The 113,145-nt window shown below is 73.6% G+C and carries 101 protein-coding genes, 2 pseudogenes and 1 riboswitch (1 of these 104 running past the window's edge); of the genes and pseudogenes, 43 read left to right on the top strand and 60 right to left on the bottom strand.

Annotation, left to right across the window (positions count from 1 at the left end):
- A protein-coding gene (gene thrC, locus C4U44_RS11375; protein WP_103885579.1) for a threonine synthase crosses the window boundary here: on the bottom strand, positions 1-560 show its 5' portion. 739 nt of this gene lie to the left of the window's left edge; the window shows 560 of its 1,299 coding nt (coding positions 1-560); it begins with the start codon at positions 558-560; its stop codon lies beyond the left edge, outside the window.
- Positions 561-578: 18 nt separating this feature from the next.
- A riboswitch (SAM riboswitch) is annotated at positions 579-710 on the bottom strand.
- A 184-nt stretch (positions 711-894) separates the two neighbouring features.
- On the opposite strand from thrC, the gene C4U44_RS11370 reads away from it, so the two are divergent.
- On the top strand, positions 895-1,860 hold the full coding sequence (locus C4U44_RS11370; RefSeq protein ID WP_103885578.1) for a glucosyl-3-phosphoglycerate synthase: 966 nt from the start codon (positions 895-897) through the stop codon (positions 1,858-1,860).
- 235 nt (positions 1,861-2,095) lie between these two features.
- Positions 2,096-3,520 carry an alpha,alpha-trehalose-phosphate synthase (UDP-forming) gene (locus tag C4U44_RS11365; protein ID WP_103885577.1) on the top strand — a complete coding sequence of 475 codons (1,425 nt, stop codon included), beginning with the start codon at positions 2,096-2,098 and terminating at the stop codon, positions 3,518-3,520.
- Between the two features lie 17 nt (positions 3,521-3,537).
- On the opposite strand, the gene C4U44_RS11360 is transcribed toward C4U44_RS11365, so the two are convergent.
- Positions 3,538-4,953, bottom strand: coding sequence for an MDR family MFS transporter (locus C4U44_RS11360; RefSeq protein ID WP_103885576.1), 1,416 nt, complete (start codon positions 4,951-4,953; stop codon positions 3,538-3,540).
- 112 nt (positions 4,954-5,065) lie between these two features.
- Here C4U44_RS11360 and C4U44_RS11355 point away from each other — a divergent pair, with 112 nt between their 5' ends.
- A complete protein-coding gene (locus C4U44_RS11355; RefSeq protein WP_235031985.1) occupies positions 5,066-5,671 on the top strand; it encodes a TetR/AcrR family transcriptional regulator in 606 nt (201 codons plus the stop codon).
- 73 nt (positions 5,672-5,744) lie between these two features.
- Here C4U44_RS11355 and C4U44_RS11350 read toward each other — a convergent pair whose 3' ends face one another.
- Entirely contained in the window at positions 5,745-6,410 is a 666-nt protein-coding gene (locus C4U44_RS11350) for a TetR/AcrR family transcriptional regulator (RefSeq protein ID WP_235031984.1), read from the bottom strand.
- A 99-nt stretch (positions 6,411-6,509) separates the two neighbouring features.
- On the opposite strand from C4U44_RS11350, the gene C4U44_RS41485 reads away from it, so the two are divergent.
- Positions 6,510-7,343: a nuclear transport factor 2 family protein gene (locus C4U44_RS41485; protein WP_160145016.1), complete on the top strand. Its 834-nt coding sequence runs from the start codon at positions 6,510-6,512 to the stop codon at positions 7,341-7,343.
- A 21-nt stretch (positions 7,344-7,364) separates the two neighbouring features.
- On the opposite strand, the gene otsB is transcribed toward C4U44_RS41485, so the two are convergent.
- The 3 genes from otsB to C4U44_RS11330 form a co-directional block, all read right to left on the bottom strand.
- Complete coding sequence (gene otsB, locus C4U44_RS11340; RefSeq protein ID WP_103885818.1) at positions 7,365-8,210, bottom strand: trehalose-phosphatase; 846 nt, start codon at positions 8,208-8,210, stop codon at positions 7,365-7,367.
- Positions 8,211-8,722: 512 nt separating this feature from the next.
- Positions 8,723-8,968, bottom strand: coding sequence for a DUF3263 domain-containing protein (locus C4U44_RS11335; protein WP_103885574.1), 246 nt, complete (start codon positions 8,966-8,968; stop codon positions 8,723-8,725).
- A 14-nt stretch (positions 8,969-8,982) separates the two neighbouring features.
- Entirely contained in the window at positions 8,983-10,284 is a 1,302-nt protein-coding gene (locus C4U44_RS11330) for an ABC transporter substrate-binding protein (protein ID WP_235031983.1), read from the bottom strand.
- Between the two features lie 283 nt (positions 10,285-10,567).
- Here C4U44_RS11330 and C4U44_RS11325 point away from each other — a divergent pair, with 283 nt between their 5' ends.
- The 3 genes from C4U44_RS11325 (at position 10,568) to C4U44_RS11315 (ending at position 13,714) form a co-directional block, all read left to right on the top strand.
- Complete coding sequence (locus tag C4U44_RS11325) at positions 10,568-11,500, top strand: ROK family protein (protein WP_103885572.1); 933 nt, start codon at positions 10,568-10,570, stop codon at positions 11,498-11,500.
- Positions 11,500-12,669 (top strand): N-acetylglucosamine-6-phosphate deacetylase, encoded by a 1,170-nt coding sequence (gene nagA / locus C4U44_RS11320; RefSeq protein ID WP_103885571.1) that lies wholly within the window; start codon positions 11,500-11,502, stop codon positions 12,667-12,669. Before C4U44_RS11325 ends, nagA begins: the two co-directional genes overlap by 1 nt.
- 109 nt (positions 12,670-12,778) lie before the next feature.
- Positions 12,779-13,714: a 1-phosphofructokinase family hexose kinase gene (locus C4U44_RS11315; RefSeq protein WP_103885570.1), complete on the top strand. Its 936-nt coding sequence runs from the start codon at positions 12,779-12,781 to the stop codon at positions 13,712-13,714.
- Positions 13,715-13,755: 41 nt separating this feature from the next.
- On the opposite strand, the gene C4U44_RS11310 is transcribed toward C4U44_RS11315, so the two are convergent.
- Complete coding sequence (locus C4U44_RS11310; RefSeq protein WP_103885569.1) at positions 13,756-14,778, bottom strand: carbohydrate-binding protein; 1,023 nt, start codon at positions 14,776-14,778, stop codon at positions 13,756-13,758.
- A 104-nt stretch (positions 14,779-14,882) separates the two neighbouring features.
- Here C4U44_RS11310 and C4U44_RS11305 point away from each other — a divergent pair, with 104 nt between their 5' ends.
- Complete coding sequence (locus tag C4U44_RS11305; RefSeq protein ID WP_407642820.1) at positions 14,883-16,010, top strand: SAM-dependent methyltransferase; 1,128 nt, start codon at positions 14,883-14,885, stop codon at positions 16,008-16,010.
- Between the two features lie 211 nt (positions 16,011-16,221).
- Positions 16,222-18,303, top strand: coding sequence for a serine/threonine-protein kinase (locus tag C4U44_RS11300; protein ID WP_103885568.1), 2,082 nt, complete (start codon positions 16,222-16,224; stop codon positions 18,301-18,303).
- 33 nt (positions 18,304-18,336) lie between these two features.
- On the opposite strand, the gene C4U44_RS11295 is transcribed toward C4U44_RS11300, so the two are convergent.
- Positions 18,337-19,311 carry an NAD-dependent epimerase/dehydratase family protein gene (locus tag C4U44_RS11295; protein ID WP_103885567.1) on the bottom strand — a complete coding sequence of 325 codons (975 nt, stop codon included), beginning with the start codon at positions 19,309-19,311 and terminating at the stop codon, positions 18,337-18,339.
- An 86-nt stretch (positions 19,312-19,397) separates the two neighbouring features.
- Here C4U44_RS11295 and C4U44_RS11290 point away from each other — a divergent pair, with 86 nt between their 5' ends.
- The gene (locus C4U44_RS11290) at positions 19,398-20,540 is read left to right on the top strand and encodes an NADH-quinone oxidoreductase subunit D (RefSeq protein WP_103885566.1); all 1,143 of its coding nucleotides are present in this window, start codon (positions 19,398-19,400) and stop codon (positions 20,538-20,540) included.
- Between the two features lie 95 nt (positions 20,541-20,635).
- Here the strand turns inward: C4U44_RS11290 and C4U44_RS11285 are convergent, their stop codons facing one another.
- The 15 genes and pseudogenes from C4U44_RS11285 to dacB form a co-directional block, all read right to left on the bottom strand.
- Complete coding sequence (locus C4U44_RS11285) at positions 20,636-21,556, bottom strand: hypothetical protein (protein WP_103885565.1); 921 nt, start codon at positions 21,554-21,556, stop codon at positions 20,636-20,638.
- A 325-nt stretch (positions 21,557-21,881) separates the two neighbouring features.
- Positions 21,882-22,337 (bottom strand): rhodanese-like domain-containing protein, encoded by a 456-nt coding sequence (locus C4U44_RS11280; RefSeq protein ID WP_103885816.1) that lies wholly within the window; start codon positions 22,335-22,337, stop codon positions 21,882-21,884.
- A gap of 5 nt (positions 22,338-22,342) precedes the next feature.
- The gene (locus C4U44_RS11275; RefSeq protein WP_103885564.1) at positions 22,343-22,924 is read right to left on the bottom strand and encodes a cupin domain-containing protein; all 582 of its coding nucleotides are present in this window, start codon (positions 22,922-22,924) and stop codon (positions 22,343-22,345) included.
- Positions 22,925-23,175: 251 nt separating this feature from the next.
- A complete protein-coding gene (locus C4U44_RS11270) occupies positions 23,176-23,670 on the bottom strand; it encodes a DUF3180 domain-containing protein (protein ID WP_103885563.1) in 495 nt (164 codons plus the stop codon).
- A gap of 145 nt (positions 23,671-23,815) precedes the next feature.
- Positions 23,816-24,391: a 2-amino-4-hydroxy-6-hydroxymethyldihydropteridine diphosphokinase gene (gene folK, locus C4U44_RS11265; RefSeq protein ID WP_235032020.1), complete on the bottom strand. Its 576-nt coding sequence runs from the start codon at positions 24,389-24,391 to the stop codon at positions 23,816-23,818.
- 65 nt (positions 24,392-24,456) lie between these two features.
- Complete coding sequence (gene folB / locus C4U44_RS11260) at positions 24,457-24,816, bottom strand: dihydroneopterin aldolase (protein WP_103885561.1); 360 nt, start codon at positions 24,814-24,816, stop codon at positions 24,457-24,459.
- 197 nt (positions 24,817-25,013) lie between these two features.
- Positions 25,014-25,490, bottom strand: a pseudogene (locus tag C4U44_RS11255) (nuclear transport factor 2 family protein); the annotation flags it as partial.
- Positions 25,487-26,398 carry a dihydropteroate synthase gene (gene folP / locus C4U44_RS11250; protein WP_103885559.1) on the bottom strand — a complete coding sequence of 304 codons (912 nt, stop codon included), beginning with the start codon at positions 26,396-26,398 and terminating at the stop codon, positions 25,487-25,489. The pseudogene C4U44_RS11255 and the gene folP, both read right to left, overlap by 4 nt.
- A gap of 108 nt (positions 26,399-26,506) precedes the next feature.
- Entirely contained in the window at positions 26,507-28,348 is a 1,842-nt protein-coding gene (locus C4U44_RS11245; RefSeq protein ID WP_235031982.1) for a phosphatidylglycerol lysyltransferase domain-containing protein, read from the bottom strand.
- A gap of 149 nt (positions 28,349-28,497) precedes the next feature.
- Positions 28,498-29,106: a GTP cyclohydrolase I FolE gene (folE, locus tag C4U44_RS11240; RefSeq protein WP_103885558.1), complete on the bottom strand. Its 609-nt coding sequence runs from the start codon at positions 29,104-29,106 to the stop codon at positions 28,498-28,500.
- 156 nt (positions 29,107-29,262) lie between these two features.
- Entirely contained in the window at positions 29,263-31,308 is a 2,046-nt protein-coding gene (gene ftsH, locus C4U44_RS11235; RefSeq protein WP_103885557.1) for an ATP-dependent zinc metalloprotease FtsH, read from the bottom strand.
- A gap of 219 nt (positions 31,309-31,527) precedes the next feature.
- Entirely contained in the window at positions 31,528-32,082 is a 555-nt protein-coding gene (gene hpt, locus C4U44_RS11230) for a hypoxanthine phosphoribosyltransferase (RefSeq protein ID WP_322973587.1), read from the bottom strand.
- 28 nt (positions 32,083-32,110) lie between these two features.
- Positions 32,111-33,199, bottom strand: coding sequence for a tRNA lysidine(34) synthetase TilS (gene tilS, locus C4U44_RS11225; protein WP_103885555.1), 1,089 nt, complete (start codon positions 33,197-33,199; stop codon positions 32,111-32,113).
- A 289-nt stretch (positions 33,200-33,488) separates the two neighbouring features.
- A complete protein-coding gene (locus tag C4U44_RS11220) occupies positions 33,489-34,673 on the bottom strand; it encodes a zinc-dependent metalloprotease (RefSeq protein ID WP_103885554.1) in 1,185 nt (394 codons plus the stop codon).
- Positions 34,674-34,774: 101 nt separating this feature from the next.
- Positions 34,775-36,196: a D-alanyl-D-alanine carboxypeptidase/D-alanyl-D-alanine endopeptidase gene (dacB, locus tag C4U44_RS11215; protein WP_235031981.1), complete on the bottom strand. Its 1,422-nt coding sequence runs from the start codon at positions 36,194-36,196 to the stop codon at positions 34,775-34,777.
- Positions 36,197-36,310: 114 nt separating this feature from the next.
- Here dacB and C4U44_RS11210 point away from each other — a divergent pair, with 114 nt between their 5' ends.
- On the top strand, positions 36,311-36,805 hold the full coding sequence (locus tag C4U44_RS11210) for an inorganic diphosphatase (RefSeq protein WP_103885552.1): 495 nt from the start codon (positions 36,311-36,313) through the stop codon (positions 36,803-36,805).
- 85 nt (positions 36,806-36,890) lie between these two features.
- Here C4U44_RS11210 and C4U44_RS11205 read toward each other — a convergent pair whose 3' ends face one another.
- The gene (locus C4U44_RS11205) at positions 36,891-37,625 is read right to left on the bottom strand and encodes a flavodoxin family protein (protein WP_103885551.1); all 735 of its coding nucleotides are present in this window, start codon (positions 37,623-37,625) and stop codon (positions 36,891-36,893) included.
- Between the two features lie 144 nt (positions 37,626-37,769).
- On the opposite strand from C4U44_RS11205, the gene C4U44_RS11200 reads away from it, so the two are divergent.
- Complete coding sequence (locus C4U44_RS11200; protein ID WP_103885550.1) at positions 37,770-38,684, top strand: LysR family transcriptional regulator; 915 nt, start codon at positions 37,770-37,772, stop codon at positions 38,682-38,684.
- A gap of 227 nt (positions 38,685-38,911) precedes the next feature.
- Here the strand turns inward: C4U44_RS11200 and C4U44_RS11195 are convergent, their stop codons facing one another.
- The 7 genes from C4U44_RS11195 to C4U44_RS11165 all read right to left on the bottom strand — a co-directional run bounded on the left by C4U44_RS11195 (position 38,912) and on the right by C4U44_RS11165 (position 45,093).
- The gene (locus C4U44_RS11195) at positions 38,912-40,399 is read right to left on the bottom strand and encodes a tol-pal system YbgF family protein (protein WP_103885549.1); all 1,488 of its coding nucleotides are present in this window, start codon (positions 40,397-40,399) and stop codon (positions 38,912-38,914) included.
- A 202-nt stretch (positions 40,400-40,601) separates the two neighbouring features.
- Positions 40,602-41,354, bottom strand: coding sequence for an SDR family oxidoreductase (locus C4U44_RS11190; RefSeq protein ID WP_103885548.1), 753 nt, complete (start codon positions 41,352-41,354; stop codon positions 40,602-40,604).
- 153 nt (positions 41,355-41,507) lie between these two features.
- Positions 41,508-42,407: an RNA polymerase sigma-70 factor gene (locus C4U44_RS11185; protein ID WP_103885547.1), complete on the bottom strand. Its 900-nt coding sequence runs from the start codon at positions 42,405-42,407 to the stop codon at positions 41,508-41,510.
- A gap of 77 nt (positions 42,408-42,484) precedes the next feature.
- Complete coding sequence (locus C4U44_RS11180; RefSeq protein WP_103885546.1) at positions 42,485-43,291, bottom strand: class I SAM-dependent methyltransferase; 807 nt, start codon at positions 43,289-43,291, stop codon at positions 42,485-42,487.
- A gap of 28 nt (positions 43,292-43,319) precedes the next feature.
- Complete coding sequence (locus C4U44_RS11175) at positions 43,320-44,003, bottom strand: maltokinase N-terminal cap-like domain-containing protein (RefSeq protein WP_103885545.1); 684 nt, start codon at positions 44,001-44,003, stop codon at positions 43,320-43,322.
- A 41-nt stretch (positions 44,004-44,044) separates the two neighbouring features.
- Positions 44,045-44,263, bottom strand: coding sequence for a DUF397 domain-containing protein (locus tag C4U44_RS11170; RefSeq protein ID WP_103885544.1), 219 nt, complete (start codon positions 44,261-44,263; stop codon positions 44,045-44,047).
- Complete coding sequence (locus C4U44_RS11165) at positions 44,239-45,093, bottom strand: helix-turn-helix domain-containing protein (RefSeq protein WP_103885543.1); 855 nt, start codon at positions 45,091-45,093, stop codon at positions 44,239-44,241. The genes C4U44_RS11170 and C4U44_RS11165 overlap by 25 nt, the downstream gene beginning before the upstream one ends.
- Positions 45,094-45,481: 388 nt before the next feature.
- Between C4U44_RS11165 and C4U44_RS11160 the strand changes: the two genes are divergently transcribed.
- Together C4U44_RS11160 and C4U44_RS11155 are read left to right on the top strand one after the other, a co-directional pair.
- Positions 45,482-45,793 (top strand): hypothetical protein, encoded by a 312-nt coding sequence (locus C4U44_RS11160; RefSeq protein ID WP_103885542.1) that lies wholly within the window; start codon positions 45,482-45,484, stop codon positions 45,791-45,793.
- A gap of 35 nt (positions 45,794-45,828) precedes the next feature.
- A complete protein-coding gene (locus tag C4U44_RS11155) occupies positions 45,829-46,383 on the top strand; it encodes a GNAT family N-acetyltransferase (protein ID WP_103885541.1) in 555 nt (184 codons plus the stop codon).
- A 144-nt stretch (positions 46,384-46,527) separates the two neighbouring features.
- Here the strand turns inward: C4U44_RS11155 and C4U44_RS11150 are convergent, their stop codons facing one another.
- The 8 genes from C4U44_RS11150 to C4U44_RS11110 form a co-directional block, all read right to left on the bottom strand.
- Positions 46,528-47,184 (bottom strand): hypothetical protein, encoded by a 657-nt coding sequence (locus C4U44_RS11150; protein ID WP_146088239.1) that lies wholly within the window; start codon positions 47,182-47,184, stop codon positions 46,528-46,530.
- 249 nt (positions 47,185-47,433) lie between these two features.
- Positions 47,434-47,727: a YkvA family protein gene (locus tag C4U44_RS11140; protein ID WP_235031980.1), complete on the bottom strand. Its 294-nt coding sequence runs from the start codon at positions 47,725-47,727 to the stop codon at positions 47,434-47,436.
- 117 nt (positions 47,728-47,844) lie between these two features.
- Positions 47,845-48,813 (bottom strand): C45 family autoproteolytic acyltransferase/hydolase, encoded by a 969-nt coding sequence (locus C4U44_RS11135; protein WP_235031979.1) that lies wholly within the window; start codon positions 48,811-48,813, stop codon positions 47,845-47,847.
- 77 nt (positions 48,814-48,890) lie between these two features.
- The gene (locus tag C4U44_RS11130) at positions 48,891-49,454 is read right to left on the bottom strand and encodes a DUF6817 domain-containing protein (protein ID WP_103885537.1); all 564 of its coding nucleotides are present in this window, start codon (positions 49,452-49,454) and stop codon (positions 48,891-48,893) included.
- A 135-nt stretch (positions 49,455-49,589) separates the two neighbouring features.
- On the bottom strand, positions 49,590-50,852 hold the full coding sequence (locus C4U44_RS11125; protein ID WP_103885536.1) for an MFS transporter: 1,263 nt from the start codon (positions 50,850-50,852) through the stop codon (positions 49,590-49,592).
- 54 nt (positions 50,853-50,906) lie between these two features.
- Positions 50,907-51,566, bottom strand: a complete 660-nt coding sequence (locus C4U44_RS11120) for a TetR/AcrR family transcriptional regulator (RefSeq protein WP_103885535.1) — start codon at positions 51,564-51,566, stop codon at positions 50,907-50,909.
- A gap of 298 nt (positions 51,567-51,864) precedes the next feature.
- Positions 51,865-53,466, bottom strand: coding sequence for a threonine/serine exporter family protein (locus tag C4U44_RS11115; RefSeq protein WP_235031978.1), 1,602 nt, complete (start codon positions 53,464-53,466; stop codon positions 51,865-51,867).
- A 4-nt stretch (positions 53,467-53,470) separates the two neighbouring features.
- Entirely contained in the window at positions 53,471-54,208 is a 738-nt protein-coding gene (locus tag C4U44_RS11110; RefSeq protein ID WP_200823228.1) for a DedA family protein, read from the bottom strand.
- A 218-nt stretch (positions 54,209-54,426) separates the two neighbouring features.
- Here C4U44_RS11110 and C4U44_RS11105 point away from each other — a divergent pair, with 218 nt between their 5' ends.
- From C4U44_RS11105 to C4U44_RS11090, 4 genes are all read left to right on the top strand, one after another.
- Positions 54,427-55,821 (top strand): ABC transporter ATP-binding protein, encoded by a 1,395-nt coding sequence (locus tag C4U44_RS11105; RefSeq protein ID WP_103885533.1) that lies wholly within the window; start codon positions 54,427-54,429, stop codon positions 55,819-55,821.
- 315 nt (positions 55,822-56,136) lie between these two features.
- Positions 56,137-57,507 (top strand): glycosyltransferase family 29 protein, encoded by a 1,371-nt coding sequence (locus C4U44_RS11100; protein ID WP_146088238.1) that lies wholly within the window; start codon positions 56,137-56,139, stop codon positions 57,505-57,507.
- Positions 57,504-59,852, top strand: coding sequence for a polysaccharide pyruvyl transferase family protein (locus tag C4U44_RS11095; protein ID WP_103885531.1), 2,349 nt, complete (start codon positions 57,504-57,506; stop codon positions 59,850-59,852). Before C4U44_RS11100 ends, C4U44_RS11095 begins: the two co-directional genes overlap by 4 nt.
- 102 nt (positions 59,853-59,954) lie before the next feature.
- Positions 59,955-60,731: a GNAT family N-acetyltransferase gene (locus tag C4U44_RS11090; protein WP_235031977.1), complete on the top strand. Its 777-nt coding sequence runs from the start codon at positions 59,955-59,957 to the stop codon at positions 60,729-60,731.
- On the opposite strand, the gene C4U44_RS11085 is transcribed toward C4U44_RS11090, so the two are convergent.
- Positions 60,650-61,078: a nuclear transport factor 2 family protein gene (locus C4U44_RS11085; protein ID WP_103885813.1), complete on the bottom strand. Its 429-nt coding sequence runs from the start codon at positions 61,076-61,078 to the stop codon at positions 60,650-60,652. The two genes, C4U44_RS11090 and C4U44_RS11085, sit on opposite strands and share 82 nt — an antisense overlap.
- A gap of 147 nt (positions 61,079-61,225) precedes the next feature.
- Here C4U44_RS11085 and C4U44_RS11080 point away from each other — a divergent pair, with 147 nt between their 5' ends.
- From C4U44_RS11080 to C4U44_RS11050, 7 genes are all read left to right on the top strand, one after another.
- Positions 61,226-61,681: a MarR family winged helix-turn-helix transcriptional regulator gene (locus C4U44_RS11080; protein WP_103885530.1), complete on the top strand. Its 456-nt coding sequence runs from the start codon at positions 61,226-61,228 to the stop codon at positions 61,679-61,681.
- Between the two features lie 110 nt (positions 61,682-61,791).
- Positions 61,792-63,195: a glutamate decarboxylase gene (locus C4U44_RS11075; protein WP_103885529.1), complete on the top strand. Its 1,404-nt coding sequence runs from the start codon at positions 61,792-61,794 to the stop codon at positions 63,193-63,195.
- Positions 63,196-63,286: 91 nt separating this feature from the next.
- Entirely contained in the window at positions 63,287-63,499 is a 213-nt protein-coding gene (locus tag C4U44_RS11070) for a dodecin (RefSeq protein ID WP_103885528.1), read from the top strand.
- 273 nt (positions 63,500-63,772) lie between these two features.
- A complete protein-coding gene (locus C4U44_RS11065; protein ID WP_103885527.1) occupies positions 63,773-64,258 on the top strand; it encodes a DUF7144 family membrane protein in 486 nt (161 codons plus the stop codon).
- 47 nt (positions 64,259-64,305) lie between these two features.
- A complete protein-coding gene (locus C4U44_RS11060) occupies positions 64,306-65,310 on the top strand; it encodes a rod shape-determining protein (protein ID WP_103885811.1) in 1,005 nt (334 codons plus the stop codon).
- 44 nt (positions 65,311-65,354) lie between these two features.
- Positions 65,355-65,765, top strand: a complete 411-nt coding sequence (locus tag C4U44_RS11055) for a VOC family protein (RefSeq protein ID WP_103885526.1) — start codon at positions 65,355-65,357, stop codon at positions 65,763-65,765.
- A 121-nt stretch (positions 65,766-65,886) separates the two neighbouring features.
- Positions 65,887-67,203, top strand: coding sequence for a YhgE/Pip domain-containing protein (locus C4U44_RS11050; protein ID WP_103885525.1), 1,317 nt, complete (start codon positions 65,887-65,889; stop codon positions 67,201-67,203).
- Here C4U44_RS11050 and C4U44_RS11045 read toward each other — a convergent pair.
- The 3 genes from C4U44_RS11045 to C4U44_RS11035 all read right to left on the bottom strand — a co-directional run bounded on the left by C4U44_RS11045 (position 67,149) and on the right by C4U44_RS11035 (position 69,851).
- The gene (locus tag C4U44_RS11045; RefSeq protein ID WP_235031976.1) at positions 67,149-68,069 is read right to left on the bottom strand and encodes a DUF2786 domain-containing protein; all 921 of its coding nucleotides are present in this window, start codon (positions 68,067-68,069) and stop codon (positions 67,149-67,151) included. The two genes, C4U44_RS11050 and C4U44_RS11045, sit on opposite strands and share 55 nt — an antisense overlap.
- Before the next feature lie 403 nt (positions 68,070-68,472).
- Entirely contained in the window at positions 68,473-69,393 is a 921-nt protein-coding gene (locus tag C4U44_RS11040; protein ID WP_103885523.1) for a M56 family metallopeptidase, read from the bottom strand.
- Entirely contained in the window at positions 69,390-69,851 is a 462-nt protein-coding gene (locus C4U44_RS11035; RefSeq protein ID WP_103885522.1) for a BlaI/MecI/CopY family transcriptional regulator, read from the bottom strand. Before C4U44_RS11035 ends, C4U44_RS11040 begins: the two co-directional genes overlap by 4 nt.
- A gap of 117 nt (positions 69,852-69,968) precedes the next feature.
- Between C4U44_RS11035 and C4U44_RS11030 the strand changes: the two genes are divergently transcribed.
- Both C4U44_RS11030 and C4U44_RS11025 read left to right on the top strand, forming a co-directional pair.
- On the top strand, positions 69,969-70,772 hold the full coding sequence (locus tag C4U44_RS11030; RefSeq protein ID WP_103885521.1) for a DedA family protein: 804 nt from the start codon (positions 69,969-69,971) through the stop codon (positions 70,770-70,772).
- Complete coding sequence (locus tag C4U44_RS11025) at positions 70,769-71,362, top strand: phosphatase PAP2 family protein (protein ID WP_103885520.1); 594 nt, start codon at positions 70,769-70,771, stop codon at positions 71,360-71,362. The genes C4U44_RS11030 and C4U44_RS11025 overlap by 4 nt, the downstream gene beginning before the upstream one ends.
- Positions 71,363-71,422: 60 nt before the next feature.
- Here the strand turns inward: C4U44_RS11025 and C4U44_RS11020 are convergent, their stop codons facing one another.
- On the bottom strand, positions 71,423-72,580 hold the full coding sequence (locus C4U44_RS11020; protein WP_103885519.1) for a Dyp-type peroxidase: 1,158 nt from the start codon (positions 72,578-72,580) through the stop codon (positions 71,423-71,425).
- Between the two features lie 110 nt (positions 72,581-72,690).
- Here C4U44_RS11020 and C4U44_RS11015 point away from each other — a divergent pair, with 110 nt between their 5' ends.
- Complete coding sequence (locus tag C4U44_RS11015; RefSeq protein WP_103885518.1) at positions 72,691-74,034, top strand: right-handed parallel beta-helix repeat-containing protein; 1,344 nt, start codon at positions 72,691-72,693, stop codon at positions 74,032-74,034.
- Positions 74,035-74,070: 36 nt separating this feature from the next.
- Here C4U44_RS11015 and C4U44_RS11010 read toward each other — a convergent pair whose 3' ends face one another.
- Positions 74,071-74,856 (bottom strand): hypothetical protein, encoded by a 786-nt coding sequence (locus C4U44_RS11010; RefSeq protein ID WP_235031975.1) that lies wholly within the window; start codon positions 74,854-74,856, stop codon positions 74,071-74,073.
- A 160-nt stretch (positions 74,857-75,016) separates the two neighbouring features.
- Here C4U44_RS11010 and C4U44_RS11005 point away from each other — a divergent pair, with 160 nt between their 5' ends.
- Together C4U44_RS11005 and C4U44_RS11000 are read left to right on the top strand one after the other, a co-directional pair.
- Entirely contained in the window at positions 75,017-77,479 is a 2,463-nt protein-coding gene (locus tag C4U44_RS11005; RefSeq protein WP_200823212.1) for an SdrD B-like domain-containing protein, read from the top strand.
- Between the two features lie 193 nt (positions 77,480-77,672).
- Positions 77,673-78,299 (top strand): dihydrofolate reductase family protein, encoded by a 627-nt coding sequence (locus tag C4U44_RS11000; RefSeq protein ID WP_103885517.1) that lies wholly within the window; start codon positions 77,673-77,675, stop codon positions 78,297-78,299.
- Here the strand turns inward: C4U44_RS11000 and C4U44_RS43225 are convergent.
- The 4 genes from C4U44_RS43225 to C4U44_RS10980 all read right to left on the bottom strand — a co-directional run bounded on the left by C4U44_RS43225 (position 78,274) and on the right by C4U44_RS10980 (position 87,169).
- Positions 78,274-83,295: a DNA repair ATPase gene (locus C4U44_RS43225; protein WP_103885516.1), complete on the bottom strand. Its 5,022-nt coding sequence runs from the start codon at positions 83,293-83,295 to the stop codon at positions 78,274-78,276. The genes C4U44_RS11000 and C4U44_RS43225 overlap by 26 nt on opposite strands.
- Entirely contained in the window at positions 83,292-85,466 is a 2,175-nt protein-coding gene (locus C4U44_RS10990; RefSeq protein ID WP_103885515.1) for a flotillin family protein, read from the bottom strand. Before C4U44_RS10990 ends, C4U44_RS43225 begins: the two co-directional genes overlap by 4 nt.
- A gap of 82 nt (positions 85,467-85,548) precedes the next feature.
- Entirely contained in the window at positions 85,549-86,385 is an 837-nt protein-coding gene (locus tag C4U44_RS10985; protein WP_103885514.1) for a hypothetical protein, read from the bottom strand.
- Positions 86,386-86,617: 232 nt separating this feature from the next.
- Positions 86,618-87,169 (bottom strand): YceI family protein, encoded by a 552-nt coding sequence (locus C4U44_RS10980; protein WP_103885513.1) that lies wholly within the window; start codon positions 87,167-87,169, stop codon positions 86,618-86,620.
- Positions 87,170-87,271: 102 nt separating this feature from the next.
- Between C4U44_RS10980 and C4U44_RS10975 the strand changes: the two genes are divergently transcribed.
- Entirely contained in the window at positions 87,272-87,844 is a 573-nt protein-coding gene (locus C4U44_RS10975) for a MarR family winged helix-turn-helix transcriptional regulator (protein ID WP_103885512.1), read from the top strand.
- 36 nt (positions 87,845-87,880) lie between these two features.
- Here C4U44_RS10975 and C4U44_RS10970 read toward each other — a convergent pair whose 3' ends face one another.
- The 3 genes from C4U44_RS10970 to C4U44_RS10960 form a co-directional block, all read right to left on the bottom strand.
- Complete coding sequence (locus C4U44_RS10970) at positions 87,881-88,939, bottom strand: PucR family transcriptional regulator (protein ID WP_235032017.1); 1,059 nt, start codon at positions 88,937-88,939, stop codon at positions 87,881-87,883.
- A gap of 304 nt (positions 88,940-89,243) precedes the next feature.
- Positions 89,244-89,525 carry a Sec-independent protein translocase subunit TatA gene (gene tatA / locus C4U44_RS10965; protein ID WP_103885510.1) on the bottom strand — a complete coding sequence of 94 codons (282 nt, stop codon included), beginning with the start codon at positions 89,523-89,525 and terminating at the stop codon, positions 89,244-89,246.
- Positions 89,526-89,830: 305 nt separating this feature from the next.
- A complete protein-coding gene (locus C4U44_RS10960; protein WP_103885509.1) occupies positions 89,831-90,163 on the bottom strand; it encodes a cupin domain-containing protein in 333 nt (110 codons plus the stop codon).
- A gap of 485 nt (positions 90,164-90,648) precedes the next feature.
- Here C4U44_RS10960 and C4U44_RS10955 point away from each other — a divergent pair, with 485 nt between their 5' ends.
- Positions 90,649-94,098 (top strand): AfsR/SARP family transcriptional regulator, encoded by a 3,450-nt coding sequence (locus tag C4U44_RS10955; protein WP_160145015.1) that lies wholly within the window; start codon positions 90,649-90,651, stop codon positions 94,096-94,098.
- A 55-nt stretch (positions 94,099-94,153) separates the two neighbouring features.
- Here C4U44_RS10955 and C4U44_RS10950 read toward each other — a convergent pair whose 3' ends face one another.
- Together C4U44_RS10950 and C4U44_RS10945 are read right to left on the bottom strand one after the other, a co-directional pair.
- Positions 94,154-94,420 (bottom strand): DUF6295 family protein, encoded by a 267-nt coding sequence (locus C4U44_RS10950; RefSeq protein ID WP_103885507.1) that lies wholly within the window; start codon positions 94,418-94,420, stop codon positions 94,154-94,156.
- Between the two features lie 7 nt (positions 94,421-94,427).
- On the bottom strand, positions 94,428-95,198 hold the full coding sequence (locus C4U44_RS10945) for a dienelactone hydrolase family protein (protein ID WP_103885506.1): 771 nt from the start codon (positions 95,196-95,198) through the stop codon (positions 94,428-94,430).
- 50 nt (positions 95,199-95,248) lie between these two features.
- Here C4U44_RS10945 and C4U44_RS10940 point away from each other — a divergent pair, with 50 nt between their 5' ends.
- Positions 95,249-95,767 carry a MarR family winged helix-turn-helix transcriptional regulator gene (locus C4U44_RS10940; RefSeq protein WP_103885505.1) on the top strand — a complete coding sequence of 173 codons (519 nt, stop codon included), beginning with the start codon at positions 95,249-95,251 and terminating at the stop codon, positions 95,765-95,767.
- Positions 95,760-97,547: an MFS transporter gene (locus tag C4U44_RS10935; protein ID WP_103885504.1), complete on the top strand. Its 1,788-nt coding sequence runs from the start codon at positions 95,760-95,762 to the stop codon at positions 97,545-97,547. The genes C4U44_RS10940 and C4U44_RS10935 overlap by 8 nt, the downstream gene beginning before the upstream one ends.
- Before the next feature lie 14 nt (positions 97,548-97,561).
- Here C4U44_RS10935 and C4U44_RS10930 read toward each other — a convergent pair whose 3' ends face one another.
- Entirely contained in the window at positions 97,562-98,476 is a 915-nt protein-coding gene (locus tag C4U44_RS10930) for a sigma-70 family RNA polymerase sigma factor (protein ID WP_235031974.1), read from the bottom strand.
- A 168-nt stretch (positions 98,477-98,644) separates the two neighbouring features.
- Complete coding sequence (locus C4U44_RS10925) at positions 98,645-99,172, bottom strand: hypothetical protein (RefSeq protein ID WP_103885503.1); 528 nt, start codon at positions 99,170-99,172, stop codon at positions 98,645-98,647.
- Positions 99,173-99,436: 264 nt separating this feature from the next.
- Between C4U44_RS10925 and C4U44_RS10920 the strand changes: the two genes are divergently transcribed.
- The 3 genes from C4U44_RS10920 to C4U44_RS10910 all read left to right on the top strand — a co-directional run bounded on the left by C4U44_RS10920 (position 99,437) and on the right by C4U44_RS10910 (position 102,440).
- Entirely contained in the window at positions 99,437-100,327 is an 891-nt protein-coding gene (locus C4U44_RS10920; RefSeq protein ID WP_103885502.1) for a hypothetical protein, read from the top strand.
- 128 nt (positions 100,328-100,455) lie between these two features.
- Entirely contained in the window at positions 100,456-101,688 is a 1,233-nt protein-coding gene (locus C4U44_RS10915; RefSeq protein WP_103885501.1) for a sensor histidine kinase, read from the top strand.
- The gene (locus C4U44_RS10910) at positions 101,685-102,440 is read left to right on the top strand and encodes a response regulator transcription factor (protein WP_103885500.1); all 756 of its coding nucleotides are present in this window, start codon (positions 101,685-101,687) and stop codon (positions 102,438-102,440) included. Before C4U44_RS10915 ends, C4U44_RS10910 begins: the two co-directional genes overlap by 4 nt.
- Positions 102,441-102,526: 86 nt before the next feature.
- Here the strand turns inward: C4U44_RS10910 and C4U44_RS10905 are convergent, their stop codons facing one another.
- From C4U44_RS10905 to C4U44_RS10895, 3 genes are all read right to left on the bottom strand, one after another.
- Positions 102,527-102,991 (bottom strand): SPW repeat protein, encoded by a 465-nt coding sequence (locus tag C4U44_RS10905; RefSeq protein ID WP_200823211.1) that lies wholly within the window; start codon positions 102,989-102,991, stop codon positions 102,527-102,529.
- Between the two features lie 163 nt (positions 102,992-103,154).
- Positions 103,155-103,877: a TetR/AcrR family transcriptional regulator gene (locus C4U44_RS43435; RefSeq protein WP_103885498.1), complete on the bottom strand. Its 723-nt coding sequence runs from the start codon at positions 103,875-103,877 to the stop codon at positions 103,155-103,157.
- A 65-nt stretch (positions 103,878-103,942) separates the two neighbouring features.
- Positions 103,943-105,268 (bottom strand): MFS transporter, encoded by a 1,326-nt coding sequence (locus C4U44_RS10895; protein ID WP_235031973.1) that lies wholly within the window; start codon positions 105,266-105,268, stop codon positions 103,943-103,945.
- A gap of 219 nt (positions 105,269-105,487) precedes the next feature.
- On the opposite strand from C4U44_RS10895, the pseudogene C4U44_RS10890 reads away from it, so the two are divergent.
- From C4U44_RS10890 to C4U44_RS10865, 6 genes and pseudogenes are all read left to right on the top strand, one after another.
- Positions 105,488-106,210, top strand: a pseudogene (locus C4U44_RS10890) (DNA polymerase ligase N-terminal domain-containing protein); the annotation flags it as partial.
- A gap of 368 nt (positions 106,211-106,578) precedes the next feature.
- Positions 106,579-107,511, top strand: a complete 933-nt coding sequence (ligD, locus tag C4U44_RS10885) for a non-homologous end-joining DNA ligase (RefSeq protein WP_103885806.1) — start codon at positions 106,579-106,581, stop codon at positions 107,509-107,511.
- 37 nt (positions 107,512-107,548) lie between these two features.
- The gene (locus C4U44_RS10880) at positions 107,549-108,268 is read left to right on the top strand and encodes an MgtC/SapB family protein (RefSeq protein ID WP_103885497.1); all 720 of its coding nucleotides are present in this window, start codon (positions 107,549-107,551) and stop codon (positions 108,266-108,268) included.
- 227 nt (positions 108,269-108,495) lie between these two features.
- The gene (locus C4U44_RS10875) at positions 108,496-109,095 is read left to right on the top strand and encodes a MarR family winged helix-turn-helix transcriptional regulator (protein ID WP_103885496.1); all 600 of its coding nucleotides are present in this window, start codon (positions 108,496-108,498) and stop codon (positions 109,093-109,095) included.
- 120 nt (positions 109,096-109,215) lie between these two features.
- The gene (locus tag C4U44_RS10870) at positions 109,216-110,781 is read left to right on the top strand and encodes an MDR family MFS transporter (protein WP_200823223.1); all 1,566 of its coding nucleotides are present in this window, start codon (positions 109,216-109,218) and stop codon (positions 110,779-110,781) included.
- 481 nt (positions 110,782-111,262) lie between these two features.
- On the top strand, positions 111,263-112,492 hold the full coding sequence (locus C4U44_RS10865; protein ID WP_103885495.1) for a helix-turn-helix domain-containing protein: 1,230 nt from the start codon (positions 111,263-111,265) through the stop codon (positions 112,490-112,492).
- Between the two features lie 31 nt (positions 112,493-112,523).
- Here the strand turns inward: C4U44_RS10865 and C4U44_RS10860 are convergent, their stop codons facing one another.
- A complete protein-coding gene (locus tag C4U44_RS10860) occupies positions 112,524-113,135 on the bottom strand; it encodes a TetR/AcrR family transcriptional regulator (RefSeq protein ID WP_103885494.1) in 612 nt (203 codons plus the stop codon).
- Positions 113,136-113,145 lie beyond the last annotated feature (10 nt).

Raw genomic sequence — 113,145 nt, 5'->3', positions numbered from 1 at the left:
ACGACCTTGCCGGCCTCCAGGTCGTGCGGGATGAACACGCACGAGCGCAGCCCGGCCCGGGAGGCGGCGGCGCCGACCGCGCCGGCCAGGTTGCCGGTGGAGGAGCACGACAGCGTGGTGAGGCCGAAGGTGCGGGCCGCCTCCAGCGCGATCGCGACCACCCGGTCCTTGAAGGAGTGGGTGGGGTTGCCGGAGTCGTCCTTGACGTGCAGTCCGCCGGTGATGCCCAGTTCGCGGGCAAGGTTGTCGGCCTTGACGAGCTTGGTCCAGCCGGGGTTGATGTTCGGCTTGGTGGCGACGTCGGCGGGCACCGGCAGCAGCGGGGCGTAGCGCCAGATGTTGGTCGGGCCGGCCTCGATCCGGGCGCGCAGCGCCTCGGGGTCACCGGTCGGCAGGTCGTACGCCACTTCGAGCGGCCCGAAACACTCCAGGCACGCGAAGACCGGGCTCAGCGGGTAGCGGGTGCCGCACTCCCGGCAGGACAGTGCCGCGGCCGGCCCGAAGGGGGCGGGGGCGCCGGAGGCGGAGTCGGTGGTGCTTGCGGTGGTTTGCACAGCCATGGCAGGCGAGGCCCTTTCTCCTCATCTTCCTCGGACGCGGGCGCGCCACGAGACGGAATTGGCACCTTCCCCACCGTGCGTGACCTCGCGGTCGGCGGGAGGGTTGCCGGGGCTTCAACGGGCCGTTCCCTCTGCCCCTCTGGATGAGCGGTATGGCGACCGGGTCGGTGCGGACCGCACCCGGCGCGTTTGTCCCGCGCGGCACCCCCGGCATGCGGTGGGCTCACGCGTTGTTCAAGACTGTAACCGACACGGGCGGCGGTGCAGAGAGTCGTCCGCACCGCGAGATGGATCGCACGCCGGACAGCGGGTCGGCGCGGAGGAGAGGACGCACGTGCTCGACGAGGTGGAGCACTGGCTGCACACCCGGTCCTGGTCGGCCGCGGACCGGCCGCTGGACCGGCTGCTCGCCGCGAAGCGCGCGGCCGGCGCGCAGGGCACGGTCAGCGTGGTCCTGCCCGCGCTGGACGAGGAGGCCACCGTCGGGGACATCGTGGCGGCGATCCGCCGGGACCTGATGTGCGAGGCGTCTCCGCTGGTGGACGAGGTGGTCGTGGTCGACTCCGGCTCCACCGACCGCACCGCCGAGCTGGCCGCCCGGGCCGGCGCCCGCGTGGTCGACCGGGACACGATCCTGCCGCGGCTGCCCTCGCTGCCCGGCAAGGGCGAGGTGCTGTGGCGCTCGCTGCTGGTGACCGGCGGCGAGATCGTCTGCTTCGTCGACGCGGACCTGCGCGAGTTCGACACGTCCTTCGTCTCCGGGATCGTCGGTCCGCTGCTCACCGATCCCGAGGTGCAGCTGGTCAAGGCGATGTACGACCGGCCGCTGGAGACCGGCGGCACCGTGCTGCCCGCGGGCGGCGGGCGCGTCACCGAACTCGTCGCCCGCCCGCTGCTCAACATGCACTGGCCGCAGCTGGCCGGCTTCGTCCAGCCGCTCGGCGGGGAGTACGCGGCCCGCCGCTCCCTGCTCGAACGGCTGCCCTTCCCGGTGGGTTACGGGGTCGAACTCGGCATGCTCATCGACGCGTTGGGCCTGGTCGGCCTCGACGCCCTCGCGCAGGTCGACGTCGGCGTGCGGCACCACCGGCACCAGGACGGCCAGGCGCTCGGCCGGATGGCCGCGGCGATCTACCGCACCGCCCAGTCCCGGCTCGCCCGCGGCCACCTCGTCCGGCCCCGCCTCACCCAGTTCGACCGCGGCGAAGCCGGTTTCGTCCCCAGCACCCACCCCGTCGACACGGAGGAACGGCCCCCGATGTCCGCGATCCCCGAGTACCTCTCCCGTCCCGCCGCGTAAACCCTCCCGCCTGCCCCGTCCGCGGTGTTGCGGGACCTCGCGGTCCGCTGTGGTTGCCCGCGCAGTTCCCCGCGCCCCCGGCCTGGCTTCGCCGGGGGCGCCCCCACCCAGCCGCCAGGCTGGGGGAGAACTGCGCGAGCAACCCACCACCGACAGGTGGTCCCGCGACCGGCAGCACCCACCCACCCCGGGGGGTCCGGGTTTGAGCCGCGCAGCAAATGGCTAGGCTCGCCGCATGGAGGGATCTTCGCAGGGGGCCCCGATCCTGGTCGCCTCGAACCGCGGCCCGGTCTCGTACACCGTCGCATCGGACGGCACCCTGACCAGCCGGCGCGGAGGCGGCGGCGTCGTCTCCGGGCTGAGTGCGATCGGCCCGGACGCAGGCTCCGTGTGGGTGTGCGCCGCCCTCTCGGACGGCGACCGTGAGGCGGTGCGGCAGGGCGTCGCCGAGCCCGGCGTGCGGATGATCGCGATCGATCCCGACGTCTTCCACGCGGCGTACAACGACATCGCGAACTCGGTGCTGTGGTTCGTGCACCACCTGCTCTACCAGACCCCGTTCGAGCCGGTCTTCGACGAGACCTTCCGCGACCAGTGGGCCGCCTACGAGGCGTACAACCAGGCGTTCGCCGACGCGCTCGCGCAGGAGGCCGCCGAGGGCGCCGCGGTCCTGGTGCAGGACTACCACCTCGCGCTGGTGCCCGGGCTGCTCCGCGAGCGCCGCCCCGACCTGCGGATCGGCCACTTCTCGCACACCCCGTGGGCGCCGCCCGACTACTTCCGGCTGCTGCCGGACGACGTGGCGCGGCCGCTCCTCGAAGGCATCCTCGGTGCCGACCGCGCCGCGTTCCTCACCCGCCGCTGGGCCGGCGCGTTCGCGGCGTGCTGCGCCGACGTGCTGGGCGCCGAGGTCGCCGCCGACGGCGGCTCCGTCACGTACCGGGGCCGGACCACCCGGCTCGGCGTGCACGGGCTCGGCGCCGACGGGGCGTTCCTGCGCGAGCGGTCGCAGCGCCCGGACGTCGAGGAGCGGATGGCCGCGCTGCGGGCGGAGGCCGGGCCGGGGCGCCGGCTGATCGTGCGGGTGGACCGGACCGAGCTGTCCAAGAACATCGTGCGCGGGCTGCACGCCTACCGGCAGCTCCTCACCGACCACCCGGGATGGCGCGAGCGCGTCGTGCACGTGGCCTTCGCCTACCCCTCGCGCCAGGACCTGGCGATCTACCGGGAGTACACCGCGGAGGTGTCCCGGGTCGCGACGGCGATCAACGAGGAGTTCGGCACCGACGGCTGGACGCCGGTCATCCTCAAGGTCGACGACGACTTCGCCCGCTCGCTCGCGGCGTACCGCCTGGCCGACGTGGCCCTGGTCAACCCGATCCGGGACGGGATGAACCTGGTCGCCAAGGAGGTCCCGGTCGTCTCGGACCAGGGGGTGGCGCTGGTCCTGTCCCGCGAGGCGGGCGCCTTCGAGGAACTGGGGGACGACGCGTTCACCGTCAATCCGTACGACATCCGCGCCACGGCCGTCGCGCTCAACCTCGCGCTGACCCTGCCCGAGGCGGAGCGCGCGGACCGGACGAAGCGCCTCGCCGCCGCGGCCACCGCCCTCCCGCCGAGCCGCTGGTTCCTCGACCAGCTGGACGCGATCGGCGGCTGACAGGGCCGCCTGGCAGCTCACCCCTCGCGCGGCAGGAACAGCGCGGGTACGGCGGAGGCGGCCGTGAGGCCGAGCGCGACCGCGAAGGTCAGGGCGTACGCCTCGGTCGGTGCGTGGGTGTGCAGGGCGTGCTGGAGGAGGACGGCGAGCAGGGCCGCCCCGAAGGAACCGCCGAGTTGCTGCGCGATCCGCGTGAGCACGCTGGCATGCGGCACCTCTTCCCGGCCGATCCCCCGGTACGCGCCGAGCATGATCGCGATGTTGGCGGCGCTGAGCCCGAACCCGCGGACCACGAGCGCGGCGCCGAGCAGCAGGGCGGAGGGGTGGTGCAGCGGGAGCGCGAAGGGAAGCGTGCCGAGGGCGGTGAGCGCGCAGCCGGTCAGGACGACCGGCCTCGGCCCGATCCGGTCGGCGAGGCCGCCGGCGGGCCGGGCGAGCAGGCTGCCGATGCCCTGCGGGACGAGCAGCAGCCCGGCGGTCACGACGGAGGCGCCGCGCACTTGCTGGTAGTAGAGCGGGAGCAGCAGCATCGAGCCGAAGAGGGCGAACCCGGAGAGGAAGAGCAGCACGGCGGAGGCGCTGAAGCCGCGCGAGCGGAAGAGGCGCAGGTCGAGGAGGGGCCGCCGGGGAGGGCGGGTGCGGAGCGCGTGGACGGCGAACCCGCACAGCAGGGCGGCGCCGAGCGCGAATGGCAGCAGGACCCGGGGCCGGGCGGGGCCGCCGGTGCCCGCGGTGGCGAGCGCGTAGACGAGGGCGGCCAGGCCGGGCGAGAGCAGCGACAACCCGGTGACGTCCAGGTGCGGGGCGCGGCCCGGCGGGTCGGCGGGCAGATGGCGCCGGGCGAGATGGAAGGCCGCGAGGCAGATCGGCGGGTTGACGAGGAAGATCCAGCGCCAGTCGAGGTGGCCGACGATGAGGCCGCCGGCGACCGGGCCGAGGATCGGCCCGGCCAGCGCGGGCAGGGTGACGACGGCCATCAGCCGGCCGAGTGCGCGCCCGCCGGCGGCGCGCATGAGGAGGGTCTGGAGGATCGGGAGCATCAGCCCGCCGCCGACGCCCTGGACCGCGCGGAAGGCGATGAGCGAGCCGAGGTTCCAGGCGGCGCCGCACAGCAGGGACCCGGCCAGGAAGAGCAGCAGGGAGACCAGCCACATCCGGCGGGCGCCGAACCGGTCGGCGGTCCAGCCGGCGGCGGGGATCGCCAGGGCGACGGCGAGCAGGTAGCCGGTGCTGACCCACTGGATGGTGGCGACGGGCGCGCCGAGGTCGTGACCCAGGGTGTGCAGGGCGACGTTGACGATCGTGCTGTCCAGCAGGGGTGCGAGGGCGCCGAGGACCAGGATCAGCGCGATGGTGAGCAGGGCCCGGTCCGTCCCCCGCTCGGGGGTGCTCGCGTCGCTGCGGCGGTCCGCCGTTCCGCCGGCCGTGCTCATCGCACCGCCCACCTGCCTTCCCCGTCCCGACAGCAAGAGACGTTGCGTCTCTAAAGGCGACGATAGACTGGCCCGGACAAGAGACGCAAGGTCTCCAAGGGGGGCGGTAGTCGTGGGCGACGACGGCAGCGGCACCAGCAGCGGCGGCCGGACCGCCGCCACCCGGCGGCGGGGCGCCGAACTGGAGGCGGAGCTGCTCGATGCCGCGTGGGCCGAGCTCGCCGAGGTCGGCTACGCCCGTCTGACGATGGAGGGCGTGGCCGCCCGCGCGCACACCGGGAAGCAGGTGCTCTATCGGCGCTGGCCGAACCGCGCCGCCCTGGTCGTCGCCGCCATGCGGGACAACGTCGGCTCGATCGCGGACCGCGTCCCCGACACGGGGGGCCTGCGCGGAGACGTGCTCGCCGTCCTGGCCGCGATGGTCGACCGGCAGCGGAGCATCGGCAACAACACGCTGCACGGCCTGATGGCCGAGGCCGCCGACCTCGACACCCACGCGTTCACGATCATGGGCGACGTCATGGCGTCGGTGCTGCGGCGGGCCGCCGCGCGGGGGGAGATCCCGACCGCCGAACTGCCGCCCCGGGTCACCACCGTCGCGGTGGACCTGCTCCGCAACGAACTGCTCTTCACCCGCGAGCCGTTGACCGACCGCACCCTCACGGAGATCGTCGACGACGTCTTCCTCCCGCTGGTCCGGGGCGAGGCGCACACCTGAGGCGCCGCCCCGCCCGCCGGACCTGCTCCCGAAGTGCGGTTCAGCGCCCGACCGTTGGCTCGGATGCGGGGGTTCAGGGCCGGGGGGCCATCCCGTCGAGCAGGACCGACAGCAGGCGGGCCGGGTCGGCGGGGGTGGCCGAGCGTGGCCGCATCGCGTGCAGGAACGCGGAGACCAGCGCCATCAGATCGGCGGGCGTGAGGTCGGCGCGGACCGCGCCCGCGGCCTGCGCCCGGCTGAGCAGCAGGGCGATCTCGTCGCGGAGGACGGCGGCGGTGGCGAGGACCGCGTCCTGGATGTCGATGCCGGAGCCGACCAGCGCGTCGACGAGGTCCTGCTTGGGCGCGGCCTCGCGCAGCAGGTGGTCGAGGAAGGTGCCCAGCGCCGCACCGGGGTCGCCCCCCGGGTCCCCGCCCAACTCCCGGGCGAGGTGGATGAGCTGGTGCAGCCGGTCGTGCACGACCGCCTCGAACAGCGCTTCCTTGGTGGGGAAGTGCCGGTAGAGGGTGCCGGGGCCCACGCCCGCGCGACGGGCGATCACGTCGAGCGGCACCGCGATCCCCTCGACGGCGAACGCCTCCCGCGCGACCTGGAGCAGCCGGTCCCGGTTGCGCCGCGCGTCGGCCCGCAGTGGCTTCGCCGGTTCGGTCCCCGTCGACTCGGCCCCCACCGGCTCGACCCCCGTCGGCCCGGCCCCCACCGGCTTCGCCTCCGGCACGTCGATCACCCTCTCCCGCACGCCGTCCTGAGCCCCCCTTCAAACGGAGAGCACTCTCCGGTAAGGTCTTAACCGGGGCGCACTCTCCGATTCTATCGGCGCCCCGGGAGGAGCTCCGCCATGCCCGCACGCACGCCCCGCGAGACCGTCGAGGGCTTCCTGGCCGCCACCATCGGTCAGGACCCCGGCGCCCTCGCCGACTTCTACGCCCCGCACGTCGTGATCGAGATGCCCTTCGCCGTGCCCGAGCTGTACCCCGCCCGGATCGAGACCACCCGCGAGGAGCTGCGCGCCCGCTTCCGCGCCGGGGCGGCGGTCCGCAGGTACGAAGCGCTGGGGGACGTACGGCTGCACGAGACCGGCGATCCCGAACTGCTCGTCGCCGAGTACACCCTGACCGGGCGGATGCTCGCCGACGACCGGGCCTTCACGCTGCTCTTCGCGATGTTCCTGACCGTCCGCGACGGGTACATCGTGCACACCCGCGACTACACCGACCCGGTCGCGGGGGCGAGGGTGCTGGACCGCCTGCCCGAACTCCGCGCCGCGCTCGCACCGCCGCCCGCGCTCGACCTGGCGGAGCGGGCCGCCATCGCCGACGTGGTGGCCCGGCACGGCCACCTCACCGACGCCGGCGAACTCGACCGGCTGGACGAGGTGTTCAGCCCCGACGTGGTCTACGACCTCACCGGGCTGGGCTCCGGCCGCGGTGTCCTGCACGGGCTGGACGCCCTCGCCGCCGCCGCGGAGGCCCTCGGCGCGGCCAATCCCGTCGGCCACCACGTCACCAACACGGTCGTCCGCCCGGGCGAGCGGGACGGCCTGGCCCGCGCCTGCTCCAAGGGCATCGGCATCATGGCCGACGGCACCTGCCGGAGCGTCGGCTACGAGGACACCCTGGTGCACGGCCCGGACGGCTGGCGCATCACCCACCGCGCGATCACCGGGCGGTAGGCGGGCCGTGCTGCGGCCCGGTCACTCCAGGGCGTCGGCGAGGTGGTCGAGGAGGGCGACGACCCCGGCCGGGCCGGGGACGGTGAGGTCGGCCTGGGCGAGGAGTTCCTTCGGGGACTCGTCGGTGCCCGCGCTGGCCACCAGGAGTCCGGGCAGCCCCTTCTCGCGCAGCTCGGCGACGGCGGCGTAGGCCGCCAGGTCGCCGAGGTCGTCGCCGGCGTAGAGGACGCTGCCCGCGCCGACCTCCCGCAGGTACGCCGCGAGCGCGACGCCCTTGTCCACGCCGGGCGGGCGCAGTTCCAGCACGTAGCGGCCGGGCTCGACCACGAGGCCGTGGCGGGCGGCGAGTTCGCCCAGCGGGGCGCGCAACGCCTCGAAGGCGGCGTCGGGGTCGTCGGTGCGGCGGGTGTGGACGGCGACCGACCGCCCGCCCTTGTCCTCGATCCAGGTGCCGTGCCAGGAGCCGATCGTGTCGAGGAAGCCGGGCAGTTCGGCCCGGACGGCGGTGACGCCGGGGGGCTCGGCGGGCGCGTGCACCTCGCCGGTGCGGGCGTCCCAGCGCTCGGCGCCGTAGTGCCCGAGGACCACGAGGTGCTCCAGCCCGGGGACGCCGGCGAAGCCGCCGTACCGGACCGCGACACCGGCGGGGCGGCCCGTGATGATCGCTGCCGCGGCCAGGCGGGGGGCGAGCCGGGCCAGCGCCGGCGCCGCACCCGGATGCGCGCGGGCCTGGTCGGGGTCCGGCACGATGGGGGCGAGGGTCCCGTCGAAGTCCAGTGCGACGACGGCGCGTTCAGGGTGGGCGAGCAACGCGGTCAGAGCGTCCCGACCCTCGGGGGTGTGTGGGGTGAACGTCTCGGCGGACATGAGGCGAGCGTAGCCGAGCGGACCCTCCCGGCTGCCCCGGTCCGCCGTCACGGGACCTTGCGGTCCACTGTCGTTCGGGGGGTGAACGTCTCCCCGTCAGGGCACCCCTGGGTGGGTGTGGCCCTCCTTTCGCGGAAGGAGCCGCACACACCAAGGGGCGCGGGGAACGGCGCGAGCAACCGGCCACCGGCCGATGGTCCGGAAACAACGCTGCGGGGGCTGGGCCCGCGGGCCCCCGGCTGCGCCGCGCCGGCCGGCCGCGCAGTTCCCCGCGCCCCTGGAGGTGAACGTCTCCCCGTCAGGGCGCCCCCGCCCCGGGCCCGGGGTTGCCCTGCGGACGAAGCGTGCTTCGAAGGGGCGCGGCCCGCACCCCTGGGTGGGTGGCCCTCTTTTCGCGGAGGAAGCCGCACATACCAGGGGCGCGGGGAACGGCGCGAGCAACCGGCCACCGACAGGTGGTCCCTCAACCGGCAGGACGGGGCACCCCGGAGGGTCAGGCGCACCCCGAAGGGTTACGCGTCGTCGCGGTGGCGCTGCCGGGTGGACCGCCATCTGTTGACCGTCGTCGGGGCCACCCGCACCGCTCGGGGATCGTCGAGCAGCGCGTTGAGCAACTGGAAGAACGCCGTCGGCGAGATGCCGAGCCGCTCCCGGATCGCCCGGTCGCGCGGGCCGGGCCCGCTCCAGGACCGGCCCGCGAGCTCGAGAACCGCGAGATCCCGTTCCGACAGCCCGTCGGAACCCGTGTCCTCGGCCACCCTGCTCGCACCCCCTACTGCGGTACCGACGTCAGTCCCTCGCCGTCCTGGTTCTCGGCGTAGTTCTGCAACTGCGAGAGTACGGTCTTCGGGTCGTCGTGGACCGCGCTGCCGATGACCTTCTTCATCCGGTCGCTCACCGCCGTCCAGGAGGTCTTGTCGACCGGGTAGAAGACCGCGTCCGGCAGCAGGTTCAGGAACTGCACGAGGTCGGCGTCGCGCTTCTCGCCCTGCATGACCTGCGAGGCGGACGTGGTCACCGGCAGCAGCCCGTACTCGTCGAGGAACTTGACCGTGTTCTTGGTCTGGTAGACGAACTGGAGCAGCTTGCGGTCGGCGTCGAGGTTGCCGTTCTGCTTGAAGGCCATCGCCCAGTCGGCGACGCCGAGCGTGTTCGGGTCGGTGCCGTCCTTGCCCGGCAGCGGCGCGACGCCGACGTCGATGCCGTGCGCGCGGGCCTGGGCCAGCAGCGTCGGGTGACCGTTGATCATGGCCGCGTCGCCGGACAGGAAGTCGTTGAAGATCACCTGCCGGTCGGTGGTGGCGGGGTCCTTCGAGCCGACCAGCTTCGCGTCGACGAGGTTCTTCTTCAGCCAGGTGAACGCGTCGATGTTCTCGGTGGAGTCGAAGGTGTAGTTGCCGACCGAGTCGGTGATGCCCCCGTCGGCGCCGAGCATCCACATCAGCGACTCCGCCTGCGACTCCTCCGTGCCGAGCGGCAGCCCGTAGGGGACCTTGACGCCGTCGTCCTTGAGCAGCTTCGCGTCGGCGGCCAGGTCGTCCCAGGTCTTGGGCGCGTGCAGGATGCCGGCGTGCTTGAAGAGGGACTTGTTGTAGAAGAACATCCGGGAGCTGGACGCCCACGGCAGCCCGTACTGGGTGCGGTTGACCGAACCGGCCTGGGCCAGCGAGGGGATGAAGTCGGCCTGCTCGCTCACGGTGAAGAGCTGGTCGGCGCTGTAGAGCTGGCCCTTGGCGGCGTACGTCGCGTACGAGCCCATCTGCGCGATGTCCGGCGGGTTGCCCGCCTTCACCATGGCGGCGACCTTGTCGTCCACGTCGGTCCAGGGCAGCACCTGCACGTCGACCTTGATGTGCGGGTTCTGCTGCTCGAAGTCGTGCACCATCTCGTTCCAGTACGCCAGCGAGCTGTTGTCCGTCTTCGGGTCGCCGTAGTCCGCGGCCACCAGGTGCAACGTCACGTCCTTGCTCAGCGGCGAGGAGCCGCCGCAGGCGCTGACCCCGGTCAGGGCCAACGCGGAAGTGAGGCCGGCCGCGAGGCCGAGAAGTCGTCGCCGCTGCACTGTTCCTACCACCCTTGGGACCGTGGGACCGACCGAGCTGTGTGCGGGACCGATCGCCGGGCCCCCGCGAAAGGGTCGAGTCTTCCCCATATCTTTAGCCAAGGTCTACACCATGAGTGATAACTCTTCGGCGGCGGGCCCGATCCCGCGCCGCCGGACCGCCCTCCGGGGGGCGTTTCCGGACCCTCGGGCGGGGGTCCCTGACCTGCCCGGCAATATGCAGCTTTCCTGAGAATCGATCTTCCCGGCCGAGTGGACTAGACCTCTATAGGGGTTTGACGCGAGACTGTCCCACGTGAGACATGTCATCGCCCTCGATGTGGGCGGCACCGGGATGAAGGCGGCACTGGTCGCCGAGGACGGCACGCTGCTGCACGAGGCACGCCGCCCGACCGGCCGCGAGCGCGGTCCGGACGCCGTGGTGACCGCGATCCTGGACTTCGCCGCGGACCTGCGCGAGCACGGCCGCGCCGCCTACGGGCAGAGCGCGGACGCCGCCGGGGTGGTGGTGCCCGGCATCGTGGACTCCGCGGCCGGCGTCGCCGTGTACGCCGCCAACCTGTACTGGAAGGACCTCCCGCTGCGCGACCTGCTCTCCGCGCGGCTGGACGGCCTGCCGGTGGCACTCGGCCACGACGTGCGGGCCGGCGGCCTGGCGGAGGGACGGATCGGCGCGGGCAACGGCGCCGACCGCTTCCTGTTCCTGCCGCTGGGCACCGGCATCGCGGGCGCGATCGGCATCGAGGGCCGGATCGAGGCCGGCGCGCACGGCTACGCCGGTGAGATCGGCCACATCGTGGTCCGCCCCGGCGGCCGCGAGTGCGGCTGCGGGCAGCGCGGCTGCCTGGAGGCGTACGCCTCGGCCGGCGCGATCTCCCGGAGTTGGGCGGCCGTCAGCGGCGACCCGGACGCCGACGCGGCCGGCTGCGCGCGGGCGGTCGAGGCCGGCGACCTGGCCGCGATCGAGGTGTGGCGGGAGGCGATCGACGCGCTCGCCGACGGCCTGGTCAGCGGTCTCACGCTGCTCGACCCCCGGGTGCTGATCATCGGCGGCGGCCTGGCCGAGGCCGGCGACACCCTCTTCGGCCCGTTGCGGGCGGCCGTCGAGGCACGCATCACGTTCCAGAAACTCCCGCTCATCGTCCCCGCCGCGCTGGGAGACACCGCCGGCTGCCTGGGCGCGGGTCTGCTCGCCTGGGATCTGATCTCCATGGAGGTATCCGCCTGATGGCCCCCGTAACGACAACGCAGCGCACCGTTCTGGCGGGTGCCCGCGTGGTGCTGCCGTCCGGCGTGGTGGAGAACGGCCGGATCACGGTCGACGGCACCCGGATCGCCGCCAACGAGCAGGCCGAGCAGGCCACCCACGACCTGGCCGGCCGCGGCTACACCCTGGTGCCCGGCTTCGTGGACATCCACAACCACGGCGGCGGCGGCGCGTCCTTCACCTCCGGCACCGCCGAGGACGTCCTCACCGGCGTGCGCACCCACCGCGAGCACGGCACCACCACGGTGGTCGCCTCCACCGTCACCGAGAGCCTGGACGCCCTGGGCCGGCAGGCGGCCCTGCTGTCCGAACTGGTCGAGCAGGGCGACCTGGCCGGCATCCACTACGAGGGGCCGTTCATCTCGCCGTGCCGCAAGGGCGCGCACGACGAGACGCTGCTGCGCGACCCCGACCCGGCGACCGTGCGCAAGCTGGTCGAGGCGGGCCGCGGCGCGGCGAAGATGGTCACCCTCGCCACCGAACTGCCCGGCGGCATCGAGTCGGTGCGGCTGCTCGCCGACCTCGGCGTGATCGCCGCGATCGGCCACACGGACGCCGGCTACGAGCAGACCGCCGCGGCGATCGACGCGGGCGCGACCGTGGCCACCCACCTGTTCAACGCGATGCCGCCGCTCCAGCACCGCGAGCCGGGGCCGATCGCCGCGCTGCTGGAGGACGAGCGGATCACCGTCGAGCTGATCAACGACGGCACCCACCTGCACCCGTCCGTCCTCGAACTCGCCTTCGGCAGCGCGGGCGCGGACCGGGTCGCCTTCATCACCGACGCGATGGACGCGGCCGGCTTCGGGGACGGGATGTACGACCTCGGCCCGCTGAAGGTCGAGGTGCTCCAGGGCGTGGCACGCCTGGTGGAGGGCGGCTCCATCGCCGGGTCGACCCTCACCCTCGACACCGCCTTCCGGCGGGCCGTCACCCTGGACGGGATCTCGCTCACCGACACCGTGCAGGCCATCTCGGCCAACCCGGCCCGGCTGCTGGGGATGTCGGACCGGATCGGCTCGCTGGAGCCCGGCAAGGATGCGGACCTGGTGGTGCTGGACGAGGAGTACGCCGTGGTGGGCGTGATGCGCAGGGGCGCGTGGGTGGTCCGCCCCGAGGGACGGCTGTAGGGGCGGCGGGGCGCGTCCGGGCGTCCGGCGGCAGTCGAATGTTCAACGTCTGCGTAAAAGCGGTCCGCCGACTCTGGGCCGACCGCCGCCGGTTTGCCAAAATCAACGGGTGATCATCACCGTCACGCTCAACAGCGCCCTGGATGTGACCTACCGGGTCCCGTCCCTCATACCGCACGCCACCCACCGGGTGACGGAGGCGGTGGAACGCCCGGGCGGCAAGGGCGTCAACGTCGCCCGGGTGCTGGCCGCACTCGGCCACCGCACCACCGTCACCGGTTTCGCCGGCGGCCCGGCCGGCGACGAGCTGCGCCGCCGGCTCGCGACGGTGCCCGACGCGCACCGCATCACCGACGCGCTGGTGCCGGTGGCGGGCCTCACCCGGCGCACGGTCGGGGTGGTGGACGCGGCCACCGGCGACACCACGATGTTCAACGAGCCCGGGCCCACCGTCGGCCCGTCCGAGTGGACGGCGTTCCTGGCGGTCTACCGCGAGCTGCTCGCCGATCCCGGCACCGAGGCGGTCGCGCTGTGCGGCAGCCTGCCGCCGGGGCTGCCGGTGGGCGCCTACGCCGAGCTGGTCCGGGAGGCGCGCGGGGCCGGCGTGTACGCCCTGCTCGACACCAGCGGGGAACCGCTGCGCCGGGGCCTGGCCGCCCGCCCCGACTTGATCAAGCCCAACGCGGCCGAGCTGACCGGGCTGACCGGATTCTCCGAGCCGGCCCGCGCGGCCCACGACGCGCGGCGGCGCGGCGCCCGCGGGGTGGCCGCGTCGCTCGGCGCCGACGGGATGCTCGCGGTCACCGAGGAGGGCGGCTGGCGGGCCCTGCCGCCGGGCCGGCTGGCCGGCAACCCGACCGGCGCCGGCGACTCCGCGGTCGCCGGGCTGCTGTCCGGCCAGGTGGAGGGGCTGCCGTGGCCGCGCCGGCTGGCGCGAGCGGTCGCGCTGTCCGCGGCGACGGTGCTGGCGCCGGCCGCCGGGGAGTACGACCGGGCCGGCTACGAGGAGCTGCTGCCGAAGGTGGAGGTCGTCCCCGCGGGGTAGCCGCCGTACGGCGGCCCGCTCCCGGACGGGCCGGACGCGCCCTAGTTCTTGACCTGGCCCTCCTTGAGCCACACCTGGTCGAGGTTCACGCCGCAATTGGTGTCTGTCGGGGCGCACGTCATGGTCAGGACGTTGGCGCCCTTCGTCAGGTTCACGTAGTTGAAGGTCGTCATGTTCCACGCCTTCGCCCAGTCGGTGGCGCTGCCGTAGTTGTTCAGCTTCACCGGGTCGGTGCGCGGCTTGCTGTTGACACCGAGGGTGAGGGTGGCGTCGGGGCCGGCGTTCGCGTAGCTGACGAAGAACGTGTAGGTGCCGTCCTTCGGCACGTTGACGGTCCAGGCCACCGACGCGCCCTGGTTCGCCAGGTTGTCGACGTAGGTGCCGCCCGCGGCGTTCGCCCCCGGGTGCTCGGTGCTGGTGGCCGCGCCGCCGGCCAGGGCGAGGGTGGACGCGTCGATCTTCTTCGAGTCGAACGGCGCGGGCGTCGCCGACGGGGTCGCCGACTGGCTCGGCGCGCTGGTGCTGGTGGTCGCACCGGTCGGCTTGTCGTCGGCCTGCTTGTTCTTGTCGCCCGAGCTGTTGGTCATCGCGAAGGCGATCACGATCCCGACCACGGCGACCACCGCGACCGCCGCGATCAGCAGACCCTTGCGGTTCGGCGCGCCGGCGCCACCAGGGCCGCCACCGGCCCTGCGGCCCCCGGGCGGGCCCTGCGGCGCGTCGTAGCCGGGCGGGCCGGACTGCTGCGGCTGGCCCTGCGGGTACGGCGGCTGCGGGTACTGCGCGGTCGGGCCGGCGTACTGGCCCGCGTACTGCTGCTGGCCCTGGTCGTAGCCGTACGGCGGCTGCGATCCCTGGGGCGCCTGGGGCGGGTAGCCGTAGCCACCCGTCGACGGGCGCCGCTCGCCGACCCGCTGGACCTGGTGGTAGGAGGTTCTGGGCACGCCAGGCTGCCCCGGAGCCGGCTGGCCCCCGGCGGGGTCCGGCTGGTCGCCGCCCTCCGACCGGTAGAGATACGCGAACGGGTCGTCGTTCTCAGGGGCGCCGTCGTTTCCGGCAGTCATCCGCTGTCCACTCCCTCGACTGTGGTATGTCAGGCACCTTACCGGCCCAGGCGGACACACCGTCCACGCTCTTCGACGCGTGAGCAGGTCAGTAAGGTTCCGCTGTGACAAGTCCCACGGATTCCGGCGGCCCCGAACAGCACCCGGAGCGGGACCGCGGGCCGGGCCCGGACGAGGCGGGCGGGCCGGTCTGGCTGCCCTGGCAGGACGCGATGGAGCGGGCGCTGTACGGTCCCGCCGGGTTCTTCCGCCGCGAGCGGCCGGCCGACCACTTCCGCACCTCCGTGCACGCGTCGCCGCTGTTCGCGGGCGCCGTGGCGGAACTGCTGGCCCGGGTGGACGCGGCGCTCGGCCGTCCCGCGCGGCTGGACTTCGTCGACATGGCGGCGGGTGCGGGCGAGCTGGCGGCCGGCGTGCTGGCCGCCCTGGCGCCCGGGCTCGCGGCCCGCGTCCGGGTGCACGCCGTCGAACGCTCCCCCCGCCCGCCCGGCCTCGACCCCCGCGTCACCTGGACCGCCGACCCGCCCCGGCACACGCACGGCCTCCTGTTCGCCAACGAATGGCTGGACAATGTTCCCCTGCCCGTCGCCTCACCCGCCCCCGACGGCCACCCGCACTACGTCGAGGTCCGCCTCGCCGACGGCGGCGAACGCCTCGGGCGCCGGGTGGAAGCTGCGGACGCGCTCTGGCTGGAGCGGTGGTGGCCATCGGGAGCCGGGACCGGGGCCGACGGCCGGCCGGCCGCGGACCTGCCTCCCGGGCCGCCGGGCACGGGCCTCCCCGACGCCCGCCGCGCGGAGATCGGCCGGACCCGGGAAGCCGCCTGGCAGCGCACCCTCGCCACCCTCGACGCGGGCCTCGCCGTGGCCGTGGACTACGGCCACACCGCGGGGGCCCGTCCCCCGTTCGGCACCCTGACCGGCTACCGCGGCGGCCGCCAGGCCGCCCCCGTGCCCGACGGCTCCATGGACCTGACCGCGCACGTCGCGATGGACACCCTGCCCGGCACCCTCACCACGCAGCGCGAGGCCCTGCACGCCCTGGGCGTCCAGGGGCACCGCCCCCCGCTCGCCCTGGCCGCGCGGGACGCGTCCGCCTACGTCCGCGCACTCGCCGCGGCGACGGAGGCGGCCGAGCTGACCGCGAGGGGCGCGCTCGGCGACTTCCTGTGGCTCGCCACGCCCGTGAGCGCGTCCTGCGCGGATCTGCTCGCGCCGCGTTCCCGGGGGTGAGCGCGACCCGGGGGGCGTCGTGGGTACCGTCGTCCGGCGAGCGGGGGAATCGGGTGGACCGGCGGAACCGGGCCCGCCGACTCCCGTCGCGGAGCGACCGGTTGGCCCCGTGGTACCGCCAACTCCCCTTCTGATCAGGGGGGGTCGCAACCGCACCGGCACGCACGTCGTGTCACTCTAGGACGCAGAATGCTCAAGGGGAGGCCGCTGCATGGCCGGTATCGGCATCAGACCGCTCGGTGAGGACGATCCGAAGCGGCTCGGGCCGTACCGCCTGCTCTGGCGGCTGACTTCGGGCGGAATGGGGCGGATCCACCTCGGCCGGTCCACGCCGGACGGCCCGCTCGTCGCCGTCAAGACCCTCCTGGCCGAGGGCGTGGTCAGCGAGCCGGACCGCAAACGCTTCGCCCGCGAGGTGGAGTTGGCCCAGCGGATCGACAGCGCGTGCACCGCCCGGCTGCGCGAGGCCGACGCGCGGGCCGAACGGCCCTGGATGGCCATCGACTTCGTGCCCGCGCCCTCCCTCGGCGACCTGGTCCGCACCGCCGGACGGCTGCCCGCCTCGGCGATACCCTGGCTCGCGGCCGGCACCATCCAGGCCCTGCTCGCCCTGCACGACAAGGGAGTCGTGCACCGCGACGTCAAGCCGCAGAACATCCTGCTGCCGCTGACCGGGCCGCTGGTCATCGACTTCGGCATCTCGCACGCCATCGACAAGACGGCGACGGCGCTGACCCTCGGCACCATCGACTACACCTCGCCGGAGCAGGCGCTCGGCCAGCGGTCCACCCAGGCGTCCGACGTGTACTCGCTGGGCGCGACCCTCTTCCACCTCGCGGTCGGCCGCGCGCCCTACCCCGAGAGCGACGACGGCCCGCTGCAACGGCTGGCCCGGGTGCAGGCCGGCACCCTCGACCTGACCGGCCTGCCGCCCGAACTCGCCCCGCTGATCCGCCCGTGCCTGGCCTTCGAACCCGAGCAGCGCCCCACCCTCGACGAGCTCCTGCCGCTCTTCCTGGACGAGGCCGACCAGGAGGCCGTACGCCAGGACGCGCGGCACTGGCTGCCCCTGCGGTGGAAGGCCCTGGTCGACGCGTACGAGGCGCACGGGCGGGTGCTGGAGAAGGACCCCGGCGCCGCGGAGGCGATGGCCGACGAGCACACCCGGCCGGCGCCGCCGCCCGCGCCCGTCCTGATCGACGCCGAGGAGCGCGCCGCCCGCCGGGAGCGGGAGGAACAGGCGCGGGAGGCCCGCGAGTTCAGGGACCGTGAACTGCACGACCTGGCGGCGGTGCTGCGCGCCAGGGTCGCGGAGGAGGAAGCGGCGGCGGAGCAGTGGCGGGCCGATCAGCGCGAGGCGGAGGAGCGCGCGGCCGAACGGCTCCAGGCGACCCGGCTGGAGGCGGAGCGACATGCCGCGGACCGGCGGGAGGCCGACCGGCTCGCGGCGGCGCCGCGGTCGAGCCAGGGCGGTCCGGCCGGTGCGCTGGCGGTGGTCGTCGTGCTGGTGATCGCCCTGCTGGTCTGGCACCCCTGGACCGGCGACGGCGGTACGGACTCCACCGGCGGCGCCAGCAGCGTCGCGTCGGGGGTCCCCCTGGTCCCCAGCGACGACGGCTCGCCCGGCGACGACCCGAACGGCACGCCCGTCGACACCAACGGCGCCCCGCACAGCACGACCGGCACCGGCCGGACCGGCGCGACCGGCGACAGCACGGACGGCACGGCCCTGGACACGCCGTCGGACGCCCCCACCACGACCGCACCGGGCACCGATCCGACCGAAGAGGCGTTCGACGCGGTGCGGATCGGCGACTGCCTGCCCGTCTACGACACCGGCAGCGGCGGCACCCGCATCGTCTGGAGCGCCGCCACCCCGCCGAGCGCGGTGTCCTGCACCAGCCAGCTCGCGGGCCTGGTGCAGGTCACCGCCCGCACGAGCGGCAGCTGCCCGAACGGCATGGGCGAGGCGTCGTGGTCGTACACCTCGCCCGACACCGGTGACACCACCCGGCTCTGCGTCACCCGGATCTACCTCCCGCACTACTGCATGCTCGGCGAGCAGTCCGGCGACAGCGTCGTCATCGGCCCGATGACGGTGGTGGACTGCTCGACGGGGCAGGTCCCCACGCCGTACAACCAGGTGATGTACATCGCGGGTGTCCACCCGGCCTCGTCCGGCGCCGACGCGGGCGACTGCGCGCAGGGCGGGAGCGATCGGACGCGCTACTGGGCGTGGGTGGTGGACGGCGGCCGCACGCTGCTGTGCACGACCGTCTACCAGCGCGGCTGACCGGGCGGGGCGCCGCGGGAGCCGTGTCCGGAACTAGTCGAGCGCGTCGAGCACCCGGCGCTCCACCTCGGGGTCCAGCCCGGCCGGCGCCCGGTCCGGCCGTTGCGGCGCGACCCCGCCGATGCCGGTGAGCCAGCGCCAGGTGTCCGCGACGGTCTCCCCGACCGGACGGCACCGCAGCCCGGTGCTCAGCGCCTTCCGCACGTCGCCGAGGTGCATCGAGTCGTACAGCTCGCCCGGCGGCAGCCACACCGGGAGCTGCGTCCACGGCTCGATCCCGGCGGCCTCGACCACCTCCGGCGCCACCCACCGCAGCACCGCGTCCGAGCCGGTGACCCGCACGCAGGTCTCCAGCAGCTCCGCCGTCGTGGTGTGCGCGGGCGGGCTGACCACGTTGTACGGTCCGCCGAGCCCTTTGGCGAGCGCGTCGAGCGTCCAGGCGGCCAGGTCACGCACGTCGATGTACTGCAGGCCCGACTCCCGCGGCCCGGGCGCGAGGACCTCCCCGCCGCGCGCGATCCGGTTCAGCCACCATGGCAGCCGCCCCACGTTCTCGTACGGCCCCAGGATCAGCCCGGCCCGCACCAGCAGCGCCGCGTCGCCGTACCCCTCCACGGCCGCGATCTCCCCGGCCCGCTTGACCGCCGCGTAGTCGTCGCCGTCCGGGTCGACGAGCGCCGCGCTCTCGTCCATGCCCGCGCCGGGCGGGTACGCGTACACCGAACGGCTCGACACGTACCCGTAGCGGCCGGCCCGCCCGCCCAGTACCCGCACCGCGTCGCGCACCGCCCCCGCGTCCCCCGACCACGTGTCCACCACCGCGTCCCACTCCCCCGAACCCAGCTCCCCCCACGCGCCCTTCACCCGGTCTCCGCGCAGGGCCCGCGCCCCTGGCGGCACCCCGTGGCTCCCCCGGTTGAACACCGTCACGCCCCACCCGCGCGCCACCGCGTCCTCCACCACAGCGCGCCCGACGAATTCCGTCCCACCCAGCACAAGGAGTTCCATCCCCCCACCGTCCCCCACCGCCCCCCGCCCACCCCAGCGAATCCGCCCACGGCGTAGCCCGCCGGCGGGCCTGAGAGGATAGGCGCATGACGGAGACGACGGTCGGGGTCGGTGGGGCGGCCGAGAGCACGGACATGGTGCTGAACATCGGGCCGCAGCATCCCTCGACGCATGGGGTGCTGCGGTTGCGGCTCGTGCTGGACGGGGAGCGGATCAAGTCCGCGGAGCCGATCGTCGGGTACATGCACCGGGGTGCCGAGAAGCTCTTCGAGGCGCGGGACTACCGGCAGATCATCATGCTGGCGAACCGGCACGACTGGCTGTCGGCCTTCTCCAACGAGCTGGGCGTGGTGCTCGCGGTGGAGCGGATGCTCGGCATGGAGGTGCCCGAGCGGGCGGTGTGGACGCGGACCCTGCTGGCCGAGCTGAACCGGGTGCTGAACCACCTGATGTTCCTGGGCTCGTACCCGCTGGAGCTGGGCGGGATCACGCCGATCTTCTACGCGTTCACCGAGCGCGAGGAGTTGCAGCACGTGATGGAGGAGGTCTCCGGCGGCCGGATGCACTACATGTTCAACCGGGTCGGCGGTCTCAAGGAGGACCTGCCGAGCGGCTGGACCGGGCGGGCACGGGCGGCGGTGGCCGGGGTGCGCTCGCGGATGGGCCGCTTCGACGACCTCGTGCTCGGCAACGAGATCTTCCGGGGCCGCACCCGCGGGGTGGGCGTGCTGTCGGCGGCCGACGTGCACACCTTCGGGGTGAGCGGGCCGATCGCCCGCGCCTCCGGGGTCGACTTCGACCTGCGCCGCGACGAACCGTACCTCGGCTACGGCGAGTTGGGCGGCACCCTCCAGGTCGCCACCCGCACCGAGGGCGACTGCCTGGCCCGGTTCGAGATACTGCTGGAGCAGACCCACAACGCGCTGGCGCTGGCCGACGCCTGCCTGGACCGGCTCACCGAGCTGCCGCCCGGCCCCATCAACCAGCGTCTGCCGAAGGTTCTCAAGGCCCCCGAGGGCCACACCTACGCCTGGACCGAGAACCCCCTCGGCCTCAACGGCTACTACCTGGTGTCCAAGGGCGAGAAGACCCCGTACCGCCTGAAGCTGCGCTCCGCGTCGTTCAACAACATCCAGGCGCTGACGGTGCTGCTGCCCGGCACCCTGGTGTCGGACATGGTCGCCATCCTCGGCTCGATGTTCTTCGTCGTGGGCGACATCGACAAATAGGGGCCAAGTAGGGCCTGGTGGGTCCAGAGAGCGCCGAGCGGCCCTGCGGGCTCCCCGCATCCGCCCCGCGTCAACAACCCTGCGGGTCGATACAGCTAGCGGGCGACGCCCCGCAGGTCGCTCACGTCGAGCTGCTCGGTGTCGTCGTGCGCGGTCAGGTCGATGACCTCCGCGGCGGCCGCCTCGTGCTCGGCGGTCGGGGAGGGAGCCGCGGCGGCCGGCGGGAGGGACTTCTGGGTGCCGAAGAAGTCGAAGCCGCCGACGGTGCGCTGCGCCTGGGAGCCGCTGGAGCGGCCCGGCTGGGCGTACGGCAGGACGGCCGCGGCGGTGGCCGCGGGCATCAGGCGGTGCTCGCGGACCGGCAGCGCGGTCCCCCCGAACGCGTGCCGGCCCTGCGGCTCGTCGGCGGCGGCGTCCCTGCGGCGGGCGTCCTCGACGGTGCGCTGCGCCTGCTGCGTGGCGGCGTTGCGCGCGAGGTTGCGCAGCGCGTCCGCGGCCTTGAGGTAGGCGGCGGGGCGTACGGCGGGCGCGCCGGTGCCCAGCGCGATCCGGGGCTCGGCGGCGCCCTCCCGCTGCGTGCGGCGCCGGGCCTCCAGGGCCCGCGCCCGCTCGCTCTCCGCGGTGGCGTAGCGCCGCAGCAGGTCGGCGTGCTCGGTCCGCAGCCGGGCCAGCTCCGAGCGCTTGCCGCGCAGCTTCTTCTCCAGCCGGCCGCGGATCTCCCGGAACTCCTCCAGGTCCGTCTCGAGTTCGGCCACCCGCTCCTCGGTCCGCCACTCGTCGCGGGCCCGCAGCGCGTTCAGCTCGCCGACCTCGCGCCCGGCGGCCCGGTCCCAGGACCGCGCGAGGACCGCGCCCGCGCAGGCGGTCAGCGCGATCGCGACCACGAGCACCCGCAGCAACTGCGTATCACCGGCGAAGAGCGAGGCGACCGCCAGGACGGCCGCGGTGCCCGCGACGGTCAGCGGCGACATGATCCGGTGCAGCGGCTGGGAATGGCGGTGACGTCCACGGGGCATGGCCAGAAATTTAGCGCGCATGGCGCGTCCATGGGGGGCCGGGGCCCCATTTTTCGGGGGTTTCGGCCACACTGATTTCCCCATGTCGCACACAGGGCACCGAGCCGTGCACGGTGCGTTCGCACGGACATATTGGATCTTGCCGGATAGGTGCAGGTGTTCGGTTTCGCAATCGCCGTGCGGGAGTTCGGCACGGACGGCACGGACTCCGCGCACGGGCGGCCGGCACTTCGGCGCGGGCGGCCGGGCCGGCGAGCCGGGCCCGCCCGGCGGCAGGCCGACGTGGGGGCCTGCGGGTCGGGCGGCCCTCGATCAGGTGCTGGGGTCAACCCCGGGGCGGGGTCGGGACGGTGGGGCGGCCGTCGGGCGGGACGACCGGGAGTCCTGCGGCCCGCCACGCCTGGAAGCCGCCGACGAGGTCGGTCGCGCGGTGCAGCCCCAGGACGTGGAGCGACGCGGCGGCCAGCGAGGAGGCGTAGCCCTCGTTGCAGAACACGACGACGTGCAGGTCGTGTCCGGTGGCGTGCGGGATGCGGTGCGAGCCGGCGGGATCGAGCCGCCACTCCAACTCGTTGCGCTCGACGATGACCGCGCCGGGGACGGTCCCGTCGCGGTCGCGCAGCGCGCCGTAGCGGATGTCGACGAGCAGGGCGCCGCCGTCGCGGACCGCCGCGGCGGCCTCGGCCGGGGTCAGCCGCGCCAACCGGGCGCGGACCGCGTCGAGGTGGGCGTCGATCGAACGGGCGCCGCGCGGCGCCCCGGTGCGGCCGTCGCCGGCCACCGCCGTCACCACTCCTCCGGGCGCTCGACGAACTCCAGCCGCAGCGTGCTGCCCTTGCGGCTGTAGCGGCGCATCAGCGGCAGCGGCGGGTAGTACGCGTGCACGGACACCGCGTGGCTGTGCTCCGAGGCGTTCACCACCTGGTGCACGTGCTCCTGGCCGAACGCGCGGCCCTTGCCCTCGGGCAGCACCCGGCGCCGGTCGACGCCCTCGGCGAGTTCCAGTGACCGCCAGCCCTCGGTGGGCAGCGGCACCGCCAGCGAGTGCTCGGTCAGCTCGCCGGCGGCGGTGACGAACACGCCGTACGAGCCGCCGTGGTCGTGCCAGCCGGTCTCGGCGCCGGGCGGCCATCCGATCAGCCACGCCTCCGCACCGCCGGGACCCTCCAGCCGCCGCCAGGTGCGGCCCTCCGCGTCCAGCGGGAGGTCGGAGACCAGGGCCTGGTCGGCGGCGACCGAACGGGCGAAGTCGAGGAGTTCGGCGGCGGTGGGGGCCGCGGAGGGAGCCGGGGTGGGCGCCGGCGAGGAAGGCGCGTCCGTCTCGGACGAGGCAGCGGGGACGGCGGGCGCAGGGGGTACGGCGGACATCGGTTACCACCCGAAGGGAGGAGTGCGCGTACGCGACGCGCGGGTGAACGGTGGGCCGGGGGCGCGCGTCAGCGCGCGGCCGTACACACGCAGCCCGCGTACCGGAGGAGGTCGAGATGGACCCTCCGGTGCAGAAGCAGGCGCGTACCGTTCACGGAACGGACTGAACCACCTCCGGCGCCACCGGTCAAGTGCGCAGCCCAGCGGCGCGGTCGGGGTGGAGCCGGGAGCGGGGGCCGGAACCGCGGCGCTCAGCGCGACTGGTGCGCGTGCGTGCCGTGGTGCGTGTCGTCGTCCTCGGGGAGCTTGCAGACCCGCTCCAGGAACAGCGCCGCGGCGACCACCGCGATCCCGGCCAGCACCGCCAGACCCGCGTAGATGGCCTGCTGCCGGCGCGGGTCCATGTCGAGCTTGTACATCACCAGGAAGATCCCGGTGCCGCCGTAGATGCCCACGACGAGGGAGGCGACGAGCGCGCTGGCCTGCCCGAAGACGACCGCGCGGGCAGCGGCGAGCGGGTCGACGCCCTTGGCGCCGGGCTGGCGTTCACGCTGGGCGCGCAGCCGGGACCTTATCGACAGCGCGGTGGCGAACAGCGCGGCGGCGATCAGCGCGAGCACGATGGGCGCGGCGACCGGCACCCCGGGCAGCGTCCCGAAGGTGTCCCACAGCCGCGCCCCCGCCCATGACACGACACCGGCGATCACGAAGATGCCGGCCAGCGTCCTGATCCGCAGGGTCCTCACCGGGTGTCCGCCTCCACACTTCTCCACACGTTCCGACCCGCGCGGCCGCTCGCGGTCCGCAGGGGGTACGTCCTTGGCCGTACGGTCACGTCCGCACCTGCCGGCGCGGACGCCTCGCCGGATACCCCGGCGCAGATCCCAACGATTACTCGGGCAGACGGAGTTCCACGTCACCGCGCCGGCGTACGCCGCCCTCTCCGACCGCGGCGAGCAGTTCGGCGACGGTCCCGCGGCCGGGCAGCACCGCGGCCGGCTGCACGTCGTGCCACGGCACGAGGACGAAGGCCCGCTCGTGCGCGCGCGGATGCGGGAGGGTGAGCACCGGGTCGTCGGAGACGTACGCGTCGTAGGACACGATGTCGACGTCGATGGTGCGCGGGCCCCAGTGCTCGGTGCGCTCCCGCAGGTACGCCTCCTCGATGGCGTGGGCGCGCTCCAGCAGGGAGGACGGCGGCAGCGTGGTGCGCACCACCACCACCGCGTTGAAGTACGGGGGCTGGCTGCCCTCGGGGACGCCCCACGGCTCGGTCTCGTACACCGGGGAGACTTCCTTGACCCGGACCCCCGGGGTGTCCTCCAGGGCGTCCACGGCGCCCTGGAGGGTCTCCAGGCGGTTGCCCAGGTTGCCCCCGAGGGCGATCACCGCGGTCCGCGGGTTCTGCAGGGTGCTGTCGGCGGCATCGACCCTGGCGGTCACGTCGGCCGGCACGGGCTGCACGATCGGGTCGGCCGCCGCGTACTCGCGGCCGGCGCCGTACTCGGTGCCGTACTCGGGATTCTCCGCACTCACGGTCGCCTCCGGGTGATCGTCACGGTCACGTCGTCGAACGGCACGGTGATCGGCGCTTCCGGCTTGTGCACGGTCACCTCCACCTCTTGTACCTGCTCGTGCCCCAGGCACGTGTCGGCGATGCGCTGGGCGAGGGTTTCGATGAGGTTGACCGGCTCGCCGGAGACGACGGCCGCGACCTGTTCGGCCAGCACACCGTAGTGCACGGTACGCGTCAGGTCGTCACCGGCCGCCGCGGCGGACGTGTCCAGACCGAGCGCGAGATCGACCACGAAGGTCTGGCCGTCCGCCCGTTCGTGGTCGAACACCCCGTGGTTGCCGCGGACGGTCAGCCCGCGCAACGTGACGCGATCCACGTTCCTCACTCCTTCGTACCGCCGGCGGTCCCGCCGCCCTCGCCGCCGTCCTCGCCGCCGTCCTCACCGTCGTCGCCGTCGGCGTCGCCGGTGTCCTCGTCGTCGGGGCCCCCGTCGTCATCGGCGGCGTCGTCGGCGTCCCCGTCGTCGGCGTCCTTCACGGCCTCCAGGACGTCGCCGATCACGTCGTCCATCGCGCCCTCGGCGTCGTCGGCCGCCAGCTCGCCGTCCTCGTCGTCCTCCTCGTCGGCCAGCACCGGCGAGCCGTGGTGGGCCCACAGCCGCCAGCCCTCGGAGGTGCGGCGGAAGACGTTGGTGGCGACCACCAGTCCGCCCACCAGGGAGCCGGCCGAGCCGTCCTCCTCCGCGGGGCCGCCGGTGAGGATGTTCTCGGTGCAGGTCACCAGCGCGGCGTCGCCGTCGACCGCGATCTCCACGTCGGTGAGGAAGAACTGGATGTACTCCGTGTTGGCCATGATCAGCGCGTAGGAGCGCATCACCTCGCTCCGCCCGCGCAGCACCGGCCAGCCGGGGTGCACCGTCGAGACGGACTCGGCCAGCGGGCCGGTCAGCACGACCGCCTCCAGCTCGTCGAGGTTGGAGTGCTCGATCGCGTCGTAGAACGCCTGGTTGGCCCGCTCGACCGCCCGTGCCTCCGCGGTGCGCGCCGTCATGCCTGGCCCCCGTGTGTCCCGGCGGTGCGGCCGGCGGTCCCGCCGTCGCCCGCCGTCTCGATGGCGCGGGCCACCCGCACCGCGTCCGCGCTGGCCCGTACTTCGTGCACCCGCACCGCCCACGCGCCCTCGCGCGCGGCGATCGCGCTGACCGCGGCGGTCGCCGCGTCGCGCTCCCTGGCCGGCGGCGGCGCGGCCGCGTCCGCCCCGGCCAGTACCCGGCCGAGGAAGCGCTTGCGCGAGGCGGCGACCAGCAGCGGGCTGCCGAGCGCGGCGAGTTCGGACAGGTGCGCCAGCAGCGTCAGGTCGTGCTCGGCGTTCTTCGCGAAGCCCAGGCCCGGGTCGACCACGATCCGCTCGGGCGCGATACCGCCGTCGATCGCGCGGGCCAGCCCGGTCCGCAGCTCGGCCAGCACCTCGCCGAGCACGTCGCCGTAGACCGCGCGGTTGTTCATGTCGATGCTGCGGCCGCGCCAGTGCATCACCACGAACGGCACCTCGCTCGCGGCGACCACCGGCACCATCGCCGGGTCGGCCAGGCCGCCGCTGACGTCGTTGACCAGCCGGGCGCCGGCCGCGACCGCCTGCTCGGCGACGGACGCCCGCATCGTGTCGACGCTCACCAGCACGCCCGACGCCGCCAGTTCCCGCACCACCGGGATCACCCGGCGCAGTTCCTCCGTCTCGTCGACCCGGGCCGCTCCCGGCCGGGTCGACTCGCCGCCGACGTCGACCAGATCCGCGCCCTGGGCGACCAGGTCCAGGCCGTGCTTCACCGCCAGTTCGGGGTCGAACCACTGCCCGCCGTCGGAGAACGAGTCCGGTGTGACGTTCACCACGCCCATGACGGCGCAGCGATCCCACCGCGGCAGTCCGACCGGTCCGCTCCGCGCCTGTGAGCTACTCATGCGCCCAGCGTACGGGTCGGGCCGGTCCTTTTTTCCGGTGCCGTCGCCGGGCACGCGGCCGGGCGCCACCGCTCCGCCGCGCCCCCGGCTCATCGACCGGTCACGGCGCTAGGCCACGGCCTTGCGTTCGGCGGGCCGCGCGGGCGAGGCGTAGCCGGGCTTGTGGCGGCCGGCGGAGCGGCGGGCGCGACCGGGCAGGAAGCGCTGGAGGGCGCCCGGCAATCCCAGGGAGAGGGTGACGAAGCCCTCCGCCTGCATGATGGCGAAGCCGATCCGCGGCAGGTCGCGCGAGTTGGGGAAGACCAGGAAGCGCGGCACCCACTCCGGCTGGAACTTCGCGTTGAACTTGTAGAGCGACTCGATCTGGAACCAGCGGGACAGGAACACCAGCAGCCCGCGCCAGCCGCGCAGCACCGGGCCCGCGCCGATCCGCTCGCCGCGGGCCAGCGCCGAGCGGAACATCGCGAAGTTCAGCGACACGCGGGTCACGCCGAGCGCGGGCGCCTGCTGGAGCGCGGCCACGATGAGCAGCTCGTTGAGCCCGGGGTCGGCGGCGCGGTCGCGCCGCATCAGCTCCAGGGACATGCCGTCCGGCCCCCAGGGCACGAAGTGGAGCACGGCCCGCAGGTCGCCGAGTTCGGGGTGGGCCGCGCCCGGTTCGCACTCCTTGTGGGCGGTGACCACGACGCAGTCGCCGTCGATGTCCTCCCCGAACCTGCCGAGCGCCATGGAGAAGCCGCGCTCGGTGTCGGTGCCGCGCCAGGCGTCCGCGGCCAGCCGTACCCGCTGCCTCTCGTCCTCGCTCAGCTCGTGCACCCGCCGCACCCGGCAGGTGTACCCGCACCGCTCGGTCCGCTTGACCATCTGCCGGACGTTCCGCATCGCCCGCCCGGACAGCGTGAACCCGGCGGCGTCCACGATCGCCTCGTCGCCGAGTTCCAGGGCGTCCAGGCCGGTCTCGCGGGTCCACACCTCGCCGCCGGTCTCGCTGCACCCGACGACCGCGGGCAGCCAGGCGTGCGCCCGGGCCAGTTCCATGAAGGTGTCAATGGCGCCGGGCCACGCCTCCACGTCGCCGATCGGGTCGCCGCCGGCCAGGGCGACGCCGGAGACCACCCGGTAGCAGATCGCGGCCTTGCCGCTGGGCGAGAAGACGACGGACTTGTCGCGCCGCAGCGCGAAGTGCCCGAGGGAGTCGCGGGCGCCGTGCCGGTCGAGCAGCGCCCGCAGCCGGACCTCGTCCGCCTCGCTCAGCTCGGCGACCGGGCGGGCCGGGCGCAGCACCAGGTAGGCGGTGGAGCAGGCGATCAGCAGGCCGAGGCCGCCCAGCGAGTAGCCGACCACGTCACCGACCCGCTCGCTGGTGTACTGCACCGGTCCGGAGATGCCGAACAGCCCGTACAGCACGTGCTGGCAGCGGTCGGTGAAGCCGGGGGTGCCGCGCTCGGAGGCGGGGTGGGCGCTGGTGATGACCAGGCCGAGGCAGAACGCCGCGGTGCTCAGGCCCACCAGGTTCACCGCGGCCCGCCAGCGGGTGGTCGGGTCGGACAGCGCGGTGAACTCGCCGCGGTGCTTGATCAGCAGCCAGAGCAGGCCGAGGGAGACCACGGCGCCGAAGATCGAGTGCCGGTAGACGATCTGGGTGGCGGCGCCGACCGGCAGCAGCAGCACGGCCGCCCACCAGGCACGCTGCTTGCCCCGCTTCAGCGCGTGGGCGAGCATCAGCAGCAGGATGCCGGTGACCACCGACGTCGCCGCCGCGAGCGAGCTGACGGTGCCGGGGAAGACCGCGACCATGTGGTGCATCCGCCCGTTGCGAAAGGCCGGGAACACCGCGGAGATGACGTCGAGCAGGCCTATGACGGCCGCCGCCGCACCGAAGATCTTCGGTACGGACGAGGCATGCGGCAGCAGGCGGTGGTGGGCCGGGCGGGGACGGTCAGCGGACAAGAGGCTCACAGATTCCGGAACGAGGGCGGGTTCGCGCCCACTAGGACGGAACCATCCGTCTACGGGTTGCACCGCCTCGCTGTCAATCCCGAGCGCGCCCTGGGAGTACGCCCCGGGGTGCGTCCTCAGCCGGCCGCGTCAGCCGCCCGTCAGCTGCGTCCGATGATCAGACTCATCGCCTCGGACCGGGTCGCGGGGTCGCGCAGCTGCCCGCGCACCGCCGAGGTGATCGTCTTCGCGCCGGGCTTCCGCACCCCGCGCATCGTCATGCACATGTGCTCGCACTCCACGACCACGATCACGCCGCGCGGCTCCAGGATGCGCATCATCGCGTCGGCGACCTGCGTGGTCAGCCGCTCCTGCACCTGCGGGCGCCGCGCGTACACGTCGACGAGCCGGGCCAGCTTGGACAGCCCGGTGATCTTCCCGCTGCTCGCGGGGATGTAGCCGATGTGGGCGACGCCGACGAACGGCACCAGGTGGTGCTCGCAGGAGGACATCACCTCGATGTCCTTGACCAGCACCATCTCGTCGTGCCCGAGGTCGAAGGTGGTGGTCAGCACGTCCTCGGGCCGCTGCCACAGCCCGGAGAATATTTCCCGGTAGGCGCGGGCCACCCGGCCGGGCGTCTCCCGAAGCCCCTCCCGGTCCGGGTCCTCGCCGACGGCGTAGAGCAGCTCACGGATCGCGGCCTCGGCCCGCTTCTCGTCGAACTCGCCGGCGTACTCGTCGCCGTCCAGCGTGATGGGGTCGGTCATGGCCTGCTCCTTCTGCCGATGGCACCGCGTGCTGATGTCACCGCTTGCTGATGTCACCGCAGCCGGACAGAACACGACCGCGGCCCCAAGGCTAGAACCCTGGGGCCGCGGATCGCATTCCGGCCACCGGCCGGAACGGGGTGATCGGTGTGACGTTCAGCTCTCCGGGCGGTCTTCCGGCAGGTCGACCGGCTCGGTGGGCTTGGTGGTGGAGATCGGCGAGGGGCCGGCTCCGTTGATCGCCTGGGCGCCGTTGGTGAGCGCCAGCTCCTTCGGGGAGAGCACCGGCGGCCGGGTGGACGGGGTGCGGCGGGCCGAACCGGTCCAGGCCGGGCGAGCCGGGCGCTTGACCACCGGGGCGAAGATCTCGGCGATCTCCTCCTTGTTCAGGGTCTCCCTCTCCAGCAGCGCCAGCACGAGGTTGTCCAGGACGTCGCGGTTCTCGACCAGGATCTCCCAGGCCTCGTTGTGCGCCGTCTCGATGAGCTTCTTGACCTCCTCGTCGACCAGCCCGGCGACCTCTTCCGAGTAGTCGCGCTGGTGACCCATCTCACGACCGAGGAACGGCTCCGAGTCACTGGTGCCGAACTTGATCGCGCCGAGCCGCTCGGTCATGCCGTACTGCGTGACCATGGCGCGGGCGGTGGTGGTGGCCTTGTCGATGTCGTCCGAGGCGCCGGTGGTCGGGTCGTGGAAGACCAGTTCCTCCGCCGCCCGGCCGCCCATCATGTAGGCGAGCTGGTCGAGCATCTCGTTGCGCGACGTGGAGTACTTGTCCTCGTCGGGCAGCACCATCGTGTAGCCCAGGGCACGGCCGCGGGACAGGATGGTGATCTTGTGGACCGGGTCGGAGTTCGGCGAGGCCGCCGCGACCAGGGCGTGGCCGCCCTCGTGGTACGCGGTGGTCTTCTTCTCCTTGTCCGACATGATCCGGGTGCGCTTCTGGGGGCCGGCCACGACACGGTCGATGGCCTCGTCCAGCACGCTGTTGTCGATCACCTTCTTGTCGCTGCGCGCGGTGAGCAGCGCCGCCTCGTTGAGCACGTTGCTCAGGTCGGCACCGGTGAAGCCGGGGGTGCGGCGGGCGACGGCCATGAGGTCGACGTCCGGCGCGATCGGCTTGCCCTTCTGGTGCACCGTCAGGATCTCCAGCCGGCCGTTGAGGTCCGGCGGGTCGACCGCGATCTGCCGGTCGAACCGGCCCGGGCGCAGCAGCGCCGGGTCGAGGATGTCCGGCCGGTTGGTCGCGGCGATGAGGATCACGCCGCCCTTGACGTCGAAGCCGTCCATCTCGACCAGCAGCTGGTTGAGGGTCTGCTCGCGCTCGTCGTGACCGCCGCCGAGGCCCGCACCGCGGTGCCGGCCGACGGCGTCGATCTCGTCGACGAAGACGATCGCCGGGGCGTTCGCCTTGGCCTGCTCGAACAGGTCCCGGACCCGGGAGGCACCGACACCGACGAACATCTCGACGAAGTCGGAACCCGAGATCGAGTAGAACGGCACGCCCGCCTCGCCGGCCACGGCCCGGGCCAGCAGAGTCTTGCCGGTACCGGGACGGCCGTAGAGCAGCACGCCCTTGGGGATCTTGGCGCCGACGGCCTGGAACTTCGCCGGCTCCTGCAGGAACTCCTTGATCTCCTGCAGCTCCTCCACCGCCTCGTCGCAGCCCGCGACGTCGGCGAAGGTGGTCTTGGGTGTGTCCTTGGTGATCAGCTTGGCCTTGGACTTCCCGAACTGCATGACGCGCGAACCGCCGCCCTGCATCTGGTTCATCAGGAAGAGGAAGACCACCACGATCAGTACGAAGGGCAGCAGCGACAACAGGATGCCGACGAACGCGTTCTGCTTGGACGGCGAGACGGTGTAGCCGTCGGGCAGCGAGGTGCCCTTGACCTGTCCGTCCTGGATCTTCTGCAGGTTGGCGGCGATCGCGGAGCCCTGGTTGCCGATGTAGCTGGCGCGTACCTTGGAGCTGCCCTTGATCTTAAAGCCGTCCTTGAGCTGGACCTTGATGGAGTTGTCGTCTCCGGTGGTCAGCTGTGCGGAACTGGCGTGGTTGGTGTTGATCGCGTGCAGTACCTGGCCTGTGTCGACTGTCTTGTAGCCGCCGCCGGAACCGACGACTTCCATCAACACGACCACGGCAAGGACAGCCAGCACGATCCACATGACCGGCCCACGGAAATAGCGCTTCACGTCCATCCATGCGGGGCGTGAACGCCCCGTCCCTCCTGCCGCAGTGAGGCACAGCCGCTGGTGTGCGGCGTGTGCATCCGGTGTATGACCGATCCTTCGGACGGTACCCCAGCATTGTCACCCGAGGTTGCCGCCGACCGTTAACAATCCGGCTTTCCCCTGCTCCAACGGCGGGAAACCGGGAGTGGTTCCCCGAGCCGCCGTGAGGGTGGTCTCAGTGCGGCCTCAGCCCCCGTAGACGTGCGGTGCGAGGGTGCCGACGAACGGCAGGTTGCGGTACTTCTCGGAGTAGTCCAGGCCGTAACCGACCACGAACTCGTTGGGGATGTCGAAGCCAGTGTATTTGACATCGATGCGGACCTTCGCCGCGTCCGGCTTGCGCAGCAGGGTGCAGACCTCCAGGGAGGCCGGACCGCGCGAGCCGAGGTTGCTGATCAGCCAGGAGAGAGTCAGCCCGGAGTCGATGATGTCCTCGACGATCAGGACGTGCCGCCCGGCGATGTCGGTGTCCAGGTCCTTCAGGATCCGGACCACCCCGGAGGACTTGGTGCCCGCGCCGTAGGACGACACCGCCATCCAGTCCATCGTCACGTTGCTCGACAGCGCGCGGGCCAGGTCGGCCATCACCATCACCGCGCCCTTCAGGACGCCGACGATCAGCAGGTCCTTGCCCGCGTAGTCCCGGTCGATCTCGGCGGCCAGCTCCACCAGCTTCGCGTCGATGTCTTCCTTGGCGATGAGCACCTTCTCAAGGTCGGCGCCCATGTCGGTCTCATTCACTACGCGGTACGTCCTCAGGTGTGCGGCTCTACGACGGCGAGAACACCAGTCTGCCATCCGCCCTTCGGACCGCGACGCCCCCCGGCAGGTTGAGTGCCTTCTGCCCGCGCCAGCCGGTGACCAGCCGGTCCACTTCTTCGATGTGCCGGGCGAACAGGAAGCCGGGTGGGGACCCCGCGGCGACCGCGGCCCTGCGCAGCACCCGGCGGCGCACCGCGGCGGGCAGGGTGTGCAGCCGGGCCACGTCGAGACTGCCGTCGTCGCCGGCCGCGTCGGCCTGCGCGTCGGCGGCCCACTGGTCGAGGGCGTCGGCGTCGTCACGAGAGAGCTGGGCGGTGCGGGCGAGGGCCTGGACGACGCCCTTGCCGAGGGACTTCTCCAGCACCGGCAGCGCTTCGTGCCGGACCCGGGAGCGGGTGTAGGCGGGGTCGTGGTTGTGCGGGTCCTCCCACACGGTGATCCCCTGGGCGAGGCAGCCCTGCCGCACGGTGTCGCGGTCCAGCAGCAGGAACGGCCGCCGGTAGCGCCCGCCGGTGCCGGAGACCGCGGCCATGCCGGACAGCGACCGGGTGCCCGAGCCGCGGGCCAGGCCCAGCAGCACGGTCTCCGCCTGGTCGTCGCGGGTGTGGCCGAGCAGCACCGCGGCGGCGCCGCGGCGCTCGGCGACGGCGTCCAGCGCGGCGTAGCGCGCGTCGCGCGCGGCGGCCTCGGGGCCGACCCTTCGGCCGGTGCCCGCGCTGCCGACGTACGCGCTGCCGTGCGCGGCCGTGGTGGACTGGCGGCCGACGGTCACGCCGATCGCGTCGACCGGGTCGAGTCCGAGGGCGCGCAGCCGCTCCACGACCTCCTGGGCGCGGCCGGCGGAGCCGCTCTGCAGGCCGTGGTCGACGGTGACGGCACCGGCGCGCACGCCGAGCCGGGGTGCTTCGAAGGCGAGGGCGGCGGCCAGCGCCATGGAGTCGGCGCCACCGCTGCAAGCGGCGAGGACGAGCGGGCCGTCGGGGCCCGCGGGGGTGGTGGACGGCGCGGCGGACGCGTCGGCGGAGGCTGCGAGCACATCGTGCAGGACGCGGCGGACCGCCAGACGTATCGCCGCGACCGTGGGGTGCGGTCCCATGTCCGGATCCCTCCTGGGGAGGCTGGGTTGGGCGGGCAGAACGGCAGGCCCTGCGCGGTGGGTTGACGCAGGGTATTCAGATGGTGACAGAAGCCCGGGCATAACCCGAGCATCGCACGCGGCACCCCACGCCTGCGGTCCCTCGGACGGGTGAACCGGGCGCGAAACCAGCGGCTGCCCGCCTCTCCGGGCGCGTCCGGACAGCCGCAACGGCCGGTACGGGTGGGGTGGATGGTGACCCGGGCCGGCCGGGCGGCGGCGCGGGGGGCGCGGCCGCGGTGCGCCGCGCTCAGCCCTCGCTGCGCCCGTGCACCCGCGCCACCCAGTCCGCGGGTTTGGCGATCTCCGCCTTGGTGGGGAGCGTGTTGGGCGAGGTCCACACGCGGTTGAAGCCGTCCATGCCGACCTCCTTGACCACGCCGCGCACGAACCGCTCGCCGTCGCGGTACTGGCGGAGCTTCGCGTCCAGCCCCAGCAGCCGGCGCAGCGCCTGGTCGAGCCGGCCCGCGCCGCTGGCGCGCCGCTGCCCGAACTTCTCGCGGATCTCCGCGACGGTGGGCACGACCTCGGGGCCGACGCCGTCCATCACGAAGTCGGCGTGCCCTTCGAGCAGGGACATCACGGCGGTCAGCCGGGTCAGGATCTCCTTCTGCGCGGGGGTCTGCACGAGGTCGACGAGGCTGCGGCCGTCGTCCGGCTCGCCGTCGGCGCCGTCCGCGCCGGCCTCGCCCTCCTCGCGGTCCTTGCCGCCGCTGAACGTCTGCACCGCCTGCCGGACCCGCTCGACGACCGTGGAGGCGTCGAGTTCGGTCTCGCCGAGGAAGGACTGGATCTCGCCCTCGATGTGGTCGCGCAGCCAGGGCACCGCCGAGAACTGGGTGCGATGGGTCTCCTCGTGGAGGCACACCCACAGCCGGAAGTCGTGCGGGTCGACGTCCAGCTCGCGCTCGACGTGCACGATGTTCGGCGCGACCAGCAGCAGCCGCCCCGCCTTGGACTCGCCCGGGCCCGGCTTGACCGGGCCGGCGGGCAGTTCCCGGGTGGCCGGCGCGAAGGTCTCGTACTGGCCCAGCACACGCGAGGACAGGAAGCTCAGCAGCATTCCGACCTCGACGCCGGTGACCTTGCCGCCGACGGTGCCCAGCACCACCCCGCCCGCGCCGCCGGGACGGCGGGCCTGCATCTTGCCCAGCAACGGCTTGAGCACCTCGCGGAAACCCGCGACGTTGGCCCGCACCCAGCCCGGCCGGTCCACGATCAGCACCGGCGTGCCGTGCGGCTGCGCGGCGCCGTCGCCGTACATCCGCGTGAACGCCCTGACGTGGCCTTCCGACTCCTCGGCGTGCGCGCGCAGCTCGGCGACGATCGCCCGCGCCTCGTCGCGGCTCACCTCCGGCCCGGGCCGCGTCAGCCGCTGTGCGGTCGCCACGGCGAGGTTCCAGTCGACCATCTCGCTTCCACCGATGCTCGTCATGCCTTCACGGTACGTTGCCCGCTCCCGCTTTGGGGGGCGGCGACGGTTCTGCGCCGCGAGAGGGGGCCCGGAACCGTACGGCCCGGGGGTGATCCGGGGGGTCAGGCGACCGCCACCGCCGCGGCCAGGTCGTCGAGCGCGCCCTCGGTGGCCGCCGGGTCGTAGGCGCCCTGGGTCATGAAGGAGAACGCCAGCAGCCGGCCCTCGGGGGTGACGACGGTGCCGGCGATCGTGTTGGTGCCGGTGAGCGTGCCGGTCTTCGCGTGCACCACGCCGGCGCCGGGCGAGCCCTGGAAACGGGTGGCGAGGGTGCCGGTGAAGTCGGCGACCGGGATGCCGCTGAGCACGGACCGCAGCTCCGGGTGCGCGGGTCCGGCCGCGAGCGCCAGCAGCCGGGCGAGGGTGAGGGGGGCGAGCCGGTCGTCGTGGTCGAGGCCGCTGCCGTCGTGGAAGGACGCCTGGGGCAGCGGGACGCCGTAGCGGACCAGCGCGGCCCGGGTCGCCTTCGCGCCGCCGCTGAAGCTCGCCGGCTGCCCGCTCGCGAGCGCCACCTGGCGGATCAGCGCCTCGGCGAGGTCGTTGTCGCTGTTGGTGAGCATCCGCTCCACCAGGTCGTCCAGCGGCGCGGAGGAGTGGGTGGCGAGGGTGCTGCCGGTGACCGCGCCGTGCGTGCCGTTCCGCTGCTGGGGCGGGCCGGTCACGGTGATGCCCTGGGCGCCCAGGAGTTGGGCGAAGTCGCCGGCCGCGTCCGCCGCCGGGTCCCATGCCCGGGGCGCGGGTCCGCTGCTGCTGCCGTCGAGCCGGCCCTCGTCGTCCATCAGCGCGGTCACCGGCGCGAGGTTGTCGTTGTGGCCGATCGGGTGCAGGGTCGGCCCGCTGTAGAGGGAGGTGTCGTAGCCCAGCGAGACCTTCGTGCGGCCGGCCGCCTTCAGCGCCTTCGCGGTGTCCTTGGCGAGTTGCCCCAGCTCCAGGGTGGGATCGCCGCCGCCGACCAGCACCACCTGGTTCCCGCCGGCGGCCACCACCCGCGTGGTCAGCCGCTTGTCCGGGCCGAGCACGCCGAGCGCGGCCGTGGCGGTGGCGAGTTTGGTGGTGGACGCGGGGGTCGTGGCGGTGCCGTCCTGGTGGTCGTAGAGCACCGTGCCGGAACTCACGTCGACCACCGCGCCGGTGCGCACCGGGCCCATCCCGTCCGCCGTCAGCAGCGGCTTCAGTTTCCCCGCGAGGGTGGCCGCGAGGCCGGCGGGGAGCGGGACGGACGTCCCGTCGGCCGGCAGCAGGACGGGAGCGGCCGTGGGCACGTCGTCGGGGATGTCGGCGGGTGCGGGTGCGGGCTTCGCCGCGGGCCTGCGGCCGGTTCCGGCCGCGGACGTGCTCTTCCGGGTGGGCCCGGCCGGCGCGTCGCGCCCGTCCCGCGCGGCGGCGAATCGGCGTTCCGCGGTGCGCTGCCCGCCCTGCCACGGTCCGGCCGCCGCGGCGGCCCCGGCCGCGACGACCACCCCTATTCCGGCGGATACCGCCACGACCCGCCACGTCCTGCCGAGCGGCACAGCCGACCAGCCCCTTTCGCGACCACCCCGATGCGTGGGAGACACTTAACCACCCACACTGTGTGCTGATCATTGAGGAGTAGGGCCGTGGAGTTCGACGTCACGATCGAGATCCCGAAGGGTTCACGCAACAAGTACGAGGTGGACCACGAGTCGGGTCGGATCCGCCTGGACCGCAGGCTCTTCACCTCGACCAGCTATCCCGCGGACTACGGCTTCGTCGAGAACACCCTCGGCGAGGACGGCGACCCGCTGGACGCGCTGGTCATCCTGGACGAGCCGACGTTCCCGGGCTGCCTGATCACCTGCCGCGCGATCGGCATGTTCCGCATGACCGACGAGGCCGGCGGCGACGACAAGGTGCTGTGCGTGCCCGCGTCCGACCCGCGCGTGGAGCACCTGCGGGACATCCACCACGTCTCGGAGTTCGACCGGCTGGAGATCCAGCACTTCTTCGAGGTCTACAAGGACCTGGAGCCCGGCAAGTCCGTCGAGGGCGCGGACTGGGTCGGCCGTTCCGAGGCCGAGGCGGAGATCGAGGAGTCCTTCCGCCGCCTGAAGGAGCACGGCGGCGGCCACTGAGGACACCGCGGAGCGGGCCGGTCGCCGGGGTCGCCCCCGGACCGGCCCGCCGTGCGGGGTCAGGCGTGCGCGTGGGGCGTGTGCGTCAGGCGCCGGTCAGCGCCGCCGGTGCGTCGTCCGCCTCCCGCAGGGAGGCCGACAGCGCGCGGGCCTCGTGCTCGGTCATCCGGGACGTGGTGTACGGCACGCCGTTGACCCACCGCTGGGTCAGCAGCGCGATCCGCTCGCCGTAGCGCCGGGCAGTGATCCGGTCGCCGAGTGATCCGGCGTGCTCCGCCCCCAGGTCGGCGTGGCTCTGGCTCATCAGGCCCAGCCACGAGCCCAGCCGGTTCACGTCGTCGCGGGTGCCGCCGCTCCAGTTGTTGCCGGGCATGTCGGCCACGCCGATCCACTGCATGCCCATCTGCGCGCCGAAGACCGCCAGTTGCTCCAGGACCGCGAGCTTGTCGCCGCTCTGCGAGGCGGACATGGTGAACCCGCCGGCCAGCTTGTCCTTCCACGCCTGCGTGGTGAACGGCGTGAACGTCGCCTCCATGAACGCCTTGAACACCGCCGAGACGCTGCCCATCAGGGTCGGGCAGCCGAAGACGATCGCGTCGGAGCGTGCGAGCAGCGCCATCACCTCCGCGTCGTGCCAGCGGCCCGCGGTGACGTCCTCGGCCCGGATCTCGACGAGGTGCACCCGCGCGCCCGGCACCAACCGTGCCCCGTCGGCGAGTTGCTCGGCCAAAACCCGGGTGTGGCCGTGCACCGAGTGGTGGACCACCGCCACCGTGACGCTCGGCGCATCGCTGCCACGGTCCACGTCATTGACTGCCATCTGCTCTTCACTTCTCCCGGTAGTGGGGCCATCCGTGCCTACCCCTCCATCACAGCCCGCGGGCGGCCGGGCATCAACGACGAACTCCGGCACGCAGCGATCGGCCGGACCGATCGATCGGGTTAGCCTGGTCCGGTGGACAGGATGGAACTGGAAGCATTCGTCGCGGTCGCCGAGGAGCTCCACTTCGGCCGCGCCGCCGCCCGCCTGCACCGGGGGCAGCCCACCGTCAGCGACGCCGTCCGGCGGCTGGAGAGCGCGCTGGGCGGGCGGTTGTTCCACCGCACCAGCCGCCGGGTGTCGTTGACCGATCTCGGTGAGGAGCTGCTCCCCGACGCCCGCGCCTCCCTGGCCCAGTTGCGCCGCTTCCAGGAGCGCGGGCGCTCGCTCGCGGCGGGCGGCCGGACCCGCACCGCCCTCGTCGTCGGGCACGCCGAATACACCGATCACCAGCTGCTGTTGTGCTGCCTGCCGCGGCTGCGCGAGCTCTTCCCCGACGTGATGATCGTGCCGGAGCCGATGCCGACCACGGCCCAACTCCCGGCCCTGCGGGCCGAGACGATCGGGCTGGGCATCGGCTGGGCGACCGACGGCGTCGCGGGCGTCCGGGCGCGGGTGCTGTCCACCGAGCGGTTCATGGCGCTCGTCCCCGCGGCTCACCCGCTGGCCGGCCACGCGGAGTTGAGCGCGGCCGAGCTGTCCACCACCAACCTGCTGACCTGGCCGCACCAGCTCAACAGCGGTCTGTGCGACCGCCTGCTGGCCGCCTTCCACATCGGCGGCGCGGACCTGCGCATCATCAGGACCGCCGACAGCGTGCACGCCATCGCCGCCCACGTCGCCGCCGGAACCGGCATCGGCATCACCGTGGAGTCCGCACTCGACCACCGGCCGCCCGGCCTGCGTGTCATCCCGCTCACCGGCCCCTCGACCACCGCGGACCAGGTCGTCCTGACGCCGCCCGAGCCGTCCGACGCCGCCACGGCGCTGCACGACCTGCTGCTGGAGGCTTCGGCGGCGGCGCCCGCCGGGGTCAGGAGCGGCGCCGCAGAAACCTGACCAGCTTGACCACCGCCGCCACGATCAGGACCACGACGAGGCAGGTGAGGACGATGAGGGGGATGGACGGCCCTGACCGGTTCACGGCCCGCCTCCTTCGGGGGGATGCCCGGCGGGCGGCTGCCCCCCCGGCGCGCCGGACAGCATGGCGCCGGGGGCGCCGCGGACGCAACGCGTCCGGTTCCGCGGTGGCACGGTCGCTCAACGCACCTGCGGACAGCGGCAGTTCAGCGGTGGATCAGGGGACTGAACGCGGCGCGGACATCGGAGGTGCTGGGGTCGACGTACTGGTCGTCGGACGGCCCGGTGTCGATACCGTCGTACTCGGTGTAGGACAGGGACGCGGGGCAGCTCTTGCCGCTGATCTGGATCGTCTTGTGCGCGACGAGCTTGCCGGTGCGCAGCTCGTAGACCTTCACGGGGATCGCGATCTTGTGGAAGGTCACGTCCTCGGGGAACGCGGTGAAGATCCCGCCCTTGTAGGGGCAGGTCTGGACGGCGCGCCCGTCCTTGTCGTCGCCCACGCAGACGACATACGTGGCGACCGACGCCTCGGGCGCCTGCCAGCTGTCGGGAAGGTCGTCGGTGTACGTCGAGTTGCCGTAGATCAGGGACTTGTTGGTGCCCTTGTGGGGCGCCGGCGCGCCGCTGTACCGCGCGGGCGACGTGCAGTACTTGGGCTCCTCGCTGCCGACCTGCTCCAGGAGGTCGTTGACGTGGTCCAGCTGGATCGAGAGATCGGCCTTGGTGACACCGGCCTTGGCGGTGGCCGCCTTGGCGTCGTGCGGGTACTGGTCGAGCAGCTGCTGGTAGCGGGCCTTGGCCGCCGTCCAGCTCTTCTTGGCCATCTGGTCGTTGCCGCAGCCGACCAGGGCGGCGGGCGCGATCTTCGGGACCACGGTGGAGGCGCGGTCGAGGGTGGTGCCGTCCGCCTTGCGCCCGCGCAGCCAGTCGGTGATCGCCACGGTGTGGCAGTCGTCCTTGGTGGGCAGGCCGTCGAGGAAGCCGTTCAGGACGGTGTCGACCATCTGCTCGTGGCCCGGCAGGGTGCTGAGGACCGTGGACATGCCGTCGAATCCCGCGCGCAGCGCGTCGGTGTCGCCGGTCAGCCCGGTCTTCAGCTGCCCCTTGGCCGAGGCGAGTTGGTGGCACGCGGTCACGGTCTTCTCGCCGTGCCTGGTCAGCGGGGAGTTTGCAAGCCGCACCCCGAACCACACACCGTCCTGCGCGTGCAGCGCCTTCGCGCAGTTCCCGCTGTGGCGTGCGGCGGTGACGGCGTCCTCCTTGCTGGAGGCGTCGGCCCGCAGCAGCCCGACGACCACCAGCACGGGTACGAGCACGCCGAGCGCGACCAGCCGCTGGGTGCGGACCCGGCTCATCCGCCAACCGTCCAGCAGCCCCGGACGCGTGCCGGTCCTGGCGAGGCTGACGCGCCGCACCGGACGCCCGCCCGCGAGGAACCAGCCGTGCGCGATCATCAGCGCCCACCACGCCACCAGGACTCCCTCGAACCAGCCGGTGCGGAAGGCGGTGCCGAGCAGGATGAGCAGGACCAGGGTGACCAGTCCGGTGACGAAGGCGAGGCCGCGGCGCCGCAGCATCAGGTAACCGGCGCTCAGCAGTGAGGCGTTGGCCAGCGCGACGGCGAGCGGGTCGCGGGCCGGCCGCGCCGGGGGCGCGGTTCCGAGGATGACGGGTTGCGGCGGGTACTCCATCGTGGTCCCCCAACAGGTGATGCGGGCGCGGCGTCGGCAGCTGCCCCCTCAGTCTTTCCGCCGGCGCCGGGACGGGTCCCGAGAGCGCCGGTGCCCCGCCCCCCGCGCGGGGCCCGAACTGCCGGCGCCACGGGGCTCCCCGACCCGCGGCGGCGGCTGACGCACCGTCATTTCACAGGATGGCGGCTGCGGCCGGGCAGGGCTAGAGGCCTTCCCCAGAAGGAAAACGGTCCTTCAGGAACTGCTCGAAGGTGCCCTCGCCCACCGCCAGCCCGGGGACCATGTGCCCGCCCGCACGGATGGCGCGGTAGGTCCGGCCCGCCAGGGGCACGTCCACCAGCGGACGGCGGCGTCCGCTCGCGCGCAGGTAGGCCCGTGCCAGGTCGCGGAACGTCCGCACCTCGGGGCCGCCCATGTCCGCCACCCGCCCGGCCGGCTCCGCGGTGGCGAGCGCGGCCAGCCGGGCCGCGACCTCGTCGGTGTCGATCGGCTGGTCGCGGACCCCGGCCGGGAGCAGCATGACCGGCAGCTTCGCGAAGCCCTGCATCACCCGCAGCACCAGGTCGTGGAACTGCGTGGTGCGCTGCACGGTCCAGCCGATCCCGGAGGCCTCGACCATCCGCTCCACGGCGAGCTTGCTGCGGTAGTAGCCGAGCGGCACCTGGTCGACGCCGACGATCGAGATGTACACCAGGTGCCGCACCCCGGCGTCGCGGGCCGCGTCGATCAGCCGGCGGGACATCTCCTCGTCGCCGCCGCGCGGGCTGGACGCGCAGTGCACGATCGTGTCGACGCCCGTGACGGCCTCGGCAAGTCCCGTGCCCTTGCGCAGGTCCACGGCGTACGGCTGGGCGTGCCGGCTCAGGACGCGCACCTCGTGCCCGCCGGTGCGCAGCCGCTCCGTGAGGAGCCGGCCGAGCGTCCCGGTCCCTCCGGTCACCATGATTGCCGTCATGCGTTGCCGTCCCTTCGGTGGGGGCGCTCCCCGGTGGAACGCCCGTCAGCCGCTGAGAACCGGCGAGCCCCCGGGGACGTGACAGCCCCACCGGCCGGACGTGACGTCACGCCACCCATGATGACGCTACGTCACGACTCGGTCCACCCCGTGTCACGCCCCGGCGGACATCGCGGCGAGCTGACGGCTCACGTAACCGAGCTTGTCCGGGTTCATGACGGCCTGCACCTGGTGGATGACACCGTCGCGCAGGTCGAAGGAGGCGATGGCGGCCACCCGTTCACCCGCCCGTGCGACCAGCGCGGGTGCCCCGTTGACCTCGGCGAACGACACCGCCCAGCCGTCCCCGTAGCGCCGCACCCCGCCGACCAGGAACCGCATGAGCTTCTCCCGGCCGACGATCGGCTGCCGGGCGGCGGTGACCTTGCCGCCCCCGTCGCCGAACCAGGTGACGTCCTCGGCGAGCAGCCGCTCCAGTCCGGCGAGGTCGCCCTCGCGGGCCGCGGTCACGAAGGACTCCACCAGCTCGCGCTGCCGCTCGACGGCGGGCACGAAACGGGCCTCGGGCATCGCCACCCGCTGGGCCGCCCTGCGGTACACCTGGCGGCAGTTCGCCTCGGTCAGGTCGAGTACCTCGCCGATGTCCCGGTGCCGGTAGCCGAACGCCTCGCGCAGCACGTAGACCGCGCGCTCGGTCGGGGTCAGCCGCTCCAGCAGCACCAGCAGCGCCGTCGACACGGCCTCGCGCTGCTCCGCGGACTCCATCGGCCCGAGCGCGCCGTCCTGCGTGAGCACCGGTTCCGGCAGCCACGGCCCGACGTACCGCTCGCGCCGGGACCGCGCCGAAGTGAGCCGGTTGACGCAGAGGTTGGTGACGACCTTGGCGAGCCAGGCACCCGGGTACGTGATCGCCGCGCGGTCCGCGCCGTTCCAGCGCAGGTACGCGTCCTGCACCGCGTCCTCCGCCTCCTCCGCGGAGCCGAGCAGCCGGTAGGCCAGCCCGAACATCCGGGGGCGGTGGGTGAGGAACTCCTCGGCGCTCTCTGACGTCACGGCGCCCAGCGTGCCACAGGGCCGCCTGCCCGGTCAGGGGGTCGGCGCCGCCCCGGCCGTCTCGACCAGCGACCGGGTCAGGCCCGCCCGGAGGCCAGCAGCGCGTGGTAGCGCAGGACGAGCCGCCCGTCCGGCCCGGCGTACTCCGGGACGAGCGCGTCGTAGGCCGCCTTGATCCGGCCGACGGTCTCCGGGCCGTGCCGGGTCACGCTCTGGCCGATCAGCCCCACCCCTGCCGCGGCGCCTCCCCACCACTCCTCGGGCGACGCGACGTGGTCCCAGGTCACCGGCTCGCAGGAGACGTCGGCGAGTCCGGCCGCGGTGAACAGTCCGGCCAGCCCCTCCTCGGTGCGGGGAAAGTCCTCCGCCGGATCGAGCCGCGGCGCATCGGCCGCCTGCCGCACCCCGGCCGACTCCACCGCGCGGCCGAGCAGTTCGTGCCCCGCACCAGCCGGGCTGCACCAGATCGTCGCGGCGACCCGGCCGCCGGGGCGGGTCGCCGCACGCATGGCCGCGACGGACGCGGCCGGCCGGCCGACGTGGTTGACCACGAAGTTCGCCACGACCGCGTCGAAACTTCCTGCGGCGAAGGGTAGTTCGGGGAGTACGGCCTGACGGAACCCGGCCTCCGGAGCGGCCTGCCGGGCGAGTTCGATCATGCCGGGCTCGGCGTCGACCGCGGTCACCCGGGCGCCACGGGCACTCGCCGCCGCGGCGACGGTGCCGATGCCGGTGCCGACGTCCAGCAGCCGGATGCCCGGACCCGCGCCGGCGGCGTCGAGCAGCGCCGGTGCCGTGTGGGCGCAGAGCTTGGCGAAGCTGTCCCGGAAGGCCGCGGCCCGGCCGGCCCAGATCGTCCGTTCCGCCTCGTCGAAGTCCAGCACGTCCGGCGGTCTCCTTCTTCTCTGCGGACTAGAGCGCTGCCGCGTGGAGGACGGCGAAGAGCGCGCGGGAGTCGGCCGCGGCGGCGCCGGGGGCCGTCCACGCGGCGACGAGGTGGGCGCGGGGGGCCGGGTCGGTCGGCACCTGTGCGTCCGGGTCGAGGGCGCGGACGATGCGCAGGGTGTGCGCGGCGTACGCCGGGGTCTCCACGGCCAGATCGGTGCCGTCGGGGCCGTTCTCCACGGTCGTGGCCACGGCGCCGACAGGCAGCGCCGGTCCGTTGAGCGTCGGGATCACCGACGGGTCGGGAGCGTCCGAGACGGACTGCATCTGCGCCTCCGCCCGGTCCTGGAGCAGCGCGAGCAACTGCGCCCGCAGCACCGGGTCGTACGCGCCGTCGTACACCCAGCGCTTACCGAGGACGCCGTGCTCGGTGGTGCCGATCAACGCGTGGTCGGCACCGTCGAGCGGAGCGCCCCGGTAGGTCAGCGGGACGAGGTACGCGCGCGGCCCGTCGCCGGACTCGTCGGTGACCACCATGAACTCGATGCCCACCTCGCCCTCCGGGTCGTCGAGCCGGAACCCGCCGGCCTTGGAGAGTGCGGTGAGCGCGGGCTCGCCGCTCCTGCCCGCGTACCACGGCTGCGCGGGCAACCAGGGCGCGACCAGTTCCAGCTTGCTCGGGACCAAGGTGGTGTGGTGGATGGAAGCCATTGCCTCAGCTCAGCCGAAACGACCGCCCAGGTCAAGCCCATTCAGACGGTACGCAGCCGGTCCTCCCGCACCGCGCCCACGAACGAGGTCCACGCGTCGGCGGAGAAGGTCAGGGCCGGGCCCTGCGGGTCCTTCGAGTCGCGTACCGGGACCACGCCGGTGAAGCCGTCTGCGACCTCGACGCAGTCGCCCCCGTCTCCGTTGCTGTAGGAGGACTTGCGCCAGGCGGCGCCGCTCAGGTCCGGGGCAGTGACGAACATACGTGGTCCTCCAGTGCGGTGCGGATCAGGGCCAGGGAGTCTTCCGGGGTCATTGCGAAGTCCCTCAGCCGATCGTAGGCCAACCGCAGATGCTCGGCTTCTTCCGAATCCTCGATGAGCTGGCCGGTGACGCTGCCCTCCAGATAGGCGATGTTGCGCCCACTGGGCAGCCACAGAAGGGTGAGAGAACCGCCCAACAGTGCGTGCGGGCCGGCGCCGAACGGAACCACGTGCAGCACGACATGCCGCAACTCCGCCGCCTGGACGATCCGTTCGAGCTGCTCGGTCCACGCCTCCGGATCTGCGAGCCTGCGTCGGATCGCGGACTCGTCTACAAGCACGCGGTAGTCGAGCAGGTTGGCCTTTCCGAACAGCCGGGCCTGGCGCGCCATCCGCTCCCGCACCCGCCGGTTCATCTCCTCCACGGAGGTCGACAGATTGGAACTCATCAACGAGGCGGCGTACCGCTCGGTCTGGAGCAGCCCGGGAATCACGCCCCCGACGAACTGCTGCATGCTCCCGGCCTCGGCCTCGGCATCCATGAAGCCCTCGTACCGCCCTTGCCGCTTCTCCTTCTTGGCGAGTTGCCACAGGTCCCAGAGCAGGTCGCCGGTGCCGTAGAACCGGTCGAGCACCCGCGGCACGTCGGACGAGCCGAGCCGGTCCCCCTTCTCCAGCCGGTGCAGGTACGACTGCTCGTACCTGGTCTGCTCGCCGAGCTGCACCAGGCTCAGCCCCGCCCGCTCCCGCAGCCTGGCCAGCTCCTTCGCGTAGATCCGCCGGGCCGAGGTCCCGCACTCACCACTGGCGTTGCTGTTGCTGTCGCCCATCGGGGTTCCATCCCCTTCCTGTTGCCACGGGGCCGGGACAAGAGCCTTGCTGCGCGGGGCAGTCAGGCGTCCGAGCTGGGCCCCTTCCTTTCCACTGATCCGAACGGGCTCGCCGTATTGCCTCCGGGCATGGACAAATAAGCCCCTTTGCCCGGACAAAGGCTCACCTGAAACAGATCGTAGGGGCCACACGGCAACCCTGTTCACGGAATGTCAGGAAGTGCTCACGAACGGGTGAACTTCGATCATCCCCCGCCACACCCGCACCCCCCGCCGCACCCACGTGAGCACTTGCACCCCGCTCCGTGTGAGAGACCCGACACAGCGTCAGCCACACGCACCTCCAGGCACCGTTGGCCCGGGCGAGGTCGGCGGCCAGAATGCCCCCGTGGAGACATGGCGAACCGAAGCCCTCATCGCTCTGCTGAGCGACTCGTCGGCGCGGGAGGACGAACGGGACGACGCGGCAATGGCGTTGTGCGCAAGTGATGATCCGCGTGCCCGGGCGGTCCTCCTGCGGCTGGCCGGCGATCCGGGCACCGAGTACCTGGTGGCCGCGTCCGCGGGTGAGTCCCTCGGCGAGATCGCCGCCCGGACCACCGCACTGGAAGCCGCCGAGATCGCGCTCCTGCGCCCCGACGCGCGCACGGAGTATCACGCCGCCTGTCGGCAGTACTCCCAGGACCACCAGGGGCACTGAACCTCCGGGATTCGGGGGACCGTCATGATGGGGGCATGGCAGACAACACCCCCTCGGCCTCCTCCTCCGCACCGGTCGCCGTGCGGCTCCCCTCGTACACCAGGACTGAGCAGCAGTCGATCCTCGGCGACGGCGCTGATCCGTTCGGGGTGGCCGGGACCGGACTGAGCTGGCGGGGCAAGGACGAGCACTTCGGGGTGCTGCTGGGCGAGCGGCTCGTGGCACACGCCGGGCTGGTCGCGCTCGACACCACGGTCGGCGAGGTCGCGACCCCCGTGATCGGGGTCGGCGGGGTGGCCGTCGCACCCGACGTACGCGGTCGGGGCCTGGCCCGGCTCGTCCTCGACGCGGCCCTCGCGCACGCCCGCACGATGGGGTCGCCCCCGGCCCGGCACGCCCTCCTCTTCTGCCGGCCGCCGCTCGTGCCGATGTACCGGCGCCTCGGATGGCACCCGCTCGACACGGACGTCCTCGTCGAGCAGCCCGAAGCCCGCGTCGTGACCATGCCGTTGGCGACGATGGTCATGCCGCTGCGGGAGGGCGCGTCCTGGCCGGCAGGCCCGGTGCGCCTGCTCTCCCTGCCGATGTGACCGCCACCCCCGCGGACACCCGGCTCTCGACATTCGGCGTACGCGATTCCACGTTCCGGTGAACATGTTACGGAGCCCGAATTACCTTTCGGGCATGCCGATACGGCCCGCCGGGATACGGCGGGCCGTGCCGGAATAGGCGGGTCAGTTCAGCGGAATGTCGAAGTTCTTCGCGCTGATGGACATTCCGTCGTTCGCCTGGGCGGCGAGCCGCTTGTAGCGGAGCACGAGCTTCTTCGCGTCACCCTTGTCCGGGGTGAAGGCGACCCAGCCGGTCGTCGTCTTTCCGGTCTCGGCGTCCGGCAGCGGCGTGTACCCGGCGGACTTCAGCTCGTCGTCGAGAATCGTGGTGCTCGCCTGGTCGATCCCGTTGGACATGCCCGTCAGGTAGAACGAGTCGGCGCCGAAGGTGTCGTAGTACTTGCTGCTCGCGGTGACCTTCACGTCGACGAGGACGACGTCCTCGTCGGCGAGCGCGGAGAACTTGCTCTTCGCCGCGGCCGAAGGCTGGTACCCGGCAACGTACTTGAGCACGGTCGCCTTCTCGCCCAGCACCGGGTCGTCGAACGACTTGTTCACCGCCACCGGGCTCCCGGAGTTCCCGGCGCCCCCGGTGGAGGAGGCGGTGGCGCTAGTCGTGGGCGCCGCGCTGGTGTCGCTCGGCGCGGCGGCCGAGGTGGTCTGCGACGGCGACGACGACGCGTCGGACGAGTCCGAGTCGTCGTTGCAGGCGGTCAGCAGGGCGCCGCCGACGATTACCGCGGCAATGGCAGGAAGGCAGGTCTGAACCCGGACACGCATGGTGATTTACCCCTCAGAGTCGAATGCGAGAACCGACAGCGGCGCCAACGCCGTTCGGACTCGCCCCCGTACAATCGAACGTCTGTGATGCGTCGGTACTCTACATGAGACCTGATGGGGTTTCCGCGGCCGGGGGTTCGCACCCGGCGAACTCCGCACGGCGTGAAAGAGATGTGAGGGAATTGCGGACGATCGGCCGGGGCGCGGTCGAAGTAGAACGAGTCCCGTAGTACCGATGGACCGCCGGGTTCACACCTCGCGCCCTCGCCGGGCCCGCGCCGCCGCCGCGTGGACCGACCGCAGGGCCAGCATCAGGACGCCGACGTCATCGAGGTAGATCGGATCGGGCAGCAGGTCGACCGGGCAGACGAGGTAGATGATCGACCCCCAGAACATCGCCTTGGTCGACAGCGGCATCCCCGTTTCCTTCAACACCCGCCGCGCGCGGACCAGTTTGAGCAGCATCCGCACCGCGAGCACCGCGGTGACCACGGCCACGACCACGACCGCGGCGACGAGCCAGCCCACCTCCGTACGGTCCACGCTCACCATCTCCTCCCATCTGCACCGGCGTTGCCCTCACCCTGCCGTCTGCCCCGGATCCCCGCGAGCGCGCAGTACCGCGGCGGGGACCCGCACAGGGATGCGACGGCCCGGGCGTTACGCCGTGGCCGGGGCGGGGACGAGTTCGACGGTGCGCTCGCCCTCGTGGAAGGACCCGAAGGAGAAGCCCCACGGGTCCGCGGCGGGCCAGTGGTAGGTGACCTCGCCGTCCGCTGCGCGGTAGTCGGCGGTGTAGAGGGTGCCGAGTCCCTGGTCGTACTCCATCCGGTGCAGCGGCGGGCGCAGCATCGCGGCGACGGGCGTGTCCGGACCGGCGGCGCGGATCGCGTCGAGACGGGCGAGGGTACGGGTGTTGGCCTCCTGCTCGGGCGGAACGGGCGCGACGAGCTGGTGGTTGGCGGCGCAAGCGCCCGGGCCGGGATCGACGGTGAGGGGGATGTCCGGGCCGACCTGGACGCTGACGGCGCGGTGCGGGTCGGAGAGGGTGACGTTCTGCGGGATGGAGATGGGCAGGTGGCGCAGCCGCTCCACCGCCTCGTCGACGGTCTCGCAGGTCTCCAGGAGGTAGCGGAGCGCGATCAGGATGGACAGGCCCGTGCCGTACTCGAACCGTCCGCCGAAGGTGAGGGAGACCGCGAGGCCGGCGTCGTTCATCCCGTCGAGCAGTCCCCAGACGCCTTCCTGCGTGCCGATCACCGGGCGCAGGAAGTGCGTGCGGGTGATGGTGCCCTCGCAGGCGTCCGGCGGGAAGTCGTAGTTGCGCAGCAGCCGTCCGGGGCGGGCGGTCTGGGTGCAGCCGGAGAAGAACGGCTTGATCGCCGCGTGCGTCAACAGTGCCTCGCCGTACGGGATGTCCCGCGCCTGCTCGGCCAACCGCTCCAGCACCGGCACGAGTTCCGGCATGTGGCGGGCGAAGAGCGCCTTGGCCCGCGCTGCTCCCTCCGGAGTCCGCGCCTCCTCCAGCAGCCAGACCGCGGGATCGCTCTCCTTCGCGACCTCCCGGACCCGCGCGGCCCACCGCCCGTCCAGCCCGTCGCCCGCGTCCACGGCCTTGAAGGTCTTCACGACACGTTCCAGCACAGCGTTCCCCCCGGCTCGGCTGATCTCGACTCACGGCACGTTAACGGGATTTCGCTCCGATTTCACCCATCGCCGCGGGAGGGACCGAGGAGGGTGCGGCACTCCTCCCAGGCCGGCTCGCTCAACAGGGGGCGGAACCGGGTGAAGAGGTCCAGGAGTGGGGCACCCCACTCCTTCCGGAAGGCGGGATTGACGCGGGCGAGGTCGAGTTCGTTGGCCGCCGACAGCTCGGCGAAGTCCCGTCGCAGTCGCGGGCCGGGGGTGAGGGTGCGTCCGGTGAAACGGTCGCGGAAGGGCCCGTCGGAGTCCACGAGCGTCGGGTAGCTGGCCTCTCGGTCGCAACACGCGTAGAGGTACACGACGGTCTCCGCCTCGGCGCCGATCACCGTCGAGAGTTCGGTACGGCGGTCGAGCGGCAGCAGGGCCGAGGGGAAGCCGTCGGTGCCGTAGAACGCGTGGCACAGCCCCGCGAGTTGCAGGGCGGGACGCGCGCCCCAGGTGGCGAGTCGCCCCTGGACGCGCTGGAGGTGGGCGAGGAGGGTACCGCCGGGATGCGCGGTGTCCGCGGCACCGAGCCGGCGCAGCAGAACGACCGCTTCGACGGCGGCGTCGTCGGGTACGACCACGGGTCACGTCCTTCGTCAGGTGCCCGGCGGGTGTCGCTCGAGCCCTGCCGGGATTGTCGACCGGCACGCGCGACACGGTCAACCACGCCCCGACGGCCACCCTGTCGCGTATCCGACCCCGAACGCGCCCCGGTCTCAGGCGCGGAGCCGCGGGCGGGCGCCGAGTTCGACCGCCCACAGCAGGAACGCCACGAGCGTCAGGGCCGCGCCCATCGTGGTCACCCCGGTCCATCCCCAGGCGGAGTGCACCGCCCCGGTCGCGGCGGAGGCGGCGGCACCGCCGAGGAAGACGCTGGTCATGTAGAGGGAGTTGACGCGGGCGCGGGCGTCGGGCCGCAGCGCATAGATGTCCCGCTGGCTGAGCACCTGGTGGCCCTGGACGGCGAAGTCCAGCAGCACGCCGCCGAGCGCGAGCAGCACCAGGTGGTTGACCCCGAACCCGGCCACGATCATGGCGACCAGCCCGAGCAGGATCGCCACGGCCCGGCCGGGCACGCCGCGCCCGCTGTCGCCGAGCCGCCCGGCGATCGGCGCGGACGCCGCGCCCGCGGCACCGACCAGCGCGAAGACGGCGATCCCGTTCTGCGACAGGTGGTGCCGGTCGGCGAGTTCGTACGCCACCGCCGTCCAGTACGCCGTGAACGCGCCGAACATGCTCGCCTGGGTCAACGCCCGGCGCAGCAGCACCGGTTCGCTGCGGGCGAGGCCGACCACCGAGGCGAGCAGCGTGCCGTAGCGGGCGCTGTGGTCGGGCTTGCGGACCGGCAGCATCTTCAGCAGCGCCAGCGAGGTGAGCAGCATCACCACCGCGGAGATCGCGTAGATGCTGCGCCAGCCCCACGCGGCGGCGGCGAAGCTGGCCACCGACCGGGCCAGCATGATGCCCAGCAGCAGCCCGCTCATCACCTGCCCGACCAGCCGCCCGCGCGACTCGGCGGGCGCGAGGTGCGCGGCGAGCGGGACCAGGATCTGGGCCACCACGGAGGTGACGCCGATCAGCACCGACACCGCGAGGAAGACCCAGAAGTCCGGGGAGAACGCGGCCACGGCGAGCGCGACCGCGGTGACCAGCAGCGTCCGGGAGGCCAGCCGCCGGTTCTCCAGGAGGTCGCCGAGCGGTATCAGCAGGGCGAGCCCGAGCGCGTAACCGATCTGCGTGGCGGTCACGACGATGGTGGCGGTGCCCTTGCTCACGTCGAAGGAGTGGCTGAGCAGGCCGAGCAGGGGCTGCGCGTAGTAGAGGTTGGCGACGCTGGCACCGCAGGCGAACGCGAGGGTGAGGATCACCCAGCGCAGCGCCCGGGTGGGCTCGGGTACGGCCGGGGTGGCCCCGCCGGCAGGTGCCTCGGCCGGGTCGGTGGAGGGTGTGGTGGACGGGGACGGGCCACGGGTGGTCATGCGGGTCTCTCCGGTGCTCGCTGCTCGCTGCTCCGCTCGTCGCTGAGCGGCCTCTTACTGAACGCTACGTTCAGTTTGAGCGTTCGCGGCCGCGCCGCTATTCCCGGCGCCGGGCACGGGGCGCGGGGCGGCGATCCCGGCCAGCGCCTGGTCCACCGTCCGCTCGGCGAAGCCCTCGTCCAGCGGCTCGTGGCTGAACAGCAGCCGGTAGTACACGGGCGCGAACACCAGGTCCAGGGTCGCCGCGAGGTCGAGGTCGTCCCGCAGCTCGCCGTTGCGCATTCCCTGGCGCAGGACCTCGGCCGCCACCGCCCGGCGCGGCGCGAACCACTGCTCGCGGAGTGCCTGCGCGATCTCCGGGTCGGACTGCGCGTCCGCGGCGAGCGCCCGCATCAGGGGTCCCGCGGGGCTTCGCGTGAACAGCCGGACCACGTCCGCCGCGAGGATGCGGAGCGCCTGCGCGGCGGGGAGGCCCTCCGGGAGCGTCCATGAATCCGCGGCGCGGAGCATGAACCCCTCCAGCGCGACCGCGCCGCGCGACGGCCACCACTTGTAGACGGTGGCCTTGCCCACGCCCGCGCGTGCCGCGATCGCCTCCATCGTGGCCGCGCGCAGACCGCCCTCCATCATCAGGTCGCCCGCCGCCGCGAGGATCGCCGCTTTGCGCTTCTCGCTGCGAGGGCGCCCCGTCCGTACGGGTTCCTCCGTCTCCACGGGGACCTCCGGCGGGCCGTAACTGAACGTTGCGTATCTTTTCTCTCCCGATCGTAGCTCTTCCGGGTCCGCCCCCGACCCGCCCGGCTGCCCCGTCCTGCTGTCACGGGACCTTGCGGCGGGTGGCTGGCTTGTCGCGCAGTTCCCCGCGCCCCTGGGTACGCGCGGCCCCCTCCGCGAAAAGAGGGCAACCACCAAGGGGCGCGGGGAACTGCGCGAACAGCCACAGCCGGACCGCAAGGTCCCGTAGCAACAGGACGGGGCACCCCGGGGGGTCAGGGGCACCCTCAGAGGCACCCTAGAAGCCGCGGGTGCGCTTGGCGGCACGCCGAGGCGCGGCGGACGCCGGAGTCCTCAGCGCGAGCCGCGCGATCTCGTTCCCGAGATTCACCCCGATCGCGAGGGCGAGCGCCAGCGCAGCCGCTTTCGTGAGCTGGCTCAGCGCCGCCGACTGGTGGTGCTGGGTGAGCGCGAGCAGCCCGAAGTACGTCGCCGACCCGGGCAGCAGCGGCCCGATCGCCGCGGTCACATACGGAAGCACGGAAACGAAGCGGTACCGCGCCATGAGCTGGCCGAAGAGCCCGACGAGCCCCGCGGCCGCGGCCGTCGCGGCGACCTGGTTGCCGCCCGCCCGCTGGTGCAGCACCCCGAAGACGGTCCAGGCGACGCCGCCGTTGAGGGTGACGAGCAGCAGGACCCCCCGCTCGCACTGGAGCAGCACCGCGAACGCGAGCGTGAGCACCATCGCGGCGGGAAGCTGCACCCACGGCCGGTCGTACGCGCGCAGCGCCTGGTCGGGGTTGAGCCGGGCGCCGGAATGGACCCCGGCGTAGAGGACGAGGGTGACACCGATGACGATGCCGACGATGAGGTAGACCACTTCGAGCAGGCGGGCCGAGGCCGTGATGTAGAAGCCGGTCAGGCCGTCCTGGACAGCGGCGACCAGCGCGCGGCCCGGCAGCAGCGCGAACAGCCCACCGGTGATGACGGCGGAGGACTGCACGTTGGTGGCGCCCGGGACCCAGTGGCCGTAGTGGCCGACCAGGACGCCCATCACGGCGGCGGGCGTCGCGGCGACCGCGAACTGGTAGAACTCCGGCAGGCCCCGCGCGGCCAGCAGCCACGCCAGGCGGTCGCCGAGCATCGCGGCGAGCGCGGCCAGGAAGAAGATCAGCGGACCACCGCCGACCAGCACGCTCGCCGCGCCCGCGAGCAGCCCGGCCGCCCCGGTGAGCACCCAGGAGCTGTACGGATGCCGGTTTCGGCGGATGTCGGCGAGGCTGCGGTACGCCTCCTCCAGCGTCACCTCGTGCGCGGTGATCCCGTCGACGAGGTGGAAGACGGCGGCGAGCCGGGTGTAGTCCGTGCCCCGGCGGCGCACCGTACGGCTCATGGTGAGCGGGGTCTCGGTCAGCGACGGCTGGTAGGAGATGCCGAGCAGGGTGAAGGTGACGGTGGGTTCCACCCGCGCCAGCCCGTACGCGAACGCCACCCCGAACATCGCCGCCTCGACGTCCTCCGCGCCCTCCCCGCCGGCCAGCAGCAGCTCGCCGATCCGCAGGGTGAGGTCGAGCACGCGCGGCACCACGCCGCCGCCCGCCGCGCCCGGCCGGTCCGGGGGCGGCGCGGGCCGCTCCGTCGAGGGCAGCCGGATCATCGCCCGCATCCGGTCCTGCCACAGCCCGCCCTCGGGCGGCAGGACCACGACGGGTATGCCGTCCGCGGGGGTCAGCGCGGCCCCGAGGTCGACGGGCGCGTCCGACGCGTCCGTGCCGTTCTCCGGCTCTCCGGTGGGCTTCCCCGAGTCCCGCGGCCCCGCCGCGGAACCCTCTCCGGCGCCGCGGCCGGGCGCCCCGTCGGGGTCGGGGCGCCCTGGAGGTTCGTGGTGGTCGCCGGGCAAGGTGTCAGCGCTTCTGGGCGCGGTGCCGACCGCCACGGGGGGCGGTGGCGGAGGCCATCTCGGTGCCGGGGCCGGCGTGCGGGCCCGGCGCGGGGGCGTCCGGGTCCATCTCGCCGGCGGCAGCGGCCGCCTTCCCCCGCGAGCGCAGGAACTCGATGCCGACCGGGACCACGGAGACGAGCACGACCAGGACGAGGATCACCTCGATGTTGTCGCGCACGAAGGCGATCTTTCCGAGCCAGTACCCCATCAGCGTGACGCCGGCGCCCCAGAGCGTCCCGCCGAGGATGTTGAACGTCGCGAAGGTCCGGTAGTTCATCCGGCTGACGCCGGCCACGATCGGGGTGAAGGTCCGCACGATCGGCACGAAGCAGGCCATCACGATCGCCTTCGGCCCGTGCCGCTCGAAGAAGGCGTGCGCCTTCTCGATGTTCTCCATCTTGAAGAGCCGGGATTCGGGCCGGGAGAAGAGCGAGGGCCCGACCTTGCGACCGAACCAGTACCCGGTCTGCTCGCCGACCACCGCGGCCACGGCGATCAGCGCCGCCACCACCGCCAGCGGCTGGTGCAGGGTGCCGGACGCGACGAGCAGGCCCGTGGTGAACAGCAGGGAGTCACCGGGCAGGAAGAATCCGATCAGGAGTCCGGACTCGGCGAAGACAACCAGCAGCACGCCCCACAGGCCGTACGTGTTGATCAGATGGTTCGGGTCGAGCCAGCTCGGTCCGAGCGCGAGGTTCATCACGACTCAAAACTATCAATCCAGTGTTGATACAAACGTTCCGCAACCTACGAGTAGTGCACTAGCGTCTGCGCAGCGTCAACCACGCATCTTCGCAAGTCCGGCAAGTCACGCAGGCCACACAGGTCACACCCAAACCACACCTGTGTCGCACCTGTGAGGAAAACCTCCCCCCACCTGCCCCGTCACCGTGTCCGACCTGTCTGGCGGCTTTCGTTATGACTCGCGCCATCTCCCTGCACGAAGTTTCCAAGTACTACCCGAAGCAGCCGTCGCCGGCCGTCGACCGGTTCTCGCTCGACATCGCACCGGGGGAGTTCCTGGTCCTGCTCGGCCCCTCGGGCTGCGGGAAGTCGACCGTCCTGCGGATGATCGCGGGGCTGGAGGACATCACCACCGGCGAGCTGCTGCTCGACGGCGAGTACTCCAACGACCTGGCCCCGGGTGACCGGAAGATGGCCATGGTCTTCCAGAACTTCGCCCTGTACCCGAGCATGACCAGCCGGGAGAACATCGGGTTCCCGCTGCGGTTCGAGATGCCCGGCGCGGAGCCCGGCCCCCGGGTGGACGAGACCGCCCGCATCCTCGGCATCGAGGAGATCCTGGACCGCTACCCCGGGCAGCTGTCCGGCGGCGAGCGGCAGCGCGTCGCGATGGGCCGGGCGATCTCCCGGCACCCCTCGGTGTTCCTGATGGACGAGCCGCTGTCGAACCTCGACGCGAAGCTGCGCTCGCACCTGCGCGCGGAGATCGCGCGGCTCACCCACGGCATGGGCGTCACCACCGTCTACGTCACCCACGACCAGGCCGAGGCGATGTCGCTCGGGGACCGGGTGGCGATCATGCGCAGCGGGGTGCTCCAGCAGCTCAGCACCCCCCGCGACGCCTACCACCTGCCGGAGAACGTGTTCGTGGCGGCGTTCGTCGGCATCCCCCGGATCAACCTGCTCCAGGCGACCGTGATCGCTCCACTCAGCGGAGGGATGTGGATCGATTTAGGACGCCAGAGACTCGGCCTGCCCGAACCGCTCAGCTTCGACCACCAGATGCTGCGGATCCAGCAGGGCCGGCCGATCATCGTCGGGCTGCGCTCGGAGGCCGTCCGCATCTCCCAGCCGAGCCAGGCGCACGCCGGCGAGGTCGTGATCAGCGGGATCGTCGAGCACGTGGAATACCAGGGTCACGAGTCGCTGGTGCACCTCGACACCGGGTCCCGGCCCGCGATCGTGCCCGAACTGGAGGCGCCCCGGCCCGCCCCCGCGCCCCGCACCGGCAGCCGCAGGGCCGCCGGCGGTTCCGGCGCCGGTCTCGGCAAGCTGGCGCAGAAGGCCGCGCGGCGCATCCAGGCGACGATGATGGACCGCGACGGCGGCACGAACGCCACCGACTCCGTGCCGCCCCGGCCCACCCACTCCCCCGCCGCCGTGATCGACCGGCCCGAGGGCTCGCCGGAGACCCAGACCGGCGATCTCGTGGTGCGCACCGGCCCCGACATCCGGGTACGCCGCGGCGACCGCGTCCCCCTCCTGGTCGACCTCGCCCACCTCTACGTCTTCGACCGCGACGGCAACCGCATCTGCCCGGCCCCCACCCAGCAGCCCCTCCTGGAATAGCCGCACACAGCAGCGGCGAGCACCCGCAACAGGGGCGCGTGGGGGTACCTCCCAGGCGAAGCTCTGGGGGAGAACTGCGCGAGCAACCGCCCACCGGGCGGAACCCGGGAGCGAACCGAAACCGCGACGGCGGCGAACCGCACCTCACCGCGGCGAGCAACCACAACAGGGGCGCGGGGAACTGCGCGAGCAACCGCCCGCCGGGCGAAACCCGGGAACGGACCGAACCCGTCGCGGCGGCGAACCGCCCACGCGGCAACCCCCCGTAAACACGGGTTCACCCGCACTTCACCGGACCGCCCTACCGTTCGCACGGTGACGACAACCCGCGGCCACTGGTTCAGGCCACGCCCTCAGAGCGCCGCGCCGCACCAGCACGAACCGGCCGAGGCCACTCCGCCGGACCCCGCCGCGCAGGCCCCCGCGGGCACTCCCATGACCCCCGTCAACGTGCCGGACTGCCTGGCCGCGTGCGCCCGCCTGTGCGGCTCGCTGACCGCGGTCCGCGGCGGCCGGTACCCCGAACTCGCCGACCTCCTCGTCCTGTTGCCCTCGCCGGAGGATCTGGGCCCGGACACGGTCATCGGCCCGGCGGTCTCCGACGAGTTGCTGGACGCGCTGCTGGCCGCGGGCGAGAAGGCGGTGGCGACGGACGACGCGGGGCGGCGACTGGCGCTGACCATCACGCGGACGGTGCTGCCGCTGCGTGGGAACTCCCGCCCGGCCTGGCGGCTGCGGGCCCAGGCCCTGGAGGCCCTCGGCGAGCTGGCGGACGCCCTCCTGGCGTACGAGCGCTGCGTGGAGCTGGCCGGTTTCGACGGCCACGCCCGCAGCCGGGTCACCGCGCTGCGGACGGCGCTGCCCGAGCAGCGCGAACTGGCCGCACTGCTGCCGCCGGACACCACAGGCACCAGCGGCGGCAACCCCGTACAGGCCCTGGAATCAGCCGCGTTGCGGCACATCGACGAGCGGCTGGCGTCCGCCGGGACCGGCGACCCGGCCGCGCTGTCACGCGTGATCGCGCTCTACGCCGACCAGCGCCGGCACCGCCTGCGCCCGCCGATCGCCGACCCGACGTACGGCGGCACCGGCTGGCTGGGGCTCGGCGAGTTCCGCAACCGGATCGCCGACCGCTCGATCTGCCTCGTCGCCAACTCCGGGACGGTCAGGGACGGTTCACTCGGCGAGCTGATCGACTCCTACGACGTGGTGGTCCGCTTCACCTCCTACGTGATCGACCCCGCCGCGACCGGCTCGCGCACCGACATCCACGTCACCGGACACCGGAAGGTCTTCAACTGGGACCGCCCGGTCACCACCCGGCTGGTCCTGGGCGACAACGCGGCGGCCTGGCGCACCGACGTGCGCGCCCGCCTGGTGCCCGGCGCGCAGCGCCACACCTGCGAGGAGTCGCTGCGCGCGCCCGTCCGGGGCATCGGCCGGCTCGGCAAGGACGCCTGGCCACACCCCCTGACCTGCTCGTTCGAGGTGATGTGGCTGATCGACTTCCTTGACGTCAGCCCGCGCCTCGACCTGATCGGATTCGACTTCCACCGCACCGGCCCCTACCGCCTGCCGGACGCGATGTCGATCCCGGCCGCCTCGGCCGAGGCGAACACCAGCCAGAAGGAATGGGTCATGCAACGCGCCCAGAACGTCGACGGAGCCGTGATCTCGCTGCGATGAGCACCACCACCAGCCCCGAACCCGCCGACCACCCCGCCGGCTCCGCGGCGCCGGTCGCACCCGCGAGCCCCTCGACCCCCGCAGCCGGGCTCTCCGCCGCCGCCCTCACCGGCAAGCGGCGGATCGCCTTCGTCACCTGGACGGACGCGGCCCGGCTGCCCGGCCTGCTGGCGCTGCTGCGCAGCCTCGCGCTGACCAACCAGACGGTGTGCGAGGACTTCCTCGTGCTGCACGACGAGCTGCCCGACGACGCGGCCGCCCGCATCGCGACCTTCCACCCCCGCGCCGAACTGCGGTGCACCGGCGCCGAGTCGGCCGCCCGCCGCGCGTCGTACGCGAAGGCCTCCGGCGACGCGGCCGGGCCCGAGGCGTTCGGCGTCCTGGAGGCGTTCCGGGTCCGCGACTACGACACGGTGATCGTGCTGGACACCGCGCAGGTGGCCCGCGGTCCGCTCGACCGGCTGCTGACGCTGTGCCGGGGGCTGGCCGCGGCACCGTACCGCGACGACGGGGACGGGCCGGGCACCGATGTCCTGGTGGTGCAGCGGGAGTACCTGACCGACGCGTTCTGCGCCCGGCTGGACGCGGTGGCCCTGGAGGGGGCCTACCCGCAGGAGCGGGCGGCCGCGGGTGTGCTGGCGCGCGCGCTGGACGACGGGTTCGTGCCGCTGGACACCCGCGGGGTGTTCGAGCCGGCGGCGGGCCAGGACCGGCACGGCGCCTCCGGTCAACGCGCGGACGGGGAAGGGGACATCGCCCTCGACGAGGACTCGGACGCGGCGTTCCGCGCGGCGTTCATGGCGCTGTCCGGCGCCGCGCACCACGACCTGCTGGTGCACTTCGGCACCCCGCACACCGCCAGGACCGGCGATGTCGGCTGCGCGCGCCGGGTCGCGGCGGCGCACGTCGCCGCCGGCGAGTACCAGGACGCGGTGGACCTGCTCGGCTCGGTGCGCATCCCGGTGGACGACGCGTGGCCCCACGAGGTCTACGGCCAGGCCCTGATGAGCGTGTCCCGGGACGCGGAGGCGCGGGCGCACCTGCGGCTGGCCACCGCCTCGCCCAACTGGGCACCACCCGCCTTCGCCCGGCTGGCCCAGATCGCGTGGGTGCGCGGGGAGGACTCCGCCGCAAGGGAGTTGGCGCTCGCCGGCCTCGACGCGGACCCGACGCACCGGCCGAGCCGCCAGATGCTGCTGCGGACCGCCGCGGGCGACGGCCCGGTGGGGCAGGTCGGCGCGGGGGAGGCCGAACCGGCCGATCCACGCGAGCAGTTGGCGCACGTCGCGTTCTACATGCCGCAGCAGGGCAACGCCGGTGACAAGGTACTGCCCGAGGCCGTACGGCTCACCTTCGGCCCGGACGCCGGTCCGCGCCGCTGGCATTCCCTGCACGCCCACCGGCTCTTCGACCCGGCCGCGCTCGAACGGGTCAACGCCCGCCGCGGGTTGGTGATCGGCGGGGGCGGCCTCTTCCTTCCCGACACCATGCCCAACGGCAACAGCGCCTGGCAGTGGAACGTCCCCGACGACCTGCTGCGGCGGATCGACGTGCCCATCGCGGTGTACGCCGTCGGCTTCAACGTCTTCGACGGGCAGTCCTACCGGCACGAGCGATTCCGCAGCGCGCTGCGGCTCCTCGCCGAGAAGGCCGCCTTCTTCGGGCTGCGCAACCACGGCTCCATCGCGCAGGTGCGCCGCCTGCTGCCGCCGGAGCTGCACGGCAAGGTGCGCTTCCAGCCCTGCCCCACCACCGTCACCCGCCACCTGGTGCCCGGTTGGACCGACCCCGAGCGGCGTGACGAGACCATCCTGCTCAACGCCGCCTACGACCGCGCGGGCCTGCGCTTCGGCCACGACTACGGCCACTTCCTCGCCGAACTCGCCTCCTCGGTAAGGGCGTTGGACAAGCTCGCCGAGGTGCGGTGCGTCGCGCACACCGTCGAGGACGAGCGGATCGCCTACGACCTGCGGCGCGAGCACGGCGTCTCGCTGCCCGTCGTGCCGATGTACGACTTCGACAGCGACGGGATCCGCGCCGCGTACGCCCGCACCAAGCTCGTCATCGGCATGCGCGGCCACGCCGGGATGGTCCCGTTCGGCTGCGGCACCCCGATCATCAGCCTCATCTCGCACCCGAAGATGGCGTACTTCCTGGCGGACATCGAGCGCCCCGAGTGGGGCGTCTCCGTCCACGACCGCGACCTGTCCGCGCACCTCACCGAGCGCGCCACCGCGCTGCTCACCGACCACGCGGCGGCCGTCGCCGACGTCCACGAGCGCCAGGACGCCCTGTGGCGCGTCACCCAGGACAACGCGGAGGCCCTGCGCGCGCTCGGGTTCTGAGACCCGGGTCCGGAAACTCGGGTCCTGAAACACCGTGGCAGCCCGGATCGCCGGGCGGTTACGGTGACCGGGCCCGCCGACCCGAAGCCGTCAGGAGTTCCCGTGCCCGCGCCCGCCGCCGCCCTCGACCCCCTGGTGCGGTGGGCGGCCCAGGAACCGGGTGGCGCCTCCCGCGTCTTCATCCGGGGCGACGCGGTCGCCGTCGCCGCGCCCGGGCTGTCCGGCCGGGACCGGCTGGTGGTCGCCGGCCCCGCCGCGGACGCGGTGCCCCTCGTCCGCGTGGTGCTGCCGCGGATCGGGCCCGGCTTCCGGCCGTTCGGGGACCGGGCGCTGCTGCGCGCCGTCGTGGCCGAGGTACCGGGGCTCGCACCGGTCGCCGACTTCGGCTGGATGCAGACCGACCGGCCGCCGGACGGGCCGGCCGAGGGCGCCGCGTGGCTCACCGCCGCCGACGCGGACGAGACGTCCGCACTCCTCGACGAGGCGTTCCCCGCCTCCTACGCCTACCCGGGCCGCTGCGGACCGGGCGAGCGCTGGGCGGGCGTACGCACCGGCGGCCGCCTCGCCGCGGTCGCCGCGCTCGCCTGGTGCGCGCCCGACGTCGCCTTCCTCGCGGGCGTCGCCACCGCGCCGTCCGCCCGCGGCCTCGGCCTGGGTCGGACCGCCTGTGCCTTCCTGCTCCGCGAGGCCCTGGCCGACCGGCCGCTGGCCGCCCTCGTCGTCGACGACGCCAACACCCCGGCCCTGCGCCTCTACCGCGCGCTCGGCCTGGCCTACCGGCCGCTGGCCGCGGCCGCTCAGCGGGCGGAGCCGAGGTCGGCGTCCTCCGCGCCGCCTGAGACCATCCGCGAGACCTCGTCGACCCGCAGCAGCCGCTGATCGTCGGCGAACTCGCCGAAGAGGTACACGTCCGTCTCGATCCGGCCGCCGTCGGGCTTGACGACGTGCACGGTGTGGCGGTCCGCGATCCGGGCGCCGTCCCGCAGCGCCTCGTGCACCTCGATCCTGCTGCCCGGGGCGACCCGGGCCCGGACCAGCCGCAGGTGCGCGACGAACTCGTCGTACCCGAGCACCTCGCCGTCCACCCGCTGCCGGTACCCCGGATGGAAGTAGCGCGCGACGGTCGGCTCCAGCGGGTACTCCTCCTCGCCGCCGAAACAGACCTCCGTGAGGGCGCGCTCCACGAACTCCGCGAGGCCGGCCTCCCGCTGCCCGTTCCCGTTCATCCCGACTCCCTCCATAAGCGTGCTCCGTGCACGCTCTTCAGATTCACCCTAGTCCAAACGCGTGCTTCGTGCACGCTTCATCGGATGCAGCCCGCTCCTGTCCCTCGGAAGGCCGGTCCGGGCCCGGCACAGCCCTAAGCTGAGCCGATGAGCGAATCCACCGCCGGGGAGCGGATCGCCGAGGACTTCGGGGACATCGTCCGCCGGGAATCACGCGCCGTGGTGTACGGCGAGCTGACCGCGGGCCTGGGCCCGGCCCTGGACGAGGCCACCTACCCCGTGCTGAGCGGCCTCGCGCGCGGCGGCCCGCGCAGCGCGGCCCGGCTCGGCCACGACATCGGCCTGGACCGCTCCGTGGTCAGCCGGCACGCCGACCGCCTGCAGGGCGCCGGTCTGCTGCGGCGCGAGCCGGACCCGGCGGACCGCCGTGCGAGCCTGCTGGTGCTCACCGAAGAGGGCGAGCGCGTGGTGGCCCGGATGCGCGCCCGGCTGGCCGAGCGGTTCGACGCCTACCTCGCGCACTGGCCGGCCGCCGAGGCCGAGGCCTTCGCCCGCGCACTGCACCGCTTCACCCAGGAGGCCCTGCTCCCACGGGAGTCGTAGCGCTGCGGCCCGGGGCGATCCACCGTAACGTCGTGCGGGTACGGCGGTACGACCGTACGGGCGTCCGAAGGCCCGGCCGGCGCCGCCCCGCTGCCGGGAGGGTCCCCCGCATGTCGCTGCACAAAGGGTCTGGCGCACAGCACGACGTCTCCGTCAACCCGTTCTACCTCGGCGCCGCCGATCCGATCGGGGGCATGCAGACCGCCCCGCCCAAGCACCGCCTGCCGGACGGCCCGATGACGCCCACCGCGGCGTACCAGCTCGTGCACGACGAGCTGATGCTCGACGGCAACTCGCGGCTGAACCTCGCCACGTTCGTCACCACGTGGATGGAGCCGCAGGCCAACGTGCTGATGGCGGAGTGCGTCGACAAGAACATGATCGACAAGGACGAGTACCCGCGGACGGCCGAACTCGAGCGGCGCTGCGTCGCGATCCTCGCCGACCTGTGGAACGCCCCCGACCCCGACTCGGTGGTCGGCTGCTCGACCACCGGCTCGTCCGAGGCGTGCATGCTCGCCGGGATGGCGCTCAAGCGCCGCTGGTCCCAGCGCACCCCGGGCTACCCGGGCACCGCCCGGCCGAACCTGGTGATGGGCGCCAACGTGCAGGTGTGCTGGGAGAAGTTCTGCACGTTCTGGGAGGTCGAGGCCCGGCTCGCGCCGATGACCGGCGACCGGCTGCACCTGGACGCCGAGGCCGCGCTGGCGCTCTGCGACGAGAACACCATCGGCGTGGTGGCCATCCTCGGCTCCACCTTCGACGGTTCCTACGAACCGGTCGCCGAGATCTGCGCGGCCCTGGACGACTACGAGCAGCGCACGGGCATCCACATCCCCGTGCACGTCGACGGCGCCTCCGGCGGGATGATCGCGCCCTTCCTCGACCCGGACCTGGAATGGGACTTCCGGCTGCCGCGGGTCGCCTCGATCAACACCTCCGGCCACAAGTACGGGCTGGTCTACCCCGGTGTCGGCTGGGCGCTGTGGCGCGACGCCGACGCGCTGCCGGAGGAGCTGGTCTTCCGGGTGAACTACCTCGGCGGCGACATGCCCACCTTCGCGCTGAACTTCTCCCGCCCGGGCGCCCAAGTCGTCGCGCAGTACTACTCGTTCCTGCGGCTGGGCAAGGAGGGCTACCGCGCGGTGCAGCAGTCCTGCCGTGACGTCGCCACCAGCCTGGCCCAACGCTTCGTGGAACTCGGCGACTTCCGCCTGATCACCTCCGGCGACCAGCTCCCGGTGTTCGCGGTGACCACCACACCGGAGGTGACGGCGTACGACGTGTTCGACGTGTCGCGGCGGCTGCGCGAGCACGGCTGGCTGGTCCCCGCGTACACCTACCCGGCGAACCGCCAGGACCTGGCGGTGCTGCGCCTGGTGTGCCGCAATGGCTTCTCCGAGGACCTGGCCGACCTGCTGATCGCCGACGTGACCCGGCTGCTGCCCGAACTGCGCCGCCAGCCGCACCCGTTGAACCGCCCCGAGTCCGTGGCCACCGCGTTCCACCACTGAGCCGCACACCCGCCGGACCCAGGAGCGACCGACCCCGAGCCACCGACCCGCCGGGACCGACCGGCCGTCCCCCCACACGAAAGGCACCGCCATGGCTGACCACACCTACCGCGTCACCGAGATCGTCGGCACCTCCACCGAGGGTGTCGACGCCGCGGTCCGCAACGGCATCACGCGTGCGTCGCGCACCCTGCGCGGCCTGGACTGGTTCGAGATCACCCAGGTCCGCGGGCACATCGTGGACGGGGAGATCGAGCACTACCAGGTCGGCCTGAAGGTGGGCTTCCGGCTGGAGGAGGCGTAACCCCGGCACCGTCCGGCACAGTTCGGCACCCTCCCGCCCCGTAGGCCCCGTACCCCCGTTCCCGAACGCCCCCGTACCGCGCGGCGACGCGCCGTACGGGGGCGTTCCCGCCTGCGGCGCCTGCTCGTTCGGCCCAACATCTCTCGCCGTGCCCGGCGGCCGGGCCAATCCTCGTGACTAGAGGGCAGGTTCTCGCCCTGGTTCGTGCGGATCACCCCGCAGCCGGGACCGGGCGGGCCCGCCGTGGACGCCGACGCTCTCGGGAGACCGCCAATGAGCCACGACACCACCGCAAGTCCGCCCCCCGGGGCGCAACCGCCGGGGGGCGCCGGACGCCCCCCGCGCGACCGCGACGAGTCGCGCACCGCGTGGGCCGCCGGCGGCACCGTCTTCGCCGGACTGATGCTGATGGTCGGCGGCATCCTGGCGGTCCTGGAGGGAATCGTCGGCATCGCCAAGGACGTCGTCTACGTGCGCACCCGCGGCGACTACGTGTACAAGTTCGACGTGACCGCGTGGGGCTGGATCCACCTGGTCCTCGGCGTCATCGCCCTGCTCGTCGGCTACTGCCTGCTGCGCGGCCTGGCGTGGGCGCGCTACCTCGGCATCTTCATCGCCGGCCTGAACATGATCGCGAACTTCATGTTCCTGCCCTACCAGCCGATCTGGGCGATCATCATGGTCGCGATCGACACGTTCGTGATCTGGTCGCTGGCCACATACCACCCGCGCAACCTCCCCTACGGCGGTGCGCTGTGACCCCCACCGCCCTCTACCCCACCCTCGGGCAGCTGCGCCGCTGCACCATGGCGGTCGACATCGGCGCCGCCCGTACCCGGGTCTACCTGCGCGGCGGCGGCCTGGTCGTCGACGAGCCGAGCGTCGCGGCGATCGACACCCGCACCGGCGCGCTCATCGCCGTCGGCAAGCGGGCCGAGACGATGTTCGGCCGCACCCCCGACCACATCCGGGTGGCCCGTCCGGTGGCCGGCGGCGCGGTGGTCGACATCGAGATGGCCCAGCGGATGCTGCGGCACGTCCTCGGCGGCAAGCTCGGCCGCCGCTGGATGCGGCTGCGCGGCTCGCCGGTGATGCGCGCGGCGGTCTGCATGCCGCACGGCAGCGCCCCAATCGCGCGCCGTGCCGCCGTCGAGACGATGTACGGACTCGGCGCACGCCGGGTGGAGATGGTGGACACCCTCATCTCCGCGGCGGTCGGCTGCGGGCTGCCCGTGGAGCACCCCGAGGCCACCATGATCGTGGTGTGCGGGGCCGGTACGACGCAGGTCGCGGTGCTCTCGCTCGGCTCCCTGGTGGCGGCCGAGACCGTGCCCGTGGGCGGCGACGCGATCGACCGCGCGGTGGTGGACCACCTGCGCAGCAACCACGCGCTGATGCTGCCCAGCCAGTCCGTGCGGCCGCTGCACCAGGCGCTCGGCGCCCCCACCGCCGGCGGGACCGCCACGACCGAGGTGTACGGGCGGGACGTGGCGAGCGGGCTGGCCCGCTCCGTCATGGTCGAGACCGAGGTGGTGCGCAGCGCGATGCGGCCCCCGCTCAACGCGGTGCTCGACGCCATCACGTCCGTGCTGCGCCGCTGCGCTCCCGACCTCGTCGCCGACCTGGGCGACCGCGGCATCATGCTGGCCGGCGGCAGCGCGCACATGCCCGGCCTGGACCTGATGCTCCGTGAGGCCACGAACATGCCGGTCAACGTCGCCCCCAACCCCGACACCGTCGCCGTGCGGGGACTCGGCGCGATGATCGAGGGCAAGGTCCGCCCCATGGTGCTCAGCCCGCTGATGGCATGAGGGAACCGCCCGCGCCCGAGGGGCGCGGGCGGTTGAATGACGGCATGGTGAGAATCGGCTCGGTGGTGATGGGCGTCCAGGACGTACCCAGGGCGGCGGAGTTCTGGACGCGCGCGCTGGACTACGTGCCGCGCGAGGAGATGGCGGCGGACTGGGTGGTGCTGGTGCCCGCGTCGGGTACCGGCCCGCAGTTGTCGCTGGGGCTGAGCGAGAGCCCGGTGCAGGAGTACCCCCGCGTGCATCTGGACCTGTACGCGGGCGACGCGGCCGACCAGGCCGCGGAGGTGGAGCGGCTGGTGGCGCTCGGCGCGCGGCGGGTGGACTGGGACCTCTATCCGCAGGACGCCGACTTCGTGGTGCTCGCGGACACCGAGGGGAACCGCTTCTGCGTCATCGACACCGGGCACGGCCAGGACGCCGAGGGCCCGGACACCGGGGGCGCGAACCCGGCGTAACCCGCCCGGCGGCACTCCAGGGGTGTGCGGCGGCGGGGCGGGCCACCCTTGAGGAGATCTCCGCACCCCACGTCCGGGGCCCCGTAGCGGGTCGCGGTCAAGGCACCGGGAGAGGCCGTCCGTGTCCAAGCACCACGCCAAGCCGCCGCATGGACACCCCGCGCCCGCGTACGCGCCCCCGGCGGTCACCGCGCGGCAGATCCTGGGGAAATGGCCGGTCTGGGCGCTGCCCTCGATCCTGGTGACCTTGGTGTCCTTCCTGCTCGCGCTGATCTACTCCGGCGGGGTCGCCGACCCGCGCGGCAACGTACGGAACCTGCCGATCGCCCTGGTCAACCAGGACACCGGCCCGATCGGCACGCAGTTCGTGCAGGGCATCGCCACCGCTCCGAACCCGCGGCACCGCATCAAGTGGGAGGTGCTGACGCCCGCCGAGGCGAAGGACCGCTTCGACTCCGGGCGGCTGTACGGAGGGATCGCCGTCCCGGCGGACTTCACCGCCTCCCTGAACGCGATCATCCGGCCCGGCGCCTCGACCACGAACATCCGCCAGCCGCACGTGGTCCTGCTCACCAACCCCGGCGCCGGCAGCCTCGCCTCCTCGCTGGCCACGACCGCCACCCAGGCGGTGGTGCCGCCCGCCTCCCGGCAGATCGGCGCCCAGTTGCTGGACCGGCTGACCCGTACCGGCGCCCGGCCGAACACCGCGCAGCGGATGCTCCTCGACGACCCGGTCACCACGACCAGCGCGCCGGGCCACACCATCGGCGTGCGCACCGGCCTGGGGCTCACCTCCTTCTACTACACGCTGGTGCTCGTGCTGGGCGGCTTCCTCGGCGCCAACATCATCAGCAACGGCGTGGACGCGGCACTCGGCTACGCGCCCAGCGAGTTCGGGCCGTTCCGGCGGATGCGGTCGCCGGTGCTGATCAGCCGGGTCCGGACCCTGGCCGTCAAGATGGTCATGTCGCTGGCCCTGTCCGTCCTGACCGCGTCCGTGGTGGTGCTGGCCACCGCGGTGATCATCGATCTGGACATGCCGCACCTGTTCCTGCTGTGGGTGTTCTCCGTCTGCGCCGGCGCGGTGGTGGGCGTGGGCGTGCAGGCGATCACGGCGATCTTCGGGACGCTCGGGCAACTCGTCGCCATGTTCTTCTTCGTCGCCCTCGGGCTTCCCTCCGCCGGCGCCACGATCCCCCTCGAAGCCGTGCCGGCGTTCTACCGCGGCCTCGCCTGGTTCGAACCGATGCGCCAGATCACCGGCGGGGTCCGGGCGATCCTCTACTTCGACGCCCGCGGCAACGCCGGCCTGGAACGCGCCTGGCTGTGGCTCTGCGTCGGGCTGGTCGTGGGACTGGTGCTCGGCTTCGGCGTCACCCACTTCTACGACCGCCGCGGCCTGTTCCGGATCGACCCCGAGAAGGTCGGCGGCACCTGATCCCGCAGGCGGGCGCGGTCGGCGGCGGTGCGGCCGTCGCGCCAGCCGTCGGGGTCACGGCCCTTGAGCCGAGTGGCGGTGGTCCGCGGGAAGAGGTGCCGGGTGGCGTCGCGCACCGCGAGGTCGCGGGCGGCGAGCGCGGGCAGCAGGCCCGGCCCCGACGCGCGGGCCGCCTCGGCGACCTCCGCCTCGGTCGCGGCGGTCAGCCGCTCCCGGACCCGGGCGGCGTACGAGATCAGGAAGGACTCGCGGAAGTCGCGGGAGCGCGACGAGCGGCCGCGGTGCAGGGCCCGGTCCGCCTGGACCAGCAGCGAGGTGAACATCACCTCGACCACCTCCAGGTCGGCGGTGTGCCCCACGACCGTGGCGAAGCCGTACTCCGCGGACCAGACGGACTCGCAGCGGTTCGCGGCAGCCACCGCGTCCAGGAGGAGCGCCTTCGCGCCTTCGTACGGCCGGTCCACGCCGATCCTGCGGGTGGCAGGGGCGTCCGCGCCGCCGCCGTGCGCCGCGGCCAGCTCGGCCGCGTCGATGCTGTGCCTCGCCATCAACTGCTGGGCCTTCGCGGACAGCGCCTCGGCCTCCTCCGGGAAGCCGGTGGACTCCGCTTTCGCCAGCAGGGCGCGGATACGGGCCAGGGCCTTGCCGCCGACCCCTTCGGCCGGGCGGGCCGGCGGGGGGAGGGTCGGTGCGGTGATCGTGGGCAGGGCGGCGTAGAGGCAGAGCAGCTCGACGAAGGTGTGCGCGGCGGAGAAACGGTCCAGCCGCTCCCCGTCGACGAAACGGCCGAGCGACTTCCGCCCGGGCGCGGCTGCCAGTGCCCGCGCCATCCGGTGCGACGGCTCCCCGAGCTCCCGCCCGGCCATCCGCACCAGATCCTCGTCCGCCCACCCCCGCGCGACCGCCCCCCGTACCACCTCACCAAACGTCCGCACGGCAACCCCCGTCCACCCCTCCCCCGCCGCCGCCAACACGGAGGCAGCCGTATCCCGCTCCCCCTCGCCACCCCACACCGCCCGGCTCCACGCCTCATCCCACTCCACGCCCCCATTCTCCCGCCCCCCGCAGGGGCACCCACCCAGGGGCGCGCTGGGGGTACCTCCCAGGCGAAGCCCTGGGGGAGAACTGCGCGAGCACCCCCCACCGGGCGGACCCTCGGCGCTCAACCGTCACCCACAACGGCGAACCCCCGCCGTACCCCCACCACAAAAAGGTCCCGAGAAAACCGCACCACCCACCAAGGGAGGGTCCCCTCAAGTCCCACCGGGCCTAGCGGGGCTCCCCCTGCGCCACCTCGATCGACCCGTGCAGGTCGACCGCCGCATAGAGCGCGCACCCCGCGGAAAGCGTGACCACGGCGGCGAGCAGGAGCGCGATGGCCCGTGGCGTGCGGGCGGCCCGGGGGGACAGCAGCGCGGACACCCGGCGCGGCACAGGCCCCGTGGCAACGGAGAGCGCGGCGTACGGCCGAGGCGCCGGACGCCCGGCGAGCGCGGCGTGCCCGATCGCTAGCGCGGCGAGCCGGCGGTCCCCGACGGCCGCGGCGGCAGCCTCGTCCGCGCCCCGCTCGAGCGCGTACGACAGCGGCGCCCGCAGCAGCCGGAGCGCCGGGTGGCAGGCGCAGGCCAGCGCGAGGGCGGTGAGGAAGAGGTGGTGGCGCCCGGAGAGGTGGGCCCGTTCGTGGGCGAGCAGGGCCTCGCGCTCGGCCGGGTCGAGCGCGCGCAGCATCCCCGAGGTGACGACGATCCGCCCGGGCTGCCCCGGCCGCCCGGGAAGGGCGTACGCGTCGGGCCGCGCGTCGCTGAGCACGGTGAGGTCGCCCGCGGCCGTACCCACCTGCTCGGCGTTGCGCCGGGCCCGGTCCGCGAGCAGGACGTGGCGCCGGACGGCGTGGACGAGGGCGACCGCGACCGCGGTGAGGAGAGCCGCGGCGACGCATGCCGCCGGCACGGTGACCTGGTCGCCGACCACGGGCAGGACGAGGTGGCCGAGCGCGGCGACCGGCGGCAGCCGCAGCGCGCCCGCCCCCGCGAGCAGCCCGAGCGCGGCGGTACTGCACGCGGCGAGCAGCACCGCGGACACCGCCAGCAGCAACGCGGCGGTACGCGGCGGCAGCGCGTCGGCGAGCCGCCGGGCGGCGGGCGCCGCGAGCAGGGGCAGCAGCAGCGGCAGCCAGACGGCGATGCTCACCGCGGCCCCCCGTCCCCGGTACCGCCGTCGGCAGCCGCGCCGGCGGCTGCCGGTCCCGGGCCCCCGTCGGCGGCGGCCGGCCCGCCCGCCTGCGCCAGCAGCTCGCGCAGCACCTTCTCGTCGTCGGGCCCCAGCCCGGAGACGAAGCGGGCCAGCACGGTGCCGCGGTCGTCGACGGTCGACTTGTCCAGCTCGGTACGCATCCGGCGGGCGGCGAGCCCCGGGGAGTCCTGGACCGGGAGGTAGGCGTAGCCGCGGCCGGAGCGGGTGCGGCTGACGGAGCCCTTCTCGTAGAGCCTGGCCAGGATCGTGGTGACGGTGGTGCGGGCCAGCGCGGTGCCGAGTTCGCGCTGCACGTCGGCGGGGGTCAGGGGGTGGCCGTCGGCCGCCCACAGCGCGGCCAGGACGCTCGCTTCCAGCTCGCCCGAGGGGCGGCGGCCCACGCTCGGCTCCGGCATGGCTCGATCGCCCCTTCCGGCTCATTCGTCTACAGTGCTGTAGACCGTCTACATCACTGTAGTCGGTCGGGGTGCCGCGAGGCGTCCCCGGAACCATTATGGGAGGGCTTCACCGCCATGCCGCTGCCCGCACCCGTACTCGCCGCCCGAAACGTGGCCGCCGCGGCCGCCCACGCACCCCTCCACGCACCCCTCCACGCGCCCCTCCACGCGCCCGCCCACCCCGTCCTCCATGGGGCCGTGCACCTCGCCTCGACCCCGCTCGCCCTGAACCCGCTCAGCGCGAGTTCCGTGCTCTCCTCCTTCGGCGCCCTGGGCATCGCGGTCGTGCTCTTCGCCGAGACCGGGCTGCTGATCGGCTTCTTCCTGCCGGGCGACTCGCTGCTGTTCACCGCGGGCCTGCTGTCCGTGCCGGGCGCCTCGGGTGCCGTGCACCTGAGCCTGTGGCAGGTGCTGTGCGCGTCGCTGGCCGGCGCCCTGCTCGGCGCCCAGACGGGTTACGTGCTCGGTCGCAGGGCCGGCCCGGCGCTGCTGGCCAGGTCCCGGAACCGGAGGCTGCACGAAGGCGCGGCGCGCGCGACCGAACTGCTCGCCCGCTACGGCCATGCGCGGGCCGTGGTGCTCGCCCGCTTCGTCCCCGTGGTCCGCACCGTGCTCAACCCGCTGGCCGGTGCGCTGGCGGTCCCGGTCCGCACCTTCACGCTGTGGCAGGTGGCCGGTGGCGCGGTCTGGGCGGTCGGCCTGGTGCTGGCCGGCTACGGGCTCGGCTCGTCCGTGCCGAACGTCGACCACTACCTGCTGCCGATCGTGGCGGTCGTGGTCGTCGTGTCGCTGGTGCCGCTCGCCGTCGAGATGCGGCGCGGAAGGCGCGAGCGCGGGCGGGGCGAGCGGGCCGCCGCCGTCTCCCGGGACGGCTCGTGAACTCCCGTGTCGACGCGGGCCTCTACCGCTGGGTCGTGCACCTCGCGCAGCACACCCCCGGCCCGCTCGACGACACGATCCGCCTGTTCAGCGACTACGGGCTCGGGCTGTTCGCCGTGCTCATGCTCGCCGCCTGGTGGCGGGCCCGGTCGTACGGCGGCGCGCGCATGGTGGCGGTGCTCGCCGTACCCGTCGTCGTGGTCGCGGTCTTCCTCGCCAACGACCTCGTCAAGTCGCTCGTCTCCGAGCAGCGGCCCTGCCGGACGCTGCACGTCACCGCGACCGTCGAGGCATGTCCCGGGCTCGGCGACTGGTCCTTCCCCAGCAATCACGCCGCGATCGCCGCGGCCTCCGCGGTCGCGCTCCTCCTCGCCGACCGCCGGCTCGGCCTGATCGCCGTCCCCTTCGCGCTCGCCCTCGGCGCCTCCCGCGTCTGGATCGGCGTCCACTACCCCCACGACGTCCTGGCCGGCCTCGCATGGGGCGGCCTCCTGGCCTGGGTCCTGATGCTCGGCGTCCGCCGCGCGAATCTGCGGCTCCCCGCGCTCGCGGTCCCGCCGCGCCTCCGCCCCCAGCGCCGCCGCACCTGAACGGCCGCACCGCCGGCGGCGGATGGCTCCGCTACTGCCCCTGCGGGCGGCGGGCCGCACTCAGCGGAACAGCGTGGAACCGAGGGGCCGCCGCGCGTCGAACCCGGGCAGGATCAGGAAGGTCCCGCCGGCGGTGGCGGTGGTGAAGCCCAGGAGCGCGTCGGAGTCGTCCATGTGTGTCAGCGTGTCGGTGAAGGTCCGCATGTCGTTCTGGAAGCTGATGAAGAGCAGCCCGGCCGTCGGCTGGTCGGTGCTGTAGGAGCGGCGGAGCATCAGGCCGGCGCCCACCACGGTGGCGTTCGCCCGACGGACGTGCGCGTCGGCGGGGATGAGGTAGCGGCCGTCAGGGGTCTTCGCGCCGAGGGAGGGGTCGGCGGTGATGGCGCCGCCCGACAGCGGGTTGCCGGACTCCCGGCGCCTGCCGAAGACCGCCTCCTGCTCGGCGACGGACAGCGCGGCGAACCGCGGCAGGTCGAGTTCCATGCGCCGCACGACGGCGAGGGTGCCGCCGGCGACCGGGGCCGGTCCGGCCAGCCACAGGTTCCGCTCCTGCGCGGCGGTCGTGTGCGGGCCCACGATGCCGTCGATGAAGCCGAGCAGGTTGCGCGGCGCGGTGCGGGACTTGTCCACGGGGATGTTCGCGCCGCGCTGTCCGGACTGGCGCCAGCGTTCGCGGAGGCGGTCGCCGGCCCGGTCGAGGAGCGCGGTCGCGACCACCGCCGGTAACAGGGCGTCGCTCGCACAGATCTGGAGCAGCAGGTCGCCGCCCCGCGCCTGGGCGTCGATCCGTTCGCGCGAGAAGCGGGGGAGGTCGGCCGCGCCGGGCAGGGACGGGCCGGCCGTGCGGACCAGCCGGGGGCCGACCCCGATCGTCACGGTGAGGTCACCCGGCGGCATGCCCAGCAGCCGGGCGTCGGTTCCCGCGGTCAGCGCGCTGACGGCCTGGCCGAGTTCGGCCAGCAGCGGGCCGGCGGCCGCGTGGGCGGCCAGGTCGGCGACCACGGCCAGCAGGTGGGGTTGGGCGGGCTGCGGGAGGGTGATGCCCGCCTGGTACCTGCCCGTCGGCGGAACCGGCGCCGGCGTGGCGGCGGGCGAGGGTTGGTGCGGGTCCGACCGGGCGGAGTCCGCCGTGCACCCGGCGGTCAGGCCGATGGCCGCCAAGGCGCCGGTGGCGTCGAGGAATCTCCGGCGTGACGGGTGGTGATCGGCTGGGCGCATGGTGTGCAGCGTGCCACACCCGCCCCGTGCGTGCCGCCCGACTCCCTCTTTCGTACCGCGCAACTCCGGTGTCCCCTCAGGCATTTCACTGCCGTGCCAGACTGGGGATCATGTGTCGATCAGCGCTTCGCGTGACGGCTGGTGTGCTGGCCGTGCTGACCCTTCTCGCCGGTTGCAGCAGCGGTGGCGGCGGCGGATCGGACAAGGGCCGGCGGCCCGACGGCGCGCACGTGACGATCCGGGTGCCCGCCGACGCCCCGACCATCTCGGCGGCGGTGTCGCTGGCCCGCCCCGGCGACCTGGTGCTGGTCGCACCCGGCGTCTACCACGAGTCGGTGCGGATCGACACGGCCCGCGTCACCCTTCGCGGCGCCTCCCGCGACAAGGTCGTCATCGACGGGCGGTTGCGGCAGGCCAACGGTGTCGTCGTCGCCGCGCCCGGGGTCGCGGTGGAGAACCTCACCGTGGAGAACAACACGCAGAACGGCGTGCTGGTCACCGGATCGGCGGCGGCCGTCGCCGGGTTGCCGGGCCGAAGTGGCGGCTACGACACGGGAGATGAACCGGTCACTTTCCTGAAGTCGTTCCTGGTCTCGTACGTCACCGCGACCCGCAACGGGCTCTACGGCATCTACGCCTTCTCCGCGCAGGACGGTGTCATCGAGCACTCCTACGCCTCGGGCGGCGCCGACTCCGGGATCTACGTCGGCCAGTGCAAGCCGTGCCAGGTCGTCGTCCGCGACAACGTCGCCGAGCTCAACGCGGTCGGCTACGAAGGCACCAACGCCAGTGGCGACATGTACGTCGTCGGCAACCGCCTGGTCGGCAACCGCGTCGGTCTGACCACCGACTCCGACCACCAGGAGAAGCTGCTCCCGCAGCGCGGCGCCGTCGTCGCCGGCAACCTGGTCGCGGACAACCAGCAGCCGCGCACCCCCGAACAGGCCGACGGGGGCTGGGGGATCGGCATTGGTGTCGACGGCGGCAGCGGCAACCAGTTCCTCCGCAACCGGATCACCGGCAACACCGACGCCGGGTTCGTGATCACCGCGACCGTCGACATCCCGCCGAACGGCAACCGGATCACCGGCAACACCTTCGGCGCCAACGGAGTCGACGTCGGCTGGACGTTCCCGCACGCCACCCAGGGGCAGGGCAACTGCCTTCAGGGCAACACCCTCCGCACGACCGAGCCCGCCCGCATCGCGGCGACCGCGGCCTGTCCCGTACCCGGCACGTCGCGCACGCCGTCGGGCACGTGGACGAGTCCGCCGGCACCGGCCGGCATCCCGTTCACCGACGTGGCCGCGCCCGGTCCGCAACCGCAGTTCCCGCACGCCACCACCGCCGGCGCCACCGCGGTGCCGGCCGCTCCGGCGCTGCCGGACACCGCGAGCGTCCCGCTGCCGTCGACGTCCCTGCTCGCCGACGGGGCGCGGGTACAGGTCTCGTGAGCGAGGACGGCGGCGGGTGTGCGAGGCCCGCGGCGGTCACGGCGTGGCGGAGACGCCCGGCAACGGCCGGACGGCGACGTACTTCTGGGTGTCGAAGTCGATGACCACGGGCTGCGACTCGGAGGCCACGCCGGCCCGGACCCGGTACATGGTGCCGTCCGGGCCGATCCAGTAACGCACCGTGCCCGAGGTGCCCTTGGCGGCACTGGAGCGCGGCCCGACCATGACATCCACCCGGTGGCCGCGCACCGTGTCCTGCCCGACGCGGACGGCGCCGTTCTGGGGCAGCAGTTCGGCGTTGTCCGGCCGGTCGCTGCCCAGGCCGAGCGCGATGGCCAGCGAGCTGTCCAGTGAACTGCCGGACGTCGTCAGCGGACGGCCGTACCAGCCGGACGCGGGTGGCGACACCGGAGCCGCCGACGGCGCGTCCGCCAGGGGGTGGACGAGCACGGTGGTGGACGTCCACTCGATCAACCCGTCGCTGGACGTGTCGCGCCCGCTGCCGCGCACCACGCCGTACCCGATACCTACGCGGTAGTCGATCGACCCGGTGACGACCAGCCCGCCCGCGGTACTCGGCACGGTGAGCGTCACCGCGCGGCCGCCCGCCTGGTAGTTGCGGAACCGCGTGATCGCCAGCCGGTTCGCCTCGTCGGGGTTCAGGGCGTGCCGGCCGGTGGAGCCGCCGCTGTTGCCGGCGAGGACGAGCGCGGTCGCCGCCGCCGCGGCGGCGAGGACGAGGGCGACTGCCGCCCGGCGTAACCGCGGCCGCGGGCGGCGCCGGCCTGCTGCGCCCCGCGGGAGACCTCTCGTGACTCTCATGCTCCCCACGCGGCGCGATGCTAACAGTTCCCACTCAGGACACGTCTGGCAACTTTGCGTTTCCGATACTTGACACTCTGTCAACTTGTAACGTGACTTCTGAGGTTTATGTGGTGTGCGTCGACGGTCGGCGTCGACGGGGAACGAACAAAGGAACTCCATGCCATTACACGGGCTGGTGCGGGTGGGGCTCTCGGGTCTCCTCCTGATGGGCACCGCCACCGGCACGATCATCACGAGCGCCGGGCAGGCCGGCGCCGCGACTTCTGACGGCACGCTGACCGTCGAGGTGCTGCGGGACTTCCTCGGCACCGGCGTGATCAACGCGACCACGGACGTGCCCCAGCAGGGCATGAAAGTCGACGTCGCCGACCTGGCCGGCCATCACGTCACCGGCACCACGGACGCGACCGGGAAGGTCGTGGTGGCACCGTCGGCGGAGCTGACCGGCGGCCGCTACCGCGTCGACGTCAGCGTGCCGGCGCCCTACGACGGTTACCTGCGGGCGGCGCCCGCCTCGACCGCGGCGAACCACTTCGACAGCTTCACCGGCTTCGTGGACGTCTCGGGCGGCCAGGACGCCTCGGTCATCACCGGGGTCTGGGACGCGGCCGACTACACGCTCCCGGACTCGCGGTACTTCGTGCCGATCCAGAACGGTGCGAACGGAACGGACACCCGCGCCCTGGTGGCGTTCGGGACGAACGTCCGGGGCACCTGCCCCACCGACGCGTCGTGCCCGACCACGCTGGACACGCAGGCGGAGGTCGGCACCACCTTCGGGCTGGCGTACGACCGGTACCGGAGCCGGCTGTTCCAGAGCGCGTTCGCCCGCCGCTACGCCCCGTACGGACCGGACGGCGGTGGCGCGATCTACACCGTGCCGGCCGACGGCGGGGGCGCGAAGCTGTTCGCGACGGTGCCGGGCGCCGCGGTGACGCCGCACGACACCGCGGACATGATCAAGGACCCCGGGTTCACCAACGCGCCGGGCAAGGAGAGCATCGGCGGTCTGGCCCTGTCCGAGGACGGCTCGACGCTGTACGCGGTGAACCTGCTCACCCGCAGCCTGGTGAGCTTCGACGCGACCGGGGACACCGCCTCTTCGCCCGAGTCGACGGTGCCGATCCCCGACCCCGGGTGCGCGACGGCCGGCGACTGGCGGCCGTCCGCCCTCAGCGTCCACGACAACACCCTGTACGTGGGCGGGGTCTGCGACGCGGAGAGCACCCAGCAGCGCGCGGACCTGAAGGCCGTCGTCTACGCCTACGACGGCAAGCGGTTCAGCAGCGTGCTGACCCACACGCTCACCGACAAGCGCGGGACGGTCTTCACCGGTGCCGGTGACGCCGACCAGGCCACCCACTGGAACCCGTGGAACACCGACCTCGCCACCTGGGACCAGCACAAGCTGGGCAACGCCTTCATCGACCCGCAACCGGAGCTGTCCGGCCTCGCCTTCGCCAACGACGGTTCGATGGTCCTCGGTTTCCGCGACCGGTTCATGGACGTCCTCAGCGCGAAGGGGCAGGACCCCCGCCCGCTGAACAGCACGGCCGAGATCGGCATGTCCGGCGGTGACATCAATATGGCCTGCGCCGACGCCGCCGGCGGGTACGCGTGGGAGGGCACCGGCAACTGCCCCAACCACGCCACCGCGGGCAACGACGACGGCGAGGACAGCGGCGTGGTCGAGTACTTCCCGGGCGACTTCTACGTCGGCGGGCACCAGGAGACCGCGCTCGGCGCGGTGGCCCACATCCCGCGCGAACAGACCGTCGTCAGCACGGAGTTCGACCCGACCGTCAACGTCGAGACCTCGGGCACCGGCTACCACGACCTCACGACCGGTCAGGGCCCGGGCAACAACACGTCCGCGAACGCCTACCAGTTCGTCGGCCAGGAGCAGAACGGCTTCGGCAAGGCCGGCGGCCTCGGCGACATCGCGTACGCCGCGGCGAACGCCCCGATCCAGATCGGCAACGTGGTCTGGTACGACGGCGACCACAACGGCATCCAGGACCCCGGCCAGGTGCTGCTGCCGGACGCGACGGTCAACCTGCTGGACTCCTCCGGCAAGCAGGTCGCCACGACCACGACCGACGCCGACGGCGAGTACTACTTCGGCGGGGTCGGCGCCGCCTACCAGCTGACGCCGGGCGCGAAGTACACCGTCGAGTTCGACACGTGCACCTCGGACACCAGCAAGGTGCCGGGCACCCCGGCGGCCGCCGAGCTGCGCTTCACCCTCCCGCGGGCCGGCAGTGACCGGGCGCACGACTCCAACGTGACCCCGCCCACCAAGGGCGAGTTGTGCGACGGGTCCGCGCCGGTGACCGCGCCGGCGGAGCCGGGAGGCGTCGACCACACGATCGACGCGGGCGTCTACATCCCGGCGAAGACACCGCCGACGTCCGCTCCGCCGTCCTCCGGGTCGCCGACCTCGGTTCCGCCGACCGGTTCGGGACCGTCGCTCTCGGCCCAGGGCGGCAGTCCGTCCGGCACCCTCGCGGACACCGGTCTGTCCGGCATGGCGGAGATCCTCGCCCTCGTCGGCCTGCTGGTCGGCACGGGTGCGGTGTTCGCCTACGTGAGCCGCAAGCGGCACGCCGGGCAGCACTGACACCCGGCGTCCCTCCGACGGGCCGGTGCGGTCGCACCGGCCCGTCGGCATGTCCGCCCGGCCCCGGGCCCGCCTCGCCGCGGCCGTACGCCATGCGGTCGACTCCGGTCGCGGGGTCGGGGGGCACCGATGAGTTCCACCGCCGCGCGTCGTCTGCAGGGGGAGAGCGTTTCCCACCCCGAGAGGACCCATCATGGGTGAGCTCACCGTCACCGAGTTCATGACCGTCGACGGCGTCGCGCAGGCACCGGGCGGGCCCGAGGAGGACCCCACGGAGGACTTCGCCCATGGCGGCTGGCAGGCGCCGCTGTGGGACGAGGAGGCCGGCGGGCTGGTCTTCGAGCAGGCCAAGGGCATGGACGCCCTGCTGCTGGGCCGCCGGACCTACGACATCTTCGCCGGGTACTGGCCCACGGCTCCCGCGGAGATGGACTTCACCCGCCTGCTCAACCGCGTCCCGAAGTACGTCGCCACCCGCACCCTGGCGGACCCGCTGGACTGGGCGGGCTCGCACGTCCTGGACGGCACGCTCGCCGGCGCCGTGGCCGGGCTCAAGGAGCGCTACGGCCGGGTCCACGTGATCGGCAGCCTCAACCTCCTCCAGTCCCTGCTCGCGGAGCGGCTGGTGGACCGGCTGAACCTGTGGATGTACCCGGTGGTGCTCGGCCGCGGCAAGCGCGTGTTCGAGGGCGGCGCCGTGCCGTCGGAGCTGCGGCTGACCACCTCGCGGGTCTTCGCCAACGGTTCGCTCCAGCTCGAGTACACGCTGGGCGGCGAGCCGGCCGTCGGGGACTTCACCGACCCGGATGCGGCACCGTAGGGCCTTCCCGCCGGGCCAGGTCACCCCGGATCCCGTCGAGCCGGCGCAGGGACGCCTGGGCGCCGTGCGCGAGGGTCTGCGCCTCGGCGCGGTAGTGGTCGGTGATCACCGCCTCGGCCTCCGCCGCGTTCATCGTCGCGGTGATCCGCCCGGCGATCCGGTTCATGGAGCGGTACGACCCCTGCAGGAGGAACGGCTCCCCGGTACCGGCGGCGCCGGAAGCCGCACCCGTCGCGGACGCGATGTACGCCGCGTTGACGGCGAGCAGCGTGTCCCGGGCCCGCAGCAGGTGCCGCAGGACCGCCAGGACCTCGGTCCGCTCGGCCTCGGAGTACGGGTGCGCGAGATCCGCGGCGCGGGCGGCCGGGTCGGCCGGGTTCTCAGCGGCAAGCCGCACGAGCAGGTCGAGGTCGGCGCGGTCGCGGGCAGCCAGCGGGGCGAGCACCGGGTTGGCGGTGAGCGCGTTCTCCACGTAGCTGAGCGCGAACAGGTCCTGCCTGCCGTCGAGGACGTCCCCCAGGTTCCACACGTCGGCGCGGTTGGCGAGCATGTCCGGCACCCGGAAGAGCGCGCCGGACTCGGTGTACGGATTGCCCGCCATGCAGACCGCGAAGCGCTTGCCGCGCAGGTCGTACGCGCCGCCGGGTCCCTCGATCCGGCGCTGCGCGTCGCACAGCGGGATGAACTTCTGGAGGAACTCCGTCGAGGCGTGCTGGATGTCGTCCAGGTACAGCAGCACGTTGGAGCCCATCTCCAGGGCGAGCCGTACCTTCTCCAGCTCGCGCCGGGCGGCCGCGTCCGGCGCGCGGTCCGGGTCGAGGGACGTGGTGCCGTTGCCCAGGGCGGGACCGGAGACGGCGACCAGCGCCAGCCCGAGGCTGCTCGCCACGTACTCCACCAGCGAGGTCTTGCCGTATCCGGGCGGCGACAGCAGCATCAGCAGGCCGCCGGCCGGACCGAACTGCTTGTCCAGGCTGTCCCCGACCAGCGGGAGGTAGACCTCGTCCAGCAGCCGGTTGCGGACGAACCCGGCCGGCGGGCGGGCCCGGTAGCCGTCCAGGGCGAGCCGGGCGCGCTCGGCGGCGACCACGGCGGTGCGGTGCCGCTGGTACGCCTGGTGGGCCGGCACTTCCTCGGCCGCGAAGCGCCGTACCCGGGCCAGGAGTTCGTCCAGCCGGAGCGTCATCGCGCCGTCCACGGCCCGGGGATGCGCCGCGAGCAGCCCGCGCACGGTGAGCTGCACCTCGGCGTCCACCGCGTACCGTACGGTCCCCGCGCCGCAGACCAGGCCCGCCGCGGCCTCCACCAGGTCGGCGGTGTCGCCGGTGTCCGCCTGGCCGGGGCCCTCCCCGGCGAAGGGGCCGAGCCAGGCGCGGGCGAGCTGCCAGCGGGCGGCGAGCCCCCCGTCCCGCGCGCCGCCGAGCGCGTCGAGATCGGCGCCGAGTTCCTTGTACGGCACCGCGTCCGGGCCGCCCAGCGCGCCGGTCAGCCGTGCCACCGCCGCGCGGGCTCCCGGGCCGATCGCGAACCCGTCCCGCCCGGCGGCGAGTTCGGCCACCAGGTACTCCCCCACCAGCATGTCGTCGACGGACGGGGCTGCGATCCGACCGGTCGGCCCGGTCAGCTCGCCCAGCCCCGCCGCGACGAGGAACTCCCGTGCGGCCGAGCCGATCTCGGCGGCCAGCGCGTCCAGCGCCCGGCCGGCCCCCGCGCCGCCGAACGCGGACCGCGCCCGGCTGAGCGAGCGGGCGCGGGCGGTCCACGCCGACCGGGAAGCGGGCTCGGCCGCGTACGTCCAGAACAGCAGCGCGCCCGCCCGCGTGGCGGCCGGGTAGCGCAACGTCCCCGCGTACAGAGCGCGTTCGGCCAGCGCGGTGAGGAGCAGGGCCGCGTCGTGGTCGTGCACGCCGCGCTCGTAGCCCTCGGAGGCGCGTGCGGCGACGGCCGCCCGGACGGTCCCGCGCACCTCGTCCGCGTCCGTGACGGGGCCGCCCGCGGCGAGCATGTCCAGCAGCAGCCCGCCGGCGAGGAACTCCGCGCGGGACAGGTCGGGGGACTCCGAGGCCAGCGGGCGGGACCAGAAGGCACGGGTGGCCGCGAAGGAGGGGTCTGTCACCGGGACGAGGTAGTCCGTGCCGGTGACGGTGAAGGCGAGGCCGTCCGCGTGCGGGACGAGGGCGAGATCGAGGGGCTGGGTGTTGACGGCGAAGCGGTGCCGGCCCAGGCGGATCGCGGCGCCGCCGTCCTCGTAGAGGTCGAGGCGGTCGCGCAGGTCGCGTACGGCGGCCTGGCGGGCCGCGGCGAGCGCGGCGCCGAGTTCGGCGGCCCGGGCGGGGTCGCCCAGGTCCGTCAACTCCGCCGCGATGCGTCGATGTTCGGTGGCGAGCGGGTCCGAGGCGAAGTAGGTGTGGATCTCGTCGGCGGAACCGAGTGCGCCCGCGCGGCGCCGGATGCCGTCCAGCAGGCGGGCCGCGCTGCCGGTCAACCGCTGGGCGCGTTGGGCGCGTTCGTCGGTGAGCGCCTGCTTGCGGGCGGCGAAGGTGTCCCGTACCTCCTCGCGGCGGGCGTCCAGGGCCGCCAACCGCTCCTCGTCGGCCGCGAACCGGGTGGCGAGGTTCTCGATCTGCACCAGCAGGCGGCCGAGTTGCTCCTCGCACGCCTCGGGGGTACCGGCCGCGTCGAGGGCGGCGCCGATGCTCTGCGCGAGCAGGGCGCTCTGCGCGGCGAACTCCGCGCCGGTCTCGGCGGCCAGCAACTCCCTCCTGCGGGCGGCCAGCAGGGCCCTGGCGTGGTTGACCGCACCGAGCACGTCGGCGGAGGTGGCCAGGATGCGGGTACGGACGGTGGCGTCGGCGATCTCCAGGGTGCCGGCGGTCCCGGTGACGGTGGCCAGCCCCTCCGCCAGCTCGTTCAGGGTCGCGGCCAGCGGCTCGGTGGCGGCGGCGGTCGCGGCCTGCGGCACCTGTGCGGCCACATCGGCGACCCGCTGCCGGTAGCCGTCGAAGGCGCCCGGGTCGGCGAAGTGCCCGGCGGCGCGGGCCGACGCCTCGGCCAGCTCGCGGGCGAGCAGCGTGTCCAGGGCGTCCAGCCGGCCCCGGTCGGCGTGCCGCATCTCCCGCAGCGTCGCCAACCGTCCCTGGGTGCGGCGCAGTTCGGTGAGGCGGGTGACCCACTCGTCCGCCGTGGCGGCGGCCTCGCCGCGCACCCGGCGGCCCAACGCGGTGATCCGCGCCTCCACCTCGCCGGCGGCCTCGGCGGCCCGCGCGGTCGACTCCCGCACCCGGGCGTACTCGGCGAGCACCTGCCGCGCGGTGTCACGGACCTCGGTCAGCGGTCCCGCGAGGTCCTGCGCGGCCGGGTCGGCGAGCCAGTGGTGGCGGTCCAGGACGCGCTCCGCGGCCGCGCCCAGCGCCTCGTACACGGCGGCGGCGGGTTCGGGCGCCAGCGCGGCGCGGGCCACCGACAGCGCGTCGGAGACCGCGCGGACCAGGTCGGGGTTGCCGATCCGGGCCAGCGGGCCGTCACCGACCGGCCGCGCGGCGGCGTAGGTGTCGGACAGGAAGGGCGTGTGCCAGCGCTGGAGGGTGTGCACCCGGCCGGGCTCGCCGCCCTCGGCCGGGCGGAGGGTGATCAGGGTGCCGTCCTCGTACAGCGCGCTGCCCTGGACGTGCAGGGGCGCGGCCGCCTCCTTGCGGATGAGGTTGTACGGCAGCAGCAGGCGGCGGCCGTCGGCCGGGGCATGGAAGACGTAGAGGACGTCCTCGCCGTCGGCGGACCGTACCGCCCGCTCGAACTCCAGCCGGGACGTGGTCACTTCGGCGCTGCCGGCCGCCTGCGCACCCGCGTCGCCGGCCGGTTCCGCGCGGTCGCCGGCACCGGCCGGTCCGGCGGGTCCGGTCGGACCTGACAGTCCTGCCAGGTCGAAGGTGCGGGTGCCGCCGGTGGCGAGCACGTAGCCGCCGGGGAAGACCACGCCCTGGTCGTCGGGCAGCCGCAGGCAGACCTGGCCGAGCGCGTCGATCCGCTCGACCTGCTCGGTGCGGGTGTTGACCGCGAAGTACCGGGCGGCGGCCTCCCGGTAGGGGCGGACCCGCAGCAGCACCAGCGGCCCGGCGCCCGCGGAGCCGACCTCCGCGTCGGCCAGCGACTGGAGGGCGTCGTCGACGGGTTCCTCGTGCACGGCGCCGCCCGTACGCAAAGTGAGGGCGCCGCCGGTGGTGTCAAGGGTGAGGGTGCCGCCGTCGGGCCCGGCGAGGGCGATGTGCGGGTGGCGGCCGGGGACGTACGCCTCGCGGCCGACCGCGCTCCACCGGACGGTCTCCGGCGGTTCGGCCGGCTCCTCGCGGGAGGCCCCCTCGTACGCGCAGCGGCCGTCCCGGCCGATCCGCCAGCCCAGCACCTTGACGTCGCCGGCGGCCGCGCCGGTGCGGAAGACGGCGAGCACCCGGTTCTCCCCGGCGCGCACCCGCACCACCCGGGTCTGCCGGTAGTAGCGATACAGCTCGCGGAAGTCGCGGACGAAGCCGGGGTCGTCCAGCAGCCCGGCCGGGCCGCGGTCGCCGCCCGGGCCCGCGTCGCCCTCCGCGAGGTCCCTCTTGGGGGGAGCCCCGTTCGCGAGGTCTCCGTCGAGGCGGTCCGCCCGGTGCGCCCGGAACACGTCCGCGACATCCCCGACGTCCTCGACGTCGGCGGGGTTGGCCGCGAAGAGCAGGTAGGGCCCGACCGCGGCGATGTCGGCGGGCAGCGCCGGGCGGGCGGTGCGCAGCCGCGCGGCGCCGGCCAGCCGCAGTTCGGTCGACCCGAAGACCTCCTGGCGGGCCGCGTTCAGCGCCTCGGCCCGGCGGGCCAGCTCCCGTGCCACGCCCGACAGCCGGGTGCGCAGCACCTGGTAGGCGTCGCCGGACGGCCCCGCCGCCTCGGGTGCGGGGCCGCCGTCCGACCGGCCGGACGCGCCCGGGGCGTCCGGCGTGTCCGGCGTGGAGACCTGCTCGCTCACTTCTTCACGGTTCCGTTCGCCTGCGCACCGCCGGCCGCGCCGCCGTTGCCGTTCGCGCTGCTGATGCCGTTGCCGTCGGCGCCCGCGTACACCGGGGACACGGCGCCTCCCGCCCCGCCCGCGATCCCGGCCAGGGTGGTGTCGGCAATGCCCATCGCCCGTGCCTGGTCCAGCAGTTGCTGGAGTCCGCCGGCCTGCGGGCCGCCGTTCGCGATCAGCCGGCCGAGCAGGCCCGCCACGCTCATCCCGCCTGTGCCGACCGAGGACAGCACGCGGGTGGCGTCCTCCGTGAACCGCCCCGACCCGTCCAGCCACGGCGCCGCCATCACCTGCACGGTAGCGGAGTTGGCAACGAACGAGTCCACCGAGCGGGCCGCGCTGACCGCGCCCAGCAGCCGGTCGAAGAAGACGCTCTCGCCGCCGACGATGCTGATGTCCGCCTTCTCCAGCCCGGTGGCCAGCACCGTCGCCTGCGCCTCGGCGATCTGCCGCTGCGTCTCCAGCCCGGCCAGCCGGACGTCCTTCTCCGCGGCCAGCCGCAGCCGGTACTCCTCGTGCCCACGCGACGCCTCGTCGAGGGCTGCCATCGCGGCGGCCTTCTCGGTCAGGCCGGCCGCCTCCGCCTTCAGCCGCTCCCCGATCATCGCGGCGTCCGCGGTGGCCTGCGCGGCCGTACCCTCGGCCGCGGCAAGGGACTTGGCCCGGGCGCCCTCGGCCTCGGCCCTCAGCCGGGCCGTGGTCGCCTCCGCCTCGGCGGCGCCGACCTTGGTGATCGCAGCGGCGCTGCGCTCGCGCACCTCGACCTCGGCGAGCCCCTGGGCCGCCGCCTCCGCGCGCAGCCCCTCGGCGAGCCGCACCTTCGCGTCCGCGTCCAGCTCGGCGGCGCGCCTGCGGGCCTCGGCCAGGGTGAGCGACTCGCGGGCCTTGTGCTGGGCGGCCTGCTCTGCGGCCTCGGCGGCCTTGATGTCCTTGACCAGCCGCTCCTGGGCCTGCGCCTCCGCGGTGATGATCAGCGCCTGCCGTTCCCGCTCGGCCTCCTGCACCAGGCGCAGTTGCTTGATCGACTCCTCCTGCTCGGCGACCGTCCGGTCCACCGCGATCCGCTCCCGCACCACGTCCGCGACGTCCCGGCGCTCGCCCTCGACCTCACGCTCCTTGGAGATCCTGGCCAGTTCGGTCTCCCGCTCGCGGGCGATGACCTCCAGCACCCGGTCCTTCTCGATCCGCTCGTTCTCCACCGCGATCACCCGCTCGCGGTTCTTCTGCGCGACGGCGACCTCGCGGGCCTGGTTCTCCCGCTGCACCCCCAGGTGCTCCTCGGTGCGCAGGAACGCGCCCTGGGCGCCGAGGCGTTCCTCCTCCTGGACCTTCGCGGTGACCGCCTCCTCCCGGGCCCGCAGCGTCTCGACCTCGCGGCGCTGCTTGATCTCGGCCTCGGACTGGCGGCGTTCGAGCTCCAGGATGGTCTCGCGGGCCTCGACGTTCTGCCGGGTGATCTCCTTCTGCTCGGTGCGCTGGAACTCGTTGGTGCGCACGTGCTCGATCGCGGTCAGCTCGGTGATCTTCCGGATGCCCTGCGCGTCGAGGATGTTGGCCGGGTCGAGCTGGGTGAGCGGGGTCTGCTCCAGGAAGTCGATCGCGCAGTCCTCGAGGTGGTAGCCGTTGAGGTCCGTGCCGATGACCTGGATGATCTGGTCCCGGAAGTGCTCGCGGTGGGTGTAGAGGTCGACGAAGTCCAGCTGCTTGCCGACCGTCTTGAGCGCCTCGGAGAACTTCGCGCTGAACAGCTTCTGCAACGTCTCCTGGTGGCTGGCCCGGTCGGTGCCGATGGCCTGCGCTACCTTGATCACGTCCTCCTTGGTCTTGTTGACCCGGACGAAGAACGTCAGGTGGATGTCGGCGCGGATGTTGTCCTGGCAGATCAGGCCCTCGCGGCCGGTGCGCTGGATCTCGATGGTCTTCACCGAGATGTCCATCACCTCGGCGCTGTGCAGCACCGGCAGCACGACGGTGCCGGTGAAGGTCACGTCCACGTGCTTGGACTTGGACAGGATCAGCGCCTGCCCCTGGGAGACCTTCCGGAACAGCTTCGTGACGGTGACGGCCACGCCCAGGGCGATGAGCAGGAGAACGGCGACCAGCACGCCGATCCCGATGACGGTGGCATCCATGACGGATCAACCTCGATGCGGTGAAGCGGATATGAGTGGGTGGGACGGTGGCGCCGGGCCGGCTGGAGGGGACTCCTCGCGGTCAGGGCAGCGCGCGGGCGCCCGGCGGCGGTGCGCCGCCCGCCGGGTCCTCGTAGGGCGCGGCCCAGAAGAACTCGCCCTGCGGGTCGTAGGCGTAGAGCAGCGCGGTGCGGCCGGCCGCCAGGATGCCGTCGGTGTCCTGTGCGGCGCGCCGGACCTGGACCACCGCGGTCGAGCCGTCGGGCGCGGTCACCTCGGCCTGCCCGAACCGCTCGGTGACGGTGCCGGTGCGGATCACGCAGATCCGGCCGACGAAGTCCTCCCGGGAGGGCGGCAGCGCGTACGGGAACAGGTGGCGCAGCGGACGCACCAGCACCCAGGTGAGCAGCCAGGCGCCGACCAGCGCGGCGGCGATCAGGGCGACGTCGGCGACGGCGCGGCCGGCGCCGTGCAGCCCGGCACCGTCCAGGGCGGCCGAGCCGGCCAGGCTCAGGAACCAGCCGAGGGCGATGAGCAGGGAGAGCACGACGGTGACGGGGACGCCGTCGAGTCCCGCGGTGGCCAGCAGGCCGTGCCCGGTGGCGGCGTCCCCGCCGGGCCGGGCGTCGCCGCGGCCATGGTCCTGCGCGTGGCCGTGGCCCTGCCCATGAACGGGCCCGTGCCCGGCGTGGACGTGGCCGTGGGCGGCCGTTGCGTGTCCGCCGGAGGGGGCGGGGTGGGCGGCCCCGTGGGCACCCCCGTGTCCCACGCCGTGGCCGCCACCGGCGCCGTGGTGGCCCGGGCCGTGCGCGTCGGCGCCGCCGACGAGCACCAGGCCCCAGAAGCCGACCACGACCACCAGCGCCCCTCCGAACAGGACGGTCGGAAAGCCGAGGCACACATCGGCGAACTCCCCCATGCCGTCTGCGCCTCCCCCCCTGCCGTTCCGTCCTGCCGCACAGATCGTGGCAGCGTCGGGGCCCCTACGGCATTGCCGCGTTCCGGCAGAGTTGGCGGCCCCGAGACGTCCTGATCCGTGTGCAACCAAAAAGCGACGGCCGTCGTAGGCGCTGAACCACGCGCGTACGACGGCCGTCGCCGGAAGGGGATCGGCGGTCCCGGGGACACCCCGGGACCGGACCGGGAACCGCTCAGGCGTCGGCCTTGGCGGCCTCGATCTCCAGGGCGATCCGGATCTTGTCGCTGACCGCGGCACCGGCGGGACCGCCGGTCACGCCGAACTCGCCGCGGCTGATCTCGGTGGCGGCGGAGAAGCCGGCCACCACGGTGCCGTCGAAGCCGGTGCCGAAGCCGTTCAGCTCCAGGGCGAGGGTGACGGGCTTGGTCACGCCGTGCAGCGTCAGGTCGCCGTCCACCTCGAAGACCTCGGAGGACTTGGCCCGGATGCCGGTGGAGGAGAAGGTCAGCTCCGGGAACTGCTCGACGTCGAGGAAGTCGGCGCTGCGCACGTGGGTGTCACGGCCCTCGTTGTTCGTGCTCACCGAGTCCGTCCTGATCACCGCGTTGACCGTGGACTCCAGCGGGTCCTCGGCGGTGACGATGGTGCCCTCGAAGGCCGCGAAGTGACCGCGGACCTTCGAGACACCCAGGTGGCGGACGTAGAAGGACACGTCGGAGTGCACGGTGTCGATCTTCCAGGTGCCGGCGACGTAGCCGTCGATCACTTCGGTCTGCGTGCTCATCAGGGGCTCCTTGAAAGGGAAACTGGGGTAGTGCTGGTTGTTGAGCTTTCACTGACCATACTGCGCTGGTATTGAAAGTTCAACCACACGTATGCTGGAGCCATGGACGACGTGCGCTGGCTGACCGACGGGGAGCAGGAGATCTGGCGGGCCTACATGACCGCGAGCGTGGAGTTCTCCGCGTACGTGGATCGGCAGCTGCGCCGCGACTCCGGCATGCCCATGGCGTACTACGAGATCATGGTCCGGCTCTCCGAGGCCCCGGGGCGGTGCCTGCGGATGAGCGAGCTGGCCGATGCCTCGCTCTTTTCCCGCAGCCGACTCTCACACGCCGTCGCCGCCCTGGAGAAGAACGGCTGGGTGCACCGCCGGCCCGCCGACGCCGACCGACGCGGCTGGATCTGCGCGCTCACCCCCGCGGGCTTCGAGGCCCTCGCCGCGGCGGCCCCCGGCCACGTCACCGCGGTCCGCGAGCACCTCTTCGACGTCCTGACCCCGGAGCAGCTCGACACCCTCCGCGAGATCGGCCGCGCGATCAGCTCGGGCCTGCGCACGGAGTGCGACACCGCCCGCGCGGAGGACGCGGCGGCGTGCGAGGCGGGCGACGCGGAGCGCGGCACGGCGGCCGAGGAGGACGGCTCGGACGACCCGCGGGGGATGGCCGGCGCCTGCTGACCGGCCGCGGGCGCCGCTGCCCGGGCGTCGGATCCGTCAGATCTCGCGGGCGGGCCAGTCGAGGAGGCGGGCGCCCAGGGCGGCGGTCTCCAGGGTGTAGCGCTGCAGCGCGTCGTCGGGGTCGAAGCCGGTGAGCGCGGCGATGCGTTCCAGGCGATAGGACAGCGCCCGGACGCTGAGGTCCAGGCGGCGGGCCGCCTCGGCGTTGACGTAGTCGGAGGCGGCGTAGGTGGAGATGGTCTCCACCAGCGGCCGGGCGCCGCCGCGGGCCTGCGCGAGCGGGCCGAGGACCGTACGGACCAGGTCGGCCATCGCGGCGCGGTCACGCATGAGCACGGGGAAGACCAGCAGGTCCACCGCGTTGAGCACCGGCGCCTCCAGACCGAGCCGTGCGGCGAGGTCGAGGGTGCTGAGCGCCTCCTCGTAGGAGCGCACCACCCCGACGGCGCCGCTGTGCGGGCGGCTGAGCGCGACCCGCCCGGCGGCTGCGAGCTTGACGAAGGCGTCCAGGGCGGGCCGCTGCTCCGTGGGGGCGACGCAGACGATGCGGCCGTCCTTGGGGGCGACCAGCAGGTCGTGGTCGCCGAAACGGCCGGCCAGTTCGCGCTCGATCCGGTGCAGCAGCGGGTGGGTCTCGTGATACGTGTCACCGGCCGCCGGTGCGGCCACCGCGACGAGGTGACGGTCGGCCAGCCGCAGTCCGAAGCCCTCCGCCTGCTCGGCGATCCGGCCCGGGTCGCTGCGGCCGTAGAGGAGGTCGTCGACGAACGCCCGCCGGGCCTCCTCGGCGCGGCGCACCGCGTGCCGCTGGGCACGCGCATGGCCCTCGGCGAGGGCGTCGATACCGATCTCGAGCGCGGCGAGCACGGCGCTGCCGACCTGGCGCAGCTCGGCCGCGTCGCGGGCCGCGGCCACACCGGGCAGGTGCGACCAGGCCCGCCGGGCCGTCGCGAGGTGGACGGCGGTCAGGTCGCGCAGCGAGAGACCGGAGTCCGCGGCGTGCTCGCCCAGCACGCGGCGGCTCTCGCGCTCGGTGCGGGTGAGGGTCCGGCAGCTGCGGGATATCTCCGCGAGCGTCTCGGCGAAACCGGCCACGAACTCCGGCGGTACGGCCTCGCGCCGGTGGCCGGAGTGCCCTCCGGTGTGGCCCGGGCGCCCGGATCCGCTCCCCGTCCCGTCCGCCGCGTCCTGACCCCGCACGGTCCCGCTCCCCGCCCCCGACGACACCACAGGCCCCCATGATCGCTTCCCGCACCCGGACGTCAAGAACGTATCAAGACTGCCGGGTCCCGGAAGCGGGGGGCCTGTTGGGTTGCCGGGTCCTGCCGCGGCGCGCGGGACCCGGCCGCCGGTTGCCCGACGGCGCCGGTGCCACCGGTGCCGCGGCGGCGGTCGGCGGTTACTTCGCGGTGCCGGTGGCGGGCTCCTGCTGCTTCGTCTCGTTGGCGGTCACCACATCGCTGGGCGTGATCGCCTCGGGTGCCGGGGTGGTGGACGCGGTCGGCGCGCTGCCGGCGGCCGACGCGTCGTCGCTCTTCATCGCCTTCGCCTCGGACTTCAGGATGCGCATCGACTTGCCGAGACCGCGGGCGGCCTCAGGAAGCTTCTTGGAACCGAACAGCACGATGACGACGATCGCCACCACGATCAGGTGCCACGGCTCCAGCCCGTTTCGCAACATGGGATGATCCTCGTTTCGTTATCGCCGACTCACAGCTCTCTAGTGTCGCATTGTCACCCTGCCACCGTCATCGACGGCAACCCGGGTACTCAAAGCATGCGCAAAAAGCTCGTGAACGGGAAGACCCAACCCCTTTCGTCCCGCGTTCCGGACGCCGCCATCCGAGCCCCCGACCCCCGCCGCCACCTGCGCGGACCCCCTCCCGAACGGCCGGGCGGCGCGTTTCCGCCACCTCCGCGGACACCGGCCGCGACCCGGCCCGGGGCGGCCCGGCAGCCGGGCCGGGCGGGCGATCGGGGCGTCCTTCAGAGCAGTTTGGCGACCGTCAGCAGCACCGCGCCGTCCTCCAGGGCCTCCAGGCCGTGCCGGGCGTGCGGCAGCACCAGCAGGTCCCCGGTCATCGCGTCCCAGTGGTCCTCGCCGCACACCAGCCGGACCCGGCCGCGCAGCACCAGCAGGGTGGACTCCCCCGGGTTCTCGTGCTCGGCGAGGGAGGTGCCCGCGGTCAGCGCGATCAGCGTCTGGCGCAGCACCCGCTCGTGGCCGCCGTAGACGGTCTCCGAGCTGCGTCCGGTGGAGGCCCCGGTGGCCTCGTGGAGGTGTTCGCGAACCTTGGCATCCAGGGAGAATTTGCGCATTCCCCGAGTCTGGCAGCGGCGCCGCCCGCCGCCCCGCAACGCCATGCCCGTCACTCGGGGGGTCCCGCCCCGGCCGGCGGACGTCCTGCGGGCCGCGGGAGAGGAATGCCCGGGCCCGACCGCGGCGAGAGTGCCCCCGTTCGCGGAAGGTGGGCTTCCGCGCGCACCCGCCGCGGCCGGACCCGACTCCGTCATCATCCGGAGGGCCGCCAACCGAGCGCTAACATATGGCTAACGCTTCGTCCCCACGGCCGCCGCCCGGCGCCGCGCCCCCCGCACACCCTGAGCGGACGTTCGGCGCACTCCCGGCAACTCGGCGCACCCAGGGGACCGTTCGGCTCCGATCGCAAGACAGTTCGGTGCCACGGGGCAGGCGCGCGCATAGGATCGGGCCAGGGCGGCACTCGCGAGGCGGCGCGACACCGGCATCCGGCGCCGCGGGCACCTTCGCGACCGATCGGGCCAACGGCCAAGGAGGCGCACGGATGCGGTTCGGCCTGCTCGGCACGGTGACGGTCTCCGTCGACGGCGACGGTGACGGCGACCGGGACGACGGCAAGGAGCCGGCCCGGCCGATCGGCTCGGAGAAGGTGCGCGCACTGCTCGCCGCACTCCTGTCCACCCCCTGCCGCGCGGTGCCGCTGGACAGCCTCAAGTCCGCGCTGTGGGGCGACACCCCGCCCACCACCGCCACCGCCTCGCTGCACAACCACGTCGCCCGGCTCCGGCGGGTGCTGCGCGAGGAGGGCCGGGACGGCTCCCGGCTGCGGGCCGCGCCGTCCGGGTACGTCCTGGACGTCGCCGACGGCGAGTTCGACGTCTGGACCTTCCTCGGCCACCACGCGGCCGCCCGGGTGGCGCACCGCGCGGAGGACTGGACCACGGTGCTCACCGAGTGCGGGGCCGCGCTGCCCCTGTGGCGCGGCGACCCGCTGACGGACGTTCCGCTGCGGTCCGACCGGCTGCGGGCGCTGGCGGCGCACCTGGTCGAGGCGCGGCTGCTGACCCTGGAGTGGTACTTCGACGCGGAACTCGCGCTCGGCCGGCACCAGGGCCTAGCCGCGGAACTGGCCGGGCTGGCCGCGGCGAACCCGCTGCGCGAGACCTTCCACCGGCAGTTGATGCTCGTCCTGCACCGCACCCACCGGCAGGCCGAGGCGCTGGCGGTCTACCACGTGCTGCGCCGCACCCTGGTCGACGAGTTGGGCGTGGAACCGGACTCCGCCGTGCAGGCCGCCTACCGAGAGATCCTGGCCGAGCCCGCGCTGATCCGCTGCGCGCCCGCCGCGCCGCCCGCGCCGCTGGGCGCATCCCGGGCGGGGGACTCCGGCGAGGAGATCCGCTCCGGGCTGGCGCAGGCGGCACGGGCCGCCGGTGTCGCGCTGCCGCCCCGTCGCACCGGGCGCGCGGGGGGCGAGGCGTTCGGGCGGACCGGGCCTCCGGGGCGAGGCGGCCCCGCCGCGCAGGGCAGCGCGGCGGCCCGCGGCGCTCGGGGCAACGGTACGGACGGCGGGGAGGTCACGGACGGTTCGGACGGCGCCGCCCGCGCGGACGGTCCCGGGGATGCCGCGCGTACCTCGACGACGCCTGATCGGGCGGGCGCCCCGGAGCGGTTCGCGCCCCGGCACGGCCCGGCCACCGCCGGCCCGGCAACGTCCACCTCGGCCGGTTCCGGGCCGCGGCCCCGCCCCGACCCGGAAACGCCGCCCGGCCCGGAGACGGCCACCGACCCGGCGGCGACTCCGGCCCCCGCCTCCCCCTCGGCGCCCGCCCGCGCCGGCGCGCCCCACACCCGCCGCCCCTGCCCGTCCCAACTCCCGGCCGACACACCTGACTTCACCGGGCGGAGCGCCGAACTCGCCACCCTGCTCGCGGCCTTGCGCGGCGACGGGGACCCGGCGGAGCGCGGGCCCCGCGTGGCGGTCGTCTCCGGTATGGGCGGCATCGGCAAGACCGCGCTGGCGGTCCGCGCCGCGCACCTGCTGCGCGCGGAGTTCCCCGACGGGCAGCTCTATGCCGACCTGCGCGGTTTCGGCGCCGGCAGCGCCCGCTGCCCGAGCGACCTGCTGGCCCGCTTCCTCGGCGACCTCTGCCCGGACGGCCAGCCGCTGCCCGAGGACCCCGACGACCGGGCCGTGCTGTGGCGCGACGCGCTGCACGGCCGCCGCCTGCTCCTGATGCTGGACAACGCGGGCGACGCGGCCCAGGTGGTCCCGCTGCTGCCGGGCGGCGGCGACGTCGCCCTGGTCGTCACCAGCCGCCGCACCCTCGCCGAACTCCCGGGCGCCACCCGGCTGGCACTCGATCCGCTGACCGTCGGCGAGCAGCGGGAGTTGCTGGTCGCGCTGTGCGGCAGCCGCCGGGTGGCGGCCGAACCCGAGGCCGCCGAAGGGGTACTGGCCGCGTGCGGGGGGCTGCCGCTGGCCCTGCGGATCGCCGGCGCCCGGATGGCGGCCCGCCCCAACTGGCCGCTGACCGCGCTCGCCGAACGCCTGGACGGTCCCGACGGCTCCCGGCTGCACGCGCTGAGCACCGGCGGCCTCGCCGTCCAGGACACCTTCGCGATGAGCTACGTCGCGATGCGGGACAGCCCGATCGCCGCCGAGCGCGCCGTGGCCCGGGCGTTCCGGATGCTCGGCGTCTGGCCGGGGCACGGCGTCGACCCGTCGGCCGCCGCCGCACTGCTCGGCCGGGAGTCCGGGCCCGCGGCCGACGACGTCCTCGAAGCTCTCGTCGACGCGCACCTGCTCCAGACGCCGCGACCGGGCCGCTACGGGTTCCACGACCTGGTCGGGGAGTACGCCGCGGTCTGCGCCTTCGCCGAACTCGCCCCGGAGGAACGCCGGTCCGCGGTGCGCAGGATCACCGTCTGGTACGCCGCCTCGGTCGCCGCCTCGCTCGCCGTCCTCGCCCCCGAGGGCCACCCGCTGCCCCCGCTGGAGGAGCAACCGGTGGTGCCCGCGGCCGGGTTCGGCAGTGACGAGGAGGCGCTCGGCTGGTGCGTACGCGAACTGCCCGCGATCCGGGAGTCGATCAGGACCGCGATCGCCCACGGCTGGCCGGACGTCGCCTGGCGTACCGCGGCGGGACTCTTCGGCTACGCCCAGGCGTACTGGTGGACCGGTGAGTGGACCGCCTGCCTGGAGGAGGCGATGGCCTGCGTGACCGCGGGCGGCGACGTGCTCGGGCAGGCGTGGATGCACAGCCGGCTCGGCGTCGCCCACTGCATGGCCGAGCGGTACGACGTGGGCCTGGGCCATCTGCACGTCGCCCGGGCCCGGTTCGAGGCGGCGGGCGACCAGCGCGGGGTCGCCGCGGTCCTCACCAACCTCACCGGTCTGCACAGCGGCACCGGCGACTACGACCTCGCCCTGGACTACGGCCGAAGATCGCTCGAACTGCACCGCTCGCTGGGCGACTTCGACCGGGTGGCCACGGTGCTCGGCAACCTCGGCGACACCCACCTCCAGGCGGGCGACCCGAAGGCCGCGGAGGACTGCTTCCGCGAGGCGCTGGCGGCCTGGCGGGCGCGGGGCTCGGTGGTCAGCATGGCCCGCGCGCTGGGCAGCCTCGGCGAGGCGCAACTCGCCCTGGGCCGGCCCGCGGAGGCGGTGGAGGCCCTCACCGAGACGCTCGCCCTGCTCGACCGGCTCGGCGACCGGGCGACGGCCGCCGACGTCCTGGAGATCCTCGGCCGCGCCCACCTGGCCCGGGGCGACCGCGGCGCCGCCCGCGCCTGCTGGGAGGAGGCGGTGGACCTGGCCCGGGCGCACCGGCTGACCGCGAAGGAGGAGGCCGCGCTGCGCGGCCTGGCCGGGCTCGGGCCGGACGGCCCGCACGACGCCCGCGCCGATATCGGCAGCGGGACCAGTACAGACCGGGGCGCCGGCCCCGGCACGGAAGCCCGGACCGGCACCGGCGGGAAGCAGGGATAAACCCCGGGCGCGGGGAGCGGACCCGCGCCCGGGCGGCCTCGGGGTCACGGTGCGCTCAGACCTGCATCTCCACCGGCACCGCGGCCAGCGCGTCCTGGAGCGCGGCGATCAGGGTGCGCGCGGACTCCGCCGTCAACTCCAGCGCGACCCGGGCCGAGGGGCCCTTGGCCGGGTTGGCGAAGTCGATGTTCATGGTGTGCTCGGCCATCGCGTGGACCGGGTGGTCGAAGTAGACGGTCACGTCGGTGACGTGGAACCAGGAACCGTTCGGGCCCTTGGCGCTGCCGTCGACGACGTCCTTGACGGTGGTGTAGGTGCACATTGCCGGCTCACGCCTCCGTCAGGTGCTGGCCGAAGAACTCCCCGATCCGCTCCCAACCGTCGGCAACAGCCGCGACGTTGTAGTTGGGGCGGTCCACCGCGAAGAAGCCGTGCCCGGCGCCCGGGTAGTTGTGGATCTCGAAGGCCTTGTCCAACTCGGTGAGCTGGCTGCCGAGTTCGGCGACCTGCTCCGGGCTGGGGTGGGTGTCCTCCTCACCGAACAGGCCGAGCACGGGGGCCTTGAGGTCGGGCAGCCGGTCGACGAGGTTGGTGACCTTGAGCGGGAAGCCCTCGGGCACCGTGCCGGTGACGAAGGCGCCGTAGCAGTCCACCACCGCGTCCACGTCGACGGTGCAGCCGACCAGCACGGCCTGGCGGCCGCCCGAGCAGTGCCCGATCACGGCGACCTTGCCGTTGGAGGTGGGCAGCGCCCGCAGGTAGGCGGCGGCGCCGGCCGCGTCGCCGACCAGCCGCTCGTCGGGAACGCCGCCCTGCGCGCGGGCCACGGCCGCCGCGTCGTCGGGAGCCGCCCCCGGTGCCTCGCGGGAGTACAGGTTCGGGCAGACCGCGTCGTAACCCATCTCGGCGAAGCGGCGGACCATCTCCTTGGTCGACCGGTCGTATCCGGGCATGTGGTGGATGACGACGACACCGCCGCGACGGGCACCGCCCTCCGGGCGGGCGAGGTACGCCTCGATCTCGTCGCCGCCGTGACCGGTGAGGGAGACGGTGGTCGCGCTCAGCGACCCGGTGGGGGAACCGGGAAGGGAATCACTCATGGGGCTCAGCTATACCATAAGGCTGGACTGATAAGTTTATACTGTAGATCATGTCATCCCACGGCGGTCCTCCGATCACGGCCCCGTCCCCCGGGGCCGTTCCCTCCTCCGACGCGCCCCCGGCTCCCGGCGAGGCCCCGCCCACCGGCTCGGCTCGTATCGCCACCGACCTGCGGGCCGCCCTCGGTCCGCTGATGCGGCGGCTGCGCAGGTACAAGCCGGACGGCGAACTGACCCTGTCGCAGACCTCGGCACTCGTGCTGCTGGACCGCGAGGGCCCGGCCAGCGCCTCGGAACTGGCCGCGCGCGAGGGCATCACGCCGCAGTCGATGTGCACGATCGTCGGGATCCTGGCCGAGCGCGGCCTGGTCTCCCGGGCGCAGGACCCGAAGGACGGCCGCCGGATCGTGGTGTCGCTCAGCGAGCTCGGCCGCGACGGCCTGCACGGCGCCCGGCGCGAGCGGGCCCGCCGGCTCACCGCCGCCATCGACGAGGAGCTGACCCCGCACGAGCAGGCCCAACTGGCCGCCGCCATCCCGCTGCTGGAGAGGATCACCCGTCGTGTCTGAGCCCGCGTCGGGCACGCCCACCGGGCCCACCAGGAACGAGGGAGGCTTCGGCGGCACGGGGGACGCCAGGGGTGCGGGCAGCACCGTCGCCGCCCCGCCCGGCGCCCCGCCGGAGCGGCCCGACCGCTACAAGTGGCTGGCGCTGTCCAACACCAGCCTCGGGATGTTCATGGCGATGGTGGACGCGTCGATCGTCATCATCTCCATGCCCGCGATCTTCCGCGGCATCCACCTCGACCCGTTCGCGCCCGGGAACATCACCTACCTGCTGTGGATGATCATGGGGTATCTCCTGGTCACCGCGGTGCTGGTGGTCTCGCTCGGGCGGCTGGGCGACATCGTGGGCCGGGTGAAGATCTACAACCTCGGGTTCGTCATCTTCACCCTCGCCTCCATCGCGCTGTCCTTCGACCCCGCGCACGGCGTGCACGGCGCCCTGTGGCTGATCTGCTGGCGGATAGTCCAAGCCCTGGGCGGCGCCATGCTGATGGCGAACTCCGCGGCGATCCTCACCGACGCCTTCCCGGCCAGCCAGCGCGGCATGGCGCTCGGCATCAACCAGATCTCCGCGCTGTCCGGCCAGTTCATCGGGCTGGTGCTCGGCGGCCTGCTGTCCGCGTGGGACTGGCGCGCGGTGTTCTGGGTGAACGTCCCCGTCGGCATCTTCGGCACCATCTGGGCGTACCGCTCGCTGCGCGAGATCTCCGCGCGCAACCCGGCCCGGATCGACTGGTGGGGCAACCTCACCTTCGCGCTGGGCTGCGGGCTGATCCTCGTCTCGATCACCTACGGCATCCAGCCCTACGGCAGCCACACCATGGGCTGGACCAGCCCCAAGGTGCTCACCGGGCTGATCGGGGGCGCCGCGCTCCTGGTCGTCTTCGGGCTGGTCGAGACCCGGGTGAAACAGCCGATGTTCAACCTCGGGCTGTTCCGCAACCGGCACTTCGCCGCGGGCAACGCCGCCGCGCTGCTCGCCTCGGTCGCCCGCGGCGGGCTCCAGTTCATGCTGATCATCTGGCTCCAGGGGATCTGGCTGCCGCTGCACGGCTACGCCTTCGCGGACGCGCCCCTGTGGGCCGGCATCTTCCTGCTGCCGCTGACCGCGGGGTTCCTGCTGGCCGGCCCGGTCTCCGGGACGCTGTCCGACCGGTTCGGGGTGCGCTGGTTCACCACCGGCGGGCTGGTGCTGTTCGGGGCGAGCTTCGTCGGGCTGCTGCTCCTGCCGATCGACTTCCCCTACTGGGCGTTCGCGCTGCTGATCCTGCTCAACGGGATGGGCTCGGGCATGTTCTCCGCGCCGAACACCTCCGCGATCATGTCCAGCGTGCCCGCGAGCCACCGCGGGGCCGCCTCCGGGATGCGGTCCACGTTCCAGAACTCCGGTACGTCGCTGTCGATCGGCGTCTTCTTCTCGCTGCTGATCATCGGCCTGGCCGACCGGCTGCCGTCCACCCTCCAGGCCGGGCTGCGGGCCCAGGGCGTCCCGGCAGGGGTCGCCCACCACGCGGCCACGCTCCCGCCGGTGTCCACGGTCTTCTCGGCGTTCCTCGGCGTGAACCCGGTCGAGACGCTGCTCAAGCCGTCCGGGACGCTGGCGAAGCTCCCCGCGCACAACCGCGAGGTGCTCACCGGCAAGGAGTTCTTCCCGAACCTCATCTCCTCGCCCTTCCACCACGGCCTGGTCATCGTCTTCGCGGTGGCCGCGGGCATGTCCCTCCTCGCCGCCACCGCGTCCGCGCTCAGGGGCACGCCGAGCAGCGCGACCCCGAGCCGCTGAACCGCAGCCCCGCCTTACCCGGGAAGCTCCAACCCGGCCAGCCGGGTGGGGTCGGCGAGGATGTGGATGTGGGTGATGCGGGCGTCATGCACCGTGAAGGCCATCAGCACCTGCGGGGATCCGCCGACCACGGTGAGGGTGCCGGGGACGCCGTTGACCACGACGTCCCGCCGGTCGGCCCCTCCGGCGGGGAACCGGCCGGCGCCCGCGGTACGGAACAGCATCGCCTGCCGGGCGACGTCGGCGGCACCGCGCACCAGCCGCGAGGGCACGGACGGCGCGGCGCCGGCGTCCGCGCGCAGCACCACCTCGGGGTCGAGCACGGCGACGAGCGCGTCGAAGTCCCCCTCGCGGGAGGCGGCGAGGAAGGCGTCCACGACCTGCCGCTGCCGGCCGAGATCCGGGTCGGGCGCGGTGCCGGCGCCCTGCACCCGGCGCCGGGCCCGGCTGGCGAGCTGCCGGGCCGCGGTCGGCGTGCGGCCGACGATGGGCGCGATGTCGTCGAACGGCACGGCGAACATGTCGTGCAGCACGAACGACAGGCGCTCGGCCGGGGCCAGGGTGTCCAGGACCACGAGCAGCGCCAGGCCCACCGAGTCCGCCAGCAGCACCTCGTGCTCGGGGTCGGCCCCCTCCGCCCCGCTCACCACGGGATCGGGCACGTGGGTGTCCAGGGAGTCCTCGCGCCGGGCACCGCGCGAGCGCAGCATGTCGAGGCAGACCCGGGCGGTGACCGTGGTCAGCCAGCCGCCGAGGTTGTCGATGCCGTCGGGCCCGGTGCGGTTCAGCCGCAGCCACGCCTCCTGCACCGCGTCGTCCGCCTCGCTGAGGGAGCCGAGCATCCGGTAGCCGACCGCCCTCAGGTGGGAGCGCTGCTCCTCGAAACGGGCCGCCAGCAGGTTCGCGTCGTCGCTGTCACGCGTCGTCAAAGGGTTCACCCCCCACTGACGGAACGGACGGCGCGGATGTGACCGCGTCGCCCGTTCCGTCGCCGGCCACGGGATCCATGCCCGGCATTGTGCCCGCTCGGCGCCCCCGCGGCCGGTCGAACGCCCCGGCCGAGGCCCCCGCCCGATGTCCCCGACCGGGCCGGCCGCTCAGGCCGAGACGGCGACGGCCGACCGCCGGCGCAGCGCCCCCGCCTGGGTGGCGAGCGTGAGCGTCCGGGTCAGCGTCATCGCGACCGCCATCAGCAGCAGGGAGTCCGTGATCGCGTCCGAGGTGACCTGGTGGTGCATCATCCAGTTCCCCAGCTGCGTGGTGAACCAGTGCGCGGAGCCGTACGAGAAGGCCGCGCGGGCGCCGATCACGCCGACCCACAGGGCCGCGTAGGGGACGCCGGTACGGCTGACCGGCCTGCCCGTGCGGGGGCTGACGTACACGTGGGTGAGGCCGGCCGCGCAGAGCCCGGCGACCACCCCGGCGACGACGGCGACCACCTCCAGGCCGAGGCCGTCGCCGTGGGTCGCGGGCGACGCCACGAACAGCGGCACGATCGCGCCCGACAGCAGCACCGGCCGCAGGATGCGGAAGGCGCCGATCTTGCGGTGCGGTCCCAGGTCCGCCTCCAGCACGGCGAAGAGGACGGCGGCGTTGATCACCATGGCTTGGGTGAGCGTGGACATGAGCGGAGTCCCTGTCTCGGAGGTGTCGGGTGCCGGGGCGGTTCGACCCGACCCCCACAGCGTCCGCTCGGCACCGGTACCAGCGCGCCGTAGCGCGGGGCGATACCCGGGGTGATCCGTGCGGCCGCCCGGCGCCCCGCGATCACCCCGGACATCACCCCGCGGGTCACCCCCGGGTGTGACGCCCGGATCCGGCCCGCTCCGTAACGTCCCTGGTGGCAGGCCGGACCGGGCCGCCACCACCACCGACCGGAGGAGCCACCCGTGCTCGAGGTACTGGCCGTGATCGCGATCGTGGTCTACGTCATCGGCCGCCAACTGCTCGGCGAGTCGCTGCGCGGCAAGCGGGTCGTGCTGCTGCCCGCGATCCTGACGATCGTCGGCCTGACCCGGCTCGGCGGCAGCGGCCACCATGTGCGGGCGCTCGACGTGGCCTGCCTGGTGGCCGGCGGCGTGATCGCGGCGGCGATCGGCGCCGGGCAGGGCGCGGTGATGCGCCTGGAGCACCGCGACGGCGGCCTGTGGGGCCGGATGCCGGTGAGCGGACTGCTGCTGTGGGTCGCGCTGGTCTGCTCCCGGCTGGCCATGACGGTTCTGGCGAGCGCGCTGGGCGCCCACGTGGCCGCCTCCACCGCACCGATCGTGCTGATGCTGGGCGTCAACCGGCTCGGCCAGGCCGCCGTCATCACCCGCCGCGCGCTGTCCGCGGGCATCCCCTTCGCCCGCGAGAAGGACGGCTCGGTCTTCCTGTCCGACCAGCTCTCCGGCCTGGGCGCCCGCCTCTCCGGCGGCCGGGACACCCGCGCCTCCCGCGCCGACGACCGGCAGGCACCGTATGCGCCGTACGAGGGCAGCGCCGCGTACGACGACCGGTACGACCGCGACCGCTACGACGACCGGTACCACCGCGACGGCTACGACCGGCAGGATTCGTACGACCGCCAGGGCGGCCAGGAGCCGTACGACCGCGGGCGCGGCCACGGGCCGTACGACCGGTACGACGACGGCGGCGGGCGGGACCGCGGGGACGGCATCCGCACCGGGCGCGGGCCGGTCGGCGGCGGCCAGGGCGGGCCGCTCGACGGGCTCGGCGCGGCGCTGCGGGACCTGCGGGGGGCGCGGCGCGACCGCAGGTCCCCGAGGCGGTACCGGTGAGTGCCCCGCCCGCCACCACCCGCCGGGGCCGCGCGGCGACCAGGGGGCGGGCCGTGGCGGACCCGTGGCGAGGGCAGGGCCGAGGGCTGGGACAGGGGCCCGATCCGGACCAGAGCTATCGTGCTCTCGTGCTGACTTCCGCGTCCTGGCTGCTCCGGGCGGGAGCGTACGTCCTGTTCGGGGTGGATCTGTTCACCCACCACTCCTACGGTCCGGTGGAACTCCCGGCGGTCGCGATCTCCTTCGGGGTGACCGGCGTGCTGCTCGCGGTGTGGGTGGTGATGAGCCTCGGCGACGGCGGCAGCCCCGCGCAGCGGGTGACCGTCCTCGGCCTGATCGCCTCGATGTCCGTCGCGGTCGCGGTGCAGCCCGGCGCCACCACGCTGGTGGGCATGGGCGCGATCGCCACGATCGACGCGGCCACCGGCGTCCGGCAGGCCGAGGGCTGGGCGGTGTTCGGCGCGGGGGTGGTCTCCGCGGAGGTCGGCCTGCTGTTCAGCGACGCGGACCCGCGCGCCGCCCAGGGCATCCCGCTGATCCTCGCCGTCGCCCTGCTCGCCGGGTTCAACCGCCGCTCCTACCGGGTGCAGGCCGAGCAGAACAAGGCCCTGCTCGCCCAGGCGGAGGAATTGCGCTCCGAACAGCACCGGGCCGCCGTCCTCGACGAACGCACCCGGATCGCCCGCGAGATCCACGACGTGCTCGCCCACTCGCTCGGCGCCCTGGGCATCCAGATCCAGGCCGCCCGCGCACTCCTGACGGACCATCAGGACACCGGCCGGGCGATCGACGTCCTCAGCACCGCGCAGCGGATGGCCTCCGACGGGCTGACCGAGACCCGCCGCGCCGTCCACGCGCTGCGCACCGACACTCCACCGCTCACCGACGAGTTGGCACGGATGGCGACCACGCACGAGCAGCGGCACGGGAGTACGGTGACGCTGACCGTGGGCGGCAGCCCGGTGGAGCTGCCCCCGGACCAGATGCTCGCGCTGGTACGCACCGCGCAGGAGTCGCTGACCAACGCCGCCAAGCACGCGCCGCACCGGCCCGTGACCGTCGATCTGCAGTACGGGGACCAGGACGTGACGCTGACCCTCACCAACCCGCTCGGCCCCGGCCCCGCGGACGCCCCGGCCGGCGCGCGTGCCGAGCGGCCGGCCTTCGCCACCGTCGACGGCGGCTACGGCCTGACGGGGATGCGGGAGCGGCTGCTGCTGCTCGGCGGGACCCTCGGCGCGGGACCGGCGGACGGCCGCTGGACCGTGACCGCGCGGGTGCCCCTGCAGGGACGCGGGCCGATCGGCGAACAGGCGGCCGGGGACGGCCGGTTGTCGGCGAACGGGCGGGCGGAGGCGTGACCGGTACTCCCCCGGCGGCCGGCGAGCCCCCGGTGCGCGTGGTGGTCGCGGACGACCAGGCCGCGGTCCGCGAAGGGCTGGTGCTGATGCTGGATCTGCTGCCCGGCATCGACGTGGTCGGCTCGGCGGCGGACGGGCGGCAGGCGCTGGAGGTGGTCGCGGAGCAGCGCCCCGACGCGATCCTGCTGGACCTGCACATGCCGGTGATGGACGGCATCGAGACGACCCGGCGGCTCACCGCCGAGTTCCCGGACGTGGCGATCGTGGTGCTCACCACGTACGCCGACGACCGGTCGGTGCTGGAGACGCTGCGGGCCGGTGCGCGCAGCTACCTCACGAAGGACGCGGACCGGCTGCACATCGCGCAGACCCTGCGCAGCGCCACCTCCGGGCTGACGGTGCTGCACCCGCAGGTCCAGGCGACGCTGCTGGCCGCGGCCGGATCCGATCGCGGCCGGCCTCCGCACGGTGACGGCGCGGCAGGTGCGCCCGGTTCCGCTGGAAGCGCCGGTTCCGGTGGAGACTCGGGCGCCGGTGGCGCGCACCGCGCCGAACTGCCGGACGGGCTGACCCGGCGCGAGGCGGAGATCCTGGCGCTGATCGCCCGGGGCCGGAACAACACCGAGATCGCCGCGGACCTCTTCCTCAGCGGCAACACCGTCAAGACCCACATCAACCGGATCTTCGCCAAGACCGGTTCGCGGGACCGGGCGGCGGCGACCCGCTACGCCCAGCGGCACGGCCTGGACTGACGCCGGAAAACACACGTGGGCGGCCCCTTCGGACTGCGAAGGAGTCGCCCGCGCTATTCGTCGGCGCCCCTGAGGGCGTCATCCCGTCAGGTGCGAGCCTTCCGCCTCATCAGGCCCAGGCCCATCGTGGCAAGGCCAAGCAGGCACGCAGCACCACCCACGAACGCGTTGTTCCAGATCGTCTTGTTGATGCTGGCGTCACCCGCCACCACCCACGGAGCGATGATCGTCCACACACCGATGGCGATGGCGACCCAGCCGAGTCCGTGGGTCCGCTCCAGCACGGAGCCGTACCCCATGGCCAGGACGGCCAGCGCGAGGCCCACCACGAGATTGGTCACCCGCAGGCTGGTGATGTTGTCGAACCCCACCACCCACGGCGAGATCGCGAGGTACAGGCCCGTGAGCAGGCACAGTCCCTCGATCAGGCCGGCCATCGGTTTGTTGGACACCTCGGCATACCGGTCCCGCAGGGACATGATGTCCGGGTGTTCATCGATGGTGGAGCGCGTCGACGGAGAGGTCGGCGAGTGACTCGAATCGGTGGCCATCTAAGCCACCTCCCTTTCGCAAGAGCAGTCGCTTCTGACGCCGGATGTCCTTCGGTTCTCCATTCCGAAGCTGCCGCATCCTTACTCAGAGTAAAACTCCTGGCAGCCATTCGGCCACCCGACGCGCAACAGTTTTGCCCGCATTGACGGTTCTGTCGGGTCCCTACCCGCCCACGGCGGGTCGAACACGTGAATCGTCATCAATTGCATGATTCGCGACATTCGCCGCCGCTCCGGTGTCGCGCGCGTCCGGGGCGGCGGGTGCGGAGGGCGCCATCGGCGCCGCGTTCAGGAGGATCGCGGCGGCCTCGCGGGCGACGGACGCGGAAGTGGGATCGCGGTCCATCCGGGAGGTGATGGTGGCACCGTCGTAGAGCAGATGCAGTTGCCGGGCCAGACCCTGCGGGTCGGCGACACCGATCTCCGCGGCGAGCTCGGCGAACAGCCCCCGCAGCCGGGCGCGGTAGGCGTCCGACGCCTCCTCGACGGAACTGCCGCGCGGAGCCTCGGCGCTGGCCGCGATGAACGCGCATCCGTTGTAGTCCGGCGACGTGAACAGCTCGCCCTGCGCGTCGAAGATGCCGAGCAGCCGCTCGCGCGGATTGCGGAACCGGGTCAGCGCCCGGGCGATCCGGTCCATGCTCCGATCGCTGCGGGAGTTCAGGTAGGCCCGCACCAGGCCGTCCTTGCTGCCGAAGGTGTTGTAGAGCGACGCCTTCGCCACACCGGCGTGCTCGATGATCCGGTCGATGCCGACCGAGTGCACGCCCTCCGCGTAGAACAGCTCGTTGGCAGCCGCGAGCAGCCGGTCCCGCGCGGACGGCCTGGACCCGTGGGACGCCTTGGGCGCGTCGGCCGGTGGCTGCGGCACGGTCCTCGGCACCATCCTGATCACCCTTTCAGACAACTCTGTCTATGCTAACGCCCGCACCGCGCCCCGGGGGGCGCTTCCTAGCTTTCCTGCACGGCGCGCGGGGCGCGGCGACCCAGCAGCAGCGCGGCGAGCGCGGCCGCGGCGAGCACGATCACCGCGGCACCGTACTCCCGCACGGTGTCCAGCAGGCCGCCGCCATGGACGACCAGGACGCCGCCGATCACCGCGGGCACACCCATGCCGAGGTAGGACACCACGTACAACAGCGAGAGCACACCGGCGCGTTCGTGCGGCTGCACCAGCGGGATCACCAGGCGGATGCCGCCCTGGAAGCCGGCGCCGAAGCCGAATCCGGCGATCGCGCCGCCGACGAAGAAGCCGATCTCCGAGCCGGTACCCCCCGCGCCCGAGCCGATGGACAGCAGCGTGACGGCGACCCCGACGATCAGGGCGACCACGCCGGACACCATCACGGTGCGGGTCGGCGTCTCGCGCAGCAGCGGGACGGACAGCGCGGCGGCGCCGGCCAGGATGAACAGGCCCAGCCCGCCGTAGACCACCGAGTCGGAGTGCACCAAGCGGCTGGTGATCGCCGGGCCGAGCGAGCCGTAGAAGCCGGCCAGCGCCCAGACGGCGAAGAGCACGGGCGCGGCGACGGCGATCGCGCCGCGCGCGGCGCGGGGCAGCTTGATCTCGGGCACCATGCTGGCCAGCGCGCCCCGCTTGCGGTCCACCGGCTCCTTGAGCGCGAGCACCCCGAGCGCCTGGACGGCGAAGACGCCGAGCAGCAGGTAGTAGACGAGGTGCGTGGGCGCGGGCAGGAAGCGCACCACCAGGCCCGAGGCGAGGGCGCCCACGGCGGTCCCCACCGGCGGGGCGAAGGAGTTCGCCACCGAGCCCTTGATCCGGTCGATGTCGAGCAGGCCGGCGCCTATCGCACCGAGCGCGGCGCCGGTCGCGATGCCCTGGACGACCCGGCCGACCATCAGGACGCCGACGCCGCCGGCGGTGGCGAACACCACCATGGCGGCCGCCTGCGCGGCCAGCGCGACGAGCAGCACCGGCTTGCGGCCTATGTGGTCGGAGATCTTCCCGAAGACCAGCAGCGAGACCAGCACCGCCACCGCGTACACGCCGAAGATGACGGTCGTCGTGATCGGCGAGAAGCCCCACTCGCCCTGGTACACCGCGTAGAGCGGGGTCGGGGCGCTGGAGGCGGCGAGCAGCGACACGATGATCGAGGCGAGCAGGACGAGCGCGACGCCGGGGCGCAGGCCCTTCTGCCGCGCGACGCCCGCCCCCGGCCCGGCACCCGCGGCAACGCCGCCGCCCCCGGCCGGGGACACGGTCCCCGCGGTGCGCCTTCGACGGGCGGCGGCTTCGCTGGCCTGGGTGACGGGCATTGCTGCTCCCTCGACGATTGAACAGATCTGTCTAGTACGGCTCGGTGATAGTAGACAGACAGGTCTAATCATGTCAAGCGGAGGTTTGCCCTCCGCCCGAGCGGTGACCCGTCCGAGAGGAGCGAAAACGAAGGAACCAGCAGACGGAGGGCCAGGGGGCCGGGGGATCAGGCAGGTCGGGGGGAACAGCGGGCAACCCGCAGCAGCAAGGAGGGCGCCGTGGCCGCATCGGACACCTCGAACGGCTCGGGAACACCGGACCCGCCCGAAGGCGCGGACCGGGGTCGGCCCGGGCGGCGCGCGGCACGCGGCAGGGACCGGCGCGGCCGGCTCGCGGCGTACCGCGGCAAGCGCGACTTCACCCGCACCGCCGAGCCGCGCGGCGCCGGCGCCGGGACGGACGGCGGCCCCGTGTACGTCGTGCAGATCCACGACGCGAGCCGGACGCACTTCGACTTCCGGCTGGAGGTCGACGGCGTGCTCAAGTCGTGGGCGGTGCCGAAGGGCCCGTCGACCGACCCGCAGGACAAGCGGCTCGCGGTGCCGACCGAGGACCACCCCATGGAGTACCGGGACTTCGAGGGCGTGATCGAGGCGGGCGAGTACGGCGGCGGGACCGTGATCGTCTGGGACGCGGGCGGCTACCGGAACGTCAGCACCGACCGGTCCGGCCGCGAGATCCCCTTCGGCGAGGCACTCGCCCACGGGCACGCGTCCTTCCGGCTCACCGGCGGCAAGCTGCGCGGCCGCTGGTCGCTGACCCGCTTCCGCAAGGGCGAGGCGGGCACCGAGGACGACAGCGGCCACGCCAGGGGCGAGGCATGGCTGCTGGTCAGGTCCGCGGGGGACGGCGCGCGCGGCGGCGGCCGCGGTGCGGTGCGCCGCGACCGGGCCCGCGCACGCACCGTCGGCCGGGCCGTACAGGGCACGGAGGAGCGGTCCTCGGCGGCCGAGCTCCCCGGCGACCCCGACGGCTCCGGCGGCTCCGGCGGCGCCCGCGGCTCCGACTCCTCCGGTGGCTCCGGCAGTTCCGCCGGTTCCGGCAGCACGCACCGCTCCCGCGGCCGGGAGAACCGGGGTACCCCCGATCCGCATCTCGCCCGCAGTGCGCGGACCGGCCGGACCCTCGCACAGGTCGCCGCGGCGGGCGGTCCGACCTGGCACTCGAACCGTTGACCGGCTCCGCGGGGCGCTCCTCCGCCCGGCCCGCCGCCTCCCCGGGCGGGCGTCCCGCCTCGCTGCGGGCCGCCGCCCCGAACGTCGCACTGCGGCCGGTTCCCCCGCACCGCGGCGCGATCCCGGTCCACCCGATGCTCGCCACCCCCACCGACCGCCGTTCGTTCGACGGGCGTTGGCTCTTCGAGCGGAAACTCGACGGCGTCCGGGTACTGGCCGTACGCGACGCGGACGGCATCCGGCTGCTCTCCCGCACCGGCCGCGACGTCAGCACGACGTACCCCGAGGTGGTGGCGGCGCTGGCGGCGCAGCGGTGCACGGACTTCACCGTGGACGGGGAGGTGGTGGCACTGCGCGCGGGCCGCACCGACTTCTCGCTGCTGCAGCAGCGGATGGGGCTGACCGATCCACGGGCGGTGCGGGCCAGCCCGGTCGAGGTGCACTACTACGTCTTCGACGTGCTGGCGCTGGACGGTTGGGACACCGGCCGGGTGCCGCAGCGGACCCGCAAGGTGCTGCTGCGCGACGCGTTCGCGTACGGCGGCCCGCTGCGCTTCACCCCGCACCGCAACTACGACGGCGACACCCCCGCCCTGCTCGCCGACGCCTGCGCGCGCGGCTGGGAGGGGTTGATCGCCAAGCGCGAGGACTCCGTGTACCGGCCGCGCCGTTCGCATGACTGGCTGAAGCTGAAGTGCGCGGCGGGCCAGGAGTTCGTGGTGGGCGGCTTCACCGAGCCGGCCGGTTCCCGGATCGGCTTCGGCGCCCTGCTGCTCGGGTACCACGACGCGCACGGGGCGCTGCGCTACGCCGGGAAGGTGGGCACCGGCTACAGCGACCGGGTGCTGCGGGAGTTGCGGGAGCGGCTGGACGAGCTGGCCCGTCCCGCCTCGCCGTTCGCGGGCCCGGTGCGCGAACGGGCCGTGCACTGGGCCGAGCCGGCGCTCGTCGCGCAGGTGGCGTTCACCGAGTGGACACGGGACGGGATGCTGCGCCACCCGCGCTTCCTGGGGCTGCGCGACGACAAGGACCCGGCGGACGTGGTCCGCGAGGCGCCGCCCGGCTGACGGCCGGACGAACGGGCCGGTGGCTACAGTGGCTCGGATGTATCTGGCGAGTTGGGGCGAAGCGACAGGTCAGGGCTGGCAGCAGATCAGCGAGTTGGGGCTGGCCTTCCTGCTGTCGGCGGCGATCGGGCTGGAACGCGAGGTCCGCCAGAAGAGCGCGGGCATGCGCACCCACACGCTCGTCGGGCTGGGCTCCGCGCTGATCATGCTGGTGTCGAAGTACGGCTTCGGCGACGTGCTCGGCGGCCACACCGTGCTGGACCCGTCCCGGGTCGCGGCGCAGATCGTCTCCGGGATCGGCTTCATCGGCGGCGGGCTGATCTTCGTCCGGCAGGACGTGGTGCGCGGCCTGACCACCGCGGCCGTGGTGTGGATGACGGCGGCGATCGGCATGGCGGCGGGCGCGGGGCTGCCGGTGCTGGCGCTGGTGGTGGCCGGCGCGCACTTCCTGATCGTGCTGGGTTTCGCGCCGCTGGCCGCCCGCATTCCCGGCTCGACCCGCTCCCCCGCCTGGCTCCGGCTGGACTACGAGGACGGCCGCGGTGTGCTGCGGGCCGCGCTGGTGTCCTGCACGGACATGGGCTACAACGTCGTCGACCTGTCCGCCGAACACGACCACGACCCCGAGCACCGCGGCGAGGTCACGGTGAACCTGACGGTCCAGGGCCCCCGGCCGGTGGTGGAGCTCGCGACGGTGCTCGCGGAGATCGAGGGCGTGCACCGGGTGAGCACGACGCAGGACGACGTCATCGAGTAGCTCCCGCACGCCCCCGCAAGGCAGTTGCTTGCTCCCCGCAAGTAATATAAGTTGCTGAGGGCAAATAACAGCTTATCGGACAGGGGGCGAGGGCGACGGACACCGAGCCCGTACGCGCGAACGGCATCGTCCACGACGCCGAGGCCGTACGTGGGAGCCTCGCCCCGCACGACGCCGAGCCCGTACGCGAGGGTGCCGCGGTCGTCGCCGACGAGGTCGCGCGGCTGATGCGGCTGGTCCACGCCTGGAAGCAGCGGGTGCGTGACGAGGGGTGGGGCGACCGGCTGCTGCTGGGGCGGCTTGCCGAGTCCGGTCCGCGGCGGGCCACCGACCTCGCCGCCGACACCCTCCTCGACCTGTCCACCGTGAGCCGGCAGATCCGCTCCCTGGTCGAACGCGGCCTGGTCGAGCGGCGACCCGACCCCGAGGACGGCCGCGGCACCCTGCTGTCGGCGACCGGGCAGGGGCTCGCCGCCGTCGAGCGGTACCGCGCCCAGCGCGACCAGAAGATGGCCGAGGCGCTCGCCGCGTGGACCCACCGGGACCGGGACGAGCTCGGCCGCCTGCTCGCCCGCTTCAACGACGACCTCGCCGAGCGGCACGTACGGCCGATGTGCGCCCCCGTGCACGGCCACGGCCACGCGCACGGCCACGGGCACGGCGACCCGCAGGGCCACACCCACAGCGGTCCCCTGGGCCACGAGCGCGGCCCGGCACCCGACCCCGGGGCGGCCGCACCGGACGACGCGGCCGCCGCCGTCGCCCCCCTCCAGCTTCCGCACCACCGTCGGGCCCGTACGCCGGGTCAGATCCAGGAGAACACCTAAGTGAGCAGCAGCCGGACCACATCACCGTCAGGGGCGGCCTCCGAACCCGCCGCAGGCCCGCCCGACACCGTGGCGGGAGGACTGACCCACCGTCAGATCCTGACCATCCTCAGCGGCCTGATGCTCGGCATGTTCCTGGCCGCGCTCGACCAGACCATCGTCAGCACCGCGATCCGGACCATAGCCGACGACCTGCACGGCCTGAACCAGCAGGCGTGGACGACCACCGCCTACCTGATCACCTCGACCATCGCCACGCCGCTGTACGGCAAGCTCTCCGACATCTACGGGCGCAAGCCGTACTTCATCGCCGCGATCAGCATCTTCATCGTCGGCTCGGTCCTGTGCACCTTCTCCACCTCGATGGTGGAGCTGGCCGTCTTCCGCGCCTTCCAGGGCATCGGGGCCGGCGGTCTGATGTCCCTGGCGCTGGCGATCATCGGCGACATCGTGCCACCCCGCGAACGGGCCCGGTACCAGGGCTACATCCTCGCCGTCTTCGCGACCTCCAGCGTCGCCGGACCGCTGATCGGCGGCTTCCTGGCCGGCCAGTCCACGGTGCTGAGCATCGCCGGCTGGCGCTGGGTGTTCCTGGTCAACGTGCCGATCGGCATCGTGGGGCTGTTCGTGGTCGCCAAGGTGCTCAACGTGCCGCACACCCGGCGCAACCACCGCATCGACTGGTGGGGCGCGGTGACCATCGTGGTCGGCCTGGTGCCCCTGCTGCTCATCGCCGAGCAGGGCGAGTCGTGGGGCTGGCTGTCGGCGCGGGCGCTGCTCTGCTACGTCGTCGGCGTCGCGGGTGTGATCGCCTGGATCCTGGTCGAGCGCGCCATGGGCGACGAGGCGCTGATCCCCATGCGGCTGTTCCGCAACAACGTCTTCAGCCGCACCAGCCTGCTCAGCCTGATCGTCGGCATGGTGATGTTCGGCGGGCTGCTGATGATCCCGCAGTACCTCCAGATCGTGAAGGGCGCCAGCCCGACCAGATCCGGCCTGGAGATGCTGCCGCTGATGCTCGGCATGATGGCCGCCTCCATCAGCGCCGGCCAGGCGACCTCGCGGACCGGCCGCTACAAGATCTTCCCGGTGATCGGCACCGCGCTGATGTGCGTCTCGATGCTGCTGTTCCACTACGAGGTGCAGTGGAACACCCCGCTGCCCAAGACCATGGCGTTCATGGCGCTCATGGGCATCGGGCTCGGCCTGACCATGCAGACGCTCGTGATGTCCGTGCAGAACGCGGTGCCGCCGCAGGACATGGGCACCGCGACCGCGTCGGCGACCTTCTTCCGGCAGCTGGGCGGCACCGCGGGCACCGCGATCTTCCTGTCCGTGCTGTTCAGCACGGTCGGCGGCAAGATCACCACCGCGCTCGGCAAGGCGCAGTCGCACCCGGACTTCCAGAAGGCGCTGGCCGCGCATCCGCACGCGATCTCGCCGCAGAGCGCGAAGTCCGTGGTCACCGACTCGGCCTTCCTCAAGCACCTCGACCCCGCGCTGGCCGCTCCCTTCAAGCAGGGGTTCGCCGCCTCGATGCACCTGGTGTTCTTCATCGTCGCGGGCGTGGCCGTACTCGCGTTCCTGCTGATGCTCACCATCAAGGAGGTCCCGCTGCGGAAGCTCTCGGGCGCGCAGGCGCGCGCCCAGGCCGAGGCGGAGGCCGCCGCGGCCTCGGAGTTCTGAGCTTCGGCCACCGTCACCTTCGGTTCCCCGCGCCCCTCCGGGGTCGCGGGGAACCGTGCTCTCTGCCCCCGCGCCCGATCATGACAAGCTTGGCATGTGTGCGGACGCTTCCGTCACGTCCGCTTCCCGCCGCTCCGGGTGCGGCGACGAGCGCATCCTCGCCTTCCCGCCGGGGGCGAACCCCGCCCACCGCGTGGCGCGTCGGCGGCGAAGCCGGAGGTACGGCCGCAACCGATCCCGCCCGACAGGGCGTTGCCGGTCGCTATCATGATCCCCCGTCCGGCGCGCTCCCGAGGAACGGCGGGGCCGTACGATCCCGCCGGAGGCGCCGCGAGGCGGTGTGCGAAGACGTGCGCGGGCGCGAGCCGGCTCAGCATCGAAACCGCACATCTTCATCACAACGAATGACAGAATCGTCACGGAACGTTCCAGGTTGTCACGTAGAATGACAGGCGAGTGACAGCCGAGGAGAGCGGTACGGATGCGGTATCTGGAGCAACCCGAGTTCGGGCAACTGGTTAGCAGCCTGCGCCACGAACGCGGCCTGTCCCAGGTGGAGATCGCGGGCGCGGGTGTGTCGGCGAGCTACGTGTCGCGACTGGAGTCGGGGCACCGCGCGCCGACCGCACATGCCGTGCGCGGCCTCGCCGCCCGTCTCGGGGTGTCCGAGGACGTCTTCCGCGCCCGGTCCTCCCATGTGGCGGCGACCCTCCAGGCCGAGGGGATGTCCGCGCTGGACGACGCCCGGCCCCGGCTGGCGGTCGAGTCGCTGACCGAGGCCGCCGCCGAGGCCGAGGAAGCCACCTCGGAGGTCCTGTGGCAGGTGCTGTGGCATCTCGCCCGGGCCCACCAGCAGTTGGGCGAGCGGGCCGAGCAGCGGCGGGCGCTGGAGCGCTGCCTCGCGGCCGCCGACGGGCACGGCTCCCCGGTGCTCCAGGTCAAGGCGCTGGTCGCGCTCGCGGCGTGCGCCCAGGAGGCCGGCGGGATCGAGGAGTCGGTGGCCTTCGCGCACCGCGCGCTGACGCTCTGCGACGACCGTCGCGAGGTCTCCCGCACCGACACGGCCCGCACGCTGCTCGCGCTGGTGGCGGCCGAGACCGAGGCCGGCCGGCTCGGCGACGCCTCGCACCACGCCGACCTCGCGCGGCTCATCCCGGTGGAGGAGCTGGGACCGCTGCGCGTGCGGGTGCTGTGGGCGTCGGCGACCGTGGCGGTCCGGCAGGGTGCGGGCCGGCGCGGGCTGGAGTTGCTGGAGGAGGCGCTGGACGCCGCCGCCCGCCGGGACGACCTGCTGCTCTGGGGGCGGCTGCGGCTGGACGCGGTGGCACTGCGGCTGCGGCTGACCGGGGAGGTCACCGACCAGGTCGAGGAGTGGTACGCCGAGGCCCGCACGGTCGTCGAGTTGATCGGCGGTCGCGCGCACCGGGCCGAACTCCTCGCCGTCCAGGCCCGGATGGCGCTCGTCCGCGGCGACTGCGAGCAGGCCGCCACCCTCGCCCGGCAGGTTCTCGCCGAACCCGGCGCGCTGGACCGCCACAACCGGGCGCGCACCGAGCTGTTGCTGCACCAGGCCGAGGTCGCGCGGGGCGACGGCAGCGCGCCGATCGCCGAACTGCGCGCGATGGCGGAGCGGTTGCAGGCGGACGGGAGCCTCGACCTGGCCGCCGAGGCGTGGAAGGCGCTCGCCGACGCGCTGGCCGCCGGCGGCTGACGCCGGGAGCGCGGGGCGGGCGGGCGCCCCTTCAGCCGTGCCGCAGCGGCGCGAAGAGGTAGCACTCCATCATCAGGACGCCCTCGGCGAGGATCTCCGGGTCGCCGTCGGGATCGTCGCGGAAGGCCAGTTGGAGCACGTGGTCGCCGAGTTCGACGGCCAGCCGGGTCCTCAGCCGGGTCTCGGGGGTGTCGGCCAGGCCGTAACCGCCGGTGAGGATCGCGTGCAGGTGGTCGGCGATGCGTGCGTCGACACCGGGTCCGTCGTCCTCGGTCCAGCTGCCGGGTGGGGCGTGGAACCACACGTTGCGGTACCCCGGTTCGTGCCGGAACCGCTCGGCGTAGCGCGCGAAGAGCTCTTCCAGCAGCCGCTCGACACCGCCTTGCGGGGGCCGCGCGGCCAGTTCCTCGATCCTGGCGACGTCGGCCTCCCACCACTGCCGGACCAGCGCCCGGACGATCGCCTCCTTGTCGGGGAAGAAGCGGTAGAGCACTCCGACCGAGACGCCCGCGGCGGCGGCGATGCGGGTGGTGCCCAACTCGTCGTAGCTCACGGTCTGGAGCAGGTCGGCGGCGGTGCGCAGGATCGCCGCGTACTTCTCGCGGCTGCGCCGCTGCTGCGGTGCGCGCGCCTCCGGCGCCATGGGCTGCTCC

Origin of the sequence: Actinacidiphila yanglinensis (genome assembly GCF_900107965.1) — a bacterium.
In the GTDB taxonomy this organism is placed as follows: Bacteria; Actinomycetota; Actinomycetes; order Streptomycetales; family Streptomycetaceae; genus Actinacidiphila; species Actinacidiphila yanglinensis.
This window is presented reverse-complemented; position numbering and strand designations above follow the sequence as displayed.

Excerpts from the sequence above, each read along its gene's own strand:
- C4U44_RS11015 (WP_103885518.1), top strand. The coding sequence starts at position 72,691 with ATGTGTCGATCAGCGCTTCGCGTGACGGCTGGTGTGCTGGCCGTGCTG.
- C4U44_RS10990 (WP_103885515.1), bottom strand. The coding sequence starts at position 85,466 with ATGGATGCCACCGTCATCGGGATCGGCGTGCTGGTCGCCGTTCTCCTG.
- C4U44_RS41485 (WP_160145016.1), top strand. The coding sequence starts at position 6,510 with ATGCCCGCACGCACGCCCCGCGAGACCGTCGAGGGCTTCCTGGCCGCC.
- C4U44_RS11020 (WP_103885519.1), bottom strand. The coding sequence starts at position 72,580 with ATGCGCCCAGCCGATCACCACCCGTCACGCCGGAGATTCCTCGACGCC.
- otsB (WP_103885818.1), bottom strand. The coding sequence starts at position 8,210 with ATGTCCGCCGAGACGTTCACCCCACACACCCCCGAGGGTCGGGACGCT.
- C4U44_RS11300 (WP_103885568.1), top strand. The coding sequence starts at position 16,222 with ATGGCCGGTATCGGCATCAGACCGCTCGGTGAGGACGATCCGAAGCGG.
- C4U44_RS11035 (WP_103885522.1), bottom strand. The coding sequence starts at position 69,851 with ATGCCGGAGCCGAGCGTGGGCCGCCGCCCCTCGGGCGAGCTGGAAGCG.
- C4U44_RS10980 (WP_103885513.1), bottom strand. The coding sequence starts at position 87,169 with ATGAGCACGCAGACCGAAGTGATCGACGGCTACGTCGCCGGCACCTGG.
- C4U44_RS11190 (WP_103885548.1), bottom strand. The coding sequence starts at position 41,354 with ATGACGGCAATCATGGTGACCGGAGGGACCGGGACGCTCGGCCGGCTC.
- C4U44_RS10870 (WP_200823223.1), top strand. The coding sequence starts at position 109,216 with ATGCTCGGCATGTTCCTGGCCGCGCTCGACCAGACCATCGTCAGCACC.
- C4U44_RS10940 (WP_103885505.1), top strand. The coding sequence starts at position 95,249 with ATGTCATCCCACGGCGGTCCTCCGATCACGGCCCCGTCCCCCGGGGCC.
- C4U44_RS11070 (WP_103885528.1), top strand. The coding sequence starts at position 63,287 with ATGGCTGACCACACCTACCGCGTCACCGAGATCGTCGGCACCTCCACC.
- C4U44_RS11295 (WP_103885567.1), bottom strand. The coding sequence starts at position 19,311 with ATGGAACTCCTTGTGCTGGGTGGGACGGAATTCGTCGGGCGCGCTGTG.
- C4U44_RS11200 (WP_103885550.1), top strand. The coding sequence starts at position 37,770 with ATGGAACTGGAAGCATTCGTCGCGGTCGCCGAGGAGCTCCACTTCGGC.
- C4U44_RS10975 (WP_103885512.1), top strand. The coding sequence starts at position 87,272 with ATGGACGACGTGCGCTGGCTGACCGACGGGGAGCAGGAGATCTGGCGG.
- tilS (WP_103885555.1), bottom strand. The coding sequence starts at position 33,199 with ATGGGACCGCACCCCACGGTCGCGGCGATACGTCTGGCGGTCCGCCGC.
- C4U44_RS10905 (WP_200823211.1), bottom strand. The coding sequence starts at position 102,991 with ATGGCCACCGATTCGAGTCACTCGCCGACCTCTCCGTCGACGCGCTCC.
- C4U44_RS11065 (WP_103885527.1), top strand. The coding sequence starts at position 63,773 with ATGAGCCACGACACCACCGCAAGTCCGCCCCCCGGGGCGCAACCGCCG.
- tatA (WP_103885510.1), bottom strand. The coding sequence starts at position 89,525 with ATGTTGCGAAACGGGCTGGAGCCGTGGCACCTGATCGTGGTGGCGATC.
- C4U44_RS10945 (WP_103885506.1), bottom strand. The coding sequence starts at position 95,198 with ATGAGTGATTCCCTTCCCGGTTCCCCCACCGGGTCGCTGAGCGCGACC.
- C4U44_RS11360 (WP_103885576.1), bottom strand. The coding sequence starts at position 4,953 with ATGAGCACGGCCGGCGGAACGGCGGACCGCCGCAGCGACGCGAGCACC.
- C4U44_RS11205 (WP_103885551.1), bottom strand. The coding sequence starts at position 37,625 with ATGGCAGTCAATGACGTGGACCGTGGCAGCGATGCGCCGAGCGTCACG.
- ftsH (WP_103885557.1), bottom strand. The coding sequence starts at position 31,308 with ATGGACGTGAAGCGCTATTTCCGTGGGCCGGTCATGTGGATCGTGCTG.
- folE (WP_103885558.1), bottom strand. The coding sequence starts at position 29,106 with ATGACCGACCCCATCACGCTGGACGGCGACGAGTACGCCGGCGAGTTC.
- C4U44_RS10925 (WP_103885503.1), bottom strand. The coding sequence starts at position 99,172 with ATGTCCACGCTCACCCAAGCCATGGTGATCAACGCCGCCGTCCTCTTC.
- C4U44_RS10960 (WP_103885509.1), bottom strand. The coding sequence starts at position 90,163 with ATGCGCAAATTCTCCCTGGATGCCAAGGTTCGCGAACACCTCCACGAG.
- C4U44_RS10955 (WP_160145015.1), top strand. The coding sequence starts at position 90,649 with ATGCGGTTCGGCCTGCTCGGCACGGTGACGGTCTCCGTCGACGGCGAC.
- folP (WP_103885559.1), bottom strand. The coding sequence starts at position 26,398 with ATGAGTAGCTCACAGGCGCGGAGCGGACCGGTCGGACTGCCGCGGTGG.
- C4U44_RS11290 (WP_103885566.1), top strand. The coding sequence starts at position 19,398 with ATGACGGAGACGACGGTCGGGGTCGGTGGGGCGGCCGAGAGCACGGAC.
- C4U44_RS11170 (WP_103885544.1), bottom strand. The coding sequence starts at position 44,263 with ATGTTCGTCACTGCCCCGGACCTGAGCGGCGCCGCCTGGCGCAAGTCC.
- C4U44_RS11080 (WP_103885530.1), top strand. The coding sequence starts at position 61,226 with ATGAGCGAATCCACCGCCGGGGAGCGGATCGCCGAGGACTTCGGGGAC.
- C4U44_RS11195 (WP_103885549.1), bottom strand. The coding sequence starts at position 40,399 with ATGGAGTACCCGCCGCAACCCGTCATCCTCGGAACCGCGCCCCCGGCG.
- C4U44_RS11030 (WP_103885521.1), top strand. The coding sequence starts at position 69,969 with ATGCCGCTGCCCGCACCCGTACTCGCCGCCCGAAACGTGGCCGCCGCG.
- C4U44_RS11175 (WP_103885545.1), bottom strand. The coding sequence starts at position 44,003 with ATGGCTTCCATCCACCACACCACCTTGGTCCCGAGCAAGCTGGAACTG.
- C4U44_RS11060 (WP_103885811.1), top strand. The coding sequence starts at position 64,306 with ATGGCGGTCGACATCGGCGCCGCCCGTACCCGGGTCTACCTGCGCGGC.
- nagA (WP_103885571.1), top strand. The coding sequence starts at position 11,500 with ATGGCCCCCGTAACGACAACGCAGCGCACCGTTCTGGCGGGTGCCCGC.
- C4U44_RS11365 (WP_103885577.1), top strand. The coding sequence starts at position 2,096 with ATGGAGGGATCTTCGCAGGGGGCCCCGATCCTGGTCGCCTCGAACCGC.
- C4U44_RS10985 (WP_103885514.1), bottom strand. The coding sequence starts at position 86,385 with ATGGGGGAGTTCGCCGATGTGTGCCTCGGCTTTCCGACCGTCCTGTTC.
- C4U44_RS11085 (WP_103885813.1), bottom strand. The coding sequence starts at position 61,078 with ATGAACGGGAACGGGCAGCGGGAGGCCGGCCTCGCGGAGTTCGTGGAG.
- C4U44_RS11000 (WP_103885517.1), top strand. The coding sequence starts at position 77,673 with ATGGGTGAGCTCACCGTCACCGAGTTCATGACCGTCGACGGCGTCGCG.
- C4U44_RS11275 (WP_103885564.1), bottom strand. The coding sequence starts at position 22,924 with ATGTCCGCCGTACCCCCTGCGCCCGCCGTCCCCGCTGCCTCGTCCGAG.
- C4U44_RS11150 (WP_146088239.1), bottom strand. The coding sequence starts at position 47,184 with ATGCGTGTCCGGGTTCAGACCTGCCTTCCTGCCATTGCCGCGGTAATC.
- C4U44_RS11010 (WP_235031975.1), bottom strand. The coding sequence starts at position 74,856 with ATGAGAGTCACGAGAGGTCTCCCGCGGGGCGCAGCAGGCCGGCGCCGC.
- C4U44_RS11310 (WP_103885569.1), bottom strand. The coding sequence starts at position 14,778 with ATGACTGCCGGAAACGACGGCGCCCCTGAGAACGACGACCCGTTCGCG.
- C4U44_RS11095 (WP_103885531.1), top strand. The coding sequence starts at position 57,504 with ATGAGCACCACCACCAGCCCCGAACCCGCCGACCACCCCGCCGGCTCC.
- C4U44_RS11285 (WP_103885565.1), bottom strand. The coding sequence starts at position 21,556 with ATGCCCCGTGGACGTCACCGCCATTCCCAGCCGCTGCACCGGATCATG.
- C4U44_RS11155 (WP_103885541.1), top strand. The coding sequence starts at position 45,829 with ATGGCAGACAACACCCCCTCGGCCTCCTCCTCCGCACCGGTCGCCGTG.
- C4U44_RS10865 (WP_103885495.1), top strand. The coding sequence starts at position 111,263 with ATGCGGTATCTGGAGCAACCCGAGTTCGGGCAACTGGTTAGCAGCCTG.
- C4U44_RS11055 (WP_103885526.1), top strand. The coding sequence starts at position 65,355 with ATGGTGAGAATCGGCTCGGTGGTGATGGGCGTCCAGGACGTACCCAGG.
- C4U44_RS11005 (WP_200823212.1), top strand. The coding sequence starts at position 75,017 with ATGCCATTACACGGGCTGGTGCGGGTGGGGCTCTCGGGTCTCCTCCTG.
- C4U44_RS11110 (WP_200823228.1), bottom strand. The coding sequence starts at position 54,208 with ATGAACCTCGCGCTCGGACCGAGCTGGCTCGACCCGAACCATCTGATC.
- C4U44_RS10860 (WP_103885494.1), bottom strand. The coding sequence starts at position 113,135 with ATGGCGCCGGAGGCGCGCGCACCGCAGCAGCGGCGCAGCCGCGAGAAG.
- C4U44_RS11125 (WP_103885536.1), bottom strand. The coding sequence starts at position 50,852 with ATGACCACCCGTGGCCCGTCCCCGTCCACCACACCCTCCACCGACCCG.
- C4U44_RS11220 (WP_103885554.1), bottom strand. The coding sequence starts at position 34,673 with ATGACGAGCATCGGTGGAAGCGAGATGGTCGACTGGAACCTCGCCGTG.
- C4U44_RS11165 (WP_103885543.1), bottom strand. The coding sequence starts at position 45,093 with ATGGGCGACAGCAACAGCAACGCCAGTGGTGAGTGCGGGACCTCGGCC.
- C4U44_RS10875 (WP_103885496.1), top strand. The coding sequence starts at position 108,496 with ATGCGGCTGGTCCACGCCTGGAAGCAGCGGGTGCGTGACGAGGGGTGG.
- C4U44_RS11075 (WP_103885529.1), top strand. The coding sequence starts at position 61,792 with ATGTCGCTGCACAAAGGGTCTGGCGCACAGCACGACGTCTCCGTCAAC.
- C4U44_RS10950 (WP_103885507.1), bottom strand. The coding sequence starts at position 94,420 with ATGTGCACCTACACCACCGTCAAGGACGTCGTCGACGGCAGCGCCAAG.
- C4U44_RS11045 (WP_235031976.1), bottom strand. The coding sequence starts at position 68,069 with ATGGCCGGGCGGGAGCTCGGGGAGCCGTCGCACCGGATGGCGCGGGCA.
- ligD (WP_103885806.1), top strand. The coding sequence starts at position 106,579 with ATGCTCGCCACCCCCACCGACCGCCGTTCGTTCGACGGGCGTTGGCTC.
- C4U44_RS11105 (WP_103885533.1), top strand. The coding sequence starts at position 54,427 with ATGACTCGCGCCATCTCCCTGCACGAAGTTTCCAAGTACTACCCGAAG.
- C4U44_RS43435 (WP_103885498.1), bottom strand. The coding sequence starts at position 103,877 with ATGGTGCCGAGGACCGTGCCGCAGCCACCGGCCGACGCGCCCAAGGCG.
- C4U44_RS10895 (WP_235031973.1), bottom strand. The coding sequence starts at position 105,268 with ATGCCCGTCACCCAGGCCAGCGAAGCCGCCGCCCGTCGAAGGCGCACC.
- C4U44_RS10880 (WP_103885497.1), top strand. The coding sequence starts at position 107,549 with ATGTATCTGGCGAGTTGGGGCGAAGCGACAGGTCAGGGCTGGCAGCAG.